Below are 110,061 nucleotides of genomic sequence, written 5' to 3' on the forward strand. Positions count from 1 at the left end.
CCAGCTACGACGACCGGGCGCTCATGCTCGAGGACACGCTCGTCGTCGCGGACCTCCACGTCGGCCGGGGCACCGGCGGGAATCTCGAACTCCCGGTCGGCTCCGGCTCGGACATGGTCCAGCGGTTCCAGTCGCTCGTAGCGCGCCACGACCCCGACGAGGTTGTCGTCGCCGGCGACCTGCTGCACTCGTTCCGGACCGTTCCCCGGTCGGTCGAGAGCACCGTTGCGGGGCTCAAAAGCGCCTGTCAGGGGGCCGGTGCCCGTCTGCTCGTGACGCCGGGCAACCACGACACGATGCTCGACAGCGTGTGGGACGGCCCGACCGAGACGGCGTACCGCGTCGGCGAGACGGTCGTCTGCCACGGCCACGAGGCTCCCGAAGCCGACGCCGACCGCTACATTGTCGGGCACGACCACCCGACCATCTCCATCGAGGGCCAGCGCCGGCCCTGCTATCTCGTCGGGAGCGGCCAGTACCGCGGCAGCGACGTGGTGATGCTCCCGTCGTTCAACAGGCTGAACGCCGGCGTCGAGGTCAACGAGATGCGCGCCGGCGACTTCCAGTCCCCGCTGGTCACCGACGCCGACCGACTGGAGCCGGTCGTCTGGGACGAGAGCGGGCGCGAGACGCTGTCGTTCCCGCCGCTGGGTGAGTTCCGTCGCATGCTATAGCGGTAAGTATTTGACCCACGACGGTGGACGCTGGAATATGGTTCAGACAGAAATCGCGCTGGGTCTCATCGCGATTACGCTGCTCTCGCTACTGCTGGTGTACTTCGCGACGATAAAGTACGTCTCGGAAGTCCTCGAAGGGGAGGGCCACGACCACGAGGGAAACACGAATAGCGGCGGTCCGGCCGCATAGACCGTCGCAGTCCGGCAACGGCGCTCGGCTTTTTTATCGAAGCAGGTCGGCAGCCACCTTGCCGCTTTCCAGTGCGCCCTGTATCGACGACCAGCGGGTGTAGTCACCGGCCAGGACGGCGTTCCCGTCCGGCGCTGTCGGGTCCGGGAGCGCGTCCCGGTACCCCGGCGGCTGGGCGAACTGCGCGAACGGGACGCGGTCGGTCCGGAGGTGTTCAAGCGCCTCGAAACTCGCGTTCGGATACCACGACTGCAGCGCGTCCCGGACCTCCCCGGCCAGGTCCGCGTCGCTCGCTTCGGGCGTCCCGAGGAACGTGGCGCTGTACAGCTCCATGCCGGCGGGCGCGTACTCGCTGGCGACGGCCGACAGCGGCGCGACGGTGTTGGGCCGGTCGTCGGCCGCGTTGAGGACGATACGCTGTCCGGTCGTCGGCGCGCGGTTCGTCGGGAGCGCGAAGTACTGGGTGACACAGCCGACGGGCTCGGTCGGAATGGCGTCGATGCCTGTTAACTCCGCCGCCGTCCGTGGGTCTGTCGCCACGACGGCGCTCTCTGCGGTCACCGTCTCCGTGCCCACCTCGGCGGTGACCTCGCCGTCGTGGACCGCCAGGTCAGTCACGGCGGCGTCGGTTTCGATGGTCGCGCCCGCCGAGCGTGCGCGGTCGGCGAGCTGTCGCGGCATCGCCTGCATCCCGTCGGCGGGGACGAATATCTCCCCCTCGCTCAGCATCTTGTAGGTGTACTCGAAGATGCTGCTGTCCGTCCCCAGCGAGCGGTCGAGCGTGATACCGCCGTAGAACGGCGCGGCGAACCGTTCGACAAATCTCTGTGAGAACCCGTAGTCGGCGAGGTACTCCTGGATGGTTCTCCCGCCCCGGGAGAGCAGTTCGACGGGCTCGACGCCGGCCAGTTCGCGCTGGAGGCGGAACAGCCTGAGCTTGTCAGCCGTTCGCACGTCGGTGTTGAGCAGCGTCTGTGGCGCGGCTGTGGGGTTCCGGAGCGGGTCCGACAGCACCGAGCGGTGGTTCGGGCTGGCGATTGTCGCCCCCGGCGTGAACGCCCGCGGGGCAAGCGCCTCAATGTCGAGTTCGCGCTTGGCCGCGGGGTAGGCGGTGAACATGACCTGGAACCCGCGGTCGAACGTGTAGCCGTCCTCGTGGGCCGTTCGGACGCGGCCCCCGACCTCGGACGCCTGCTCGAAGACTGTCACGTCACGGCCAGATTCGGCCAGGTGCCGGGCGGCGACCAGCCCGGCGAGCCCGCCCCCGGCGACGACGACGTCTGTCATGTCCCCCAGTTCGACCGCACGGGACAAGAGCGTGCTGAAGCGGGACCGGACCACACTTGGTCGTCCCGTCCCCAGAGGGAGACATGGAGACGACTGCGGCGTTTCGCGGCCTCATCTGCACGGCGTGTGGCGCGGAAACCGACAGCACGGCCGACCGCTGCCCCGACTGCGGCGGTATCCTCGTCGGCGACTACGACGTTCCCGACCTGACAGCGGCGGCGCTCCCGGACGCGACGGGACCGGGCCGGTACGAGCCCCTCCGGCCCTTCCCGCAAGACGCCACGGTGACGCTCGGCGAGGGGGCGACCCCGCTGGTTCCGGTCCCGAATCTGGCCGACGAACTCGGCGTCGACTCCGTGTACATCAAAGACGAGGGGCGCAACCCGACGGCCTCGCTGGGCGACCGCAAGCTCTCGCTGTCGGTCACCGCCGCCGCCCAACGTGGGGCCGAGCGCGTCGTGACCCCCTCGACGGGCAACGGCGCACAGGCCAGCGCCGCCTACGCGGCCCGGGCCGGCGTCAAGTCGAAGGGCTTTGTCCCCTCGCGGTGTCCGTTCCTCAACAAGGCGATGGTGAACGTCCACGGCGGCGACATGCGCGTCGTCGAGGGGCGGTACGACGACGCCGTCTCGGTGTTCGAAGCGGAACTAGCCGAGGAATCAGACGGCTGGGTCCCGGTCGCGCCCGGCCATCCGTTCCGCATCGAGGGGGCCAAGTCCGTCGCGTTCGAGACGGTTGACGGGCTCGACTGGACGGCCCCCGACGCGGTGGTCCACCCCACCGGCCACGGCGAGACACTCGTCGGCCTCGAACGCGGTTTCCGGGCCGCAGCCGACAGCGGCCTCGCGGACTCGGTGCCGCGAATCTACGCCGCACAGCCGGACTCGACGGCCGCCATCGCCGACGCGGCGAACGCGGGCGACGCCGAACCGGCCACCATCGAGTACCCCGACACCATCGTCGGCCCGCTGGAGGTCACCGACCCGGCCGCCGGCGCTGCGGCACTCGATTCGCTCGACCGCTCGGGCGGCGACGGTGTCGCCGTCTCCGACAAGGACATCCTGGCCGGTGCCGTCGACGGCTGTGAGATGGGGCCAGAAACCGGTGCGACCGGCGGAACGGCCATCGCCGGTGCGCGGGCACTGGCCGACGACGGCGTCTTCGACGGTGACGATACCGTGGTCCTCGTGAACCCCGTCGCCGGGAGCAAGGAGGCGGACCTGCTGCGCAGTCACCTCATGAGCCAGGGTATCTGAGCGGACGATACATAGCGGGCAACACACACCGGGACGGGTCAACCTGGAGCCGGCCTGTTCGCGCTTCGGTGTTGTTTATACTATTCTGGGACGACAACTGACATGATGCGTGTCGCAGCGTTCAGCGATCTCACTGGCCCCGACGGCGTCTCGGTTATCAATCACCCAGCCCCTGAACCCGGCCCCGGAGAGGCGGTGGTCTCCGTCGAGGCGTGCGCGATCAACCGCCACGACCTCTGGATCCTCGAAGGTGACTCCGCGATGGTCGACACGGACGATCTGCCGTTCGTCAGCGGCCTCGACGTCGCCGGGACCGTCGACGCCGTGGGCGAGGGCGTCACTGGCGTCGACCCCGGGGACCGTGTGGTACTCTGCCCGAACGAGACCTGCGGGACGTGTCGCTACTGTCGGGAGGGCCCGGAGAATCTCTGTGAGAACTTCTCGCTCTACCACGGCGGCCTCGCCGAGGCGGCCCGCGTCCAGGCCGACCGCCTCGTCGGCCTCCCCGACGGCGTGGAGACGGTCGAAGCGGCCGCGCTCCCGACGGCCTATATGACCGCCTGGCACATGCTCCGCCGGGTCGAAATCGGACCGGGCGACCTGGTGTTCGTCCCCGGCGTGACCGGGGGCGTCGGCGTCGCGGGCGTGCAACTCGCGTCAGTTCTCGGCGCTCACAGCGTCGGGACCTCCTCCTCACAAACGAAGCTAAATCGCGTCGAATCGCTCGGCTTAGACCACGCCATCGAGAGCACCGACCCGGACGAGATTCGAGCGGCGGTCACGGATCTCGGGACGGTCGACGGCGTACTCAATCACCTCGGCGGTGCGTACACGCAAGTCGGGCTGGACGTTCTCCGACGCGGCGGCCGGATGGCGGTGTGTGGACGGACGGCCGGCGGCACATCCGAGATCGATATTCCCGACCTGTTTCTCGGCCACAAACGTGTCATCGGGAGCACGATGGGGACCCAGGGGGACTTAGAGCGGCTCGTCGGTCTCGTCGCCGACGGCGAACTCACCCCGGAAATCGACGAGACGTACCCGCTAGAGGCGACCGGTACGGCGTTTGCGGCGATGCAGGACCGGGACAGCGTCGGGAAGCTCGTCGTGACGCCCTATAGTAACAATTGAAACGATTTACACACCGACCGCACTGCAGTCGTGCGGTCGGGTGTGCATTGATTTTCAATGGCTACTATAGTCATTCCACGACCGCTGGAGTACAAGGCGAGTCTGAGCGCCGTTGTGGGATATCTTACGACGCTCGCTGTCTCGACGCGCCGGACGCGTGCTGTTTCGCAGTCGTGTACGCCTCTCGAACGCGTTTGAACTCGTCCTCGTTGCCGCCGTGGTCCGGGTGGACCTCCTTGACGCGCTTGCGGTAGGCCGACTTCACGTCGTCCAGTGACGCGCTCTGTGCGAGTCCCAGTTCGCTGAACGCCTGCACTGTCGGGTGTGGTTCCTCCTCGGGGTCCGGGCCGAGGTTGACCTCTGGAGTCTCGAAGGGGAGGCGCGCGCCGAGATGGATGCCCGGCATCTCGTGTTCGACCAGTACCGGGACGGTCGGCGACCGCTCGATGCGGTAGTACGCCCGGGCGTCGAAGGTGATCGCCACGTCCCGTTTCGGCAGGTAGAAGGCGACGTGTTGCCCCTCGACGAAGTGGTTCTCGGCGAACTGCTCGTCGATGGCAGTGAGGTACTCGCGGAGCTCCGCCCGGCGTCGCATCTCACCGCCGTCGGTCGCCTGTCGGTTGGGCCGCTTGGCCGGGAACACGCGGTTCGCGAGGACGAACAGCCCCGCGACGACGAGAGTCCCGGCAACACCCAAGGCGAGGCCGAGAACCAGCCACTCCGGCGGTGCGCCCAGTTGTGTCTGCACGACCCTCTGTTGGGGGTCAGTGGTAAAGAAATTCCCGCTCTCTGGCGAGCGATAGCCGCTTCAGCCGATGTATCTGAGGTCCTCGTCGGCGGGCGACGGGGAGTTCTGCTGTTCCATCTCCTGGATCTTCCGGACGACCTCTTCCATCTCGTCGGCGCGGTCCTCAAGCGAGCTGTAGTCGACCTCGAACCCGATGACGTCCTGGAGGATTTCGAGGACGGCCTGCGCGCTCTTGGGGTCGACCAGGTAGCCCGACGTCTCGCCCATGAGGCAGCTGGCCGGCACGCCGCGGCGCTTGCTCAGGCCGAGCAGCAGCCCGGAGACGCCGACGATGCCGCCCGCGGGTTCGTCCTCGCGGAAGGCCACGCCGGCGTCTTCCAGCGTCTCCCTGAACTCCTCGGTCGTTGTCGCACCGAGCACGTCGTACTCCTCGATGAGTTCGCCGGTCGGGACGCCGCCGAGGGCGAACACCCGCTGGACGCCGAAGTCGTCGGCGATGTCGAGAAACGTGTCGGTCAGGCCGTAGTGGCCCTGGTTGTCCTGGGCCTGGTGGTCCCCGGAGAGCACGAGCAGGTCCTGGCCCTCGTCAGGCGTGACGGCGTGGAACTCGGCGCAGGCGAGCTGTGCCTGACCCTCGTCGATGCTGACCTGTGGCGGGAAATGCGTCGAGTAGACGCGGCGGACGAGCTCGCTCTCGAGCTCCTCCAGCAGGTGCTCTGCGGCGAGTTTGCCGACGTGGCCGACGCCGGGCAACCCCTCGACCAGTACCGGCTCGTCGAGGTCGGGGTCCGCTACGCGCTCGATGTCGAATTCGTCCATACGGCTTATTCGCGGCTGCGGCGCTTAAGAGAACGTCGATACTCGCCGTAGCTGTCCTCGGGAGAGAACGGCGCGGGTGCGCTGTTTACCGCTTCGTTCCCACAGTCCGGACAGGTGTCACCCAGCGTGTACACCGGCCGGTCGTGTTCGGACGCCCAGGCGGCACAGACGCGGATATCCGATTTCATCGGTGGTGAAACACCCGGTCAACGACCGGTTACTCGTCGTCTTCGCTTCGCTCGCGATGGAACTGCCCTGCTCCGCCGTGTTGCTCGACGACCGTTGCGGCGCGGTCCGCGCTCTCTTCGAGCGCGTCCTCGGCGGTCTTGTAATCGGGCGCTTGCACCTGGATCCGGTACTCGGGCGAACCGACGTAGGTCACTTCGAGTTCGATCTCCTCGGGGACCTCGCCGTTGCCCTCCGCGGCCTGGAGCGCTTCCTTGATGACGTCGACGCCGTCGCTTTCGGGACAGGACAGGTCGACGTAGCCGGTGACCTGCACGTACGGCACGGAGACGTTGTTCCGGGCCGTCTGGACGATGGCGTCGATCTCCTCCTCGGAGAGGTCGACGTCTTCGAGGGCGTCCATGCCGTGGATCGCCGCCGACTCGAACCCGTCGTACATCGAGCCGAACTCCGCCAGCAGTTCGTTGGCGATGGCGGCGTAGGTCTCGTCGTCCAGGTCCTCGCCGAAGGCCAGTTCCATCCAGTTGTCGGCCTTCTGCTCGTTTTTCCACTCCTGGATCTTCTCCTTTCGCTGGTGGTCGTTGACGTCCTTGATAGAGAGGTCGATCTGCTGGGCGCTCTCGTCGACGTCGAGCACCTTGGCAACGACTGTCTGCCCTTCGTTGACGTGGTCGCGGACGTTCTTGATCCACCCGCTTGCGACCTCGGAGATGTGACAGAGGCCGCGCTTGCCCTCGTACTCGTCTAGGTCGACGAACACGCCGAAGTCCTCGATCTCGTCGATCTTGCCGACGACGAGCTCGCCCGGTTCGGGCCAGCCGCTGTATTTCATCCTATCGGGCCTCGACGACGGCGGTCACTTCGCCTTCGATGTCGGCCTTCCCGCCGGTGGGGCGGGCGATCGTGTGGCCACAGACGGCACACGAGACCTCGCTCGCGGCCTTCTCGAAGAGGGTCTGTTCGTTCTCGCAGTCGGGGCATTCGACGGTGATGAAGCTTCCTGCCATCGTTACTCCTGGAACTCCAGTCGGCCGGCGCGCCATCCCTCGCGGAGGTGGGCCTTCCCACACTCGCCACAGCGGTACTTGAGGTCCGTCTTCTTGGTGGGCTTGTCGCCACCCGGGACCTTCGAGAACTTGCCGTCGTTCCCGATACCGGAGTTGCGCTCGCGCTGGCGGTCGATCCACTTCATGCCGGTCTGACGGCCGCTACGGACCTTTTCGACCTCGTGTTCCTGGTGCTCGTTACAGTGCGGACAGTACGTATTGAATCGTCGTGGCATCTGCATAGATATCGGCCTTACCGAGCGATTTGACGTGCCCGCTTAAAACCCGTTTGGTTCGGACCCACCGTGTGCCGCACAATCACGTCCCTCTCGGGCGACCTGCCCCACATCTGGCTCGGACGCTCCCCGCCGCAGCGCCGGCTACTGGAACCGGGCCGACGGCCCGCTGGACTCGATCCGGACCGCGCCGAACACACCCGAATCCGAGCCCGCCAGCAGTTCGAGATTCACCGCTTCGCCCTTCGAGAGCGACCCCAGCTTCGCCGCCAGTTCGTCGTCGATGTAGTCCACGACTTCGTAGGTCCTGTCGCCCTCGACATCCCGGAGTTCCATCCGACCGTTCTCGTCCATGGGACTGACCACGACTGAGGCCCGCTCGCACGACCGCTGCTGTTGTTTCAACATACACGACTGTCTCCATTCCGGATATATAAATCTCCGCTATCATGATGTTAATCGTCCAGACACTGTCGGCAAGAATATAAGGTCATTCTAGTTACAGGCGGTCGACTCGGTCCCGCTGTCGACCGCCGCCCGATATCGCAGTCGCCTTCGAAGTCACTAAGTACGCTGTTGGCAAAGGAGCGGGCATGAAGAAGCTCATTATCCTCGGCGACCCGGGGCTGCGAAAGGGCGGCCGCATCGAGTACGATGGCGAGGAATACGAAGTGTTCTCAGTCTCTCGGCAGGGCGACTGGCACGGCCCGGACCGGCCCCAGCTCTGGTGTACCATCGGCTCGAAGGACGAGGAGGAGACGTTCAAAACCCAGGAGTACATCCCGATGCACCTGGATACGGACAACGTCGAGGCCGAGGCCGTCACCGTCCTCCGCGAGCGCGCGCCGCCGAACGCCGAGTCCTGACTCGGCCCGCAACGCTCCCCGAGCAATCCCGTTCTCAGAACTGCGCCGGCCGCACCCGGTATATCGTGACGCCATCCGTCCGCTTTGCCACGGTCACGCCCTGTAACTGGTCGACAGTCACTTCGTCGTAGCGGGCCCGCTCGGCGGGGCCGACGTAGACGTAGCGCACGTCGTACGCTTCGAGGAGGCGGCGCTGCTCGGCCGCGTCCCCGGTGTAGATCGTCTCTACGTCGTCGACGCGGCGGTCGTACACCGTGTCGTTGCGGTACTGGGCCTCGTGGGTCCAGCCCGCGACGGTCGGCAGTCCGGTCAGGCTCGACGGCGCGCTCGCGCCCTCCCCGTCGCCGGCGTCCCACTGGTAGCCCGCGGGCGCGGCCGTGACAATGGTCGGCCGCCCCTCCGTCGTCGTATCCAGCCACCGAATCGCCTCGGCTTCATCGGGATGGTCGTCGTCGAGATACGCCAGCCCGTCCAGCGTGGGGTCGCCCGCGGCGTCGACGTGGTTCGAGAGCGCGAACGCGCCGTACAGCGACGCCGAACAGACCAGCAAGGCGACGAACGCACGGACGCCGGTGGAGACCCAGGCCCGCGAGCGGTCGTCGGCCGGCCGCCAGCGGGTGAGCAGCCACGCCAGCACGGGCCCGGCGGCGACGCCCCAGAGCACCCACACCTGCATGTACGTCTTGAAGACGGTGTTCATCCGGCCGATGTTCTCCCTGACGAAGACGAACTCGACGAGCAGGACCAGGCCCGCACCGGCGAGAACAAGCACGGCCTCGAAGCCGACGGGCCGGTCGCCGCCGTCGGCGAGCGCCGGGACCGCGTCGACGGTTCGGTCAAGCGTCGGCGAGCGCGCGAACAGCCACGCGCCGACCAGCAGGGGGGCGAGCAGGCCGACCGCCGCGATGTCCAGCGTAGCTGCAAGCGCCGCCGTTCCGACGGCCACGAGGCCGACGACGCGGGCCGTGCTCCGCCCGACGGCGCGCCCGGTCTGGGCGTACAGGTACAGCCAGAACGGGGCGACGAACAGCCCGTGGACGGCCAGCAGTTCCAGCAGCGAGGTCCGGTCGGGCAGGACCGCTATCTCGCGCCCGCTCGCCGGGCCGAGCCAGAACGGGAGCGACCAGAGCAGTCCCAGCGCGAGGACGCCACAGGCGACGGCCAGCCCCATCCCGACCCTGACGCCCTCCTGGCCCGGCCCACTCAGCCGGAGCCGCTGTCCGAGGGTCTCCGGGAGGAGCGTCGTCGGGTCGGCCGGCGCGACGGTGACTGTCAGCAGAGCCAGCCCGCCCATCGACGGGAACGACCACGTGTTCGTCACGGCCATGACGCCGGCGACGGCCGGGAGCGCGCCGAAAAGCAGCGCGAGCCGGCGCCGGCGTTCAGCGGCCGGCGTCTGGCAGTAGCTGAAACAGAGCGCGGCGGCCAGCAACAGAAAGCCCGTGCTCATCATGTGGGCGTGCATGTCGCCGTTGAGCCAGGCGAACAGCGGGAACTCGTCGATGACCAGCGCGGCGCCGGGCTCGTACGTTCCGAAATCGGCCGCGCTGTCCTCGATGACGCGGCTCGCGTCCCAGTAGCTGAACGAGTCCGGCCCCGCTGCGAGCCCCTCCAGTTCGTAGCCGGCCCGCTGGGCAACCGTCCGGCTCAGCCCGTCGGGCAGGAGCCAGATGAGGAACTTCGCCGGCGTCGACAGATTGCTCGCGATGCCGACACAGAACGCCGTGATGCTGGCGGCCAGTCGTCGCGGGAGGCCGCGCTCGCTCGCGACAGCCCCGGCCAGTCCGTACGCCGCCGTGACTAGCGTCGCGTAAAAGCCCGCCAGCGCGAGGTTGTACGCGAACTGGCCGGCCGTTCCCGTGATTCTGGTGAGAATCGCCGCAACGAGGTGCCCGCCGTAGTAGTACGCGACCGGTTCGCCGGCGAACCACATGTCCTCTAACGGGAGACTGTCAGCCCGGACCAGCGACTGCAACAGGCCGAAATCGAGGAACTTCTCGCCGCCGATGGGGACGATCGCGGGGTCAAGCGCCCGGACCCCGACGAGAAACAGGAACGCGACCGTGAACACGCCGGCCGTCTCGGCGTAAGTCCGGGCGTTCGGTCCGCCGTCGGCCCGTCGGACAGCCAGCGTACTCGCTGCGAGAACAGCGACGCCGAGCCAGACACCAAGCGCCAGCGAGAGGCGACCGACGACGTACGTGACGAGCCACAGTATCGAGACGGCGACCGGGACGCCGAAGGCGAGTCCGCGGTCGGCGAAGCGAGGGAACAACAATCCGGCGACGGTCCCGCCAGCGTACAGTAACAGGAGGTAGAGGGCGAGCCAGGTGGCGAGGAGCCCGTATTCCATCAGTGAAGGGACCGGTTCGCTGGCCTATACGCTTTTTCGTTGCTCCCGGGCTTATCAACTGATTAGAGACCGGTAGCTTCGAACTGTTTTTACTTCCGCCGGCCCCATTTCTCAGCAATGTCGCGTTCCGTCGGGGTTGTCCTCCCAGCCTATCGTCCCGACATAGACCAGCTCGGGACCTACATCGCCGCTATCGACGATGCCCTCGCTCCCCGGACCATCGTCGTCGAACTCGATTCGCCCCGGGACGGCGTTCCCGCACAGCTCCATTCGATATCGGCCGCGGTACACACTGTGCCCTACCGTCGCGGAAAAGGTGCGGCGATCACCGCCGGGTTCGAGCGGCTGGAGACCGACGTGCTGGCGTTCGTCGATGCTGACGGGTCGACACCGGTCGCCTCGCTCGAACAGATACTGGCCCCGGTCGTCGACGCCCGAACGGACCTCGCCGTGGGTTCCCGCCGTCACCCGGACGCCTCGGTCGCCACCCACCAGACGTTCGCCCGTCGGTTCCTCGGCGACGGGTTCGCGTGGCTCGCCGGCCAGTTGCTCGATGCCAGGCTGTACGACTACCAGTGCGGTGCGAAAGCCATCGACGCGGCCGCCTGGGAGCGCGTCCGCAACCACCTGTATGAACCCGGCTTCGCGTGGGACGTAGAACTGATTGCCATGGCGGCGGCGCTGGACCTGCGCATCGAAGAGGTCCCGATAGCGTGGGAAGACAAGCCCGGCTCGACGGTGTCGCCGATACGAACGTCGATAGACCTGCTCGAGGCGCTGCTGACGGCTCGCCACCGCTCGAAGCAGTTACGCGACGACGGGTTCCACACGGCCCTGGCCGAACACCTCGACGAGCCGACCGCCCTCGTCGAGAAGGACCGATGATGGACATCGAACAGCGCGTTCGGCGCGTCGTCCCCGACCGATTCGAGTCGCTGGTCTCCGGCGTCCGCTTCGGACAGTTCGCCTCCGTTGGCGTCGTCGGCGCGATCAGCGACAACACCGTCCTCGCCGTGCTCGGCCTGGCGTTCGGCGTCAGCGACATGTGGGCCAAAGCCGCCGGCGTCGAAACGGCGATTCTCGTGATGTTTCTGGTCAACGAACACTGGACGTTCGCAGGCCAAGGTGACACCGGCCGCCGTTCGTTCGCGAGGCGGCTCGGGAAATCCCATCTGGTCCGGTCCGGCGGCGTCGCGGTACAGCTCACCATCTACTGGTTGCTCACGCAGTGGCTGACGGTCGAACTCGTCGTTGCTGGAACGGACCTGTGGTTCATTGCCGCGAGCCCGCTCGCGATTGGGGTCGCGATGCTGGTCAATTACGTCGCCGAGAGCCTCTTCACGTGGCAGGTCCACACGGACGGGTGAGCACAGCGCGTTACTAACTCACGGACGGCACTCGAATCACAACCCTTAATGAGGGGACCGGACAACCAGAAAGTAGCGGGATGGGATAGCCAGGAGATTCCGGCGGGCTCATAACCCGCAGATCGGTAGTTCAAATCTACCTCCCGCTATCATTTTGCCGAACTCACTTCTCCGGCGAAGCGTTTTATGGCCGAGCGACGCTGCGTCCGGCGATTATACCTGAGGAGATCTGAACGAGACAGGTCCCGCGCAGCGAAGCGCGCACGTCTTGAGGTGGTTCAAATCGCCGTTCCGAAGTAAAAAACCGCCCTAGTCGTCGCCGTGCTCGTCGACGATGGTGACCTCGCCGTCGATGACCTGGACGTTGATCAGCGTCTTGGCGTCGTACCCTGCCTCGTCGAGCTTGTTCGTCCCGTCGGCCTTCTTGATGACACAGACGATGTCCCGGATATCTGCGCCGATGTCTTCGAGCGCGCCCGTGAGTCCGGCCAGCGTCCCGCCGGTCGAGAGCACGTCGTCGAGCACGAGCACCTGATCGCCCTCGTACACGTCGTTGACGTACATCTCGCTCTCGGAGTAGCCGGTCACCTGGGAAAGCGACACCTCCCCCTCAAGTCCGTACTGGCGCTTGCGGACGACGACCAGCGGGATGTCGGTCATCAGCGAGACGGCCGTGGAAATGTGGATGCCCATCGCCGCCGGCGTGACGATCTTGTCGACGTCGTCAAGTTCCGCCTTCCGAATGATCTTGATGACGATCTCGCGCAGAAGTTCCGGTCGAAGCATCGGGACCCCGTCGCTGATGGGGTGGACGAAATAGTGATAGCCTTCCTTCTCGATAATCGGCGCCTCGAGCAGGGACTGCTTGAGTCGGTCCATGCTGGCGGTACTACAAGCCCGTACTAAAATTCACCGTCACCGACTCAGTAGAGCGCCAGCAGCTCGCCGAGCGCTCGCATCATCGGCAGGAGGTGCGTATCGCCCAGCGCGTAGTACTCGACGCTCGTCAGGAAGAGGAACACAGTCGTCACGCCTGTCGCCGCACCGAGGAGCACAGCTCCGGCCTGCCCAGCCAGTCCGTCGGAGCGACCACCCAGCGCCCAGACTCCGAGTGGGACAGCGATTCCAAGCGCCAGCAGTGCGTGTAGCTGGAACGCCTCACCGATGCCGCTCACCGTCAGTGCAACGAAAACAACGGTCACCTGCCCGCCAAGCAACACCATGCCTGCGGCTGTCCAGAGGAACGTCTGCCAATGCTCGATGAGGCTCTCGCGTACCGCCGGGAGCCGCATGAACAGGTAAACGCCGAGCGGGTAGAGCGGGAACAGATACCGGGCGGTCACCTGCGCGTGGAGGGGTAAGCGGCTGGTGTACAGCAGGACGACGCCGACGAACGCGGTTATCGCGAACGCGTCCACGACGCGGTCGTCGCTGAGCTCTCGGGCAGCCATCGACGATGGCACACGCAGCCGTCGGACGACCGGGAGCGCACCGACCATGGCGACGAGAATCGGCGCGGATTCGAGCAGCGAGAGGTTGACGGATTCCTCGCCGGCGTTATCGAGCGCACCGGTCGCGCTTCCCGACCGGACGAACGCGTGATACACGTCGGTCGGCCGCCGCTGGAGTGTTTCGAACCCCGAAACGAGCTCGCCGCTCAGCAGCAACAGCGGCCGCATCGCGCTTCCGAGGATATCGAACAGCGGTGCAAGCGGTGTGAGCAATCCACCGGACCCACTGCCACCGCCGTTTCCCCCAGCGCTTGTGCTGCTCGCCGCATCACCGCCGAGGGAGCCGCCACGGGAAAGCAATCTCGGGGGTTTGATCGGGGAGCCGGAGATGGCGATATTAGTGATGATGAACGGCAGCAGGGAGAGCGCGAACACAGCGCCGATACGAACGAGCGTCCCGGGACTGTTGTCCGGGGCTGTCGGGATATCGACCAGCGCCAGGGCGACACAGAGCAGTAGGGCTTCCGGAGCGTGTACCCAGGCGTACAGACCCACCAGTGCGTAGGCCAGCGCGCGGAAGGTCCGCGGCTGCGTTATAACTGTCCCGTCCGCTGGCTCGCGGCTCCGGTAGAGGCAGTACGCCATGCAGACGACCACCGTTCCGGTGACGACGTGGCGCTTCGGCACCGACGCCCAGAACGCCAGCGGCGTCCCGGCTGTGAGCACGACAGCGCTCAGGAACCCCAGCCGACGCGTCTGCATCCGGCTGAGGAGTCGATAAAGAACCACCGGCGTGAACGCCGCGATGAGCAGATGTGTCAACTGCAGCGCGTACAGGTGGGTTCGACCGGCGTCGAGTGGCTGTGCCAGCGCGACGTTCAGCCCGAACAGCCCCAGGACGGCGACGGTACCGCCATAGAAGACCCGGTCACTGTCGGTGTAGCGACCGCACTGGACCACCAGCGCCAGCAGCGCGAGCGACCAGAGCGCGACCAGCGCGATGCGGAGTTCGACGACGGCGGTGAGCAGGTCGAGCGCGAACACGACCGGCAACGAGAGCACGATAACACCGTAGTTGCGCGCGAACCGCTGGCCGCCGTCTGTGTTCGCGCCCGGCGTGTCTAACCCCGGTCCGTAAGCAGCCTCTGTCAGCGCCAAATTTCCGTTCGAGAGGCTGTACAACCCGTTTGCCAGTGTATAGGAATCGGTAATGAGAAACGCCGTCCGCCACAGCAGCCCGAACAGCACGACCGTCCCGAGAAATACGGTCAGGCCGAGCCGGTCGCCGAATAGCACCGAGTACACCGTCCCGCGGGTGTTCGAAAGCACCGTGGTGCGCTGTCGGAGACGCCCGACGAACCCCGTCGCTGTCATTCGACCACCGATATTGTGACGTTGCGCGTCGCCACCACGCCGTGGCCCGCGCCGTCGCGCTTGCTCACGGTCACTGTGCCGTTGTACCGCGCACGCTCGATCTCTTCGTCGGTGAACGTGTCCGACGCCAGCGTCAGGTCGTACGTGTCACCGGTCGACTCGTCCAGGAAGTGATTCGTCGTCCGCGTGTAGCCCAGGTCCTCGATTGTGAGTTCGTAGACGAGTGTCGGCTGACCGCGAAGATTCGTGAAGTGTACCCGGGCCGGCGGCGCGTCGAGGTAGTAGCTCGCTGCACCGTAGGACCCCGCTTCGAGCGTCACCCGTTCCGGCATTTCAATCACAGATACCGTGACGTTGCCCGTCTGGAGCGCGACCGGTTCCGGTTCCGATGCCAGTGTCACGCCAGGCACGAGGGGGCCGGAAAGCAGTGTGACGCCGAGTATAATGGCTATCGCACTGGTGCTCACAGCCCGCGTTCGTTCCATCGTTACCAGTCACTGGGTAAGTGGAAATAAAAGTGTCGTGGCGGGTTCTCAGACGTGATTCTGCCACGATAGGTTCTACCCACCTAGCAGCCTCATTCGAAGCTAATCGATCAATCCACGGTGGGTGGGACTTGAAAGACCCACATTCTCAACGGCCCCCGAAGACGTAACCCGGGAAGAAACGGAGTGTGTGAAGTCCGTTAAAAGACGCTCTGTGCCCTTTATCATGACGAGTGAGTTTTGCTCTCTTGAACCAAGGGTAATGAGTCGCGTGAATTAAGAGAAAAGGCGCTTTCTAACAGTTGAATTCGGTATTTTCAAGGGGCAGCACAGTGCTGCCGCTCACAGGGCAAAAACAAAAAATAGGAACCGGATTATGCGTCCGGACCGGAGTCCTCAGCAAGCGTTGCTGAAGTGTCGCCCTCAACAGGCTCGTAGACAATCCGCATTTCATACGAGCTCTCGACAGCTACATTGATTGAACTCCCAGCGGTAATCTCGCTACCCGACCCGAACTTTTCATCCCAACTGTTGCCAGTCCCAGTCCCGATATCTCGATCTGAGCTGTAATCGCTATCAGTTTCATCTGTGAACCCACTCCCTCGGACGTAGAGTTCTTGAGCCTCTATCGAGTCACCGCCATCATGAGTTACCCTCAGGTCACCGATATCGTTACCAGATCCGTCAGTCCCGACCTCACTGTAGTCAAACGAGAAGCTAGCCTGTGGCGTTGCCTGCTGTGCCTGGTCACCGAGACCAAGCACGAAGGATGCGATTACTGCGGCCAGGATGACCGTAATCGCGACCATCAGGATGACCCCGATGACCGGCGAAACCGCGTCGTCGTCGTGGATGAGTTGTTTGATGTCCATGGTTTGTTCGGTGCACACCGCGAGTGTTGACCGAGTAATTCCACCCTATACGTCGAAGGATGTCCTTACTGGCTCGCGGAGGTGTGCTGACTCAACCACATGGGCCGTGTTCACTTATACTCACAACACGTTTTAGAGGTTCAACGTTGCCTTGAAACCAGTCAAGGCTGGCTATACTGCCGGATTTCGATGTAGCGGTATTCGTATGATTCGATGGCAAGCAGAACAGGCGAAATCAACGCAGTGGGTGAAAAGAATAGACCTTCCTCAGTCTTCGGACTCGGTTTCCTGCTTCGCGAACTCGGTGAGCGTCATCTCGCGACCGGCGTAGGTATGGTAGCCCGCGGAGAGACAAAGGACGACCGCGATCAGCGTTGTCCAGACCAGTGGCGGAATTACCGTGAACGGATAGAGACCGACCCAGAGAATCGTCACGATGGCTAGACTGACCGCGCCGAGTGAGAGGTAGTACTCCCGCCAGGGGAACTCGCTTCCAGGCACGATTTCGAGATACACGGTGAGCTCTTCGGTATGTTCGGTTCGGGAGACCGTTCCGTTTTCGTCGTCGTAGTTGATGATACCCGTCTCGTGCATCCGCGGGAGATGCGACTGCTGGAGCGTGGTGTATACGCGTTTTCGCTGCGCGCTCGTGACTTCGGTGTTCGGACAGTCGTACTCCTGGGCAGCGACGTGTGACGCGAGGTCACCGAGCTGTACCGGCCCATCGTGTTCCCGGAGATACTGGAGCACGTACCGACGCCGTTCGTTCTGCAGGACGTCGAAGATTTCGCCTTTTGAAAGGTCTTCGTTTGTATCGGAGTCCAACTGTTCTACCTGCTCACTCATGTAAAACTCTCCAATTTCCACAACCCATAGCCGGGAATACAGCGAAAGCCAGGGTATTCAACGATCATAAACTCGCAGATTTAATCTTGTAAAAACGATATATGGACGAGTTTATGCGTCGGGTCCGGATGCCGTCGCGAGTGTCGCGGAGTTGTCGCCGTTTGCCGACTGGTAGACGACATTGATTTCGAAACTATCACTCGCAACGCCAACAGTCACCCTGTCGCCTGCTACGACTTTACTATTACTTCCACTCGCTTGACCGTTTCCAAGCCAGACCGTATTACTGCTAGTGATCTCTGAACTGCTCCCGCCAATTTCTGTCCCTCGAATGTAGAGATTACTTGCTTTGATTGAGTCGCCTCCATCGTGAGTGATTTTCACCTGACCATTGGTGTCCACAGTGGCATCGTAATCCGTACTAAAGCTAGCCTGTGGTGCCGTATTACTGACCTGGTCACCGAGACCGAGAACAAATGTTGCAATAACGGCTGCAAGAATGACCGTGATTGCGACCATCAGGATGACCCCGATGACCGGCGACACAGCGTCGTCGTCGTTGAAGAATCGTTTGAGTTCCATTGTTGTGTCCGCACGCAGCAACAGGTCGCCCTGTTATGCCGTGCTTACCGGAGAGTAGTCGCGGAGACGTATAAGCCTGCACCTGTATTATCAGAGCCTGAAATAACTACATTCGCTGACACTATCTCTGAAGGTGTTTCGCTCCAGATATTGCCCAGTAGTTCTGTAATCCTCACAGAATGTGTTTTACAGCGTCACGAAAGCGCCAGCAGCGCCACCGTCACGAACACCGCGAGGATGAGGATGCTGAGCCCGATGCCGGCCCGCATCGGATGCACGAGACCGTCGTCGTCGCTGAGTCGCTCGATTACGTCGTTCGGTGCCGTCACCGTCCGCGTGACGACGGCCGTGGCGCCAACCACTGCGCGGTCCACAGCGGCGTACAGTTCGGTCACGCCGACGACGAGTCCGCGGGAGCCATAGAAGACGGCGGGGTTGTACAGCGAATCGACGTCCGGGACGCGGCCGAGTTTCGAGAGGGGCTTTTTCGTCACCGCGAAGCCGACCAGTCCGGCGACGGCGAGGACAACTCCCTCGACGATGTGGTCGACAGTGTAGGTCGTATAGACGTGGTCGACGGCGGCGTCACTCGTCACGTCGAAGGGGAGCAGCGCGAACAGCGACCCATCAGACAGTCCGTAGAAGACACACAGCGCGGCTACTGACACCATCGCGACGGTCTGGCCGCGGTTCGCGTCCGGGACGCTCCCCTCGTAGGTGCCGTGGAAGAACGCGTAGTAGCCGAACTTGATGAACGACATGAACGTGCCGACGCCACCGACGAGCAGCATCCACTCGAGCGTCGTGAACTCGCCGACAGGGAGCGGTCCCTTGCCGAAGGTGTAGTGACTCCCGGAGATGATGATACCCTTGCTCACGAACCCGTTGAAGCCGGGGAAGCCGGCGATGGAGAGGGCGGCGACGGTGAAGGCGATCGCGGTGACCGGCATCTCGCGGGCCAGGCCGCCGAGCTTTTTCAGGCTCTCCTCGCCGGTCCGGTAAACGACGGCGCCGGCGGTCATGAACAGCAGGCCCTTGTAGAGGATGTGGTTGAACACGTGTGCGAACGCGCCGGCCTGGGCGAGCGAGGTTCCGATACCGACGCCGGCGACCATGTACCCGACCTGGGACTGGATGTGATAGGAGAGGAGCCGCCGCATGTCGTTCTGAAACAGCGCGAACAGCGCGCCGAAGATGGCCATCCCGCCGCCCATGTACGCGATGGCCTCGTGGCCGTTGGGGAACGCCCGGTACATCCCGTAGACGCCGGTCTTGGTCGTGAACACGCAGAGGAAGACGCTGGCGGCGATGTGCGGTCGCGGGTAGGTGTCGGGCAGCCACGCGTGCAGGCCGATGAAGCCGACGTTGACGCCGATACCGATGGCGGCCAGCGCGGCGGCCAGCCCGGTCGTGATACCGGCCGTCTCCGGACCGCCCGGCACCGACGCGAACAGGAACGTCTCTACCTCGACGTAGTGCCGGAGGATGGCGGCCATCAACAGCGTGCCGCCAAGGCCGTGCAACAGGGCGTACCGGAAGCCGGCCCGGACCGCCTTGCCGCCGTAGTGCCACACAAGCAGCGTGCTGGTGACGGCCATCAGCTCCCAGAAGAAGATGAGTGTCAGCCAGTCGCCGGCGAACACGGCCCCGAAGCTGGTCGCGACGTACGAGAGGGCAAAGCCGGTCTGTGTCGTGTCGGCCTCGCTGGCGTAGGAGTAGAGCACGGCGGCGGCGGCGATGAGCCCGAAGATGACCCCCATCAGCCGGGAGAACGGGTCGACGTTCAGCAACACGGCGTCGAACCCGAGGAACTGGGTCCGGAGGTGTGCCCCCGCTGGGACCGCGAGTGCCCACGGAACCGCCAGTGCGGGCACGAGCGCTCCGACCGCGTGTCCGGCGCGTCGCGGGAGCCTGGAGACGACGATTGCCAGCGCGAGCAGTACGACGACCGGCGGCACCATCGTCAGCGTCGACATCAGGCCATCACCCCAGGGAGATTCCCGACGATAGCGTCGACGATCCGCAGGAAGACGGCCGTGTACGGCACCGTCCCCAACAGGAGCGACAGCGTGGCCGCGGTGAGTATCGGCCCGAGCATGAACCACGTGCTCTCGCCGCCGCGCCAGCCGCGGTCGTCCCACCCGCCCACAGGTGGGCCGCCGTGGTGTTCGTGGTCCTCGCGGTGCTTCCCGAGGTGGTCGACGTGTTCGGGTCTCGGGGTATCGCCTTCGTCGGCGGAATCGTCCGCGTCGTCACCACCGTCGGCCCGCAGTTCGCTCCGACCACCGAGTGGTCCCTCGAGGAGGGGTTTCTCGTCGTGGCCCTCAGGCGACTCGAAGTACGCCTGGTAGACGATGGGCCAGAAGTACGCGATGTTGAGCACGCCGGAGACCAGCAGCGCGGTGGCGAAGACGAGGCCGCCGTCGAGGCTCAACGCGCCGATGACGAGATACCACTTGCTGACGAACCCGGCGACCAGCGGGATTCCGGCCATCCCGGCCGCGGCGACGGCGAATGCGGCCATCGTCAGCGGCATCCGCCTCCCGATGCCGGCCATGTCGCTGATGTCGTCGGTGTGGGTCTCGACGTGGATCGCGCCGGCACAGAAGAACAGCGTGAGCTTCATGAAGGCGTGTGCGGGGATATGCAGCAAGCCGCCGGTCAGCGCTTGCCCGTGGAGCAGGCCCAGTCCGAGCACGATGTAAGAGAGCTGGCTGATCGTCGAGTACGCCAGCCGCCGCTTGAGGTTGTCCTGTCTGAGCGCGATGACGCTCGCGGTCAGGAGGGTGAAGGCCGCAATCGCGGCGAGCGGGAGGCCGACGCCGAGTTCCGCCATCGTCTCGGTACCGAACACGTCGAGGACGACTCTGGCGATACCGAACACGCCGCTTTTGACGACCGCGACGGCGTGCAACAGGCCCGACACCGGCGTCGGCGCGACCATCGCGTCAGGGAGCCAGGAGTGTACCGGCATGAGCGCGGCCTTGACGCCGAAACCGGCCGCCAGCAAGGCGAAGGCCGCCCGTGCCAGCGCCGGGTCGGCCGTCGCGAGCCCTTCGAGGCCCCCCGGTGTGAATGCCGTCGTTCCGGCGAGGACGAACACCAGCACCGTTCCGCCCAGCACGGCGACGCCGCCGCCGAAGGTGTACGCGAGGTACTTCCGGCCGGCGGCGCGGGCCTCGTCGGTCTCGTCGTGGGTGACCAGCGGGTACGTCGACACCGTCAGCAGTTCGTAGCAGACGAACAGCGTCAGCAGGTTCGACGCGAACGCGACGCCGACCGCCGACGCGAGGCTGGCGGCGAAAGACGCGAAATAGCGCGTCTGGGCGTGTTCGTCCAGCCCGCGCATGTAGCCGATGCTGTAGAAACTCGTGACGATCCACAGCAGGCTCGCCAGCAGGCCAAAGAGGAGCCCCAGTGGGTCGACGTGGAACGCCAGTTCGATGCCGGTGGCGAACTGCCCGACGACGAACTCGTACTCTGTCCCGCTCAGGACGCCGGGGACCATGCTCGCGATGATACCGAACTTCGCGAACGCGACGGTCAGGGTTACCCCCTCTCGTAGATTCGGCCGGCCTTTGAGCGAGAGAATTACGGGGATAGCCGCCGCCGAAACCAGGATTGCCAGGATGGGTCGTAACTCATTCATTGGTTTAGAAGGGGTGGAAGCGTTTCTTCGAGCACTCTTTGTAACTCCGGTACGGCTGCAGTCAGCGCCACCGCGAGGGCGGCCGCGACGACGACGACGGCGACCATCCCGACCGAGACCGCCTGTCCGCTCCCGTCCGTGACGGGGGCCTCGTCGGGTTCCGCGTGGATGGTCGGCTCGGCGAAGTAGAGCCGCTCGACGAGACGGGCGAAGTACGCCAGCGTCAGCAGGGTACTCGCGAGCAACACGGCCACGACAGGCCAGTTCTCGGCGTTGACCGCGCCGAGGACGATGTACCACTTGCCGACGAAGCCGACCGCCGGCGGAACGCCGACCATCGCCAGCGAGAGCACGGCGAAGGAAAAGGCAGAGAGCGGGACGCGGCTTCCCATCCCGGCGTAGCCGTTGACCGTCGTCGCGCCCGTCTTCCGCTCGATGATTCCCGTCGCGGCGAACAGCCCGCCTTTCATCACTGCGTGGCCGAGCAGGTGGACGGTCGCGCCGACGACGGCCAGCGGGGTCGCGATGGCAAAGCCGGCGACGACGAGGCCGAACTGTGACACCGAGGAGTACGCGAGCATCCGCTGGACGCTGTCCTGTGAGACGGCGAGTACGCTCCCCGCGAATATGCTCACGCAGGCCAGGCCGACCAGCGCCCAGCGAGCGACGGGCACCGCCGTCAGGAACTCCACGGTGAACACGGAAAACAGCAGGCGGGCGAGTGCGTACGCCGAGACCGTCGAGACGAGCGCCGAGATGAACGCGCTCACCGTGTCCGGGGCGTTCGCGTAGGCGTCGGGCTGCCAGGTGTGCAGGGGGAACAGGGCGACTTTCACCGTCAGCCCGCCGACCATCAGACCGAAGGCGGTCAGGACGAGCGTCGAATCGTAGGCCGCCATCTCACCGAGTTTTGCCGCCAGGTCGGCCATGTTGAGCGTCCCCGTCGCCGCGAGCAGGTACCCGACGCCGAGCAGGTACAGCGAGGCCCCGACGGTCCCGATGATGAGGTACTTCAGCGCCGCGACGGCGGCGCTCGCGTCCCGACCACTCGCCACGAGGCCGTACGCCGCAAGCCCCGTGATCTCGAGGAACACGTAGAGGTTGAACACGTCGCCGGTGACCGTCATCCCGGTCAGGCCGGCGACCAGCAGGAGGTAGAGACCGTAGAAGGAGTTCGAGTGCGGGCCGGCCTGCCGGGCGTATGCGAGCACGCCCAGGGACACGACGGCCACGAGCAGGGCGACGGCTCCCGAAAGCCCGTCGACGACGAGTTCGATGCCGTACGGGGCGGCGAAACCACCGACCGCGTAGGAAACGGTCCCGCTCGTGCTGACGGTCCACGCGAGCAGTCCGGCCAGGCCGGCCTGGCCGACGAGCGTCAGCGTCGCGATGGGCCACCCGGCCCGGTCGCTCACGAGGCTGGCGACCAGCGGCACCGCGCCGCCGATGATGGGCAGGACCACCAGCAACACAGGGATCTGTTCAATCATAGTAGAGCTGTTTGAGTTTGTCTTCGTCCAGCGTCCCGTACTCCGCGTAGATGCGGATGATGAGCGCCAGCGCCACGGCGGTCAGGCTCACCCCGACGACGATAGCGGTCAGGATGAGGACGTGTGGCAGCGGGCTGACGTAGGGACCGCCTCCCTCCTCGATTATCGGCGGATTGCCGCCGGCCCGGAACGCGAGCGTGATGAAAAACAGGAAGATGCCCGTCTGGAAGATGTTCATCCCGATGACCTTCTTGAGGAGGTTCCGGGACTCGATGAGCATGTAGAGGCCGATACCCAGCAGGAGCATCACCGCGAAGTAGTTGTAATGTGAGTCAAGCAGTTCGAGCATCAGCTCTCATCCTCCGGGGAGTCGACGGCGTGGCCGAACCCGGCCGCGAGCAGGAAAAAGAGGCCGATAGCGACGCTGGCGACGACGGCACCGATACCCAGTTCGACGAGTTCGATGCCGTAGGCCACCGCGTGCGAGATGAACTGCTCGTACAGGTGGTACTCGAGGAAGTTCCCGCCCAGGAGCATCGTTCCCAGGCCGATTGCCGCGAACGTGAGCACGCCGCCGGAGGCCAGTGCGGCGACGACGCGGGCGTCGAGCCACTCCCGGGCCGCATCGATGCCGTAGGCGAAGGCGAGCATCATCACGACCGACCCGGCGACGACCCCGCCCTGGAAGCCGCCACCGGGGGAGTTCGCCCCGTGGAACATCACGAACAGGGCGAAGGTGAGGACGAACGGCGAGACGATACGGACCGTCGTCATGATGATGGTGCTCTCGACGTACAGCCCGGTTCGCTCGTCGGCGCTCATGCGAACACCTCCTGTCTGAGGACAGTCAGTGCAGCGATACCGGCCGAGAAGACCACGACCGCTTCACCCAGCGTGTCGAACCCGCGGTAGGCTGCGAGCACGGCCGTCACTGCGTTCTGGACCTCCGTGTCCGCGTACGCGTTATCGAGGTAGTACTGCGTCACCTCGCCGCTGACGACTGGGTTTGCCGCGCCCTCGGCCCCGACGGCTGGCAGCGACGGCACCGTCGCGACCATGACGACGACGAACGCGCCGACCAGGGCGACGGTCCGGACACTGATCGACTCGAACAGCTCGTCTTCCTGTGGCCGAACGGTGTTTGCCAGCGCCAGGATGAACAGGATCGTCATGATGCCGGCCCCGACAGCCGCCTCGGTCAGCCCCACGTCAGGGGCCTCGAGTATCACCCAGATGATGGAGATGCCGAGGCTGTAGGCGGCAAACGCCATCAGGGACGCCAGCACGTCACGGAGCACGGCCGCGCCGATAGCACAGCCCAGCACGAACACCAGCAACACCGCCTCGATGAGCGACAGCGTCACGACTCGCCCTCCTCGTCGCCAGTAGTCCACGGCTCTATACCCTGGTCCTGTGCCGCCCGGGCGATGGCGTGGGCGGCGGTCGGGTTCGTCAGGAACATAAACACCAGCAGGAAGACGGCTTTGATCGTCGCGAGGTCGGTCTGAATCGCGAACGCGGCGGCAGCGATGGCGAGGACGGCCCCCAGCGTGTCGCTTTTCGATGCCGCGTGTGTTCGAGTGTATACGTCAGGGAGCCGCACGATGCCGATAGCGGCGACGCCGCCGAAGAACGCCCCGACCACTGCGAGCGCGACAATCGCCCACTCTGTCGGCGTCATAGCACACCCCCGTGTTCGACGTTGAACTTCGAGAACGCTATCGATAGCAGGAAGTTCAGCAGGGCGTACACGAGCGCGATATCGAGGAACAGCGGCTTATCGAGCGCGCCCGACACGAGCGCGATAGCGATGACGGTGTTCGTCCCCATCACGTTGACCGCGATGACTCTGTCGTGGTCCGTCGGCCCTGCGAACACGCGGTAGAGAGCCACGATAGCGAACAGCACGAACGCGCCGGCGATCGCCAGCAGCGCCGCCTCGAACTCAACCATCGTCGCCCACTCCCGGGTCCTCGATGTCGCTCTCGATTGGGTTGTCGTCGTTCCCCTGCCCGCGTTCGCGTGGCGAGGGAATCGCTGCCGCCTCCCGACCGTAGAAGACGAACCGGACGGCCCGTTCGAGGCCGCCGTCGAACAGGGCTTCACGCGCACTGCCGGTGAGCGAGTGGATGTCGAACGCCTGCTCGGAGACGCTAACGGTGAGTGTCCCGGGCGTCAACGTGATGCTGTTTGCCAGCGTCGTCACCGCCCCGTCGCCCCAGATGGCCGCTTCCAGTTCGACCATCTCCGGGTCGATGGGCAACGATGGGTGCAGGACGACGTAGGCGATTTCGAGGTTCGCGACGGCGATCTCCTTGAGGAGGTACGGGACGTAAATCGCCAGCCGGGCGAGCTGTCCCGGAATCCGTGTCAGCGACGGCTGGCGACTGAACGCGATGGGCGCAAGCAGTGCGGTGACGATAGTCGCCGTTATCGCGCCGGTGAGGAAGTCAAGCGGCTTGTACGAACTCAACAGCATATAGAACAGGTACGAGGCGCCGAAAATAGTGAGATACTTCGGGAGCGTCGCGGCGCGAGCGAGCGCGGTCGACCGCGCCGGCCGCTCGACGGGGGCGGTCTCGACCTCGATATCGCCCCGGACGAGTTCGACTTCGAGCGGCCGGAGCATCGGTGTCGTACCGCCCGGATTGAACTCCGGATCGAGGACGACCCGTTCGATACTGTGTTCGTCGGCGTAGGCCAGTATCGCGTCGGCGTAGTCCCCGGGACTGAACAGGTAGCGGTCGGCACCGATGACGCCCAGTTCGACGTCGAGATTCGACGGTGGGTCAGTACCCAGGTCCTCGTCGAGCCAGACCTCGATACGGTCGAGCAGGTCCTTTGCCTCCCCGAGTTCCGTCTGGGCGTCGGGGTCGACGGCGCGCGTGCTTGCGACGGCGACGAGGTGCAGCGACACACGCTTTTGTCCCTCTCTGGCCGCCGATTCGGCCTGTTCAACGGCGTAGGCGACGGTGTTACGGACCGTCACCGAATCGGCTACTGGCACGAGCAGGCGACGGGGTGGTGGTACAGTCACAGTGTCTGTTTAGAAACTCCACTAGACGGTTCGTCGGGCAGTGCTGTCGTTATGGGACCGGAGCAACGGAACACGCAAAACTATTTCGTAATCAGTTACGCGCTTACTCACGACTGGACAGATGGTCACCGAGTTCGTCGGCGACACGAGCGCCGAGTCCCTGCTTGTCCCCGGTGTACTCAGTGGCCGTGTCTCCGTCCACGAGCAGGGCGCGGGTATCCTCCGCCCCCATCACGCCCGCGTCGTTGGCGACCACGAAGGCCAGCCCGGTCCGCTCGCGTATCTCGCGGGCGCGCTCGGCCAGGATTTCGTCGTCACCCGCGGTTTCGAGTTTGAAGCCGACGATCGGCAGGTCCGGGTGGTCGGCCCGGACGGTGTCGATGAGCTTCGGCGTCGGCTGTAAGGTCAGCGTCAGTTCCGACTGCCCGCTCTTGATCTTCTCGGGCGCCTGCTCGACGGTGTAATCCGATATCGCGGCTGCCGACACCAGCGCGTCGGCCGAGTCGGCGACCCGCCGCGTGGCCGCCGTCATCTCCGCTGCGGATTCGACCTGCTCGACGGCCGCGTAGGGAACGTCCGGTCCGTCGTGGACCAGCGTCACGTCGGCCCCGCGGGCGTAACAGGCCCGCGCGACTGCCCGGCCGGTCTGACCGGAGGAACGGTTCGAGAGCGTCCGGACTGGGTCGACCGACTCCGTGGTCGCGCCCGCGGTCACCACGACGTGTTCGCCCGAAAGCGGCCGGTCGCCTGCGGCCCGTGCGGTCGCCGTGACGATGGCCTCCTCGGTCGCGATTTTGGCCTTCTCCTCTTCGATTCGCGGGTCGACGAAGTCGACGCCCCAGGACTCGACGCGGTCGATCGCGTCGAGCACGCCGGGGTGGTCGTACATCGGTTCGTGCATCGCCGGCGCGACGACGACCGGCACGTCCGCGCCGAGAGCGGTGGTCGCACACGTCGTCACGGGCGTGTCGTCGACCGCTGCGGCGACTTTCCCGACAGTGTTTGCCGTCGCCGGCGCGAGCAAAAGTACGTCCCCCCAGCCCGAGCGCCCGCAGAGCTCGACGTGTTCGACGCGGCCCGTTATCTCCGTGACGACGTCGTTGTCCGTCGCGAACGAGAGCGCCCACGGATGGATGATCCCCGTCGCGCTGTCGGTCATCACCGCCCGGACGGACGCGCCCTGTCGTCGGAGCTCGTGTGCGAGCTCCACCGTCTTGACGGCCGCGATAGAGCCCGACACCCCCAGGACGACGTTGACTCCGGTCAGCATACCCGCCGGTTCGCGGTGCGGGGGTAAAAGCCCCTGTCTCTCGGCGGGGCTAGTCGCCGTCGCCGGCGGGCTGGTCGCTGCGCCGGGGCTCCCCGTCGTGTGCGTTCAGCGCGAGGGTGAATGCGGCTATCGCCAGCAGCACCAGCCCGAGTGCGACCACCGAGCTGAGGGAGAGCCCGGCCGACGTGGCCGGGACCGCGAGCGGGATGAACACGTATCTGACGACCATGACGAGGAGGACGGCCCCGGCGAGGACAGCCGCGGTCCCGGTGACGTGGACGAACTCGCTGTCTGTCGTTTCGGCGTCCCGGCCAAGCTGGTGGCCAATACTGCTGGCGTGAGCGCCGGCGTCCCAGACCAGTAGCGCCGCCGCGCTCCCGACGAGCACGAGCACCGGTGCGAGTCCGCGCTCGGCCGCGAGCAGCGTCGTGCCGAACAGGAGTCCGGCCCCGGCCGCGAATCCCGTCACACGTCGGGACAGCACCTCCGCGCTGGCCAGCCCAGTCAACAGTGCGACGAGCCCCCGAAGGACGGCGACCGAAACCAGCACGCCGAGGAGGAGCACGGTAACCGAGCCGTAGTGGCCGGCCCTGCCGAACGTGGGCGCTACCCGCCGGGTCACGCCAGCGGCCGTGAGGACGAGCGCGCTCAGTAGCAGTACCACAGGGACCGCGATACCGCCGGCCTGTCGCGCGAGCGACCGCCCGGGGTCGTCCCCGAGCCACTGCAGCAGCCACTGCCGGAACCGTTCGGCAACGACGATACCGAGCAGTGCCAGGAGCGCGGCCGCAAGCGGGAGATGGAGCGGGCCACTGAGCGCGAGCCGCAGGGCCGGCCCGAGCACTGGGAGGCTACCGAGGAAACGGTCGAACAGCCGCTGGGTCGTCGGTAAGAACGCCACGAGCAACTGCAGACCGACGGCAGCTTTGACGTACGGGTCGATATCCCACCAGCCCCGCCCCAGCAGGCCGAGCCCGTCGAGGGTCCGGTCGGTCGTCGGCGTCGGGGCCGGAAGCCACGACTCCAGAATCCCCGTGGCCCGGTCCAGGACCAACAGGCCGAGGAGCGCCCCCGCCTGTAACGTCACGAAGCCCGCAAGCGGGTGGAGCGAGAAACCGGCTGCGACACGGGCGAGCACCCGCGGCAGCCCCACGGCAGCAGCGACGGAACTCCCGATTGCGACACCGATGCCGACGAGCAAAATCACGAAACTCTCCTCGAGCATCTGCGAGAGCTCGTCCGTTTCGTCGGGCGGTGCCACCAGTCCGCTACTCGCGTCGATGACGACGAGCGTCGCGGAAAGCGGGAAGCCGAGGGACACCGCGAGCGCCAGGTAATCGGACGCCAGCAGCGCGGCCCCGCAGAACACGCCCGCGCCGACGACGACGGCGACGCTGCCGCCGGCGATGCGGGTGTGCGTGTCGCTGCGGAGCGCCCAGGCCCCGGCCGCGATACAGAGGCCCCCGACGAAGCCGGTCAGTACCGCTCTGGGGTCGCCGACGGCGACGCCGAGGACGAGCGAGACGACCACCGCGACCGCGCCGGCCAGCGCCGCGCTGGACGCCGCCGGTCGGCTGTCGACCCCCGTCATGCCCACCGCTCCGTTGCGCGGATGAGGGCTTTGGCGAGCGGTTCAGCCGGCGTCCAGTCGACGACTCGAACCGTCCCTCGAAGGTCGTCGAGACGGGTCGTCCGGTCGATTCGCTCGACGGTGGTGCCCGGGCTGTCCCCGGTCGTCACGTCCGGGCTGACGACCGTGACCGCGTGCCCGTACGCGGAGAGCCGTTTGGCCGCGTCGGCCGCCCGGTCGTCGAGCAGCGGGGTGCAGAACACGACCTGTGATTCGCTTGGTATCGAGCGGTCGAGTGTCGCCACCGCGTCGCCGCCGTCGGCGATGCCGTACCGGTCTGCCGCCTCGGTCGACGACTGCATCCGGGGAGCGCGGGTGTCGGTGTCGAACAGGCGCGAACTCCGGGTCCCGGAGGAGCCGCTCGCAATCTCGCTCAGGAACCCGTCCAGCCGCTGTTCCTGTGCCCGATTGGCCGACGGGTGAAGCGTCTCGCAGCTGTCGTAAACGGCGGCCCCGACGCGGTTGTCCATCCCCAGGAGCGCCGAGCCGACCTGCTGTGCCGCGTACGCACAGAACTCGACCGCTGTCGGTGCGTTCGTTTCGCCAGCGACGGGGTGTCGCGAATCGACGAGCGTGACGACGGTGGCCGCTCGTGTCTGCCTGAACTCGACGGTCGCCAGCTCGTTCGTCTTCGCGAGCCGGTTCCAGTCGACCCGGCTCATCGGGTCCGAGGACTGGTGTTCGCGGATGGCGTAGAAGGCGAGCCCGTTCCCGCCGGCGTCGGTCGGCACCCGCCCTGACTGTGCGAGCGTCTGGCCGGAGAGCGGGACGGCGTCCACGTCCGCACTGCAGGACAGCACCGTCTCGACGGCGACCTGTTCGGTGAACTCGACGGTCCCGGTCAGGTTCCGGCAGACGACTGCCACGTCGGTGAAGGCGTGGTCGCCGCGCCGGGCCTCGACAGTGTAGCGCACCGACTCCGACGCCCCAGCTTCGAGGTGGGTGCCAAACCGCGGGGAGCCGTCGACGACCTCCAGCCGCTCCGGAACGCCGTCGAGGACGCGAACGTCGGGCAGGGTCGCGTCCCCGTCGTTCGTGAGCGTCACCGTGACGGTCACCTCCGACCCGGGGAGCGGCTCGGCCGGTTCGATGTGCCGCTCTATCGTGAGCGTCGGCTCGGGGTCACCGATGGCCGCCTGGTAGGCCGCATACACCAGCGCCACCGCTGCGACCATGAACACCGTCGGGTTCCCGGTGACAATACCGGCCCCGCCGGCGACCAGCGCGGCCGAGACGCCGACGTTGCGCTGGGTCGTCTCACGCGTGCTCATGTACCCTCACCCCGCTGAAGCCGGCGTATCTCGGCCGTCGCCGCCTCGACTTTCCGGTCGAACCCCTCGCCGCTGGCCCAGTCCCGGAGCTGCATCTGGATTGGCGGGTCGGTGGCGTCCGGGCCGCCGAGGAAGGCCGCCGCCCGGCGGTCGTCCGTCCACGAGCCAGCGCTGACTGCTCGGGCTGCCGCCTCCGGCGACATGTCTGTCGTCTCGGCGAGCACGCGCCGCGCAGTCTCGCGGAGCCTGTTTCTGACTTCGGACGCGTAGCTCGCTTCGAGTCCGTCGTAGGGGTCGACGCGCCCGTCGATTTCCGACAGGTGTTCGTCGATATCGTCGCCGACGAGGCCGCCCGATTCCGCCTGCGACGTCTCCGGTTCCAGCAGTTCATCGAGCAGGTCCGCGGACCCGCTGTCGGTGTCGCGGTCGTGACGTGGGGCCCGTGGCTGGCGCCCCCTCACTGACGGGAGAGCCGAATCGCGCGTTCGTACTACAGTGTACAGGCCGAACAGACCAATCACAGCGGCACTGACGCTTGCAACGAACCGGAGCTGCCTGGCCGCCCCGCTCCCGACGTCCGGCAGGACCGAGGGAAAGGTGACGGCGAACACTGCCCCGGCAAGCGCAGCGAGTCCCAGCAGGGTGTACTGGACGAACCTGCGCCCCGGTGTCGGGCGTTCGACGCCGACATCGATGGTTGCACTGGCAGTTTCTCCCCGCTGGGACTCCCGTTCGGGCATCAGTCCTCACCTCGGTCCAGAAGCTGTCTGAGGGCGTCCCGGGCCGATTCCGTCCGGTCACCGGCCGCTGACTTCCCGCCGTATTCGACCTCCCGAAAGAGATCCGTCAGCCGGCCCACGGGTTCGGCCGGGAGCCCACTGTCGATGGCGCGGCGGGCGTACTCGCCCGGCGTCGCCGTCTCTGGGTCCGGTACGGACACGCGGTCAGCCAGCAGCGCCCAGGCCTCTCGGACGGACAGCGTGGCGATGTCCGGGCTGTCGTCTCCCTCCGCCGTCGCGGCAGCGGTCGTCGTCCGTTCGGACTCAGAGTCCGACGAGCCAAACAGCGACGGGCTGTCGACACCACTCCGAACCGAGGCGAAGAACCCACCGGCCCCGCCGAGGCCGCTGAGGGCCCTGAGCGGCGCGACTGTGAGCGACCCGAGGGCGCTCGGCAGGCCGGCAAGACTTCGCAGTGACATCGTGCCGACCGACCCGATGCCCGTCGCCAGTCCGGTCAGGACGCCACTGGAGACGGCACTGACACCGGCCCCGACCCGTGAGAGCGCCGACGACCCCGAGAGCAACGCGGCGGTCGTCACCTGCGGAATCCGGCCGACGGCCCGACCTATCGCGCCGTCTGAAACCGCCGTGACAGCGCTGTCGAGCAGTTCACCGACGACCGGAAGCAGGTGGAGGCCGGCGTCTGTCAGCCCGTCGCCGTCCCCGTTCGACGCTACCCGGATGACACCGACTGCGACGACACCGAACCCGCCAATGAGCGCCAGCCCGACCAGTTTCACCGGAAGGGGCGAACCGCTGTCCCCGTCCTCGGGGGCGACCGGCGTCTCCGTTGGCGTCGGCGTCGCTGTCGGGGTCACCTCCGGGCTGGCGCTCGTCGCCGCCGGGGTTGTTTCCGTCCCGTCGCTCGTTGCCCGCTCCTCGATTCCGTCGGAGGCAATTCCGTCGGGCGTGGCCGGCTCGCTCGGCCGGCTGTCGAGGGGGCCGCTCGACTCGAACTCGACGCCCAGCGCGCCGGGGAACAGCGCCGTGCCGAACAGGACAGCGACCGCACAGAGGAGGGCGAGGGCGGCACGAACCAGCTTCGTTGACACTACCGGACGGTTTCCAGCGGCAGAGTAAATATTTTCTCACGCCTCGGACCGGTCTGACCAGAAAACCTTTGATTCGATGTGGGTATAGCAGAACTCACCCCATGCGGACACTGACCCGCCGTATGCTGTGGACCCTCCTGCTCCTCCTCGCCGTCGACGTCGCCGTGGTCGCCACCGCGGCGGCGCTCCTGACGCCCTGGCTCGCCCCGGTGCGAGACGCTGTCGCGGCCCGCCTCCCGCTCGGCGGCGCGTCGGCGCGGGTCGCCTGGTGGGTGGCTATTCTCGTCCCGGCTCTCGTGGCGTTCGTCTGGGCACAGCTCCGGTACACCAGCGCACAGACGATGGCCGAAGTCGATGCCCGCGTCGTCGGTCCCGAGGAGTACCCCGACCTCCACGAGCGGGTCCAGCGGCTCTCGCAACTGGCCGACCTCACACCGCCGCGAATCGCCGTCGCCGACGCTGCCGCGCCCAACAGCTTCGCCACCGGGACGCTCAGCGGGGCGACAGTCGTCGTCAGCGAGGGGCTCCTGTCGGCGCTTGACGGCGACGCGCTCGACGCGGTACTGGCCCACGAACTCATGCACGTCGCCAACCGCGACGCGACGGTGATGACACTGGCCAGCTTTCTCCCGTCCCTGACCAGCGGCCAGTACGACCCGCTCGAGGACCTGCTGCCGGGCGGGAGCCGCTACGCGCTCGGCCTGTTTGCGCTCGGCCTCGCGTACGTGTTCAGCGCCCGGGTGGTCGAGGCGCCGTTCGGCAGCCTCCCGTTTACGCTCGGCTTCCTGTTTCTCTTCGCGGTGACGGTCCTGTTCGGCGGCGTCGCGCTGGGTGTGTTCACCGCACCCGTCGTCGTCCTCGGCCGGTCGCTGTCGCGCGCCCGGGAGTTCGCTGCCGACCGGAGCGCGGCGCAGTTGACCGGGGACCCCGCCGCGCTCGTCGAGGCATTAGAGACACTCGACGGCGGTGGCGGTGACCGTCCAGAGACCGACAAGCGCTCCGCGTACGCGGGCCTCCGTGGCCTGTGTTTTCTCCCGTACGGGTTCGACACGGACGCGGCGACCGACTCGCTGTCAATCGAAACGCGGTCCCACCCGCCGACGGCCGAGCGAATAGAGCGGTTACAGTCCGTCGAACACTCGCTCGAGGCGGCCTCAGTCTGAGTCCCGGTCGACGCTCGGGTGCATCGTCGGCTCGCCCGGCATCGGCGCCTCGAAGTACCGCTGCATGACCTCCAGAGACTCCTGCTCGCGCTGTTTGCGCTCCGCCTCGTCGATCTCCTCACAGCCCGGCGGGACCGGGCGGTCGCGGCCGGTGAAATACCCATCCGGCGCGGTCCAGTCGTGATAGAAGTCGACGTCGGAATCCTCCAGCAGCGTGAGCCCGACCTGTGCGCCGTGGCCCGCGGCGACGATGGTCTGGTGGTGCTGTTCGGCCAGCCGACCGGCCGCGTACAGCCCCTCGATACCGGTCCGGCCCTGGTCGTCAGTCGAGATGAACTGCTTCGACCCGCGGTCGACGAGCGAGATTTCCAGCCCCTCGAGATACGACGGGTCCGACCAGGACGCGGCGACGAGGTACGTCGCGTCGTAGGACTCGCCGTCGGCACAGGACACCTCGAAGCCCCCGTCGGTTCGCTCGACCCGCTCGGCCTCGCCGTCGATGAACCAGGCGCCCGCTCGCCGGGCCTGTGCCCGCATCAGTTCGAGCAGGAGGCGCGGGTTGATTCCCGCCGGGAAACCGGGGTAGTTCTCCAGGTGGGCGTTGCGGTTCAGTATCGACTCGCCGGCCGAGATGATTCGGGTCGACAGGTCGGCGCGAGCGGTGTAGATTGCCGCAGAAAGCCCGGCGACGCCGCCGCCCACGATGATGACCTCCTTGCGTTCGGTTGGCATGGGCGAGTGTTCCTGTCGGGGGCCAACAAACGTGCCGGTTCGAGGCTCTGTGGTGGGAGCGGCCAGTAACGGCGCCCTCAGGGCCCGCGCCGGGCAATACACGTTCTGGGACTACCCGAAGCCTCATAACGGTACACCTACTAAAGGCGTCGTAATGACCGACACCGTCGACGAGGTCGACATGCCGTACGACGACGACGCGTCTCAGCAACAGAAGATCGAGGCGCTGCAGGAGCGGCTGGAGGTGCTCGAAGCCCAGAACGAAGAGATGCGGGACAAGCTGCTTGACGCCAACGCGGAGAACAACAAGTACCAGCAGAAACTCGAGCGGCTCACACACGAGAACAAGAAGCTCAAGCAGTCGCCGCTGTTCGTCGCGACCGTCCAGGAGCTCTCAAGCGACGGCGTGATTATCAAACAGCACGGCAACAACCAGGAGGCCCTGACGGAGGTCACCGACGAGATGCGCGAGGACCTCGAACCCGACGACCGCGTCGCCGTCAACAACTCGCTCTCTATCGTCAAACAGCTCGACGACGAGACCGACGTGCGCGCCCGCGTGATGCAGGTCGACCAGTCACCGGACGTCACCTTCGCCGACATCGGCGGCATCGAAGAGCAGATGGAAGAGGTCCGCGAGACCGTCGAGATGCCGCTGAAGAGCCCCGAGATGTTCGAGGACGTCGGCATCGACCCGCCAAGCGGCGTCCTGCTGCACGGCCCGCCCGGCACCGGGAAGACGATGCTGGCCAAGGCCGTCGCCAACGAGACCGATGCCACCTTCATCAAGATGGCCGGCTCCGAGCTGGTCCACAAGTTCATCGGCGAGGGCGCGAAGCTCGTTCGCGACCTGTTCGAACTGGCCCGCCAGGAGGAGCCCGCCGTCGTCTTCATCGACGAGATCGACGCCATCGCGGCCAAGCGAACGGAATCGAAGACCTCCGGCGACGCCGAGGTCCAGCGGACGATGATGCAGTTGCTCTCGGAGATGGACGGATTCGACGACCGCGGCGACATCCGGATCATCGCGGCGACGAACCGCTTTGACATGCTCGACCGCGCCATCCTCCGCCCCGGCCGCTTCGACCGCCTCATCGAAGTCCCGAACCCCGACGTCGAGGGTCGCAAGCAGATCTTCCAGATCCACACCCGCAACATGAACGTCTCCGACGACGTGGACTTCGAGGCGCTGGCCGAGGAGATCAAGGACGCCTCCGGTGCCGACGTGAAGGCCATCTGTACCGAGGCCGGGATGTTCGCCATCCGCGACGACCGGACCGAGGTCACGATGGCGGACTTCCATAACGCCTGGGAGAAGATCCAGCAGGAGGAGACCGACGACGAGGAAGTCTCCCGGACCTTCGCCTGATTCCGGCCACGCTTCTACCGCGATTCCTCTCTCTTTTCCGCTCTTTCCGAGTCAGCAGTCACCGCTCCGGCCGGCAATCGTGCTGTCGCGCTCGCCCGTTTCAGAACACAGTTACCACTCCGGTCCTGAACAGTTGCTATGGCCGTCGCAGATACACTCCAGTCGCGTGCCCGCGCCCGTCCGCGGCTCGTCACCGGCGTCGTCTCGGTCGTTGGCTACGCGCTCGTGTTCGGCGCGTTCGGCGACGTGTTGCCCCTGCCCGAGTTCTCGCGGGCTATCGTCATCCTGCTGGGGGACGCAATCGCCGTCGTCAACAGCATTGCGCTCCTCGCTATCGTCGCCGGCGTCTACTTCATCAAGACCGACCAGGTGCAGAAACACCGCGCGGCGATGCTCACCGCGTTCACGCTCATCATGGTGTTCCTGGCCCTGTACATCCTCAAGGTCGGCGGCGGCTTCGAGAAGGAGATCGTCGCCGAGGGGTTCGTCTGGACGGCGTACATCGTGATGCTCGCCGTGCACATCCTGCTGTCCGCGGTATCCGTGCCCGTCGTCGTTCACGCCGTCGTCCTCGGGCTGACCCACTCCCCGGCGGAGCTCAGGGAGACGATTCACGCCCGCGTGGGCCGCATCGCCGTCTCAGCCTGGGGACTGAGCCTGTTTCTCGGGCTCGTGACGTACGTAATGTTGAACCACATCTACGGCTGGGTGCCTCGGTAGGGAATCGCCAGTTGTGCACGTGTTCGGTGGCGAACGATTTTGCCGGCCGCCGCCGTAAGCCACGGCAATGACCACAATCAAGGACAGCGTCCACGACCACATCGAGGTCCAGGGCGTCGCGGCGGCGCTGCTCGATACGCCACCGGTCCAGCGGCTCCGGAACATCTCACAGCTCGGCACTGTGACGCTCGTCTACCCCTCGGCGAACCACACCAGATTCGAGCACTCGCTTGGCGTCTACCACCTCGCGGACAGGGCGCTGTCCCATCTCGGTATCGAGGGCCAGCAGGCCGAACGGGTCCGCGCCGCGGCGTTGCTCCACGACGTGGGGCACTCGCCGTACAGCCACAACGTCGAGGCGCTCATCCACCGCCGGACCGGCAAGTACCACGACGACGTGGACGGACTGCTCGGTGACGGCCCCGTCGCGCGCGTGCTCGCCGAACACGGGCTGAACCCGGACCGCGTGGCCGCCCTGGTCGCAGGCGGGGGCGAACTGGGCCAGCTCGTCTCCGGCGAACTGGACGTCGACCGGATGGACTACCTTGTCCGTGACGCCCACCACACGGGCGTTCCCTACGGGACTATCGACCACGAGCGACTGGTCAGGGAGCTGTGTTTCGTCGACGGCGAACTCGTTCTGGACGAGGGGAACGTCCAGACGGCCGAGTCGCTCCTGCTCGCGCGAGCGCTGATGAACCCCACCGTCTACCAGCACCACGTCGCCCGCATCGCCAAGTCGATGCTGCGCCGCGGGACGGAGGAACTGCTCGCCGCGACTGACACCACCGCCGAGACGCTTCGCCGGTGGGACGACAGCGACCTGCTCGTGGCGCTGCGACAGTGCGAGGCGACGGCGGCGTACGCCCAGCGGCTGAGCCAGCGGGACCTGTACAAGCGTGCCGTCTGGGCGGAGTGGCAGGCCGTGCCGGACGAGGTTCTGGCAGCCGACCACGAAGCGTTGGGTGCGATGGAACAGGCCATCGCCGACGAGGCGAACGTCGACAGCGACGCCGTCGTGCTCGATGTCCCGCCCGAACCGTCGGTGACCGAATCGAGCAGCCGCGTCCTCGTCAACGGCGAGGTCCGTCGGCTCGGCGAGCAGTCGACGCTGGTCAACGCCATCCGTGCCGCCCAGCGCGACCAGTGGCGGCTCGGCGTCTACGCACCGGAAGCCGAGAGCGAGCGAGTCGGTGCGGCGGCGATCCGCGAACTCGGACTCGACCTCGACGGGGCCAGAGTCCGTGACGTGCGAGCGGGTCTCCATGCGACCCTCGATGAGTTTAACTGAGAGAACGGGCGAACAGGGAGTATGATTCTCGAGGGGACGGTTCTGACGGGGCGCTCGTTCGAGGCCGTCGAGGGCCGCGTCGTCGTCGAAGACGGGGAGATAGCTGCCATCGAGGAGGCTGCAGTCGACAGCGACGACATCGTGGCGCCGGCCTTTGTCAACGCCCACACGCACATCGGCGACTCCATCGCCAAGGAGGCAGGCGAGGGGCTCTCGCTTTCGGAACTGGTCGCGCCGCCGGACGGCCTGAAACACCGGCTGCTCCGCGAGGCTGGCCGCGACGAACTGGTGGCTGCGATGGAGCGGACGCTGTCGTTCATGGAGGGGTCCGGGACAGGCGCGTTCATCGAGTTCCGCGAGGGCGGCGTAGAGGGTATCAGCGCGATACGGGACGCGCTGTCGGACTCGTCGCTCGAGAGCGTCGTTCTCGGGCGCGAGACGACCGACGCGATGGAACTTGCCGACGGGTTCGGCGCGAGCGGGGCCAACGACAGCGAGTTCGGGGCCGAGCGGCGTGCGACGCGACAGGCCGGCAAACTGTTCGGCATCCACGCGGGCGAGGTCGACAGCTCCGACATCAACTCCGCACTCGACCTGGACCCGGACTTCCTCGTCCACATGGTCCACGCCGAGCCGCTGCACTTCAAACGGGTCGCTGACAGCAAGATTCCGGTCGTGGTCTGTCCCCGGTCGAACATCGTCACCGACGTGGGCCGCCCGCCGGTCGAGGAACTGGCCGAACGGACGACGGTCGCGCTCGGGACGGACAACGTCATGCTCAACAGCCCCTCGATGTTCCGCGAGATGGAGTTCACCGCGAAACTGTACGACCTCTCGGCCCGCGAGGTCCTGCGGATGGCGACGGTCAACGGGGCCGAGATCGCGGGCCTCGGCGGCGGCCTGATAAAGACCGGGCAGCCGGCACGGCTGCTCGTTCTCGACGGCGATTCGGACAATCTCTCCGGAGCGCGAGACCCCCTTCGGGCGGTCGTTCGCCGGGCCGGGACGGCCGACGTTCGACGGGTCGTCCACCCCGGGGCGGAGTAGCTCCCGCGCGAATCGGGACCGGATGACACTGGCCGCACACTCACGGGTCGGACCGTCGGCAGTGTGTATATGTGTGCTACCTATTACCAAACTATATCACATCAGCCAGTCAATACTACAGCATGTACGACAGGATACTGGTGCCGACGGACGGGTCGCCGGGGACACGGGACGTACTGACACACGCCGAGGCGCTGGCGGCGACGCACGGCAGCGAGATACACGCGCTGTACGTCGTCGACACCGGCAGGTTCTCGACGCTCCCGAACGAGCCGACCTGGGAGAGCGTCACCGACTCGCTCCACCGCGAGGGCGAGATGGCTCTGGACACGGTTGAGCGTCTCGTCGGCGAGGGCGTGTCCGTCGCGCGGGCCACGGCCGAGGGGAGTCCGAGCCGGGAAATCGTCGACTACGCGAGCCAGCACGGCTGTGACCTCATCGTGATGGGGACCCACGGACGCGGCGGCATCGACCGCCTGTTGCTTGGCAGCGTCGCCGAACGAGTCGTCCGGTCGTCCCACGTCCCGGTCGTCACCGTTCCGGTGGAGACGACACCGCAGGACGTCTCCGAGGACGAGCGGCCCGCCGGCGTCCCGCAGTGACCCAATCCGCTGCCGGCGTGCTCACTCCGTGATTGGCCGGAGGTGTTCGCAATCCCCCGCTGAAACGACTTCTGTCCCAGATTCCGTCTTGATGACGAGCGCGCCCGGGAACTGGACGTCCACGGCTTCGCCCTCGATGGGTCCTCCCGGCGTCTCGACCCGTACCTGTCGTCCCAGCGTCGTCGCGTACTGCCGCCACGCCTCGACGACGCGACCTGTGTCCGTCCGTAGCGCGTCGAACTCCTCCAGCAGTCGCTGGGTGAACAGCCGCCGGTCGACCGGGTCGCCACGCTCCGCGAGCAGGCTCGTCGGGTTCGCGTCCTCGGGCAGGGCCCCCGGGTCGACGTTCGCGTTGACGCCGATACCCACGATAACCCACGAGACGCGGTCGGCCTCGCCCTCCATCTCGGTGAGAATGCCGACCAGTTTCCGCTCCTCGTCGCCGTGGCGGACGAGCACGTCGTTTGGCCACTTGATACTGGCATCGACGCCGGTTTCGCGGGCCGCCCGCGTCACCGCGACGGCCGCTGCGAGGGTGAACACCGGGGCGTGGGCCATCGGCACGTCGGGCCGGAACAGCACCGAGAGCCAGACCCCGCCGCTGGGCGAGTTCCACTCCCGGTCGAGCCGCCCCCGACCCCCCGTCTGTTCGTCGGCCAGCACCACGACGTCCGACGCGCCCTCGCCCGCCAGGTCCCGGGCGCGTGCGTTCGTACTCGGGATGCTGTCGTGGTACTCGACGGAAAACGGCGCATCGAGGCCGTATTCGACCGCGGCCCCGCCGAACTCCGGAACCGACTCCAGGACGTAGCCCGCGTCGTCGCTACGTATCTCGAACCCCTCCTCGCGGAGGGTTTCAACGTGCTTCCAGACCGCGGAGCGAGAGATGTCCAGTTCGTCGGCGAGGGTCGGCCCCGAGACGGGGCCGTCCGCCAGTGCGTCGAGCACCCGGTGGCGCGTCTCGTTCATAGACGGGGCTTCGACCGGCCGGAATAAAAGGCGTCTGCAGCGGTGCAGTGGTGCGGTCGCTAGGCGTATGGTGGCGAGATTCAAGCATACCGCTCGCCGCGGCGAGCGGTTTCACGCCGAGCGCGCTCGGAGAGCGCGACTCGGCGGTCGTTTTTGTACTACATTTTTGCGAGCCGAGCGGGACCGGTGGTCCCGCTGGCCGTGCGAACGGACGCAGTGTCCGTGAGCAGATGAGGGTGCCCGCAGGCCGCGTAGCGGCTGAGGACGCCCTCCGAAGTAAAAATTCAGGCGATCACGAACAGCAAGTCGCCCATGTCGACGGACTCGCCCTCGCTGACGGCCACCTCGTTGATTGTGCCGCCGCGTTCGGCGACGATGTCGTTCTCCATCTTCATCGCTTCCAGCACGCAGAGGACGTCGCCGGCCTCCACCTCGTCGCCCTCGCCGACGTTGACCTCCAGAATCGTCCCCTGCATCTCCGCGGCGACCTCCTGGCCCTCGGCAGTGGTGGCACTGGCGCTCCCGCCGTCGGAACTTCCGCCGCCCTGTGGCCGCTGTGGTTGATTGCCGCCGCCGGCGTCCACGTCGCCGACGTTGATGGGGGGTGCACCGCGCTCTTCGAGGTCGACCTGGAAGCGCTTGCCGTTGACCTCGACGGTAAATTCGCGTTCGACTACCTCCTCGTCCTCGTCGCCGTCGGACTCTGTGACAGTGCCCCACTTCTCCTGGGCCTCCTCGATGCGTGTGCGGTCGAGGTGCTCGTCGAGGTATTTCGTGGTGTGTGTGCCGCTGACGAACTTCTCGTCGGTGAGCATCAGGCGGTGGAACGGGATGACGGTCGGGATGCCCTCGATGTCGAAGTCCTTGAGCGCCCGTTTCCCGCGCTCGATACACTCTGCGCGGTCCCCGCCGTAGGTGACGAGCTTGGCTATCATCGAGTCGTAGTCGGTGACGAGGTCGTCGCCCTGCCGGAGCGCGTCGTCGAGGCGGACGCCGATACCGCCCGGCGGGTCGTAGGTCTCGAGGCTGCCGCCGGTGGCCGGTGCGAAGTCGTTGGCGGCGTTCTCGGCGTTGATTCGGAACTCCATCGCGTGGCCCTCGATCTCCACGTCGTCCTGCGAGAACGTGATCTCCTCGTCCATCGCCACCCGCAGCTGCCACTTGACGATGTCGATGTCGGTGATCTCCTCGGTGACGCAGTGCTCGACCTGAATACGGGTGTTGACCTCCAGGAAGTAGAAGTTCGCGTCCTCGCCGAGCAGTTCACCCTGCTCGCGGTCGGTGTCCTCTTCGACGAGGAACTCGACGGTGCCGGCGTTGTAGTACCCGGACTCGCGGACGCCGCGGCGGGCGGCGTTGCCGATCTGCTCGCGGAGGGCGTCGTTCAGGGCCGGCGAGGGACCCTCCTCGATGACCTTCTGGTGGCGGCGCTGGAGCGAGCAGTCACGCTCGCCCAGATGCCGGACGTTGCCGTGGTGGTCGGCGATGATCTGGACCTCGATGTGGCGTGGGTTCTCCAGGTAGCGTTCGAGATACACCGAATCGTTCGAGAAGTACGCCTCGCCCTCCCGCTTTGCGCTTTCGAGTTGCTCCTCGGCCTCCTCGGGGTCGTGGACGATCTTCATCCCGCGGCCCCCGCCGCCGCCCTCGGCCTTGATGGCGACCGGGAAGCCGTTCTCCTCGCCGAACTCGACGACCTCCTCGGGGTCCTCGACCGGGTCGGTCGTCCCCGGGACGATGGGCACGTCGGCCGACTGCATGATCTTGCGGGCCTTCGTCTTCTCGCCCAGTGCCTCCATCGATTCGCTCTCGGGGCCGACCCATTTGACGCCCTCCGCTTCCTGTACGCGCTCAGCGAAGTCGGCGTTCTCCGCGAGGAACCCGTACCCCGGGTGGATGGCGTCCGCGCCGGCCTGCTTGGCAGCGTCGATAATCGCCTCCTGGTCGAGATAGGAGTCGGCGGCACGGGCCGGGCCGACGTTGTACGCCTCGTCCGCGTACCGCACGTGCCCGGCGTGCTTGTCGGCGTCAGAGTAGACGGCCACTGTGCCGATGCCCAACTCCTCGCACGCGCGCATCACGCGCACCGCTATCTCCCCGCGATTAGCGACGAGCACCTTATCGAACATACGCCCTCATACTGAGAGTCGGCCCATAAAACTATGCGCAGATAGCGGTCAATCTTTCATACATAATCGTGTTAGTACGGCCCACACCCGCAGATCAGCTCAGGCCACCGGAATGTCAGAAGAACTGCATTCGGTCAGAACCGCTCGGCCCGGCCGGCGGCACTCCAGGCGTCGGTCGGCGCGTCCGAACGGACTCGAACGGTGCGCTTCTGTGTGGCTTCCACGCGCCCGGAGAAGGACCACTGCCTGCCGTTCCATGAGTCCCCGTCGTCCGCCGCCGCGGCCGCTGCGGCCGCTGCCGCCGCGCGCTGGCGGTCCGTGAGGTGTGCGCCGACAGCGACGGCGATGGCGGCCGCCTCGTCCGTCGAGGCGTCGTCGAGCTGTGTGGCTATCTCCGCGACCAGTTCGGCATCGACTGCGGGTTCTGTGTCAGTTGCCATCGTTACAGTGGGATGTTGCCGTGCTTGCGGTCGGGCTGGTCCTTGCGTTTCCCCCGGAGGAGGTCCAGGTCGTCGATGAGCCGGGGTCGGGTCTCCTGGGGTTCGATGACGTCGTCGACGAACCCGCGCTTGGCCGCAGTGTAGGGGTTCGCGAAGGCGTCGCGGTACTCGTCGATGAGCTGCTGCCGGCGGGCCTCCACGTCGTCGGCCTCGGCCAGCTCGTCGTCGTAGAGCACGTTGACCGCGCCCTTCGGTCCCATCACGGCGATTTCGGCGGTCGGCCAGGCGTAGTTCATGTCCGCGCCGATGTGTTTCGACGCCATCACGTCGTAGGCCCCGCCGTAGGCCTTCCGCGTGATGACGGTCACAAGCGGCACGGTGGCCTCGGAGTAGGCGTACAGGAGCTTCGCGCCGTGGTTGATGATGGCGTTGCGCTCCTGGTCCTTGCCGGGCATGAACCCGGGCACGTCGACGAACGTGAGAATCGGGATGTTGAACGCGTCACAGAACCGGACGAACCGCGCGCCCTTCCGCGAGGCGTCGATGTCGAGCGTCCCGGCGTTGACCCGCGGCTGGTTGCCGACGATGCCGACGCTGTGGCCGTCCATGCGGGCGAACCCGATGACGATGTTGCGCGCGAAGTCCTCGGCGACCTCGAAAAACGAGTCCTCGTCGACGATGCGCCCGACGACGTCCGTCATGTCGTAGGGCTTCTGTGGCTCGTCCGGGACGGCCGTTTTCAGTTCCTCGTCCCGGCGCTCGGGGTCATCCCAGGGCTCGACCCGCGGCGGGTCCTCGACGTTGTTCTGGGGGAGATACGAGAGGAGGTAGCGGATGTCGTCCATCGCCTCTTTCTCGTCGGCGGCCGTGAAGTGGGCTACCCCGGACTCGGACGCGTGGGTCTTGGCCCCGCCGAGCTCGTCGAAGCCGACCTCCTCGCCGGTCACCGTCTCGATGACGTCCGGCCCGGTGATGAACATGTGACTTGTCTCCTCGACCATGTAGACGAAGTCCGTGATCGAGGGTGAGTACACCGCGCCGCCGGCACACGGCCCCATGATGGCCGAAATCTGTGGGACGACGCCGCTGGCCTGCTGATTGCGGTGGAAGATGTCGGCGTAGCCCGCAAGCGAGTCGATTCCCTCCTGGATGCGCGCGCCGGCGGAGTCGTTCAGTCCGATGATTGGAGCGCCGGTCTCGATGGCTTTGTCCATCACCTTGCAGACTTTCTGTGCGAACTCCTCGCCCAGCGACCCGCCGAAGACGGTGAAATCGTGGGCGAAGACGTAGACCCGACGGCCCTCGACTTGCCCGTAGCCGACGACGACACCGTCGCCGGGGACCTTCTTGTCGGCCATGTCGAAGTTCGTCGAGCGGTGTTCACGGAGCGAGTCGATCTCGACGAACGTGCCGTCGTCGAGGAAGTAGTCGATGCGCTCACGGGCGGTGAGTTTTCCGCGGTCGTGTTGTGCTTCGATTCGTTCCTCGCCACCGCCCCGCTCGGCCTCGGCTTTTCGTTCTCGAAGGTCCTCGACACGGTCATCGTGGCTCACGCGATATCACTTCTCCCGGACCGGTGCATATCCGACCCCTGGCGGGCATCCGAGAAAAGCGTTATCAAAGTTAACCATTGTTTCCCGTATTCGATACCCGAAACCGGCGGAGTTTTGAGCGACGGCCTGCTGTTGTGGCGCGTGAAGAACGTCACGGCCCGCCAGCACAACCCCTTTGGCTTCGATGCACCGTGTGAGCCGTTCGTGCCGGGGTACGGCGACGCCAACGCCCACTTCCACGTCATCGGCGACCACCCCGGCGTCCACGGTGGCGCGGCGTCCGGCATCCCGTTTACCGACAACGCCGCGGGCGAACGCCTCCAGCGGGCGCTCGTCGAAGCCGGACTCCTGACCGAAGCCGGCACTCCGCCGACCGTCGAGAAGACGTACCTGTCGTACCTGTACATGTGCGGCGGCGACCCGCCGACAGAGGCGGACTACGCCGACCTGGAACCGCTGTTCGACACGGAGCTCCGGGCTATCACCGCCCACGTACTCCTGCCCGTCGGTGAGCGCGCCACGCGGCACGTGTTCGCGAACACGACCGCCGAACCGACCGAGTCGATAGACATGGACGCGCTGCACGCGAAAGAGGTGCTCGGCAGCGGCTGGCTCGTCTACCCCATCAAAGAGCCCGCGGCGTGGACCGACGACGACGAGGGCGCACTCGTCGACGCGCTGACGGCGCTTTTAGAGACGGACTACCGACGGGAGGCGGACCTCGGACGGTTCATGCCGGGCGAGGACCCGTATCTGGTCCGGTAGCTCCCTTTCAACCCCGCTCTACGGCGATAGCAGCGTCGGCCACTCGAAACGGTAGTGAGTCACAGCAACCGCTCGGTCGAGAGCGGGTCCGCGGACTCCCAGTAGGTGTCGAACCGCTCGATAGCCCACTCGCGGACGGCCGGCGCAGTCGTATCCAGTGACGCCTGCAGGACGCCGCTGTCGTCCCGCAACAGCAGGTGGACCACGTCGTCGGCAATCATCACGGCGAGTGGCACGCCGTCGCTCCGTACCCGGACCGACGCAGCCGGCTCGGCGAGCAGCGATTCCAGTTGGGTCCGGAGCCGGTCGTCCGCCGCGAGCGCGTCGATCGCACCGGGTGAGAACACGCCCGAGAACTGCTGGTCCCCGGCGCTGACCCGCTCCTGGACGACCCGAATCGTCTGGTCGTTGAACGCGTGTGAGAACGTCCGGACCACCTCGGCGTCCCGAAGCAGGTCGAGCAGCCGCTGGACAGGCGCGTTCGGGCGCGTCTGGCTCGGGACGGTTATCGTGGCGTCGGCCAGGTGCCGCAGGTCGAACTCCATCGCGTCGGTGGGGAGGTACTCGACGATGTCGCGCAGCTTCCGCTCGGTTTCGAGGCTGTCGAGCAGGTCGGTGAACCCGTCGGCGACGATGCGGCCCGTCGCCGTTGCGACGTACTCGCCGTCCGTTCGGCGAATCCACGACCGCTCCTCGAAGTCCGCGATGATACGCCCGAGCGTCGCCTGCGACGCGCCGGTTTCGGTCGCGAGGTCCCCGCGCGAGTGGGGTTCCGCCGCCAGGAGCCGTAACACCTCGACCCGGTTCGAGGAAAGCGCGAGGAACTCGATCTCTTCGAGCGCCGATTCCATGCCGCCGCGTTAGAGGGTCCATCCTAAAGCGCTTTCGTAGCGTGAAATTATTTCACACCGTGACTATCCGCCACGGGTGTTCGGCCGTTTCGCGTCATGTAAGAATTTCTAAACGGGCCTATAAGACTCGATACCGTACCGTAGAGTACGATGACTCAGGTTCCTCCACGTGTTCTCTCTGTCGGCTGTGCAGTCGTTTCAGAAATCAGATACGAGGTGGTGGCGTGATTTCGCGCCGCACGCTCGCCCTCGCTGCGGTCGCCAGCGTGTTGCTCGGCGGGACCTTCGTCGGCGCGAAGGCCGGCCTGTCGTATCTCCCGCCGCTCCTGTTCGTCGCCCTGCGGTTCGACATCGCCGCTGTCGTACTCTTTGGCTACGTTGTCGTGACGCGCTCGCGGGCCGATTTGCTCCCGCGAACCCGCGGCGACGTGCTGGCGATTCTCTCGACGGGCCTGTTCGCGCTCGGCCTGGCGAACGCGCTGATATTCGTTGGCCAGCAGTCCGCCACCAGCGCCGTCGCCGCTATCGTGTTCAGTCTCAACCCGATACTGACGCCCGTCTTCGCCGCCATCTTGCTCTCCGACGAGCGGCTCTCGGCCCGCGGCGGCCTCGGGATGGTCATCGGTCTGTTCGGCGTCGGTCTCGTCGTCAGCCCCGACCCGGCGATGCTCCTGGGCGGGGGTATCGGCAAGCTCGTCCTGTTCGCCGGCGCGACCAGCGCGGCCCTGGGCAGTGTCCTCATCCGGTGGTCCGACGGCGGCCTGTCGAGTACGGTCCGGACCGCGTGGGCGCTTCCCGTCGCCGCCGTGCTCTGTCACGCGCTGAGCGTCGGTACGGGCGAGTCGGTTGCCACGGCGGTGTGGTCCCCGACCGCGATAGCGGCACTGCTGTACGTCGGTATCTTCTCCGGGGCCATCGCCTACATCGCCTACTTCGGCCTGCTCGATGTCACCGGCGCGATCCAGGCCAACCTCATCTTCTACGTGGTCCCAGTCGTGTCGACGCTCGGCGGGTGGGCCGTACTCGGCGAGGCTATCACCCCGACGGCGGTCGCGGGCTTTCTGACCATCTTCGCCGGCTTCGCGGTGCTGGGCAGCGAGTCGGTCGACGTCCGCGGGCTGCTCTCGGACGGCACCGAGGAAGCCGACGCTGTGGCCGACAGTCTCGGCTTCGCGGACGAACCGCGCGGGTTCGAGTCCGACTGAGTGGGAACTGAACGCGGAGCGTCTACACCGGCGGGACGATTGCGGGGTCCTCGGCGAGGAACAGCGTCTCCAGTCCGAGCGCCAGCGTCAGGACGACGCCGAGGAGAACCACCGTCCGGACCATCCAGAGCCAGACCGGACCGAACGTCCGGAGCCCCCCTGTCCCCTGCCGGAGTTCCTCGACAGCCTCCGAGGAGAGCACCCAGCCGACGAACACCAGTATCAGCAGCACCGACAGCGGCAGGAACAGCTTGTACGCGAGCGTGTCGAACCAGCCGAACCACGCCAGGTTCCAGGCCGACGGGAGGCCGAGCACGAACAGGGCAACCCCGACTGCCGCCGACAGCGACACCCGCGAGTACGACGTGTTGTCGACGCCGTAGGAGACCACGACCTCGAGCAGGCTGATGGCGGAAGACACCGCGGCGATGAGGACGACGCCGAAGAACACCACGCCGAGGAGCCGCCCCGCCGGGAGCTGGGGGAACGCCGACGCCATGGCGACGAAGATGGCCGACGGACCGCTGGTGTCGGGACTGACGCCGATGGCGAACAGAATCGGGAACACGACCAGCCCCGCCAGCACCCCGATGAGGGTGTTCGTCACGACGATGATGCCGCCGTCGGTCGGGAGGCTCTCGTCGTCAGCGATGTACGAGGAGTAGGTTATCATGGCCGCCATCCCCAGCGAGAGGGTGAAAAACGCCTGCCCGACCGCGAACGGAATCAGGTCGCCGGCGTTCGCCGCCAGCGTCGAGAAATCCGGCGAGAGGAAGTAGCTGTAGCCGGCCCCTGCCCCCTCGAGCGTCGTGACCCAGGCCGCCATCGCGAGCATGAGAACGACGATACTGGGGACCATCAGTTTGGTCGCCTTCTCGATACCGTCCTCGATACCTAACGCGACGATACCGAGACAGACGAGCAGGAACAGCGCCTGTCCGGCGACGGCCTCCGGCCCGGTGGAGATGGCTCCGAAGTACTCCGCGGGGCTGCCGAAGTACGCGCCCGTGGCACTTCCGAGGATGTACCGCATGACCCACCCCCCGACGACGTTGTAGTACGAGAGAATCCAGAATCCCGTAACGACGCCGAGGGCGCCGACCACTCGCCACTGTCTATGCCCGAGTTCCGTGAACGCGTCGACGGCATTGTGGTTCGTTCGCCGGCCGATGATGAACTCCGCCAGCATGGCCGGGAAGCCGATGAGCAACACGGCGGCGAGATAGAACACGAGAAACACTGCACCGCCGTTCGTCGCGGTCTTGAACGGGAACTGCCAGATGTTGCCGAGCCCGACTGCGCTCCCGATAGCTGCGAGAATGAACCCGAGCCGGGAGGCCCACGTCTCTCTGTCACTCATTGTGCCGGCGGGTATTCTTCTGCCGGATAAAACTGCCGTGGTTCAGGTCCGCGGTACCAGCCGGTGGTACCGGGATGGTCCCCGTTCCGGAGGCCCAACAGTATCAACCGAGAGAACTGCACTGTTACCTTTTTGTCGACCCTTCTCCGACGAAGCGTACACGTGACTACGAAACGCGTTCTCGGATGCGGGACGCTCACGCTGACCGGCGGAGGTCTGGCGGCGGTCTCGGCACGGCAGTTGCTCGGCGGGACGAGCGGCGTCGTCGAGACGGTCATCGCCGTGTTTGGCCTCCTTATCGGCCTCGGGTTTCTGGCCGGGAGCGGCGTGCTCCTCCGCAGCGACCTCCGGACGAAACACGTCCTCAGGGTCGCCGGCTGGAACCTCCTCGGCGTCGTCGCAACGTCAGCCGTCCTGGTCCTGATACTGCTCTATCAGCGGTCGAGCGGGGGGACGCTCCTCGCGCCGCTTTTCAGCGGCACAATCGTCGTCGGCGTCAGCGCCACGGCCCACGTCCTCATCGGCGTCAACGACGTCCGGCGGATACGGGCGCGGAACCTCGCTCGCCAGCGCGAGAAGACGACCGTGATGAACCGCCTCATCCGCCACGACCTGAAACACAGCGCGCAGGTGTTGCTGGGACTCGGGGACGTACTCTCCGGCACCCCGGACCCGGACGTGGACGACATCGGCGACAGGGTGCGAACGGTCGGCTCCGACCTCGCCGAGATAGACAGTCAGGTCGGGACGGTGACCGACCTCATCGAAGCTGAGGAGGTCGACCGCGAGCCGGTGGCCCTCGACTCGCTCGTCGAGGAGAGCGTCGCGGAGCTCCGCCCCCGGTTCCCCGACGCGACAATCAGCGTCCACGCTGACGACAGCGCCCGCGCGCTGGCCGGCGACCCGCTCGAGATCGCGGTCAGTGAACTGCTGGAGAACGCGCTGGTCCACGGCGGCGACCCGGCCGCCGTGGAAATCAGGGTCGAAGCCAAGCCCCAGGCCGTCACGGTGTCGGTCAGCGACGACGGCCCCGGTATCCCGGACACCGAGCGCGAACTCGTCAGCGGCGAGCAGGCAGTGACGCAGCTGACCCACAGCAACGGGCTCGGGCTGTGGCTGTCAAAGTGGGTCGTCGAGGCGTACGGCGGGACGCTCGTGTTCGAAGCGACCGACGGCGCGACGGTCACGCTCCGTCTCGACAGGGCGGCGTAACCCGACTGTGGGTCAGACCTCGCCGTACACCGGAACCGCCGCGCCGCTGGTGACGGCCGCGGCGTCCGAACAGAGGAACAACATCACGTCCGCGATGTCCTTCGGGTCGACCCACGACTCGAAGTCGGAGTCGGGCATCATCTCGCGGTTCATCGGGGTGTCGATGACGCTGGGCATGACGGCGTTTGCTCGCACGGTCCCGAGGTTCTCTTCCGCGATGGTCTCGGTCAGTAGCCGGACGCCGGCCTTCGATGCCCGGTAGATGCCGTCGCCTTCACCGCCCTCCAGCGACGACCGCGCGGAGACGGAGACGATTGCGCCCTCGGCAGCCCGCAGGTGCGGAATCGCGTGTTTCGACGCCAGGAACATCGTCTTCAGGTTCACGTCGAACAGGAAATCGAACGTGTCCGCGTCCGTCTCGTGAATCGGTGTGCCGCCGCGCCAGGTGCCGGCGATGTTCAGCAGGTAGTCCAGCCGCCCGTGGTCGTCGACGACCGCGTCGATGACCTCGGCCACATCGTTCTCGTCGCTGAAATCCGCCTGGTAGAAATCCACTCGGTCGGGCTCAGACAAAAGGAAGTCCTCGGTGTTCGGTTCGATGATGTCGCTGCCACAGACGGTCGTTCCGGCCTCGAGGAAGGCGTCTGCGACCGCACTGCCCAGCGCTCCCCCGACGCCCGTGACCAGCGCCACCTCGCCGTCGAAATCAAGTTCGAATGACATACGTGTGTCAACAGGTGGCAAGAAAATAAAGGTCCGTCCCCGGGAATCCGAGGCTCGGTCCGTGGACTGCGGATTGCCGTTCGCGCCGACCGGGCTATAGTAGCCATTGAAAATCAATGCACACCCGACCGCACGACTGCAGTGCGGTCGGTGTGTAAATCGTTTCAATTGTTACTATAGGGCGTGACGACGAGTTTACCGAGGAAACTGTCGTTCAGGACGTCGTCGTGAGCCGACGGGACCTCGTCGAGGTCGTAGCGGCGGGCGACGACCGGGGTCAGTTCGTCGTCGGCCATGAGCGTCCCCAGCCGGGAAAGCACCGCGCCGAACTCGGGCGTGTTGAACATCGAGACGTGGTGGACACTGAGGGCCTTCGCCCGGCAGCGCGGGACGTTCTCGAAGGTCGCCGCGGGGTCGGTGTTCCCGATAGCGGCGATTCGGGCGCCCTGTGCGGCCACCTCGGCGTCGAACGCGAGGTAGTCGTCGAGCCGGTGGTCGAGAACCACGTCCGGCGCGCCGGCCTCGACCACGACGTCGCCGAGGTCGTCCCGGCTGTAATCGAACACGTCGTCGGCACCGAGGTCGGCCAGTTGGTCGTGGTAGGCCGGTGACGCCGTCGTCGTCACCCGCGCCCCGTTCGCCGCCGCCAGCTGGACCGCGATGTGACCGACGCCGCCGCTCCCGCCGTGAATCAGCGCCCGCTCGGCCGGCTCCAGCGAGCAGGCCGCGACGAGCGTCTGCCAGGCGGTGACGCCGACGAGCGCGACGGCCGCGCCCGCCTCGGCGGAGACCCCCTCGGGAAGCCGTGCCAGGTGTGACTCCGGAACGGTGACGTACTCCGCGCAGGTCCCCTGGAGCCAGTTGCCCAGCCCGGTCGCGAACGCGCGGTCGCCCTCGGCGACGGTGGCCACGCGCTCGCCGGTCGCGGCGACGGTCCCGGCACAGTCCGAGCCGGGTATCCAGGGCAGTTCGCCCGGTTCGTAGTCGCCGGTGCGGAAGTACGTATCGACCGGGTTGACCGCCGCTGCCTCGACCTCGAGCAGGACCTCCTCCGGCCCCGGTGTCGGTCGTTCGATGTCGTCGACGCTGAGCACGTCCGTCCCGCCGTACTCGTGGAATCTTACAGCACGCATTGGCGTATGAGTCATGTGGGGTCGGGAAAACAGTTCCCCACGGGGCCGGGCCAGTTCCCGATGCGGCTACGGGTCATCGCGGTGGGTGAACCGACATCGACGAAACCGAGCGAGCCGAACCGGTGGAGACGCAAGTGACTGCGAATCAGTCACTTTGCTGAACGGAACAGGCCCAGCGAGCCCCGCCGCAATCGGCTGCTCTCCGCGGTCGGAATATCTCTTATCAGCCATGAGAATTGCGGAACAACCCTTTATTAGCATGTTTCCGTACCATTGTGTGATGGAACCAGACAGGGACTCGCCGCTCCCGAGTTTTATTGCCGGCAGTTACGCCGTCAGGCTCGGGGTGGCCCTTTCGTTCGCGATAATTGTCATTATCGCAGCCGGGGTCCTGACAAGCGCCCAGGCGTCCGCGACCCTGGAGGAGGACGTTGCGGACGACGTCACGGCGCTGTCAGAGACACACGCTGTACAGTTAGACGATTGGCTGACGACAGCACGGCGAGACGTCCGGTCGACGTCGCGGCTCCCCGTGTTCACCGATGGAACGAACACGGAGAAACAGCAACGGCTGGAGCAGTTACAGACCAACGAGGAACTCCCTCCCGGCGTCGTCGCAGTTCACTACTTCGACACCGAGACCAACGAGATCCGCGCCAGTTCAAACCGGGACTTCATCGGTGTGAACGCCGCCGACCAGGGGGCACCGTTCGCTACGAACCCACCACAGTTCGACGGTCCCGACAGCACGCACGTGACGAAACCGTTCTCCGTGTCAGTCGTCGACCACCCGATAATCGCCGTCGTTTCGCCCGTCCCCGGTGACGAGAACAGAGCGCTTGTGTACATGATCGACCTCCGCGAGAAGGCCGACCAGATATCGGACCAGCGCGAGGGGTCGTTTACGACGGTCGTCAGCGCTGACGGCGAGTTCGTCTCTCACCCCAACAGCTCCATGATCGGATCGACGGCACCGATATCACAGATGGAGTCCGAGCCCCTGAGCGCGCTCGAACCCGGACAGAGCACGTTCCACGAGACAGACAGTATGCTGATGGGACTGAGTCGTCTCGAGTCACACGAGTGGGTCGTTATGGTCCATTCCGACCCGGAAGTCGCCTACGCGCTGAGCGGGCAAATCAACTCCGACCTCATCGGACTCATCCTGCTCGCCGTCGTCAACCTCGGACTCATCGGGGTCACAATCGGCGGGAACACGATCGCCTCGCTCCGGCGGCTTTCGGTGAAGGCCGAAGCGATGGCAGAGGGCGACCTCGATGTCGCCCTCGACACGTCGCGGGAAGACGAGTTCGGGACGCTGTACACGGCCTTCGACAACATGCGGACGAACCTCCGAACGCAGATATCCGAAGCCGAAACCGCCCGGCAGGAAGCCGAGGAGGCGAAAGAGCAGGCACAGGCGGCCCGCGAGGACGTCGAGTCCGAACGCAACGAGATGGAGGCACTGACCGGCCACCTCGAACTCAAGGCACAGCAGTACAGCGACGCGCTCGAGGCCGCCTCCAACGGCGACCTCACCGCACGGGTGGACACGGACAGTATGAACGAGGCGATGACGGCGGTCGGCGAGGACATCAACACGACGCTGGATGCGCTCGAAGACACCATCGCCGACATGAAGGCGTTCGCGGCGAACGTCATCCAGTCCAGCGACCGCGTCAACTCGAACGCCGAGCGGGTCGACCAGGCGAGCAAGCAGGTGTCGAAGTCTATCAACGAGATCTTCGAGGGGACGACCGAGCAAAACGAGGGGCTCGAATCGGCGGCCGCCGAGATGCAGAACCTCTCGGCGACTGCACAGCAGGTGGCTTCCTCCGCCCAGCAGGTCGCCGACACGTCCCAGTCAGCCGCGGACGTCGGCGAGGACGGCCGCGAAGCCGCACAGGCGGCCATCGCGGAGATGAGTGCCATCGAGGACGACACCGGCGAGACTGTCGAAGCGATCAACGCCCTCGACGACGAACTCGACGAGATCGGCGAGATCGTCGGCGTCATCACGAGCATCGTCGAGCAGACGAACATGCTGGCGCTGAACGCGTCCATCGAGGCCGCCCACGCCGACGGTGACGGCGAGGGGTTCGCCGTCGTCGCCGACGAGATCAAGGGCCTCGCGGAGGAGACCAAGGAGGCCGCCGCCGACATCGAACAGCGCATCGAGGGCATCCAGGAACAGGCCGGCGACACGGTCGAGACGATGGAGTCGACCAGCACCCGGATCTCCGAAGGTGTCTCGACGGTCGAGGAGACCGTCGACGCCTTGGAGACCATCGTCGAGTACACGGAGGAGGTCGACACCGGCATCCAGGAGATCGACCGGGCGACCGAGGAACAGGCCCGGACTGCACAGGATGTGATGGGGACCATCGACGACCTGACGACGATCAGTCAGCAGACGGCGACGGAGGCCGACACCGTGGCCGGCGCGGCACAGGACCAGTCCGCGTCAATCGACGAAGTGTCGACCTCTGCGACGGAGCTCCGGCAGCGTGCTGACGACCTCGACTCGCTACTGGACCGCTTTACTGTCGAAAGCTCGGCCGGGACGGACATCGACAGCACGGCCGCGGTGGGGGACGACTAACAATGGCAACGATAACGACCTGGTTCACGCTGGGACTACTCGGCGAACTGCTCGGGACGGCGGTGCTGGCGTACGGCTACACGCTCGTCCCCGAAGAGACGCGGAAGCGGTACCTGCTGTTGATCGCGATTCCGGGTATCGCCATCGTCGCCTACGCCCTGATGGCGCTTGGCTTCGGGTCGATACAGAGCGATGGCCACGCTGTGTACGTGATTCGCTACGTCGACTGGCTGCTGACGACGCCGCTCAACGTCTGGTTCCTGGCGCTACTCGCGGGCGCGAGTCGGGCGGACACGGTGAAACTCGTCGTACTGCAGGCGTTGACTATCGTCTTCGGCTTTGCCGGCGCAGTCACTCCATCGCCGGTCAGCTACGTGCTGTTTACGGTCGGCGCGGCGCTGTTCGGGGGCGTCATCTACCTCCTCTACGGGACTATTGCGACGGCTGCGAAGTCGACCCTCTCTGACATAGAGATCAGCCTGTACCGGACGCTCCGGAACTTCGTCGTCGTCCTCTGGCTGGTGTACCCGGTCGTGTGGCTGCTCGGTGCGCCGGGCCTGGGACTGATGGACGTGGAGACGGCGTCGCTCGTGGTCGTCTACCTCGACGTGGTCACGAAGGTCGGCTTCGGCATCATCGCCCTGCTGGCGATGATGAACCTCGGGTCTGTCGGCGAGACTGACGAGAGAGCGACGGCGGTCGCTGGGGACTAGCGAGGGGCGGGAACGAAGCGAGGGGCGCGAACGGAGTGAGCGGCCCTCGATATTGCGAGCGGGGAGGGACGACCCGCGAGCAGTGAGCGGCCCTCGAAGATGCGAACGGGGAGGGACGACCCGCGAGCAGTGAGCGGCCCTCGGGGTTGCGAGCAGCGAGGAAGCGACCGGAGCGAGAGCTCTCGTCCCGGAACTGCGACGCGGGGCGTCGTGGAGGTGTAGCGGGGGAGCGACCTGCATGAGTTCTGCCCGTCGTCCGGAGAAGATGCTCTGGAAGGTGGAATAGCTACGCATAGGCCCTGATACCCAAAGCTACACAGCGAAAGCGGCCACCAGACAGCTCAGATTCATAATCTTTTTTAATTATGATTCCTCTGTGTATGACACAGATGCGTTACTCCGAAACGTTGCAGTTGTTCGAGCAGGCCTGTGAGTTCCCCGCGGACCACGCCACTGTCGTCCAGCAGCTGGGCGACGTCGAGCTGGTCGCCCAGAACGGTGACTCCGTCGAGATGAGCGAGGTGCTGTCCCGGACCAGCGAAGCGACGTACCAGTCCTCAGAGGGGCTGTACAACTCCCTCGTCGGGAATCTCGACGACGATTTCATCGGCCGGAAGTACTACGACGACCGGGCCGGGAGCACGTCCGGGACCGACGAGATCCGAACCGAAACGGACCGCCTCTAGCCGCCGGGTGAGCGGCCCCGCGTGCTGGCCCGGTCAGTTCGCCGGTGTTGACTCGTCGAGCCAGGCCGGCCGTTCGACCGTCGTCTCGCCGACGTCCTCGTACCAGAAGCTGTACGTGACAAAGCGGTCCTCGGTGCGGTACTGAACGTCGAACCGGCGGACGAGGCCATCGGGTTCGACCAGCAGTTCGATCCGGAACTCCGCTACCCGTTCCGTGGTCGGAATCTCGCCGCCGGAGCCGCGGATCCGGTAGAATCGGCTGCCGTTTCTGGCGACGACGGTCGTGGAACTCTGGTTGACCACGGCGTAGCGATTCAGGTAGAACGCCGTCCGGTAGGCGTACTTGTCGCGGCTGAAGCGGACCTCGCCGCGCTGTCGCTCGACGGTGCCGTTGTCCCGGCGCTCGTACCAGCTGGTGCCGTCGGCGTAGGTTGCCTGCTCGTACCGCTTGACGGTCCCGTTCGGGTCGGTCGTCACTCTGACCATCTCGTCGCGGTACCGCGTCGGTGATTCGACGGCGATAGTCTCGGCGCGCCGGATAGATCTGCTGTCGTTTCGCCCGGTGCTGAACTCGCTGTAGCGTTCGTTCAGCGTGTAGGTGGTGCCGTTGAGGGCCTGCCGGTGGGCAGCCGACAGGAGGGCGACGTTCTCGAGGCCGTCCGTTGTAACGCCGGGTGGCGGGTCCGGCGTGGCCGGCTCCGCCGCAGTCGGGACCGGGGCCGGTGTGACAGTGGCCCGGTCGGTAGCGTCAGCGCCGACGAAGGCGTTACAGCCGGCTGTCAGGAGAAGGACGACCACCGCGACTGTCGACAGCCAGCGCATACCGACAGTGAGGGAGAGACGGGCAAAAGCACGGCGGCGAGGGCGGGAAGGGTGCGTTTTTTGGCCCCCGGTCCCGGACACCTCGACAATGACCGAGTACGACTACGAGGAGCTGGGGCTCGTCGCCGGCCTGGAGATCCACCAGCAACTCGATACCGCGACGAAACTGTTCTGTGACTGTCCGACGACGATCCGCGAACCCGAGGAGAGCGAGCGCTCGTTCACCCGCTACCTGCACCCGACCAAGAGCGAGCTCGGGGAGATCGACGAGGCGGCGCTGGAGGAGAGCATGGTCGACCGGGAGTTCGAGTACCTGGGCTACGACACGACCTGCCTCGTCGAGGAGGACGACGAGCCGCCCCACCGCGTCGACCGCGAGGCCATGGAGACGACACTCGAGATCGCCCAGCTACTGGACATGTCCGTCGTCGACCAGGTGAACGTCATGCGGAAGATCGTCGTCGACGGCTCGAACACCACGGGGTTCCAGCGCTCGATGCTGGTCGCCAACGACGGGGCCATCGAGACGAGTGCCGGCCCGGTCGGCATAGAGGACATGCTGCTGGAGGAGGAGTCCTGCCAGCGCGTCGAAGAGACCGACGACGGCGTCCGGTTCTCCCTGGACCGTCTCGGCATCCCGCTGGTGGAAATCGGCACGAAGCCGGACATCAGTTCACCCGAGCAGGCCCGCGAGGCCGCAGAGCGCATCGGGATGCTCCTCCGTTCGACCGGGAAGGTCAAGCGCGGCCTCGGGACCATCCGTCAGGACGTGAACGTCTCCATCGCCGAGGGCGCACGCATCGAACTGAAAGGCGTCCAGAGCCTCGACGACATCGACGACCTGGTCCGCAACGAGGTCCGCCGGCAGGTCGAACTGCTGGACATCGCCGAGGAACTCGGCGAGCGCGACGCCGCGGTCGGCGAACCACAGGACGTGACCGACGTGTTCTCGGACACGGATTCGGGCGTCATAGAGGGCGCGCTCTCCTCGGGTGGCAACGTTCGGGCAGTCCTGCTGGAAGGATTCGATGGGGTGGTCGGCCGCGAGATTCAGCCCGACCGGCGGCTCGGGACGGAGCTGTCAGACCACGCCAAGCGCCACGGCGCGGGCGGCATCTTCCACACCGACGAGCTCCCGGCCTACGGCGTCACCGAGGCGGAGGTCGAAGCGCTGCGGGACGCTGTGGGGGCCGGCCCCGAGGACGCCGTCGCCATCGTCGCCGACGACCCGGAGACCGCCGAACTCGCCATCGATGCCGTCGCCGAGCGGGCCGAGACGGCGCTCGAAGGGGTCCCGGAGGAGACCCGCGACGCGAACGAGGACGCCACCTCGCGGTACCTCCGCCCGCTCCCCGGCGCGGCACGGATGTACCCCGAGACGGACGTGCCCCCCGTCGAGCCCGACGTGACCGAAGTCGAGACCCCGGAGCTACTCACAGAGAAGGTCGACCGGTACGAGCGCGAGTTCGGCCTCGGGGCCGGCCTCGCCGAGCAGGTCGCCTACGGCCAGCGGTGGCCGCTGTTCGAGGCGCTGGTCGAGGGCGAGGGCGTCGACCCGACGCTGGCCGCCGGCACGCTGGAGTCGACGCTGACGGAACTCCGCCGCGACGACGTGCCCGTCGGGAACCTCACCGACGAACACCTCCGCGGGGCCATCCTGCTGGTCGACGAGGGAGAGGTGCCCCGAGAGGGCATCGAGGACCTGCTGACGGCGCTCGCCGAGGACCCGTCGCTCTCGGCCGAGGACGCCATCGAACAGGAGGGACTCGGCGGTGTCGACGAGTCGGAGGTCAGAGACGCCGTTGCCGAGGTCGTCGAGCGCCACGAGGACCAGGTCGCCGAGGAGGGCATGGGGGCGTTCTCGGCCCTGATGGGCGAGTGCATGGGTGCACTTCGGGGCAAAGCCGACGGCGATACAGTGAGCGACGTGTTGCGTTCCGAGATACAGAAGCGAGCTTAGCTGGTCCGCTCGCGGTGCAGGGAGTCGATATCGACAGGCTCCCGTGACAGGCCGTCACCGCCTGCGGACAGGTCGTGTTCGATGGTCGATTCAAGCAGCGGTACGAGCGACCGGGCGTTCGGCCCGATGTCGACCGTGTCGTCCGACGGGTCGTGCCGGACGACACCGGCATCGACCAGCCGCGGGAGGTGGTTGTGATAGAGGGCCGTATAGATATCGAGGCGCTCGTCGCGGTACTGGTCGACCGGTGCCCCGTGTTCGAGTCCGGTTACCGTGTCCGTGAGCACTGCGAGGGAAACCGGCGTCGTGTACTTCGAAAGCCCGTACAGGAGGTACCGCCGGTAGCGCGACGACAGGAGCGACAGCTGGTCATCCAGTGCGAGCGAGTCCGGAACTTCGGTCTCTTGCGTGTTCATTTTCTACAGCCGTGTTGCTGGGTGGGACGGGAGATAGCGTGGGGTGCCGGGCGGTTCGAACGCGGCCGCCGGCACCACATGGTGTGTCCGCTCACGTGCCATGTGGTGGGACCGCCCCGTGCGGTTCCGACGCTACTGTACCACGGTACGTTCAAGCTCTGGATCCTCCGTCGGGTGTGCGGTCTCCGCGAGGCGGCTGACGCGGTCGATGACACGGTGGACCGTCCCCTCGCGCGTACAGGGAGCGACGTGCTGGAGTTCTCCGTCGACGTATTCGGCGAGAGCGAGCGTCGGAAGCGTGATGACGCTGAATGACTCTTCGGAAACCATGTTCGTCACCGGGTGCTGCCAGTCGAAGGCGTCCAGTGAGGCATCGGACTCGCGCTCCCAGCGTTCGAACATGGAAAGCCGCTCCAACAGGCGCCGGCCCGCCGCAGTCCGCTGTGCGAGCTTCGGTTCTATCCGGTTCCCCCAGATCAGTATCGAAAGGTCCGCGATACGGCCCGTTTCCTCGAGGGACTGTAACCGGTCGATCACGTAGTCCTGCTGGTGTGTTGCGTCTTCAGGACAGAGGGACCGGACGAACAGTTCGACGCGCACTGTATTGGCAGTGGAATCCATAGTGAGCTGTGAGTATCCTGTGCATCGCTACAGTGGTAACTTTCCTAAACACTCTCTCTAGGCCCCTAGAATAAATCGGGGCGAACCGGAGGAACGGGTGATATGTCCGGGTCGTGCAGTGATTGGTTAGTTTGGCAACACGTAGTCCCTGGTCTGCCAATCCGGGAAGCAAATTCTACCCTACAGGCGTTTCAAGCCCAGATACGGCGCAGTATTTCCGTCACGGGACATTTATGGAAACGTTAAGTTCCTAACCAAACGCCGGGCGTTAAGTGGCTTGCCCGTAGATTGACTGTATGGTTCCAAGTGTCGTGGATGGCCACGGTGTCCCAGCCCTGTACGGGCCGGCCATCGATACACTACCCCTCATGTTCGCTATCGTAGATGACTCTGGGGTCATTCTCTCAACGAACGAGACGTGGGACGAGTTCGGCCGGGCAAACGGAGTGGAGGTGACACCGAACACGCTGGGCCTGAACTATCTGGACATCGCCGACATGGCAGACGACGTGACCGGTCATCAGGCGGCGGACGGCATCAGGGCCGTCCTCGCCGGGGAACGGTCGGTGTTCGAACTCGAGTACCCGTGTCACACCCCGTCGACGAAACAGTGGTTCCGGTTGTACGTCGCCCCGTTCACCATCGACGGGGCGACGTACGCGTCCATCGCACACATCGACATCACGGAGCGGAAACAACGGGAGTCGACGCTCGAAGCGGCTTACGACATCTGTACCGACGCCGACCGGACGTTCACCGGACAACTCGACGCGCTGTTAGAGCTCGGCCGTGAGACGCTCGGGACGTCGTTTGGGACGCTGTCGCAGGTCCACGGCGACGAGTACGTCTTCGAAGCGGTCACTGCACCCGGGACCGCCGACCTCGAAGCCGGCAGAACGGCCAGCATCGAGGACCTCCCGAACTGCAGACACGTCGTCGAACACCGCGAGCCGCTCGCGCTCAGAGACGTCGAGGCGGAAGCGCCGGACCTCGCCGACCCGGAGTGGGGGATCGCGAACTATATCGGCGCGCCCGTCGTCGTCGACGGAGCCGTGTACGGGACGTTCTGCTTCTACGGGCTGGAGCCGCGCGCGACGGCGTTCACACAGTGGGACCTGACGTTCGTCCGGTTGCTCTCCGACTGGGTGGGATACGAGCTCGAACGACAGCGCCACACGGAGCAGCGAAACGCGTTGAATACTGCCCTCCCGGACCCCAGTTTCATCATCGATGCGGAAGGGCGAGTTCTCGACTGTCTGAGCGACCCCGAGTCGCTGGTGACCGTGGGTGAGACGGATACGCTCGTCGGCCAGACCCTACACGAGACGTTCTCCGACGCCACGGCCGATTCGCTTCTGGCGGCTGTTCGTTCGGCACTCCGGACCGGGCTGTTCCAGTCCGTGGAGTACACACTGCAGGCCCCCGATGGCGAGCGGTGGTTCGAAGCGCGGGTCGCGCCGCTTGAAAGCCGCGCGTACGACCTCGATACCGTCATCTTCGTCGCCCGCGACATCACCGTTCACAAGGACCGCCAGGCCGAACTCGAACGCCAGCGTGACGAACTCAGGCAGGCCCAGCGGCTCAACGTTCTGGGCCGAGAGATCGCGAAGGCGCTCCAGGACACACAGACACGCGAGGAAATCGAGTCGGCAGTGTGTACGCATCTCACCGAATCGGACCTGTACCGGGCCGTCTGGACCGGGGTCCGGGGAAGTGCCACGACGGTAACACCGAGTGCAGCTGCCGGGATTGACACGGTGACCCGAGACAGGATTTCGCCCGGCGAGCACCGGCTGGCAACGGACGCCATCGACGCCGGAGAGGTACAGGTCGCCGAGGATATCGCCGACGTGTCGTCGCAAACAGAGGCCGGATCTGCCCGCCCACTGGTCGCGGACCACTCCGCCGTTGCGGCAGTTCCCCTGACGACCGGTGAGACCACGTACGGCGTGTTGATGGTGTACGCGCCGGCAGACGCCACGGTCGGCTGTCGTGAGTCGGACATCCTCGCCGACCTGGGCCGGCTCATCGGGCTGTCTGTCCAGCGCGTCCACAGTCAGCAGTCGCTGCTGGCGGCGACGACCGTCGAACTGGAGTTCCTGACGCCGGCTGCCGAGGACGTCTTCGCCGACATCTCCGCTGCGCTCGACTGTTCGTTCACGCTCGAACGGCGTGTCCCGACCAGTACCGGGGACTGCCTCCACTACGTTCGCGTCAGCGGTGGGGACACCGACCGGGTGTGTCAGGCACTCACCGAAACGCCGTCGGTCGGGTCCTGTGCCGTCGTCGAGACAGCGGCGGAGAGCCGAGCACCTCTCCTCGAAGTCGCGCTCGACGGGATATCCGCGTCGCCGCTCGACACGCTCGCGGACTACGGCGGTGTCGTGACGAGCGCCGTCGCGGCGGACGGCGACCTGCGGTTCGCAGCGGAGATGGCGCCTGACGTCAGCGTCCGCGCCGTCGTCGAGGCGGTCCGGGAGACAGCGCCCGGGACAGAACTGCGGAGCAAGCAGTACGTCGACCAGCCGGTCTCGACAGCCACGGACTTCCAGACGCGGATACGCGACCGGCTGACGCCGAAACAGGCCGCCGCACTCAAGACCGCCTACGCACGCGGGTACTACGATTGGCCGCGGAAGAGCTCGGCCGAAGAACTGGCCGAAACGCTCGATATCTCCGCGCCATCCTTGCACTACCGGTTGCGGAAGGCCCACGACGCCGTCATCGGCGCGCTGTTCGATGCCGAGACGAGCTTCGAGGAGCCCGATTGAACCTGACGTGTGGACTGGTGGGCGTCATTGCCGCACCGACCGCCTGCAGTCGAAGGTCGTGGTACACCAGTCCGTATCAGTCGTCCTCGGCACGCTCGATGCGCTGTCGGGCCTGCCGGAACAGGCCGCGAAGCGTCTTCGCCTCCCGGCCGGTCGGTTGCGCACGGCCGAGCACCCGGCGGAACAGCCGCCGGGCCTTGTGCTGTTTCTCCTCGGGGTGGCCGATAGCGCGCAGGAACCGGTCGAACTCCGCGTGCAGGCCCTCGACCGCCGGCTTCGCGGCAAGCGTGTGCAGTTCCTCGGGGTGCTGGTTCGCCTCGACTGTCAGCTCCCGGAGTTCGTAGAGAACGATAGTGGCCGCCTGGCCGAGGTTCAACACCGGGTACGACGCGCTGGCCGGGATAGAGCAGATGACGTCCAGCCGCGCGAGTTCGTCGTTCGAGAGCCCGACCCGCTCGCGGCCGAAGACGACGCAGATATCGCCCTCGACGTCCCGGAGCGAGTCGGCCAGGTCGGCCGGCGTCGTCGCCGGATACCGGACGTGGTTGGCCGGGTCCTCGTTCGTCGTCGCCGTGCAGGCGACGGTGTGGTAGTTCTCGACGATGTCGTCGAAGGTCACCGTCCGGGCGTTCGGGAGGATGTCCTCGCGTGCCTGTCCGGCGAACCCGTAAGCCTCGCCGTCGGGGTCCAGTTCCGGCGGGTCGACGAGCAACAGCTCCGACAGGCCGAAGTTCTTCATCGACCGGGCGATGGTGCCGACGTTGCCCGGCGTCTCCGCGTCGACGACGGCGACGGATATCATACGTCCAGGTCGCTGAGGTCCATGTCCAGCGCGTCGAGTTCCTCCTGGTCCATCTGCTCGACTTCCTCCTCGAGTCCCGGAATCGCTTCGTCCCTGCCGGGCGCCTCCGGCAGCGCTGTCGGGTCCTCTTCGACGTGTTCGAGACCGACGTATCCCTCCGGGGCGCGGTTCCCGTCGAGGAACCACTCGTGGAAGGCCGAGGCCAGGTCCGTCTCACCGGCGTAGGCCTCGCCGCCCGCCTCGCGGAACCAGTAGATGAAGTCCGTCTCGTGGTCCGAACAGAGGACCACCTCGCCCATTGGCTCCCCGTAGATGGCGTCAGCGACGTTGCACTGTTCGATGTTCTCGTCGCCGTGAATCAGCCAACAGGCGTCACAGGGGTCGACGACCCGTTCTGCGAGCACCAGCAGCCGCTGGCGGGTCTCCGGTTCCATCGTCTTGAGCGGCCGGACCCGGCCGTCCGGCCCGAGCACGTCCTCGTCGAAGCGCCAGCCCCGAAGCCCGATATTGACCTTGCTCATACGTCAGCGTGGGGGAGTCCCGGACTAAAAGAGCGCGATATGGCGGCCGAACGATGTCGGTCCGTCCGCGCCCCACCATCGTCGCGGAGGGTGAGACGGGTGTGCCAGTCGGTTCCACCCCTCACCCGTTCGAAACATAGGCAGTTCCAGCTAAATTTAACATGATTAATCCACCTAGCATTCGCGGCCGGGGTCGAGATGAGGCAAAACTGACGGTCTCGCCCAAACATTTATACGTGATTGGCTTTTCTCCGTAAAAGAACACATGGAACGGCCGACGCGCCAGCGGGATTCTGACCAGGAGGAACGCGAGGAGGAGTCCGAGAGCACGGGCCAGCAGACCTGCCCCGAGTGTGAGTCGGAGTCCATATCCAGCGACGGCGGTGGTGAACTCGTCTGCGAGGACTGTGGCCTCGTCATCGAGGACGAGAACATCGACCGCGGGCCGGAGTGGCGGGCGTTCAATCACTCCGAGCGCCAGTCCAAGTCACGCGTCGGAGCCCCCACGACCCAGACGATGCACGACAAGGGGCTGACCACACAGATCGACTGGAAGGACAAGGACGCCTACGGTCGGTCGCTCTCCTCGGAGAAGCGAAGCCAGATGCACCGGCTGCGAAAGTGGCAGGAACGCATCCGAACCAAAGACGCCGGCGAACGGAACCTGCAGTTCGCGCTGTCGGAGATCGACCGCATGGCCAGCGCACTTGGCGTCCCCCGGTCGGTCCGGGAAGTCGCCTCGGTCATCTACCGGCGCGCGCTCAACGAGGACCTCATCCGCGGTCGCTCCATCGAGGGCGTCGCCACGGCCTGCCTGTACGCCGCCTGCCGACAGGAAGGCATCCCCCGCAGCCTGGAGGAGGTTTCGGACGTCTCCCGGGTCGAACAGAAGGAGATCGGGCGGACGTATCGCTACGTCGCCCAGGAACTCGAACTGAAGATGGAGCCGGTCGACCCCAAGCAGTACGTCCCGCGTTTCGCCTCCGAGCTGGAACTCTCCGAAGAGGTCCAGTCCAAGGCCAACGAGATCATCGACACCACCGCCGAGCAGGGCCTGCTCTCGGGTAAATCACCGACCGGCTACGCCGCCGCGGCCATCTACGCCGCCTCGCTGCTGTGCAACGAGAAGAAGACCCAGCGCGAGGTCGCCGACGTGGCCCAGGTGACAGAGGTCACCATCCGGAACCGGTATCAGGAACAGATCGAAGCGATGGGCATCCACTGACTGGCGTCCTGTTTTGCGGTCGTAGCGCAGTCCTCTGTCCGCCGTTCACTTTGCGGGTGCTACCAGTCGCACAACGCCGACGGTCGGGACCGAATAGGGAACCACGGACGTACAGAGCTATCTGTCCGGACAGCGATACCACTAGGTATGCCAGTCTCCCCGTCGCAGAAACGGATCGCCCTTCTCGTCATCGGACTCGTGGTTCTCTTTGCACCCGCGCTGTTTGTCGTCGCCACGCTTGAGTTTCTCATCCTGTCCGGCGACCTCGCGCTCAGCGAGATTACACTCGTCGAGTTCCTCGAACTGTATCTCATCGACCTGGTGCTGTTCGTCGTGCTCGGGTACGGCGTCTACCGACTGACGTTCTGGCTTATCGAGAACCAACTTCCAGACGCTCTCGATGGCGTCGACGAGACCGAGACGGTCGACGCGACTGACGACGCAGAAACCGCCGGCACCGCCAGTGAGGACCGACCCTGACTGGCCGCCACCGGTGAGGCGATAAAACAAGCGTGCAGCGACTCACTCGGAACATCGAGGGCCGCTCACTGCTCGCGGGTCGTCCCTCCCCGCTCGCAACATCGAGGGCCGCTCACTGCTCGCGGGTCGTCCCTCCCCGCTCGCAACATCGAGGGCCGCTCACTGCTCGCGGGTCGTCCCTCCCCGCTCGCAACATCGAGGGCCGCTCACTGCTCGCGGCTCCTTCCGTCGCCGTTCGCATCTTCGAGGGCCGCTCACTCCGTTCGCGCCCCTCGCTTCGTTCGCGCCCCTCGCTCCGTTCGCGCCCCTCGCTTCGTTCGCGCCCCTCGCTCCGTTCGCGCCCCTCGCTACTCCTCGCCCAGAATCCCGCGCTTCGTCATCTTCTCGGGGTCGAGTACGTCGTCGACCTCGTCCTCACTGAGATAGCCCTCTTCGAGGACGACCTCGCGGATGGTCTTTTCCTCGTCGAGGGCCTTCTTCGCGACCTTGCTCGCCTTGTCGTAGCCGATAGCGGGGTTGAGCGCCGTCGCCAGCGCCATACTCTGCTGGACGCGCTCTGCGCAGTGCTCGGCGTCGGCCTCCAGTTTGGCGACGAACTTCTCGCCGAACACCGCGCTGCTGTTGGCGATGAGCTTGGCAGACTGCAGGAAGTTCGAGGCCAGAACGGGCTTGTAGAGGTTCAGGTCGATCTGGCCCTCGGCGGCGCCGGCCGCGACGGCGGCGTCGTTGCCGACGACCTGCTTGTGGACCTGATTGACCGCCTCGGCCACGACGGGGTTGATCTTCCCGGGCATGATCGAGGAGCCGGGCTGGTTCTCCGGCTGGTCGATCTCGCCGAGACCGTTGCGAGGCCCGGACGCGAGCAGTCGGAGGTCGTTGGCGATCTTGTTCAGCGAGCCGGCGACAGTTCGGAGCGCGCCGTGGGCCTCGGCCATCGCGTCGTGGGCGGCCTGTGCCTCGAAGTGGTTGTCCGCCTCGCGGAAGTTGAGGTCGGTCTCTTCGCTGATGTACGCCGCCGCTTTCGCCGGGAACTCCGGACGCGTGTTCAGGCCGGTCCCGACCGCGGTTCCGCCGAGCGCGAGTTCGGAGAGGCGGCCGTGAACGTCTTGCACGCGGGAGATGCCCTTCTCGACCTGCGTGCGGTAGCCGGAGAACTCCTGGCCGAGCGTCACCGGCGTCGCGTCCTGAAGGTGCGTTCGACCGGTCTTGACGACGTTCTCGAACTCCTCTTCCTTGGCTTCGAGTTCGTCGCGCAGCGTCTTCAGCCCCGGAATCACGTCCTTCTCGACGGCCTCCAGCGAGGCGACGTGCATCGCCGTCGGAATCACGTCGTTGCTGGACTGGCCGAAGTTGACGTGGTCGTTCGGGTGGATCTCGCGGGTCCCGACCTCGCCGCCGTATAGCTCCGTGGCGCGGTTGGAAATGACCTCGTTGGCGTTCATGTTCGACGACGTGCCCGACCCGGTCTGGAACACGTCGACGGGGAACTGGTCGTCGTGTTCGCCGGCGATGACCTCGTCGGCGGCCTCGACGATACAGTCCGCCTTGTCCTCCGGAATCGTTCCGAGGTCGCGGTTCGCCTGCGCGGCCGCCTTCTTCACGACGCCGAGTGCTCGGATGAACCGCCGTCCGAACGTCACGTCGCTGATCGGGAAGTTCTCGACGGCACGCTGTGTCTGTGCGCCCCAGTACGCGTCGGCTGGCACCTGCATCTCACCGAGGCTATCCTGCTCTGTCCGGTACTCGTCGGTCATACGTCCGGGGGGTGGTCCGCCCGGTCGTAAAACCCACCGGTACGAATCGGGACACCACCTGGACAGACCCGTGGTCGCCGGTACAGCCGCCCGCTGGCGACTCTGAGGTACCGGTCGAAGGACGGAGACCGACGGACTCAGAAGCCATGATCTGGATAAACATGTATTATCATTCGGAAATATTAAGTAGAATCTCTCTCCACTTAGCATGAGTTCGACGCCACAGAGACGTTCATAACTGATGTCCCCACCATGCTCGGTGACGGCGGTGTGTTGCTGCCGTCGTCGGCTGGCGGGGCCCGATGGGACACCGACGGACGTGACACATCGCGAACGCTCGTAGCCGGTGTACCCGCCGCGTTGCAACCACTCGCCCGCTCGGCACGACGACGGGATGGCACACCCGTCACCCGGCGCTCTCACGCCACTCGCCAGCCTGTGTTGGTGCGACAGGCCTGGTCCGGAACGCGTGGCCGGCGCGTGTCGGCCGGCGAGTCACTGTGACTGACGACACATCCGTCGGGACGATGGACGGCGAACTCACGTCGGCGAACGACTGAACAACCATGCGCGAGATACTCAGCAGACTCCTCGCCACCGGAGGGAGGCTCCGGTCGGCGGTATCGAGAGACGAATCGGACGGAGACCAACTGGCAACAGACGGGGGCACAACGGTGAAGACCACCCGGGGCGACTCGCTCCGGAACTCGCTTCCGATCGAGTGGGAACTCGTCGAATCCGCCCCGTTCTGGCTCCCGCCAGTCCTGTTTGCGGGCTTTTTCGTCTACGGCGCTATCGCCTGGAACTTCCTCCTGTCGCTGACCGACTACAGCGGCCTCGGCGGTGCGCAGTACGAGAGCTTCGATCTCAGTATGTACAGCCGCATGCTGAACGACGGAGCGTTCTGGCAGGCAGCACAGAACACGGTGGTGTTGCTCGTCGTGTTCACCGTCCTCTGTCTGGCGCTCGGGCTGTTCGTGGCCATCCTCATCGACCAGCAGATACGCTTCGAGAACACGTTCCGGACCATCTATCTGCTGCCGATGAGTCTCTCGTTCGTGGTCACGGCGACGATGTGGGCGTGGGTGTACAACGCCCGCAACGGCGTGCTCAATCAGCTGTTCCGGGTGTTCAACCTCGAAGGTGCACTGGTCAGTCTGCTCCGCCCGGCAGGGGTCAACGCCGAGGTGATTCAGTGGCTCTCCTGGAATACGACCGCTCTGGCGGCGGTCATCTTCGCCCTCATCTGGCAGTTCAGCGGCTACGCGATGGTCGTCTTCCTCGCTGGCCTCCGGGCGATTCCGACCGAACACTACGAGGCCGCGCGGGTCGACGGCGCGTCGACCGTTCGGATGTACGCGCGAATCATCATCCCGCAACTCCGCGCCTCCGCGGTGTCGGCGTCGGTGGTGCTGATGGTGTTTGCCCTGAAAGCGTTCGACTTCATCTACGCGCTCCGTGGCTCACAGCCGGGGGCGAACATGGACATTCTGGCGACAATGATGTACCGGGTTGCGTTCGACAGCCTCCGGTGGGCGTACGGGTCGGCCGTCGCTATCGTGCTGTTTGCCCTCGCATTGCTGGTCATCGGGCCGTACCTCTACAGCGAATACCGACGGGGTGAACTATGAGTATCAGAGACAGCGGTTTCCTCGACGAGCTTCGCAGTACAGAGAACAGCCGCATCGGTCTGTACGCCCTGCTTCTGGCGGGTATCGCCTTCTACCTCTTCCCGGTGGAGACGGCCGTGATGACGATGTTCAAGACAGAGAGCGCCTTCGCCCGGACGCTCCCGTTCGCGCCGCCGGGCGCTGACGGCTTCACGCTCGACGCGCTTGCCACCGCCTGGAACACGCTCAGGCCGGGACTGCTGAACTCGCTGCTGATGGCGATTCCGGCGACGATCATGTCGGCGCTGCTGGGGAGCCTGACCGCCTACGGGCTGACGACGATCAGCTGGCGCGGCCAGGTCGGCGTCGTCGTCCTCATCATCGCGGGCATCTTCATCCCCTACCAGGCCGTGCTGGTCCCGCTGGCACAGTTCTGGTTCCGGGTGTTCCCGGGACTGGTCGAGGGGTTCGTCAACACCCTCTTTGGCTTCATTACCGCCGGTAGCTGGGAGTATCCGAGCCGGAACGGCTACGTGCAGTTGCTTCAGCTGTCGGTCACCCACGCGGCGTACGGGATACCGATCTGTACGCTGCTGTTCCGGTCGTACTACCAGAGCATCTCCGAGGAGATGATCGAGGCCGCCCGCCTCGACGGCGCGAGCGCGTTCAGCATCTACCGCAACATCATCCTCCCGCTGTCGCTGCCGATGTTCGCGGTGACGCTCATCTATCAGTTCACGCAGGTGTACAACGACCTGCTGTTCGCGCTGGTGCTCATCAACGAGCCGGCCTCGCAGGTGGCGACCCAGCGCCTCGCAGCACTCACTGGCGGGGTCGTCCAGTCGTTCAACACCACGATGGCGGGGGCCATCGTCGCAGCACTGCCGACGCTGCTCGTCTACGTCGTGTTCGGCGAACAGTTCGCGAAAGGCGTCGCTGGAGAGTAATCACGGAGGTATTCACAATGGCACAACTCACACTGGACGAGGTAACGAAGACGTTCCAAGACGACGACGGCGAGATCATCGCGGTAGACCAGGTATCGGTCGACATCGAGGACGGCGAGTTCCTCTGTGTCGTCGGTCCATCGGGCTGTGGGAAATCGACGACGCTGCGGATGATTGCCGGGCTCGAAGACATCACGCGCGGCGAAATCCGGCTGGACGGCCAGATTATCAACGACCAGCCGCCGGCCCGCCGGAACGTGGCCATGGTGTTCCAGTCCTACGCCCTGTACCCGCACATGACCGTACGGGAGAACATGGCCTTCGGGCTGGAGGAGTCGACTGACATGCCCGACGACGAGATCAACGAGCGCGTCGAGACGGCGTGCAAGGACATGGGCATCTTCGAACTCATCGACCGCAAGCCCGGCGAACTCTCCGGCGGCCAGCAACAGCGCGTGGCGCTTGGCCGCGCCATCGTCCGGGACCCCGAGGTGTTCCTGATGGACGAGCCGCTGGCGAACCTGGACGCGAAGCTCAAAGCCGAGATGCGGACCGAACTACAGGAGCTCCAGCAGGACCTGGACGTGACGACGGTGTATGTCACCCACGATCAGACGGAGGCGATGACGATGAGCGACCGCATCGCCATCCTCAACGACGGCGTCCTCCAGCAATGTGCGACGCCCCTGGAGTGTTACCACGAGCCGAACAACCTCTTCGTCGCCGGCTTCATCGGTGAACCGTCGATGAACTTCTTCCCGATGACGCTGGAGGGGTCGACGCTTCGCGGCGACTGGTTCGAGTACGAACTCAGCGACGAGACCGCCGCCGAAGTCGAGGGGACGAGCGACATCACGCTGGGCATCAGACCCGAAGACATCGAGGTCGTCGAGGGCGGTGACGGGGCGAACGTGTTCGACGCATCGGTCCACGTCGTCGAACCACGGGGTAACGAGAACACGGCCCACCTGGCGTTTGAAGAGTCGATGGACGACCAGTTCATCGCGACGGTCGGCGGGATGAAACAGCTCACCGCAGGCCAGCGCATCAAAGTCCGGTTCCCCGAGAAGGCGATTCACCTCTTCGACACGGCCAGCGGGCAGGCCATCCGGAACCGCACGCTCGACGAGATCGAAACGGTCGAATCGGTCGTCTGAGCGGGCATTAGACCCGGTTCTCGACGGAGCATCTCCTACGCCATCGGTACGGACCGAACAGCCCGGCCCGCTACGGCGCTGTCACGCCCAGCGGTCCAGGCCGGTCTGGACGACCGATTCGTCGATGCGCTCGAACCCGCGAGCGACTTCGCCGGCGTCGACCTCCCACCGCTCGGTGACGAACGCGCGTGCGGCGTCGATGTCCGGGTCGATGCTGTCCGGAATCTCGTAGTCGTCGGTGACTGCGGGGTCGAGAAACAGGTTCCGGATGCGGTCCGCGTGGTCGATGTGTTCGTTCCGGGCCTCGAGAACGGCGTAGAGGTCGCCGTGCTCGTGGAGTTCCTTGACGGCGGTCTTGGGACCGATGCCGGAGATACCCTCGTTGAAGTCCGTCCCCATCAGGATGGCGGCGTCGACCAGTTGCTCCCAGGTGAGGTCGTGCTGTTCGAGCGTGGCCTCGAAGTCCATCAGCTCGGGGTCGCCCTTCGACGTAAGCTGGCGCAGCGTCATCGGTGCGCCGAACAAAAGCGCGTCGTAGTCCTCGGTCCCGACGTAGTCCACGTCGCCCCGACGGGCCATCACCGATGCCTGTCCCTCGCCTTCCGCCGGGGCGTCGACGATAGGCACCCCGAGCAGCTCCAGCAGTTCCCGCGTGGTGTCGACGATGGTGTCGGTCAGCCGCTGGGTCCGGGAGTCGAGCTTGGCGACGCGGGTCGTGTCCCCCGCGGCACGCGCCGACTCCAGTTCGGATTCGTACTTCTCACGTTGCTCACGTCGTTTCTCGACCTCGTCGTCCTTGAGGTCCGTGACCGCGCCGTCGAAGACGAACACCGGCGTGAGGTCGTGTTCGAAGAACTTCGGCAGTCCCTGGACGACGCCGATGAGGTTCGCCACCTCCTCGCCGTCGCTGGTGATGTACTTCGACTCGCTTGTGAACTTCACCGTCGTCGTCAGGTAGCGATAGAGCCAGTTGTGGGCGTCTACGGCGACGACGCTCCCGCCGAGGTCGTCGAACGACACGTCCGACAGCGCCGCGAGCGACCGCAAATCAGCGTTTCCCATTGGCAGGTATTTGGCCGACAGCCGTTTGAATCTCCCGGATACGGCGTGCCGTCCTGTCGATTTTGCCGAAGACCGGCTCAGTTCGACGGTGTGTGCGTAGGCTGTTCGGTCCGAGATAGTCCGTCAGGCGGTCCTCGTGGATGGCTGCTCGGCCCAGTCGTCGATGGCAGGCGGCGGGTCGGCGGTGGCCTTCGCGTCGAGGAACGACGCTTCTTCGGGCGAGAGGTCGCGTTCCCGAAACAGGTCCAGGCCGGCCTGATACCGGTCGGGACTCCGGTCGCCCGGCCAGACGAGGTCGAGTTCGGCCATCCCCGTCTCCGCGCCGCTGAAACAGAACCCCGCCCGGTAGGCGGCCTGGTAGGAGAAGGGGTTGTTGACGCCGATGGAGAGGCGTTCGAAGCCCCGCTCCGTGGCGCGGTCCCGGACGAACCGGAGGAGGCGGGCCCCGAGCCGCTCGCCCTGCCGGTCCTGTCGAACCGTGACGTACCGGACACAGAGCGTGTCGGGGTCGGTCCGGTCGGCGTCGAACGCGGCCGCGGCCACGACGCCGTCGTCCCCGACGACGGCCTTCCCGGTCGCGGTCATCACGAACTTGCCCGCGTACGCGAACTGCTCGTGGTCCAGCCGGAGCCGGTGTCCGTCCTCGGGCCAGCCGAGCAGCGTGAACTCCATAGTCCCACTCTGGGGCCGACCACTGTAATCAGTGATGGTCCCTGCTCCGTCGTCAGGCGGTCAGTCACCCGGCGGCGACCGATCCGAGCGCTCGGTGGCGTCGAATCCGGGAGAGCGAAGTGTCCGGAGCCGGAACCCTCTGTATGAGCGTCTCGACGGTGGGGAACGGTCGTATCGAACTGTCCGCTCGGACGGCGCTGGTCGCCGTCGGTGACCTGCTTGCGATTGCTCTGTTCGTCGGCATCGGCGAGCTGACCCACGGCATCAATCCGATACTCAGCCCGGGCCGGTTCGCCGGGACGCTGACGCCGTTTTACATCGGCTGGCTCCTCGTCGCTGGGCTCGGGGGACTGTACACCGCCGCTGCGACAGGGACGGTCCGAGCGGCTGTCGGCCGCACTGTTGTGGGGTGGGTTCTGGCAGTCGGGATTGCGCAGGGACTCCGGTCGACGGCGATCTTCCCCGGCAACGCGGCAGTGACGTTCGCGCTCGTATCCGTGCTTGTCGGCGGTACGCTGCTGGCGCTCTGGCGCGGTGCGATCGCAGTCGCAAAATAAGACGCCTGCAGCGTGGACGCAGCGTCGATGACGGACTACCGCAGGTCGTCGACTTCAAGCGATTCTGTGGACTGAATCCATGCCTGGTGGTTCTCCCGGTCGTAGATTACGAACTCCTCGTCGCCGATGTTCAGCTCGGCGTATCGTCGTTCTTGGTCGTCGGTTGCAGCGCCCGTCGTGTTGTCCGTTGCGTTCGTGCTCATTGTCTCGTTTGGTAGTCGGCGGTACCGTTTTTCTCCGACTCAACGTATCCCGGCGGGCCTAATAAGCACATTGACCCAGTTATCACCGGAAAAAATAGAATGCCTGACTACTCCACGTCTCCGCTAATCTAGTTCTCAAGATTTGAAAACGGAGAGTACATGGACGATGTACCGGGAAACGGATACCCGCGGGTAGTAGTCATGGTATAACGAACAGTAAACACCGTCTATCGTTTCTCATGGCGCGTTTCGTGGAACAGCCGTGCCTGCGGGTCGGCGTCAACGGACCGGTACCGTCCTTATATTGTGAACCGGTCACAGGAATCGGAGTATATTAATCTTTTCCCTCAATCCAACTCATAACTTATGAGATTGTTACTCAACGGCTACTGAGTAAATTTGCAGGGGCCATTGAGTGTATAATTTCCTGTTTTAGGGAAACATTCATATATCCCGCAACCATACCATGATTCATACTTATGACGGGCTACTACGACATCATTCTCGGACTCATTCCGCTCGCCATGGCCGGCATCACCGCAATCCTGTACGTTGGTGGCTTCGCATTGACGACGGCAATTCCGATGGCTTCCGTAGTGACTGTCGGCCTCATCGGTCACGCGATGTTCGTCCGTGCCCCCGTTGACCCGGTTCCGAACGAATCGCCGACCCAGCAGACCACGCAGTCGGACCCGCTCCAGACGGCGGACTGAGCGTCCGCACGCCCGTCTACTCTCCTGTTCTAGATAGATATCGCGACAACCGGTGACCGCGTGCCGAGCCGTCCGTCACCGCCGGACAGTATAAGGGCCGGTCGGTCGAACGTCGGGGTATGGCAACGGATGCGACAGCGCTGTTCCTGCAGAGTGACGAGGTTGCGGACCTGGCTGATCCCACCGAGTACGTCGACGTCGTCCGGGCGGGATATCGCCAACGTGGCGAGGGTGCCCCGGCGACCCCCAGAACAACGCTGTTTTCGGACGAGCCCGCAGGAATGTTGACCGGCTATCTCGCGATTCTCCCCGACACCGGTGCGATGGGTGGGTACACCTACGCAGCCGGCTTCAGCGGGCGAGACGCGCATTTCACGCTCCCGATCTTCGATTCCGACAGCGGCGACCCGCTCGCTGTCCTCGACGGCGTGAGCATGAACCCCCACAAGACCGGCGCAGCCGGGGCCGTCGGCGTCGATGCCCTGGCCCGCCGCGACGCCAGCGACCTCGCAGTCATCGGGAGCGGTGCGCAGGCCCGCGGGCAGGTCCGGGCGACGGCGACCGTCCGTCCCTTCGAGCGCATCGAAGTGTACTCACCGACGGCTGCCCACCGGGAGTCCTTCGCCGCGGAGATGAACGACGCGCTGGACCCGACGGTGGCGGCCGTCGCTTCGCCGGCCGCAGCAATCGAGGGGGCCGACGTCGTTATCACGGCGACCAACGCGAGCGAACCGGTGTTCGACGGCGACCTCCTCGAACCGGGCACCCACGTGACCGCGATGGGCCAGTACCACCCCGAGAAGAACGAACTGGACGCGACGACGATCGAACGCGCCACGTACGTCCCGGACCTGCGCGAACGGGTGACACAGGACGCCGGGTCGTTCATCAACGCGCTCGAGGAGGGCGTCATCGACGAGGACCACGTCCACGCGGAACTGGGCGACATCGTCGCCGGCAACGCGCCAGGACGGCAGTCACCCGACGAGATTACCGTGTTTGATTCGGGGGGGACAGCCATCGAAACCGTCGCCGCGGGCCACATGCTGTACGAGCGGGCGAAGGCCGAGGGCCGCGGCGAGGAGATAGAGTTCGCGCCCGCGAGCCAGGCCCTGACCGGCCGATAACGGAACCGGGTCTTAGAGATACGGCCCGAGGCCGAGGGCGTCGACCAGACTGATACCGGCGGCGAGTGCGCCGACGACGTAGCCGGCGATGGTCCCACCGTTCAGGAGCGGGAGTCCCGCGTGTGCGCGCCCTTTCAGAACCATCCACAGCAGTATCGCCAGGCCGACGTAGGACCCGACCATCGCAGTCAGGGCCGGCAACGGGACGCCGAACACCGACAGCACGTTCGACGAGGCGAAAAAGGCGGCGCTGGCCACGAGTATCGACGGGATGATGGCGTCACCGAGGCCGATGAACAGGGCGTCGCGATCCAGCGGGTCGGTGTGGACATCATCGGCCTCGTCGGCCTCGCTGGTGTCCGTCGCCTCGTCGGGACCTTCCGCCGGCTGGCTCCCGTCCGCAACTGCCGGGCTGTCCGCGTCGGCCCCGGATTCCGTGGCCGCTGTGTCCGCCGCGGTCGATTCGTCGCTTGCCTTGGCTTCCGCCGCCGGGTCCGGCGTCGTCGCGTCGAGATACGAGTACGAAAGCGTCATCGGAATCACGAGGACGACGGGGACTCTGAGGTCCATCACGCCGGAGGCCAGCGTGAGCATGTGTTCGGTCCCGTAGACGCTGATGGCGTCGTACACCGCGAGCACAATCAGCAGGACCAGCGCCGGCAGGACCCCGAAACTGATACCGAACAGGCCGGCGGCGGCAGCCCCCATCACCGCACCGGCAGCGTCGATGACGTACCACTCGGGGTAGACCAGCAGCGCCGTCCCCAGGCCCAGCGCCAAGAGGACGGCGACGACGTTGAGCCCGGCGTACGTGAGCACTGGCGGGACCAGCACCTGAAACACGTACAGCGAGAGCCAGGCCGCCGAAAAGATGATGAGCCCGCGGATGAGCTGGTCAACCTCGTAGCGGAAGGCGAGCAACATGACGGCCGTCGCGACCAGAATCGCCCCGACGTACATGAGGCTGTTCGTGGGGTCAGACGGGTCTTCGACGGCCTGGTAGCCAGCCGACTCGAAGGGCTGGACCAGCGCCAGCGCGCCGAGTTGGACGAACAGGAAGATACCAGCGATAAGGCCACAGCCGCCGAGGATTCGCCACCGTCGCTCCATGCACACACGTCCTGCAGGAACCGGTTTGAGCGTTACGAAGCGCGTGCGGACGGACGTGAGCGTTCCGGGGAGACATCACCGCGCGTACAGGATCTTCCCGACCAGCGCCGGGAGATGCACGTCGTCGTTCGGCGATACGGCAAGGTAGGGACGCTCGACCGGACCGAACACGTCGACGACGGAGCCGACTGTCCGGAGTTCCTCGTCGACCACGGTGGTCCCCACCGACGCGTACTCCCCGTCAGGGGCCCGGACGACGGCCAGTCCCTGTGCGACCCGCGTGACGGTGCCGATGCGTTTCATTCACGGAGCGCCTGCATGTAGGCCGCCACGGCCCCGAGCAGGTCGCTTTTCGTCGCGTCGTCCGCGTCCTTGACAACGACCCGCCCGCGGGCCTCGTACTCGCGTGGATACGTCTTGTCCCGTTCGATGACCGCGTCGTAACCGACCTGCTGGACGGCCTTGGCGATCTCGTCGACAGTCGGGTCTTCGACGGCCAGATCCAGTGCCACGCGACGCCCGTCGCTGCGCGACCGGTTGGCGTCGAGCGCAGCCGGCCAGATAACGTTCTCGACCATACCGGGAGTGGCCGCCCGTGGCATATATGGGTTATCGTCATCGCCGGCGATGGGCGAAGTGATAACAAGCTGAAGTATATGAAGAATCAAACTTACATGCCTCTGTAATCTATCCGTGACAAGCATGGTAAAGAAAGGGCTACTCGCTATCGCCGCCGTGGTGCTCCTCGTTGTTCTGGGGACGGGCGTTCTTATCGGAGCACAGTTCTCGGGCGGGACAGCGGACACGCCGGCACAGACGACTGATTCACAGAGCGGCGACGGCGGCGGTGGTTCAACGGCGACGGCGACAGCGGGCAACGGTACCACGCCGGTACCGACGTCGGAGCCAAGCGGTACGACGACGCCGACACCGACCGAAACAGCCCCCTCGCAACAGGAGTCCATCCCGGCGCGGGAGTTCAACGAACAGAACGTCTCGACCTACGTCCGACAGTTCCTCAACGAGGAACGCGAGGCCGCGGGCGTCCCGCCGTTCGAATCGGGACTCCAGACGGAGGCGGACCTCAACGAGATGGCGAAGGGCCACAGCGAGCAGATGGCAAGCGAGGGGAAGGCGATTCACAAGATCGACGGCGTCTCGAGCGAGGACCGGTACGAGAACAGCGGGCTCTACGACCGGTGTACGTTCAAATCGGCGGAGGGAGATTACATAGAGCAACCGGACCGAAACCGGTTCGAAGCGGTCGAGAAGACGGTCGCCGGACAGACCTACGAGGAGGACGGCGAGCAGCGGTTCCACGCCACTGACAAGGAAGTCGCCAGGAAGATCGTCGACGACTGGATGGCGTGGCCGGACTACCGCGAACGGCTCACGCTCCGTAACGCTAACATCGTCGGTATCGGCGTGGAGATAACCGACACCGGAAACGTGTACGTGACCGCTAACATCTGCGGCTAAGGGCTATACTGGCTGATCGGCACAGCGAGTGGTCTGACGCTGGGCCGTTTGTGGGCGTGGCCCCGCCGCCACTGTCCCGTATCGCTGTCCGAGTTCTACGCGTTTCGGCTCAATGCGAGCAGTGTCGTACTCCCTTGCTCTCTGTGTGAACTGTTCGTAAACCGCTGATTCCAGTACTCAATCAGTCTGTAGCATTCCGCGACGTAATACTACCACATAGTCTGGATGAACCAGTGGCTGTTCTCCTATCGCACACAAGACCCTTGCACAACCGATTTCACCAGCTACTATGAATCGCCGACAGTTCCTCTCACTCTCAGCACTTTCCGTATCCCTCCCCGGCTGTGCCGAGTGGGATTTCGATAGCGCGACCGAAAATAACGCCTCAGCGTCGAATACGACAGAAACGCCGAGCGACACCGCTACTGAAACCGGGACGCCACCTCCCGAAGCCGCAACGCCGGAATGTTGGCCGTCGATGTGTGAAGGGTCGGCGCTCGTGGAAGCCCAGGTCGCTGGCGGGTTTGCGGGCGACGTTGTTCTGAGTGCCACCTGCCAGAACAAGGAGGTTTCAATTCAACCAGGGGAATCAGTCCAGATCAATCGCGGAGTAGACGGTCAGGTTTGTCGCATCGATTTATATGTCGATGGGAAGCAAGTGTTCAGTGAGAGGGTCAGCAGTCACCAGAGCGTGAATCTGGCAGTGGATTCAAACGGCGAAGTAACTGCAAGATGGGCCGTTCAGTACAATGGCAGGCCGGCTCGGTTCGCCCGTGATATCTCGATTCGGTCGTGACTGCCAGTTAGCGTGCCGGAAAGTCACGCACTGGTGGCTGAGAGTGATATCCCGTAACTCGCCAAGTATCGGAAAAGCCGCTCAGTTACCGCGTTACTCGCCGCTGTCCTCGGAGCCGTCACCGCCGCTTTTCTGCTCTGCCAGCCAGTCCTCGTACTCGTCCTGCGGGACGACTTCCACAGTCCCGAGCATCTGGGAGTGACCCGAGCCACAGTACTCGGCGCAGTAGAGCTGGTAGGTGCCGGTGTTGCCCACGTTGGTCCGGAGGTTGTTGTACTGACCGGGGAACGCGTCGGATTTCAGCCCGAGTCCCGGGACGTGGAACGCGTGGAGCCAGTCAGTCGACGTAATACGGAAGGATACGTCCTGATTGGCCGGTATCTTCAGGTTCGTCGTGGTGGTCACTTCCGCATCACCGTCCCAGCTCGATTCGTTGTAGTAGAACGTCCAGCCGTACCGCTGTGCTTCGACGGTGATGAGTTCGGTATCCTGTTCCTGCAGGGCGGCCTGGTCACCGGCCTCGGCGGTGACGTACGGGCTCGCCATCACCTGGTAGGAGGCGACGCCGACAAACAGGAGAATAATCGCCGTCGCGATGGTCCAGGTGACTTCGAGTCGGCGGTTTTCCTGCGTGGGAAGCGCTTCTTCCTGATTACGGAACCGCCAGACGGTGTAGATCAGAATCCCTTCGACGAGGACCGTAATCGGGAGCGCGACGTACAGGAGGTTCATGTTCAGCCCCCAGATGAGGCTCTCCGTCGTCGAGTCCTGAATCTGTGCGGCGGCGGCCGGCTCGACGGCGAGCGCGAGCAACGCAGCACCGAACAGAGCGACCAGACCGGCGCGTTTCCGAGTCATGAGTCCGGCTTAGGATTTCGGAGATAAATAACTGCTGTCTTCGCTACAGGGACTCGATTTTCAACAAGAGGGAAGCAATTAACGCCGGACGAAGACAGCGGAATCGCGGGGTCTAAGTGCACGGCATCGAAGATTACAGTAATGGCAGAGAGCCGGACCTTCACCGGACTGCTCGCCGCGACCGCTGTCGGCGTGTACTTGTTAGTCCTCGCCGGCGCGACGACGACGCTCACGGACGCGGCGGCAGCCTGTACTACCTGGCCGCTGTGTGACGGGCCGGTCGCGCTGACGAACACGGCCCTGCTTGTCGCCTGGGGTCATCGACTGGTCGCAGCCGTCGTCGGACTCCTCGTGGTCGCCATGGCCGCCGTGGGGCTCCAATCCGGCTGTCGTGGTCGCGTCAAGGCGGCTATCCTTCTCGGAGCCGCGCTGTACCCGGTCCAGATAGCGCTCGGCGCGCTGGTCGCGACGAGCACCGACGCGGCACTCCCCGGCGCCCACCTCGCGATGGGGATGGGAATATTCGGCTCGTTCGTGCTGGCCCTGGCGTGGCACCTCGAAGCCGAGACGGGTAGCGACGACGAGACCCCCGTGAAGAACCCCACGCCTGCGCCGGAACCGACCGGCGATGACACCCCCGACCAGACGCCAACTCTCACTCTCCGCAAACGGCTCGTCGGGACCGCCTTCGCGTACTTCCGTCTGATGAAACCCCGACTCATGTGGCTCCTGTGTCTGGTCGCCGCGGCCGGGATGGCCCTCGCCGCCGGACAGACCCTCACCGTCCGAACGGTGCTGCTCACGCTCGGGGGCGGCGTGCTCTCCATCGGCGCGTCTGGGACGTTCAACCACGTCCTCGAACGCGATATCGACAAGCGGATGGACCGGACCTCGGACCGCCCCATCGCGACCCACCAGATTCCGGTCCGGAACGCGCTTGCCTTCGGACTCCTCCTGTCGCTTGCGTCGCTGGGGCTGTTCTGGCAGGTGAACGCGCTCGTGGCGCTGCTCGGGCTGACTGCGATTGTGTTCTACAGCGTCATCTACACGCTCGTGTTGAAGCCCAACACCGTCCAGAACACCGTTATCGGCGGGGCCGCCGGCGCGCTGCCGGCGCTCATCGGCTGGGTCGCCGCCGACGGGTCGATCGGCCTCCCGGGCATCGTCCTCGCCGTCGTCATCTTCCTCTGGACGCCGGCGCACTTCTACAACCTCGCGCTCGCGTACAAGGACGACTACGAGGCGGGCGGCTTCCCGATGATGCCGGTCGTCCGCGGCGAGACCGAGACACGAAAGCACATCGTCTACTATCTCGGAGCGACACTCATCGCCTCGGGTGTCCTGGGCGTGCTCACGTCGCTGGGTTGGCTGTACGCCGTCACGTCGGTGTTGCTGGGTGCAGTGTTCCTCTGGGCCGTCGTCCAGCTCCACCACGAGCAGACCGAAGCGGCGGCGTTCCGGGCGTTCCACGCGTCGAACGCCTACCTCGGGGCGGTCCTGATAGCCATCGTCGTCGACGCACTCGCACTATGAGCACCTCGACAGCACCTCTCAGAGATGCGATACCGGACACGCGCTCGCTGGTGACCTGGGCAGCCGTGTTGAACGCTGAACTCATCCTCGTTCTGGGCTACGTCGTCAACACGGCCCGGCCGGCGACGGACCCGTTCCTGCTTCTGTTCCCGTTCGTCTGGCTCAACATCGCCGGTCTCGTTTTCCTGCGAGTGCGCCCGGAACTGACCAGCCGCCGTCGGACGCTCGCCAGCGCGGCCGTCGGCCTGGGATACCTGCTCGTGCTGGGTTACGTCGGCGGCGTGTACGGAACAGGCGGCCAGGGGACCGGCATCCGTCTTGTCACGCAGGCCCCCCCAGGATTCTCGCCGACGGTCGTGTTCAGCGGCGCGACCCTCAGCGTGGTACTCATCCCGTGGAAGGTGGCCGGCTACCTGGCGCTCTCGTACCTGGTGTTCGTAACTGCTATCGACGCGAGCGGCGGCGCGCTGGGCGGGTTCGTCGGCCTCTTTTCGTGTGTCTCCTGTGTTCTCCCTATCATCGCGTCGATACTGGGTGGGTTCGTCGGTGTCGGCGCGACGCTGTCACAGGCGGCCCTGTCCCAGTCGTATGGCCTCTCGACGGCGGTGTTTATCGCCTCTATCGCACTGCTGTACGGCGTCCACCGGTTCGACGTGACACTCGTCGGTCGGCTCCGAACGCTGGTCGGCCGGCCATAGAGCTTTGGGACCGAGGGGCGTGGAGGCCGGTATGAGCACTGTCGAAATCGAATACTGCGTCCCGTGTGGGTTCCGCGAACGGGCAGTAGACGTTCAGGGGGCGATTTTAGCCGGACTCGAACGGGAACTCGACAGCGTCCGACTCGTCATGGGCGACCACGGTGTGTTCAGAATCAGCGTCGACGGCGAGACTGTTTACGACAAAGCCGAAGCCGATGCCGAGTTCGACGTGGACGCTATCGTCCGTGAGATCCGCACCCAGGTCGTGTAGTCGGGCGGCGTGATGTTTTCAGCGGAACCCATGGCGACGCTACCAGGGGTTTGTGATGTCATACCATACAACAAACTATTTATTGTTTTGCTGTGACAACTCTGACAAATGGCGACGAAAACTGAATTCTGTGACCACTGTGAAGATACCCAGCCAGTCGTCACGGACAAGCCGTGGCTTCCGGCTGTCTGTCTGAGATGCGGCCGCAACGTGTAAGCCCTGACCGCACGATAACGGAACTGCTTTCGGCCACCCGACCGGAGGCGGACGCATGGATGAGGTACTGGTCGCGTCGGATGTCGGGCGGCAGTACGGCGATACGGTCGCACTCGACGGCGTTTCGCTGACGGCCACCGCCGGAGAAGTGCTCGCGCTGGTCGGCCCCAACGGGGCCGGCAAGACCACGCTCGTACGGGCGTTGACCGGAACGACGGACGCGACCGGCGAGGTACGGCTGTTCGGCCAGTCGCCCAGAACGGTCGCTCGCGACCGAATCGGTCTGCTGCCACAGTCGTTTGTGCCCCACGAGCGACTGACAGCGCGGGAACTGCTCGAATACTACGCCGGCCTGTACGACGATACCCGCGACGTCGAGGCCGTCCTCGACGACGTCGGTCTGGCCGACACTGCCAGCACGACATACGAGAACCTCTCGGGCGGTCAGCAGCGACGGACCTGCGTCGCAACGGCGCTCATCAACGACCCGGACCTCCTCGTGTTGGACGAGCCGACCACCGGCATCGACCCGGCCGGGCGTCGTGACCTCTGGCGACTGCTGGAGGGGCTTGCCGACCGTGGCGTGACGATACTCGTCACGACACACTACATGGAGGAGGCACAGCGCCTCGCTGACCGCGTCGGCCTCCTTGCCGACGGGAGGCTCATCGCCCTCGATTCGCCGGACAAGCTCGTGACTGAGCACGGCGGCGACAGCCAGCTCATCGTGGACGGGACCTTCGACGAGGCCGCCGTTTCAGCCATCGACTACCCGGCGGAGACGGCACTGCGGAACGGCCGGCTGGTCGTCTACGGTATCCGCCCGGAGTCTATCGGCAGCATCACTGAGCAACTCGGTCAGGCGGGCATCGAGTACGACAGCCTCACCTGGAAACAGCCGGACCTGGAGGACGTGTACCTCGAACTCACCGGGACGGCTGTCGGCCAGCGCGGGTCACCGAACTGGACGGCGCCGCCGGCGGGTGGTGCTCGATGAGTCGGCTCGGACGCCTCACATCGGAGACCCGCGCCGCGTCACTGGCCTTCCTCCGGCGACGGACGGCCGTCTTCTTCACCTTTTTCTTCCCGGTCATCATCGTCGTCATCTTCGGCGTGCTGGTCCAGACCCAACCCGGTGGCGGCGGGCTGTTCACCGAGCCGCCGAGCTTCTATGCGCCGGGGTATCTGGCTGTCGTCGTCCTGTTTACGCCACTCTCCCGCGTCGGCAGCGAAGTGGCGCGCCATCGGGACGGCAACCGCTTCGAGAAGCTGGCGACGACACCGCTGACCCGCACCGAGTGGCTGCTCGCACAGACGCTCGTCAACGTCGTCATCATCGGTATCGCCGGCCTCCTGATTCTGGGACTGATGGTGTGGCTCACCGGCGCGAGCATCCGCCTGTCGGGGCTGTTGCTCCCCTTTGTCGGTCTCGGCGTCGCGCTGTTCTGTGCCGTGGGCGCGATGCTTGGCAGCCTCGCGGACTCACAGGACGGTGTCATCGCGGCGAGCAACGGCCTCGCGCTCCCGCTGCTCTTTCTCTCGGAGACGTTCGTCCCACAGACGCTCTTGCCCGCGTGGCTGCCGACCTGGCTCTCACCCCTGACGTACTTCTCGCGTGGCGTCCGGGCGGCGACGACGGGGGCCGGAGAAGCGCTCGGTCCACTCGCCGTTCTCACAGTCTGTGCCGTCGTCGGCTTCGCCGTCGGCGCGCGGCTCCTCCCGCGGACGGACTGAGCGGAATTCGCTTACAAACGTGCGACAGACGACAACAGGTCGGACAGCTCCGCTTCGGTCGCGTTCCCCGACCTGATTGCCTCTTCCGGGTCACGGCCACTCTCCTGTACTGTCTCGATGGCGCGGTCGGGACCGTAGTCGTAATGATACACCAGCCACGCGGCGAGCACCTGCCCGGTGCGGCCGATGCCGGCCAGGCAATGAACGACGACCCGTTCCTCAGCCTCGGAGGCGACAACCAGAAACGGCAGAATATCGTTGCGAAGTCGGTCCTCGGGGATGAGCTGGTGGTCGGGAACCGGGGCGTGTCTGACTGCTGACTCTCCGAAAGCCTCCCGGTAGCGCTGGACGTTGGCCCCGGTGTGGTCGAGCTGTTGCCCGGGAAGCAGACAGCAGACCCGCTCGATGTCGTGTGCCTGCATGTATGCGATCCAGTCATCGATAGCGTCCTGATGCGTGGCGGCCGTATGCCAGCCTGGGGCACAGGCCCCGTAGACGTACTCCTCGTCGGCGGCTGCAGGCGCGAAGCGGTGTGGATTCACGATGGGCATAGCACCCGTTGCCCTGCCTATCCTACGGACCCCCTTCACTTTACCCACCCAGTTCTCAGCTGTGATTCTCCGGACAGGACGTGAATCCGCGGGCCCCGACCAGTTTCAGTGGCCACGTTTATACTGTCAGTTCCCCCTACGTCGAGACATGGTGACGTTTCTTGCCGGCGGGACGGGAACGCCGAAGCTCCTTGCCGGTGCCGACGACGTGTTTTCGCCGGCGGCGACGGCTGTCGTCGCCAACACCGGCGACGATATCGAGCTAGGGGGACACCTGGTCTGTCCGGACCTCGATACCGTCCTGTTTCTGGACGGTGACGTTCTCGACCGGGAGACGTGGTGGGGTATCGCCGACGACACCGCCGAGACACACGCCGAGCTGACACGGCTCGCCGACGCCGCTGGGCTCGATGGCGGCCCGCGATACCTCCCCGAGGACGCACAGACAGCGGGCCGGGACATCGCTCGCTGGCGGCGTTTCTCCGGCGTCGCGGAGTTCATGCACATTGGCGACCGGGACCGCGCGGTCCACGTCACGCGGACCTCGCTGCTTGACGAGGGCGGGTCATTGACCGAGGTGACCCGCACGCTTGCCGACGCGTTCGGTCTGGACCGCACGCTGCTACCGATGAGCGACGACCCCGTCGCGTCCATCATCCACACGCCGAGCGGTCCCATGCACTTCCAGGAGTGGTGGGTCGGTCACAACGGGGAGCCGGCGGTCGAGGACGTGGCGTTTCGAGGCTCCGAGGCGGCCAGCGCGACGGACGCCGTCCTGACCGCACTCGACGACACCGTCGTCATCGGTCCGTCGAACCCGGTGACCTCGCTCGGGCCGATGCTTGCACTCGACGATATCGAACAGGCACTGCGCGAGACACCGGTCGTCGCCGTCTCGCCGTTTATCGAGGACACGGTGTTCTCGGGGCCGGCGGCGGACCTGATGGCCGGCGTGGGCCTAGAGCCCAGTACTGCCGGCGTCGCCGAGGCGTATCCCTTCGCCGACGCGTTCGTGCTGGACGACGACGATTCGACGCCGCTCGACGTGCCGGTCGTCCGAACCGACACGACCCTCGACGACGCGACCGACGCTGAACGGGTGAACCGCGCCGTCGAGACGGCCCTCTCGGAGGTGGCCTGATGTTCGAGCCGCGAGTCGCCCTCGCGAGTCTGAGCGGCGAGGCCGACGCGTCGTGGGCCCGCGCGGTCGAGTCCCACGTCGGGTGTGCGTTCCTCGGCGGTATCGCACTCGATGGCCGGACCCGCGAAGCCGCCCGGGCGATGGCGGACCGCGACCGCTCCGAGTTCCTGCCCGCCGACCCGGTCGCGTTCGTCGACGCCCAGCTCGGCGCGCTCGCGGACGCACCGCTGCGTCCCGCGTTCAACGTCCGGAGCGCGACGCTCGACCCCGTCGAGCAGGCCGCCGTCGTCTGTCAGCGCCACGGCGCAATAATCGAGATCAACGCCCACTGCCGGCAGGACGAGATGTGCGCCGCCGGCGCCGGCGAGTCGCTGCTCCGGGAGCCGGACCGGCTTGCGGAGTTCGTGGCGGCCGCAGCGGCGACAGGCGCGACGGTTTCGGTGAAGGGCCGCGCCGAGCTCGCCGACGTCTCACTCCCAGATGTCGCTCGGACCATCGAGGCGGCCGGCGGGGACGGCTTCCACGTCGACGCGATGGACTCGGAGTCGGTCGTCGCCGACGTGGCCGACGCCACCGACCTGTTCGTCGTCGCGAACAACGGCGTTCGAGGGGCGGAGACGGCACGCGAGTACCTCTCGTACGGCGCTGACGCCGTCAGCGTCGGTCGCGCGAGCGACAAGCCGGAGATACTCGAGGAGATCCGAGCGACGACCGCCGACTGGTTCGCCGAGGAGGTGTCACCGTGAGCGACCGGTCGGTCGGGCAGAACGCCCAGCTGGCACTGCTGCTGGAAGTCAGCGGCACGCCGAAGCCCGGCAACGTCGACCGCGAGCGGGAGTACGACGACCTCCGGTTCGAGCATTTCATGGCCGGTGCCGTGGGGGCACGTACGGGGCTCGACCGCGCAGCAGCCGGCGACCCTATCGGCCCCGCGTTCGAGACGGCCGTCGAAGGGATGGCCGGACAGTCCGGCGGGAACACCCAGTTCGGAGCACTGCTGGTGCTCACGCCGCTGGCGGCCGCGGCCGCGGACGGGCGACTGTCGCCGTCTGGCGTGGACGCCGTGGTCCGTGAGACGACCGTCGAGGACGCGGCGGCGTTCTATCGGGCCTTCGAACACGTCGACGTGGCCGTCGACGACCCGCCGGACGGGCTGGAACCGCTCGACGTTCGCCGCGGAAGCGACGCGGTTCCGGAACTTCGGGCGCGCGGGCTGACGCTGTTCGACGTGATGGAATCGAGCGCCGATGTCGACGGCGTGGCCGCGGAGTGGGTCTCCGGATTCGAGCGCGTGTTCGAGGCCAGCGAGACGCTCCGTGACGGGTCTGGCCCGGTCGCTGACCGCGCGTCCGATGTCTTCCTCGAACTGCTCGCGGCGGAACCGGACACCTTCGTCGTCACGCGGCAGGACCGCGAAACCGCCGCGGAGGTACAGGAGCGGGCACAGGCCGTTCTCGACGGTGAGGAGGATGCCACGGACCTGTCCGCGGAATTCGTCGAGCGAGACATCAACCCCGGAACGACCGCCGATATCGTTGCGGGCGCGCTGTTCGTCGCACTGGAACGGGGGCTCGACGTGTGACCGAGGGCCCCCCGGAGGACGGTGGCCCGGACTCCGGTAGCTCAGGGACACAGTGGCCCGTCGCTCTCGCCGGCGTCTCCGAGACTGTCGTCACCACGCTGGGACCGAACGAGCGCTGGAACGTCGCTGCCCTGGGTGTGCATGCGCCGGACGGCGACGGGCCGGCCACGGCGACGACGTGGGGCCGGACCCGAACCTGGCGGAACTTCCGGGAGCGTGGCGGCGGCTACGTCCAGTTCACGCGTGACCCGGTGGACTTCGCCGAGGCGGCGCTGTCGGTTCGTGAAGAGAGCGACCCCGTCCTCGACAGTGCGGACGCGTGGGTCGAAGTGGATGCGGTGCGGCGTGACTCCGGTACAGAGGGCGACACTCAGTGGGTCGAGTGGGCGCTGCACCCCGTCGACAGCGCCGTCGAGCGCCGCGTCGTGCCGACGACGAACCGCGGCCACGCCGCCGTCGTCGAGGCGACTGTCGCGGCCTCGCGGCTGGACGTGCCGAGCTACGACCGCGAGACGCTGCTGGACCGTCTCGCGTACTTCGAGTCCGTCGTCGACACGGCCGGCAGCGAGCGCGAGCGAGCGGCCTTCGAGCGCGTGCGCGACCTGGTCGACGCCGAGTGGTAGGGACGCCGCACGGAATGAGGGGCACACAGGCGACACATGACGGCCCGTGACAGGCTGTGTCGCACTACCGCGTACCCTGCCACGGTGACTCAGCGCACGGCTCCGAGTCGTTCCGTCCCTCCTGATAAGGGTTCGCGTGCGTGGTCCGTTCCGAACCCTTTTTGAGTGCGACCAAGCAAGTACCGCGCATGGCAATCAAACCCGCCTACGTCAAGAAGACCGGGACGCTCCTCATGGAGCGATACCCCGACGCCTTCGGTGCCGACTTCGAACACAATAAGGACGTCGTCGAGGAACTGACAAACATCGAGTCCAAGGGTGTCCGGAACCGCATCGCCGGCTACGTCACCCGGAAGATGAACAACCCGGTCGAAGCGTAACTCGATTCTTTCTCTCTCTGTCTCTCCCGGCACCTGAGCATCTGCTCTCACCGACGCCGGCCCGCTACTGCTCGGGCTGAGCGGGCTGACTGTCGCTCTGACGCTTCCGGTGGATGATGCCCTGCATGTTGGCGGTGCGGGCGGCGATGTCGCGGAACGACTCGCCGACCTCGCTGTCCTCGTCGAGAACGAGCGGCTCCCCGGTTGCGCCTCCCTCCCTGACCTCGGGGTCGAGCGGGATCTCGCCGAGGAACGGCATCTCCGTCTCGTCGGCGAACTCGCGGCCGCCGCCGCTGCCGAAGATGTCGTGCGTGCCGCCACAGTCGGGACAGACGAACGACGACATGTTCTCGACGATGCCAAGCACCGGGGTCTCGTGGCGACCGAACATCCGGAGCCCCTTCCGGGCGTCGTCGAGGGCGACCTCCTCGGGCGTCGTGACGATGACGGCTCCGGAGACGGGCACCTGCTGGAGCATCGTCAGCTGGGTGTCGCCGGTCCCCGGCGGCAGGTCGACGACCATGTAGTCGAGTTCGCCCCAGAGCACGTCGTCCCAGAGCTGCGTGAGAACGTTGTCGACCATCGGGCCGCGGAAGATGACCGGGTCGTCCTTGCCGACGAGGAAGTCCATGCTCATCAGCTTCATCCCGTGTTTCTCGACGGGAATGATCTCCTCGTCCTCTGTCGCGCGCGGCTGTTCGTCGGCGTCGAGCATCCGCGGGACGTTCGGCCCGTACACGTCGGCGTCGAACAGGCCGACACGAGCACCGAGCCGTGAGAGGCCGGCGGCGAGGTTGACCGCGACCGTGGACTTGCCGACGCCGCCCTTGCCCGAAGCGACCGCGATGACGTTCTTGACCTTCGGGAGCGGGTCCTCAGCCTCTGGGACGCCGCGGTCGACGCTCGCTGAGAGGTCTATCTCTCGGTCCACGTCAGCGAGCGCCTCGCGAACTTCGTTCGCGATGTTCGTCTCCGTCGGCGAGTACGGCGCACCGAGCGCCAGGTCGATGCTGACAGCCTCGTCGGTCACGTCGATGCTGTTTATCAGCCCGAGCGACACGATGTCGGCTCCCAGGTCCGGGTCCTCGACCGTTCGCAGGCGCTCGCGTACGTCGTCTGTATTCATGCACAGGAGTAGGTCCCGGAGGTGCGATAAGGATTGTGACACCGTCGACCACGGCAGCAACGAACTGAACAGAGCTGGAAGGGGTCCGGTTTTCCGCTACCCACGCGGGTGTACGGAATCAAAACCACTGTCCGTGGGTACGGAGGTCGAGTCGGACTCAGGGGCGTCGAAACACGTAGACACTCTCGTCGTCGAGTTCTGCCCGAAGCTCGCCGCTGTCGTGGTCGAACACGGGCCGTTCCGGCCTTCCGGCGAAGGAGTGCAGCGGCATCCCGGTGTCTATCGCGCCGTCGGGGGCCACCGCGACGTGGGTCCGGCCGCCGAGGTCGGCCCGGAGCGTCCCGTCGTCCGCCTCGGTAACGGCGTCTGACCCCGCGAACCGCTCCAGGTGGTCACGGACTGCCGTTCGGTCGGTCGGGTCGACGCTGCTGCCGCCGTCGGTGACGCGTCGGTGCATACGCCGACGTGGGCTTCCAGCGACGAATGTGTTGTGCTGGCATCCGACACGTGTGGTAGTGTTTGGTATTGCATGTCTCAGTAGGTATGACTCGGAGTCACGCGGCGGGCCCCCTTCGTTGCGTTTAAATACAACCCCGGAATAGAGTCGGATAGACTCGTGTAGGGGGACCGGCCCCCGAGTCCGCGTGCTGCGGGCGCGAGTGTCATAGAACGTGTGTCGTGGTAGCCAAGCCTGGCCCAAGGCGCAGGGTTGCTAACTCTGTGGCGTACAGCCTCCGGGGTTCGAATCCCCGCCACGACGCTCACCCACCAGTACCTACATATGAGTGCAGAAGACCCCAACGCGGGCGAGGACGCGGATGCCGACGAGGAGGAGGACATCCGCTATTTCGTCCGTATCGGACAGACAGACCTCGACGGGACGAAATCCGTCGAGCGAGCACTGACAGAACTGAACGGTATCGGCCACCGGGCCGCCCGAATCATCGCCCAGAAGGCGGACGTCGACCGGCGTGCGGTCTTCGGCAAGCTCGACGACGACGTCATCGAGCGCGTCGTCGATCACGTCGAGAACTTCGCCGACGAGGTGCCCGAGTGGATGGCCAACCACCAGAAGGACTACTTCACCGGTGAGACCACCCACCAGACCGGCAACGACCTCCAGCTCACCCGCCGGCAGGACATCAACCGCATGAAGATGATCGACTCCTACCGCGGTGTCCGCCACAAGCGCGGCCAGAAGGTCCGTGGACAGCGCACCAAGTCCACCGGCCGGACGGAGGGGACCATCGGCGTCAACGTCGAGGCGATCAAGGAAGAGCAGGCCGAGGAAGCCGCCGCCGCGGAGGATGACGAATAATGGCGCTCGGTTCGAACACGAAGTTCTACGAGACGCCGAACCACCCCTTCCAGGGCGAGCGTATCGCCGACGAGGCCAACCTCCTCGGCCGCTACGGCCTGAAGAACAAGGAAGAGCTCTGGCGCGCACAGTCCGAGCTTCGTGGCTACCGCCGCGAGGCCCGGAAGCTGCTGGGCAGCGCCGGCGAGCACGAGACCGAGTCCGCGGAGTTCCTCGCCCGGCTCAAGCGCTACGGCATCCTCAACGAGCAGGACCAGCTCGACGACGTGCTGTCGCTCGACGTGACCGACGTGCTGGAACGTCGCCTGCAGACGGTCGTCTACCGCAAGGGCTACGCGAACACGCCCGAGCAGGCCCGCCAGTTCATCGTCCACGGACACATCGTGCTGGACGACGCTCGCGTCACCCGACCCGGCATGACGGTGGAGACCACCGTCGAGGACTCGGTCGGCTTCGACGAGCACAGCTCGCTGTCGGACGAACTCCACCCTGAGCGCGCGGAGGCCCAAGAATGAGCGAAGAAACCGAAGACATCTGGGGTATCGCCCACGTGCACGCATCGTTCAACAACACGATCATCACCATCACCGACCAGACCGGCGCGGAGACGCTCGCGAAGAGCTCCGGCGGGACGGTCGTCAAGCAGAACCGCGACGAAGCGTCGCCGTACGCGGCGATGCAGATGGCCGAGGTCGTTGCGGAGAAAGCTCTCGACCGCGGCGTCGAGGGCGTCGACGTACGGGTCCGTGGCCCCGGCGGCAACCTCCAGACCTCGCCCGGTCCGGGTGCGCAGGCGACGATTCGCGCACTGGCCCGAGCGGGGCTGGAAATCGGTCGCATCGAGGACGTCACGCCGACCCCGCACGACGGCACTCGTGCACCCAAGAACTCCGGATTCTAACCAATGACACAGGACTACGAGGTTGAGTTCGTCGAACGCGGCGAGCGCGAGGCCCGCATCCTCGTGCGCGGTATCACGCCGGCCTTCGCCAACGGTATCCGGCGAGCGATGGTCGCGGACGTGCCGACGTTCAGTATCGACACCGTCCGCGTCATCGAGAACACCAGCGTGATGTTCAACGAGCAGATCGGTCTCCGACTGGGACTGGTCCCGCTGACGACCGACCTCGACGACTTCGAGATCGGCGACGAGGTGACGCTGTCGCTGTCCGTCGATGGGCCGAGCACGGCCTACTCCAGCGACCTCGTCTCCTCGGACCCGATGGTCGAGGCGGCCGACGACAACATCCCGATCATCGACCTCAAGGAGGGCCAACGCCTCGAAGTCGAGGCCGACGCCGTCCTCGATACCGGTCGGGAACACGCCAAACACCAGGGCGGCGTGGCCGTCGGCTACCGACACCTCCAGCGGGTGGAGGTCGTCGGCGACCTCGGCGAGTTCGAGGACGACGACCCGAACATCCTGCGTGGCGTCATCGAAGAGCAGGCGGCCGAACATGCCGCCGGCGACGCCACCGACGGCGAACTCGTCGCGACAGACGAGTTCGACAACGACCTCCGGAACCGGTACCCCGGCAAGGACGTCGAGGTCTCGGACGTGCCGAACGCGTTCGTGTTCCACGTCGAGACGGACGGGTCGTTCACCACCGAGGAACTGGTCCTGCGCGCGGTCGAGACGCTGCGTGACCGCGCGACCGAACTGAAAGACGCAGTCCAGCTGTAACGACACAATGCCCCGACACACCCCACCACTACCGATGACCGCCCGCTCCCCGAGCGCGAGGACCGAAAGGGGTTTTACGGGGCACGCAAAACGAACAATCGCGCGCAGGGATAGCCAAGTCTGGCCAACGGCGCAGCGTTCAGGGCGCTGTCCCGTAGGGGTCCGCAGGTTCAAATCCTGCTCCCTGCACTTTTCCCACAACGGAGGAATCATATGAGTAAGACGAACCCGAGACTCAGTAGTCTCATCGCCGACCTGAAGTCAGCCGCCCGCAGTTCGGGCGGTGCTGTCTGGGGCGACATCGCCGAGCGCTTAGAGAAGCCACGGCGCACACACGCGGAAGTCAACCTCGGCCGTATCGAACGATACGCCCAGGAAGACGAAACCGTCGTTGTGCCCGGCAAGGTGCTTGGCTCCGGTGTCCTGCAGAAGGACGTCACCGTCGCCGCCGTCGACTTCTCCGGAACCGCCGAGACGAAGATCGACCAGGTTGGAGAGGCTGTATCACTCGAACAGGCAATCGAAAACAACCCAGAAGGCTCCCACGTCCGGGTGATCCGATGAGCGTCGCAGAGTTCGACGCGGATGTCATCGTCGACGCCCGCGACTGTATCATGGGCCGCGTCGCATCACAGGTCGCCGAACAGGCACTCGACGGCGAGACGATCGCCGTCGTCAACGCCGAACGCGCCGTGATCACCGGCCGAGAGGAGCAGATCACGGAGAAGTACAAGAAACGTGTCGACATCGGTAACGACAACGGGTACTTCTACCCCAAGCGACCGGACGGCATCTTCAAACGCACCATCCGCGGCATGCTGCCCCACAAGAAGCAGCGTGGCCGCGAGGCGTTCGAGAACGTCCGTGTCTACCTCGGCAACCCGTACGACGAGGACGGCGAAGTCCTGGACGGGACGTCGCTTGACCGACTGTCGAACATCAAGTTCGTCACGCTGGGCGAGATCAGCGAAACGCTTGGAGCGAACAAGACATGGTAACGAACACGTCTGGCAAGAAGAAGACCGCCGTCGCCCGCGCAACCGTTCGCGAGGGCGAGGGCCGCGTGCGTATCGACTCGCAGCCGGTCGAACTCGTCGACCCGGAGCTGGCGCAGCTCAAGATGCTGGAACCGTTCCGCATCGCCGAGGACGACCTCCGCGGCGAGGTCGACGTGGAAGTGTCCGTCGAAGGTGGCGGCGTCATGGGGCAGGCAGACGCCGCCCGGACCGCCATCGCTCGCGGGCTCGTCGATCACACCAACGACGCCGAACTCCGCGACGCGTTCATGGAGTTCGACCGCTCGCTGCTGGTCAACGACGTTCGCCAGTCCGAACCCAAGAAGTGGGGCGGCCCCGGTGCGCGGGCCCGCTACCAGAAATCGTACCGCTAAGGTGATTCAAGCATGATGGTACCGGTTCGGTGTTTCACGTGCGGTAACGTCGTCGGCGAGCACTGGGAGGAGTTCAAGGCACGCACCCGCGAGGCCGAGGAGCCCGAGAACCCGGAGAAGGTTCTCGACGAACTCGGCGTCGAGCGGCACTGCTGTCGCCGGATGCTCGTCTCGCACAAAGACCTCGTCGACATCGTCTCACCCTACCAATGAACGCACAGGAAAGCCGCTACGAGAAGGCCCGCAAACTCGGCGCACGAGCGCTGCAGTTGGCCCACGGCGCTCCCGTGCTCATCGAGACGGAACACACCCAGCCGATACTCATCGCCGCCGAGGAGTACGACGCTGGCGTCCTACCGTTTACGGTCAACAGGAGTGATTAACGATGACGCTCATCACTGACATCCGACTCCGCCGCGTCCTCGACTCCCGCGGGAACGCGACCGTCGAGGCCGACGTTCTCACCGAGAGTGGGGGCTTCGGTCGTGGCAAGGCACCGAGCGGCGCAAGCACGGGTGAGTACGAGGCCATCGAACTCCCCGCCAACGAAGCTATCGCCAACGCTCGTGAGGACGCACTCCCGCGACTCATCGGCGAGGTCCACGCCGGGAACCAGCGTGACGTCGACGCGGCGCTGCACGCCGCCGACGGCACAGACGACTTCTCGGGCATCGGGGCCAACAGCGCGGTCGCCATCTCGATGGCGGCCGCAAAGGCCGGTGCTGACGTGCTGGGCGCACCGCTGTACCAGCACCTCGGCGGCACGTTCCGGGGCAACGAGTACCCGACGCCGCTGGGCAACATCATCGGCGGCGGCGAACACGCCGCGGACGCGACCAACATCCAGGAGTTCCTCGCGGCACCCGTCGGCGCACCGAGCGTCGAAGAGGCCGTCTTCGCCAACGCCGCGGTCCACCAGGAGGTCCACGACATCCTGGCCGACCGCGACCTGCCAGCGGGCAAGGGCGACGAAGGGGCCTGGGCACCCTCGGTTTCGGACGACGAAGCGTTCGAAATCATGGACGAGGCCGTCGAGACAGTGGCCGACGACTTCGGCTTCGCTATCTCCTTTGGCCTCGACGTCGCCGGCGCGGAACTGTACGACGCCGAAGAGGACGGCTACGTCTACGACGACGGCGTCAAGTCCACCGAAGAGCAGATAGAGTACATCGCCGGGAAGGTCGAAGAGTACGACCTCGTCTACGTCGAGGACCCGCTCGACGAGAACGACTACGAGGCCTTCGCCGACCTGACCGAACAGGTCGGTGACCAGACGCTCGTCTGTGGCGACGACCTGTTCGTCACGAACGTCGAGCGCCTGCAGGCCGGTATCAACGCCGACGCCGGGAACTCCATCCTGATCAAGCCGAACCAGATCGGGACGCTCACCGACGCTGTCGACGCCATCGAACTGGCGACGGCAAGCGGCTACGAGTCCGTCGTCTCCCACCGCAGCGGCGAGACGGAAGACACGACAATCGCACACCTCGCTGTCGCCACTGACGCACCGTTCATCAAGACCGGCGCGGTCGGCGGCGAGCGCACAGCAAAGCTGAATGAACTAATCCGTATCGAGGACAACGCAGTATGAGCGGCAACGAAAAAGAAGGTCTCGACGCGTCCGACTCCGACTTCGACCCGTCCGACGAGGACGACGAAGCGGTCGACGCGGAGACCGAAACGGAAGCCGAACAGCCCGCCGACGACGCCGCGGAGGCGACGGAGGCCGAACCAACCGACGACGACACGGAGGCCGACGCCGACGAGGCTGCCGGCCCGCAGCTGGACGAGGACGTCATGCCCGACGAGCAGTCGGAGGCCGACCTCCTCATCCCCGTCGAGGACTACCTCGGCGCCGGTGTCCACATCGGGACCCAGCAGAAGACCCAGGACATGGAGCGGTTCATCCACCGCGTCCGGACCGACGGGCTGTACGTGCTGGACGTCTCGATGACCGACGAGCGCATCCGCACCGCCGCGGACTTCCTGGCCAACTACGAGCCGGAGCAGATCCTGGCCGCATCGTCGCGCCAGTACGGCCGGTTCCCGGCCGAGAAGTTCGCCGAAGCGATCGGCGCACGCGTCCGCACCGGCCGGTTCATCCCCGGCACGCTGACCAACCCCGACTACGACGGCTACATCGAGCCTGACATCGTGGTCGTCACCGACCCGATCGGTGACGCCCAGGCTGTCAAGGAGGCCATCACGGTCGGTATCCCGGTCATCGCGATGTGTGACTCCAACAACACCACGTCGAACGTCGACCTGGTCGTCCCGACGAACAACAAGGGGCGCAAGGCGCTGTCGGTCGTCTACTGGCTGCTGGCCAACGAGACGCTCGACCGCCGCGGTGCCGAACCGACGTACGGACTCGACGACTTCGAGTCCGACATCTGACGCCGCTGTTGCTTCGTTTCGTTTTCCGGCCCGGTGACAGTGAGTGGCAACACCAACCCACACAGACCAGCACAAGACCTACTACGGGGCCCGGAGTAGGGCCGGCAAATGGGAGAGGGAGACACGCTCGTCAACGCTATCATCGGTGCCGTCGCGACTGCGCTGCTGAGCGGGTTCGTCCCGCTCGCGCCGTTACTCGGCGGCGGTATAGCCGGCTATCTCGAAGGGGGCAAGCGAGACGACGGGGTCCGCGTCGGACTGCTGTCCGGTGTCATCGGGCTGGCTATCTCGCTTGTCTTCTTCGTGGTCGTGTTCGTCTTCCTGGCCGCGTTCCTGGCGTTCGTTCCCGAGGCACTCGGCGTGTTCGGCGCGATGGGGCTACTCGTCCTCGTCCTGGGAACGGTCATGACGGCCGCGTACTTCCTCGGTCTGAGCGCGCTCGGCGGCTGGCTGGGCAACTACGTCAAATACGACACGACTATCGGCGACTGACCGGCCGGCCGCGCTGTCGGTAACTACATCACGGAGCTCCACTACCGGGAACGCATATGCGTGAGTCGGTGACCAGCGCCGGTATCGGGGCCCTCGTCACGGTTGCGCTGTCGTTTATCCCCTTCTCGTCGGTGGCCGGCGGCGCCGCCGCCGTGGCGAACCACGGGGGCGGCTACCGGACCGGGCTCTGGCTGGGAACGCTCGCCGGCGTCTTCGCGATGGTCCCCTTGCTCGTCCTTTTCGTCCCGGCGCTGTACATCGCCGGTCGCCTGGGGTTCGGAATCCCGCCGGGAGCGCCCGGATACGAGCTGTTTCTGGCGCTCGTGTTCGGCTTCTTTCTGCTGTACACCGTCGGCCTGAGCGCTCTGGGTGGCCTCGGCGGCGTTTGGGTATCGGGACACACTGACTGGAAACTAGACGCCGACCGCTGGCTCTGAACCCGCCTGAACCGGCCGCTTCAAGACATTTGGCATACCATTCAAGCGTGTTCGACACTAACGTAAATCGATGTCAAAGACGCCGCCCGGACCGAAGGGCGAACCGCTGTTCGGCAGTAGTCGCACGTACGCTCGGGACCCGTTCCGGTTCATTTCGGCGCTGGAGCGGGCATACGGAAACGTCGCCCGTTTCGACATGGGGCCGATGGACACGGTCATGCTGTGTGACCCGACGGCGATCGAGCGCGTGCTGGTCTCGGAGGCCAACCGGTTCCGCAAGCCCGACTTTCAGGGGGACGCGCTGGGGGACCTGCTGGGCGACGGACTGTTGCTGAGCGAGGGCGAGACGTGGGAGCAGCAGCGAAAGCTCGCAAACCCCGCCTTCTCGATGGCGCGGCTCTCGGGGATGGCCGACCGCATCACCGGCCACGCGGAGGACCGCATCGCCGACTGGTCTAACGGCGACGTCATCGACGCCGAGCGGTCGATGACCCGGGTCACACTGGACGTGATTTTGGACCTGATGATGGGCGTCGAGCTCTCAGAACAGCGGGTACAGACCATCGAGGAGCAACTGCTGCCGCTGGGCCAGCGGTTCGAGCCGGACCCCATCCGCTTTGCCATGCCGCAGTGGATGCCGATGCCCGACGACGCCGAGTTCGACCGCGCCGTGCGGACGCTGGACGAGGTGCTTGACGACATCATCGCGGTCCGCGAGAACTCGCTTGGGACGGACGAAGACGGACCGATGGACTTCCTGTCGGTGCTCCTGCGTGCTCGCGACGACGGGAAGCAGTCGCCCGACCAGCTCCGCGACGAGATGATGACGATGCTGCTCGCGGGCCACGACACGACGGCGCTGACGCTGACCTACACCTGGTTCCTGCTGTCTGAACACCCCGAGGCCGAACAGCGGGTCCACGAGGAACTGGACGCCGTCATCGGCGACGACCGGCCGGGGATGGAACACGTCCGCGAACTTGACTACCTCGAATGGGTTATCCAGGAGGCGATGCGGCTCTACCCGCCAGTGTACACCATCTTCCGGGAGCCGACCGAGGACGTGACTCTGTCGGGCTACGAGGTCGAGGCGGGGACGACGCTGATGGTCCCACAGTGGGGCGTCCACCGCTCCGAGCGGTTCTACGACGACCCCGAGACGTTCGACCCGGAGCGCTGGAGGCCCGAGCGAGCCAGCGAGCGCCCCCGGTTCGCCTACTTCCCGTTCGGTGGCGGGCCGCGCCACTGTATCGGGAAACATCTCGCCATGCTGGAAGCTCAGCTCATTGTCGCAACCACCGCCAGCCAGTACCGACTGGAGTTCCAAGGGGAGACGCCCTTGGAACTGCTGCCGTCGCTGACTGCCCATCCCCGCCAGGACATGTTGATGCGCGTGCAGGAACGGTAACGCGGACCTCGGCACAACCACTGCGGCGACGCCTGCCACAGCCCGGGCCCGACGTGACAGGGATTCGGTCATCAGCTATTTACTTCACAACCCCGTGCATGCTTGCAACAACGGCGGACCCACGCGTCTCTCCGGTGACCGGTTTCAGCTGGCGGTCACTGCAGCGAGACCACGCTTACAGCCGCCCATCTCACTATCATGACTCCGCCAAAGAACGTCACAGGCTACAACCGTCCCGCCTTGTCTGTGGCGGCCCTGCGACCAGGTCCGTCCCGGGACGGTCCCCTGAATTCGAACGGGTCACCGCATGACGTCTGACACCGGGGTCGAAGGGACGGACGGAATCCGAGTCCTCTACGTCGGCACCGACTCGGGCGACGCCGGGACGCTGTCAACGGCTCTCGAACGCGAGAGCGACCGTCTCACGGTCGAAACGGTGAGCACCGGCGCCGACGTTGCGGCGAGACTGGCTGACCGTGCCGTCGACTGCCTCGTCTCCGACTACGACCCGCCCGAACAGAACGGTATCGAGCTACTGGAAACGGTCCGCGACGAGTACCCGGCCCTCCCGTTTATAATCTACACCGCCCGGGGGAGCGAGGCGGTCGCCAGCGAGGCGATTTCGGCCGGTGTCACGGACTATCTCCGGAAAGAACCAGGCGTCGAACAGCACGCCGAACTGGCGACCCGAATCACGGACGCCGTCGAGCACCACCGCTCGAAGCAGGCGACCACCGAGCAGAACCGCGCGCTCCAGAGCTACGAGCGGATGGTCAACTCCATGCAGGAGACGGCCTGCATCTACGATGCCGAAGGGCGGTTCGAAACCGTCAACGAGGCGCTGGCGGAGTGGTACGACACGACACGTGCCGACCTGGAAGGCCGGACCAGCGAACTCGTTCCGCGTGTTCGGGCCGAGGGCGAGACAGACCGTTACCAGGAACTGCTCGACGGCACGCGGGACGAACTCAGCGGCGAGATCGAGGCGGAGTTCCCCGGCCACGGACACGCGGTGGTCGCGTATCAACTCACGCCGCTACTTGTCGCCGGCGCCATCGACGGCGTCGTCTGCGTGGCGCGCGACGTTACCGACCGGAAAGAGCGCGAACGGAAGCTCCTCCGGAACAAACGCGCGATGGACGAGGCCCCGGTCGGCGTCACTATCACTGACCCCGGCCAGCCGGACAACCCGCTGATATACGCCAACGACCACTATCGCGACCTCACTGGCTACTCGCTCCCGGAATTGCTCGGGGAGAACTGCCGGATGCTTCAGGGCGAGAACACAGACCCGGAGCCCGTCGCCACGATGCGGGACGCAATCGACGCAGAGGAGCGCGTGACGGTCGAACTCCGGAACTACCGGAAAGACGGGTCCGAGTTCTGGAACAAGATCCGGATCGCGCCGGTGCGCGACGACGACGGGGCAGTCGTCAACTACGTCGGGTTCCAACAGGAGGTCACGGAGCGGAAACGCCGCGAGAGACGGTTAGAGGAGACGTCGTCACGGCTCGAGGCCCTCTTCGAGAACTCACCGGACATGATCGACGTGCTCGACGCGGACGGAACGATCCGCGACGTGAACCAGCGGTTCTGCGCGGAGTTGGGGTACGACGAAAGCGAGGTGCTCGGGCGGTCAATCTGGGAGTTCGACCTCAAGTTCGACGCCGAGGACGTGCAGACACAGCTTTCGGGGTTCAGCGTCCACGAGCGCCGCAAGTTCGAAGGGCTGTACGAACGCCGCGACGGGTCGACGATGCCCGTCGAGGTCCATCTGCTCCGCCTGAGCCTCGACGGCGAGGACCGGTTCCTGGCGATCAGTCGCGATATCACGGACCGCAAGGAGCGCGAGCAGGAACTCGAACGGCAGAACGAACAGCTCGAACAGTTCGCCAGCGTCGTCAGCCACGACCTGCGGAACCCGCTGACCGTCGCGCGCGGCCGGCTCGAACTCCTGCGTGAGGAGTCCGACAGCGAGCACGTCGACGCCATCGACAGCGCACACCAGCGGATGGATACGCTCATCGACGACCTGCTCACGCTCGCACGCGACGGCGCGTCGCCCGCGTCGCTCGTCTTGCTCGACCTCGAACCGTTCGTCCAGACGTGCTGGCAAAACGTCGATACGAAAGCCGCGACGCTCCGAACTGACATAGACCGGTCCATCCGCGCCGACGAGAGCCGCCTCAGACAACTGTTCGAGAATCTCATCCGAAACGCGGTCGAACACGGCGGCGACGACGTGACCGTGACCGTGGGCGAACTGGCCGACGGGTTCTACGTCGAGGACGACGGCCCTGGCATCCCCGAACCCGACCGCGGAGACGTGTTCGACGCCGGCTACTCGACGGCGGTCGAAGGGACCGGGTTCGGGCTGAGTATCGTGAAACAGGTCGCCGAGGCCCACGGCTGGCCGGTCCGCGTCGGCAGCGGCACCGACGGCGGCGCGCGCTTCGAGTTCACTGACGTCGACACCATTTCCGGATAGTGTCCCGACCGTCGACTCCGAAAACGCCTAACGCCCTGGGTGCACACGAGCGGGTATGGTCACGTCGAGCGCTCCCGGGAAGGTCTACCTGTTCGGGGAGCACGCGGTCGTCTACGGCGAGCCGGCGGTGCCCTGCGCAATCGAGCGGCGAGTGCACGTGACGGCAACCGAGATCGACGAGGGATTGCGCATCCACGCGAACGACCTGCAACTGGACGGCTTCACGGTCGAGTACTCCGGCGACGGGGAGAGCCGTCCGGACGTGGACGTCGCCGAATCGCTCGTCGAGGCGGGCATGGGATACGTCAACGAGGCGGTGGCACAGGCCCGTGACGCGGCCGACGCGCCCGAGGCGGGCTTCGAGATATCCGTCGAGGGCGACATCCCGCTCGGGGCGGGGCTGGGGTCGTCGGCCGCGCTCGTCGTCGCCGCGATAGACGCGGCGACCCGGGAACTCGGTGTCGAACTGCCGACAAGTGAAATCGCCGACCGCGCCTACCGGGTCGAACACGAGGTGCAGGACGGGCAGGCCTCGCGGGCGGACACGTTCTGCTCGGCCATGGGCGGGGCGGTCCGCGTTGAGGGCGACGACTGCCGACGGCTGGACGGCATCGACACTCTCCCCTTCGTCATCGGCTACGACGGCGGGGCCGGCGACACCGGGGCCCTGGTTGCCGGCGTCCGAGACCTCCGCGAGGAGTACGACTTCGCCGCCGACACCGTCGGGACAATCGGCGATATCGTCCGCGAGGGCGAGGCGGTGCTGGGAACGGGCGACCACGAGCGGCTCGGGGAGCTGATGGATTTCAACCACGGACTGCTCTCGGCGCTTGGCGTCTCCTCGCGGTCGCTGGACTCGATGGTGTGGGCGGCCCGCGACGCCGACGCGCACGGCGCGAAACTCACCGGGGCCGGCGGCGGCGGCTGTATCGTCGCGCTGGACGAGACGGACGACGCGCTCACGGCGCTGAAGTACACACCGGGGTGTGAGAGCGTCTTCCGGGCCGAACTGGACACCGACGGGGTCCGGCAGGAATGACGGTCGTCCTCAAACTCGGCGGGAGCGTCATCACCGACAAGGACGAGCCCGAGACGGTCGACCGGGCCGCCCTGTCGGACGCGGTGTCTGCCGTCGCCGAGTCGACGGTCGGCGACGACATCGTCGTCGTTCACGGCGGCGGGAGCTTCGGTCACCATCACGCCGCCGAATACGGGGTCAGCACGACCGAGGGGACCCACGACGTGGACGGTGTCCGGGCTATCCACGGCGCGATGTGTCGGCTCAACGCCGCTGTCGTGGACGCACTCACCGACGCGGGTGTGCCGGCGGTTCCGGTCCACCCGTTCTCGGCGGCCGCACGCGACGCCGACGGCGACCTCTCTTTGCCGACGGCACAGGTCACGACGCTTCTCGGCGAGGGGTTCGTCCCGGTTCTCCACGGTGACCTCGTCGCACACGCCGGTGCGGGCGCGACGGTCCTGAGCGGCGACGAACTGGTCGTCGAACTCGCGCCCGCCGTCGACGCGGACCGCGTCGGCGTCTGTTCGACCGTTCCCGGCGTCCTGAGCGAGGACGGGACCGTCATCGACCGCATCGCGTCGTTCGAGGCCGTAGAATCGGCACTGGGCGGGAGCGACGCGACGGACGTGTCGGGCGGGATGGCGGGCAAGGTCCGTGCGCTGCTTGCACTCTCGGTCCCCGCCGCCGTGTTCGGCCCCGACGCGCTCCCCGCGTTTCTCGCCGGTGATACTCCGGGGACGACTATCACTGGTGATGCTGCCAACTGATAGGACCGTTTTCGCCGTCGCTGATGGGAATTCAGCGTAGAACGCGATTCGAACAGTAGCGGGTCACAAGTGACTGATTCAGCGGTATCCGTGCCCGCCGCTGACAGACTGGTAAACTAAATATCACTTCCTCGACCGTCGTAACATATTTGTCCTCTGTTATCAATTATGCGACTATGTCTGCAGTAGGCCTGACCGACGTCTATCGATACGGAACGAAGTTTCTCGGTACATTACTTGTCGTCGCCGGCGTCGGTGGCGGCCTCATCGTTGCAGGGGCCGTGCTGATACAGAACGGGTCGCTCGGTTCGCTCGCGGGGAACGCGGGCTATCGTGCAGTCCTCGGCATCGTCGTCGGCGCGCTCGGCGGACTCCTGTTGCTCTCGGGCTTGCTCGGCCTGGCCCACAAGCTCATCGCCGACGCGACGATGGCGGGCACACTCGCCGCCCAGACAGCACAGCGGGATGGGATCGGTACGGGAGCCGGCAGTTCCCCGGCGAGTGACCGAGACGCAACTGAGACAACCGATGGTAGTGTTGCGCCCGCCGCCCAACCGGCCGCGGACTCCGACGAACCGACGCCGGAGCCGACCGAGCCCGAACCACAGGTTTCCCAGGAGACAGAGCCGGCCGAGGAGCCGGCGGCTGTCGAGCCAGCGACGGCCGAATCCGGGGTGTCGGAGCCGGTCGCTGACTCCGACCCGGACGCCGACGCCGCCGGTGAACCGGGAATACGCGCGTCCACACAGCAACACACTGAACCGTCCGGCGGAGCAGCGGCGTCTGATGTCGCCGAGGCTGCAGCGGCCGAGGCTGAGGACGCTCCGGCGACGGCGGCGGATGACGATGCCGTGGCGGCAACGGATGACACTCCGGTGACGACGGCTGACGACGCTCCGGACACAGCGACAGACGACGCTCTGATGACGGCGGCCGAGGATGACCCGCTGGCAGATGCCCCACCTGTGGATGCTGACTCGCTCGCAGCCGACGACACACCGGATACCGCGTCGACCGACGACACACCGGAGACAGCGTCAGCCGAGGACACGATGGCCCAGGCGACAGACGAAGACGCGACGGAGCCAGCCCCAGCGGAGCAGGACGAACAGCCGTCGAACCAACAGCCGGCGGAAACCGTTGCCGGGCCGGACCCTGAGACGGCGGACGACACTTCCGCCGCGGAGCCGTCCTCGGCGGATTTCTCCGCCGACTCGGAAACGGCGTCCCAGTCCGAACCCGGCGAGCAGTCCGACCGAGACCTGCTCGCGGAGGACTCCGGCGAGGAGTCGGAGACGAGCACGGAGCCACAGGAATGGACCCCGCCGGACCCTGCGGAGTTCGACACAGGGAGCGAGGAACCCCCGGCCGAGGACTGGAGTACCGACGAGCAAGCGCCAGCCGACGAGTCAGCACCGGACGACGGCTGGGCGAGCGGAGTTGAAGGCCACAGCGAGCCAACCGGCTCCGACACCCCGGACGCTGACGAGGGGGACCAGGACGTCGTGCCAGCGGACACTCGACTGTTCGACGAGTCCAGCGAGCCGGACACGTCCGGCGGGCCGCGGACGACGGACGACCTGTTCGGCGGCGGCGATACCGAGCAACCCGACTCCGGGGCCGAGGAACGCGTCCAGGGCGAGACGGAGGCTCAGGACGCCACGACTGACGCCGAGGACTCGACGCTCGCGGACGAGGGTATCACTGGCTTCGACGTCTCAAGCGACGACGACCCGCTCTCGGACGCCTTAGACGACGAGTAGCGACGAACCCACACCGTTTTAAGAAGCGCCGTTGTACACCGGAGTAACCGAGCGCACGGCCGCTCGCGGACTGCGGTTCGGCGGCCGGCAGACGGCGGATGTAAGTTGCGGGACGGGAGTCCCTCCCACTGCGGTTGCACAGGCTACGGGCGTACCCGACTGGCCTGGAGCGCCGACGCGGACAATGTCGCCTACATTGCAGATACCGTCGTTGCCGTGCCCCACCGGATGCCCGCGGCCGGCTTTCCACTCGGAGCTACAACCATGGAAGTCGAAATTGCGACAATTGGCGGTTACGAGGCTGTAGGCCGACAGATGACGGCCGTCCGTGCAGGGGACGACGTCGTCATCTTCGACATGGGCCTGAACCTCTCGAAGGTACTGATTCACGACAACGTCGAGACGGAACGGATGCACTCGCTGGACCTCATCGACATGGGTGCCATCCCGGACGACCGGGTCATGTCCGACCTGGAGGGCGACGTGAAGGCTATCGTGCCGACACACGGTCACCTCGACCACATCGGCGCGATATCCAAACTCGCCCACCGCTACGACGCCCCCATCGTCGCGTCGCCGTTCACCATCGAACTCGTCAAACAGCAGATCAAAAGCGAGGAGAAGTTCGGCGTCCAGAACGACCTCGTCAAGATGAGCGCCGGCGAGACGATGTCCATCGGCGAGCGCAACGAACTGGAGTTCGTCAACGTCACCCACTCCATCATCGACGCCATCAACCCTGTCCTGCACACGCCGGAAGGCGCAGTCGTCTACGGGCTGGACAAGCGGATGGACCACACGCCGGTCATCGGCGACCCAATCGACATGAAGCGGTTCCGCGAGATCGGTCGCGAGGGCGAGGGTGTCCTCTGTTACATCGAGGACTGTACGAACGCCGGCCGGAAGGGACGCACGCCCTCCGAGAACGTCGCTCGAACCCACCTCAAAGACGTCATGACGAGCATCGAGGACTACGACGGCGGTATCGTCGCCACCACGTTCTCCTCGCACATCGCTCGTGTGAAGAGCCTCGTCGAGTTCGCCGACGACATCGGCCGCCAGCCGGTGCTGCTTGGCCGCTCGATGGAAAAGTACTCCGGTACCGCCGAACGGCTCGACTTCGTCGACTTCCCGGAAGACCTGGGGATGTACGGCCACCGGAAGTCCGTCGACCGGACCTTCAAGCGGATCATGAACGAGGGCAAGGAGAACTTCTTCCCCATCGTCACCGGCCACCAGGGCGAGCCACGCGCGATGCTCACCCGGATGGGCCGCGGCGAGACGCCCTACGAGCTAGACGACGGCGACAAGGTGCTGTTCTCGGCCCGGGTCATCCCAGAGCCGACAAACGAGGGCCAGCGCTACCAGTCCGAGAAGCTCCTGGGCATGCAGGGCGCACGCATCTACGACGACATCCACGTATCGGGCCACCTCCGCAGTGAGGGCCACTACGAGATGCTCGACGCGCTCCAGCCCAAGAACGTCATCCCGGCCCACCAGAGCCTCGAAGGGTTCGCGCCGTACGTCGACCTCGCGGAAGACATGGGCTACAAAGCCGGACGGGACCTCCACATCACCCGCAACGGCAACATGATCCAGCTCACCGAGTAAATCGATGTCCGAACGCCATCAGCAGGTCGAAGACGCGATTGTCGCCCGACGGGACCGGGTCAACGACGCCCTTCCCGAGGACCTCCCGGTCAAGAAGCCGGCCCACCTCTACGAGGCGTCGCGCTACCTGCTGGACGCGGGCGGGAAACGGCTCCGTCCGACGGTCCTGCTGCTGGTCGCGGAGTCGCTGCTCGATGTCGACCCGCTGACGGCAGACTACCGTGACTTCCCGACGCTCGAGGGCGGGCAGGCCGATATGATGTCGGCCGCCCTCGCCATCGAGGTCATCCAGACGTTCACGCTCATCCACGACGACATCATGGACGACGACGCGCTCCGGCGGGGCGTACCAGCCGTCCACAAGGAGTACGACCTCTCGACGGCGATTCTCGCCGGCGACACGCTGTACTCCAAAGCCTTCGAGTTCCTGCTCGATACGGGCGCGGCCCCCGAGCGGACCGTCGAGGCGAACAAGCGACTCGCGACGACGTGCACCCGTATCTGTGAGGGGCAGTCCCTCGACATCGAGTTCGAGCAACGCGACGTCGTCACGCCCGAGGAGTACCTGGAGATGGTCGAACTCAAGACGGCCGTGCTGTACGGCGCAGCCGCCTCGATTCCGGCCACGCTGCTGGGGGCCGACGAGGAGACCGTCGACGCCCTGTACAACTACGGGCTCGACGTGGGCCGCGCGTTCCAGATTCAGGACGACCTGCTGGACCTGACGACCCCCTCCGAGAAACTGGGCAAGCAGCGAGGCTCTGACCTCGTCGAGAACAAGCAGACGCTGGTGACGCTGCACGCTCGCCAGCAGGGCGTCGACGTCGGCGGCCTGATCGACACGGACTCCGTCGAAGCCGTCTCGGAGGCCGAAATCGACGCCGCCGTCGAGCGCCTGCGAGAGGTCGGCTCTATCGAATACGCCCGCCAGACCGGGCAGGACCTCATCGCAAGCGGCAAGCAGAACCTCGAAGTCCTGCCGGACAACGAGACCCGCTCCCTGCTCGAGGGCATCGCGAACTACCTCGTCGAGCGCGACTACTGAAAATGGCCCGGACCCGGCGAGCCTTCCTCGCCGGCGTCACCGGACTTTTCGCCGGCTGTGGAACGTCCAGCCGGCGGACCGCGACGCCACGCCCGACAGCGACGGTGACCGGCACCACTGAGACGGTTCGCTACACGCATCTGCGGCCGTCCGGCAACCGCCGTGTCCGTGGGGCGGGCCGGTTCGATACTGTCGACCCGATAGACCTCCCCATCGAGGGCCAGCCGGAGTGGCTCGCCGGACTGCCGGTCGAGAGCGGGAGCCTCTGGGTCGCCGTTCCGGAGGCAGGAACTCCTGAGGCGGTCCGGGTGAGTCAGGACGGGGCCGAATCGGTTGCCATCGAGCCGGACCTGCCGGCAGGCCAGCCGCCGGCCGTGGCTGTCCAGGGCAACGACGTTCAGTTCATCACGGCCGACGAGACAGGACCAGACACCCACGCCGTGCAGTTCCCCGACGGGACCGTGGCGACAGTCACGGAGTCCGGGGTCGTTCTGGTCGATGGCGACCTGCTCATCGGGGACGCGCTTCCCGACGCCAGAATCGTCTACCGGGACGGCACCGCCGCTGTTCTCGCCGGCGCGACACAGCGATACGAGCACGGGGCGCTCGGTGACGAGGTGGAGGCCAGCGCTATCGTCCTGTTTGCCGCGGACGGCAGCGGCTCCGTCCGCCAGCGGGTGCCGCTCCTCGAACCGGTCGTCGTCGAAGGGACGGCACCGATTCTCGCCGACATCGACGACGACGGCGACCCGGAGATAGTCGTCACCGTCACCGGCCCCGACGAGGGTGCTCGGGTGGTCGCCTACGGGCTGGACGGCGAGCGCGTCGCGACTGGGCCGGCAATCGGGACGGGCTTTCGCTGGCGCCACCAGCTCTGTGTCGCGCCGTTTACCCCCGACGGACCGCCGGAAATCGCCGTCGTTCGCACCCCACATATCGGCGGGACGGTGGAGTTCTACCGCCTCGACGGCGGTCGGCTCTCAGTCGCGGCCCGCCACGACGGCGTCTCCTCGCACGCGTTCGGGTCGCGTATCCTCGACGGTGGGCTCGCCGGCAATCTGCTGGGCGACGGCCGACAGACGCTCGTCGTTCCGACCCAGGAGCGCCGCCGACTCGTCGCGCTCCAGCGAACGGACGGCGTTCGGCAGGTGGCCCAGCGCGACATCGGTGCGTCGCTCACCTCGAACGTCGCGGCGACGCCGACCGGCGACGGCGGCCTGAGCGTCGCCGTCGGCCGGAGTGACGGTGTCGTTCGGGTCTGGCAATAGGCTGTTTCAGGGAGTTTCCGGCCCTGGTCAGCTACTAAGACCTGCCAGTCCGTAGAGGCGCCCGTGACCCGGTTTGTCCTCTACGGCGGTAAGGGCGGGGTCGGCAAGACGACTGTCGCGGCGGCGACCGGCTACCGGCTGGCAACAGCGGGCCACGAGACGTTGGTGGTCTCTACAGACCCGGCCCACTCCCTGGCCGACGCCGTCGAGACCGAGGTCGGCGGCGACCCGACGGAGATACAGCCGGGGCTGTGGGGCGTCGAGGTCGACCCACAGACCGGCATCGACCGCTACCGGTCGCTGTTCGAGGCGCTGGCGGCCGAGTTCGACGACGCCGGTATCCGGCTGGACGAGGACGAAATCGCCGACCTGTTCACCACCGGTGTGATGCCCGGCAGCGACGAGCTGGCGGCTATCGAGGGCATGGCGACGTACGTCGAGAGCGACCGCTGGGACCGGGTGGTGTTCGATACCGCCCCGACCGGCCACACCCTCCGCCTGCTCGACCTGCCGTCGGTGATGAGCCGCGGCGTCGCGACGGCGATGGACCTCCGGAATCAGGTCCGCCGGAAGGTCAACACCGCCCGGACGATGATGTTCGGCCCGATGGCGCGCCGGCGCGACGACGGCCCGGACGATTTCACGGCGATGCGCGAGCGGATGGAGCGGGTCGGGACGGTCCTCCGGGACCCCGAACAGACGGCGTTCCGGGTTGTCACCATCCCCGAGACGATGGCCGTCCGCGAGACGGAGCGACTGGTCGAGAAGCTCCGTGAGTTCGAGGTGCCGGTGACGACGCTGGTCGTGAACAAGGTCATCGAGGACGCCGGCGACTGCCAGCGCTGTCTGGGGAAGCAGGCAGTTCAGGAGGAGGCTATCGCACAACTCCGGGCGTCGCTGCCCGGACTGGATATCTGGACGGTTCCCGACCAGTCCGGCGAGGTGACCGGTCTCGACGCGCTGGACCGAGTCGGGGACTCGCTGGGTGCTGTGGAGTGACTGCTCCTCGGTTGCGGGCGAATTAGCCCGCGTAGAATACACAGTCGATGTGCCGACTGCTCAGTTGCGGAGGTTCGTGACTTCCATCACAGTCTGTAGGATTTCAGTCTCGAAGTCGCTATCCGCGACGACAAGTTCGTCGCCTGTCGAGCGGGCTGTGGCCGCGATTAGCATATCGGTAGTTGCCAGTCGGTCCCCGTCGGTCAGTAGTTCGTCCTGAAGACGTGCGGCCTCAACTGCGATGGGTTCGTTCAGGTCGAGGGGCTGCACGTCCGAAAACTCTTGTCTGACGCCCAGTACGTCGGTCTCACCGCTCCCGAGGCGGCCGTTGATATACTCGAAGGCACAGATCGTGGACGTGTACCATGGCCGTCCATCGTCGAGATACTCGACAACGTGTTCGTCTCCTTGCTGGTAGGCGATAATTGCTGAAGTATCGAGAAACATTACCGCTCGCGGCCTTCCCGTACAATCTCCATCGCTTTCTCGGCTTCGTCGTCAGACAGTGTCCCCGGAGACATCCCGTCACCAGTCGACGCAACGATTCGGAGCAAGAACTCATCCCACGTTTCGTCTTCCCGTTTCGCCTCGTCGAGCCTGTCTTTCGTCTCGGTGTCGATGGGAATGGACGTTCGGCTCATGTGAATTCCTAATGAATTTCCCGGACATCAGTGTTTGCACTGTACTGAGTGAACCGTCGGGGACCACGGGGTCTGTGAACTGTTTCACCGCGACCTGCCTCAGTAGCTAGCCGAACCCGACGGCGTTTTGACCCTCCCAGCCGCAGGTCCCGGTAATGGACGACGAGCTGCGAGACCGGATCAGGGAGGCGGCGGAGACGAACGCCCTCCTCAACGCGGTCAAACACGACAGCGAGGCACAGGTCGGGGCGATAATGGGGCCGCTCATGGGCGCAAACCCCGAGTTCCGCGAGCACGGCGACGAGATTCCCGGCGTTATCGCGCCGGTCGTCGAGCGGGTCAACGGGATGAGCAGTTCGGAACGCCGCGAGCGGCTTGCCGAACTCGCTCCGGAAAAGCTCGAAGACCTGGAGAGCGAGGACGAGGGCGAGGACCACCCGCTGCCGGACCTGCCAGACGCCGAGGAGTACGACACTATTCGGATGCGGGTCGCGCCCAACCCCAACGGCCCGTGGCATATCGGCCACGCGCGGATGGCCGCCGTCGTCGGCACGTACAAGGAGCGCTACGACGGGGAGTTCGTCTGCCGCTTCGAC

General features: G+C 65.9%; 120 protein-coding genes and 3 tRNA genes (2 of these 123 running past the window's edge). 66 read left to right on the forward strand and 57 right to left on the reverse strand.

The window, feature by feature from the left end; genetic code table 11:
* Together KZ498_RS06485 and KZ498_RS06490 are read left to right on the forward strand one after the other, a co-directional pair.
* Positions 1–674: the 3' portion of a metallophosphoesterase gene (locus KZ498_RS06485; RefSeq protein ID WP_312618508.1), read on the forward strand. Its footprint begins 7 nt before the window's first position; 674 of the gene's 681 nt are visible here — the last part of the coding sequence; its start codon lies beyond the left edge, outside the window; the stop codon is at positions 672–674.
* 37 nt (positions 675–711) lie between these two features.
* Complete coding sequence (locus tag KZ498_RS06490; protein WP_312617793.1) at positions 712–867, forward strand: hypothetical protein; 156 nt, start codon at positions 712–714, stop codon at positions 865–867.
* A 33-nt stretch (positions 868–900) separates the two neighbouring features.
* On the opposite strand, the gene KZ498_RS06495 is transcribed toward KZ498_RS06490, so the two are convergent.
* Positions 901–2,154: an NAD(P)/FAD-dependent oxidoreductase gene (locus KZ498_RS06495; protein ID WP_312617794.1), complete on the reverse strand. Its 1,254-nt coding sequence runs from the start codon at positions 2,152–2,154 to the stop codon at positions 901–903.
* A gap of 83 nt (positions 2,155–2,237) precedes the next feature.
* Here KZ498_RS06495 and KZ498_RS06500 point away from each other — a divergent pair, with 83 nt between their 5' ends.
* Together KZ498_RS06500 and KZ498_RS06505 are read left to right on the forward strand one after the other, a co-directional pair.
* Positions 2,238–3,410, forward strand: a complete 1,173-nt coding sequence (locus KZ498_RS06500; RefSeq protein ID WP_312617795.1) for a pyridoxal-phosphate dependent enzyme — start codon at positions 2,238–2,240, stop codon at positions 3,408–3,410.
* A 105-nt stretch (positions 3,411–3,515) separates the two neighbouring features.
* On the forward strand, positions 3,516–4,541 hold the full coding sequence (locus tag KZ498_RS06505; protein WP_312618509.1) for an alcohol dehydrogenase catalytic domain-containing protein: 1,026 nt from the start codon (positions 3,516–3,518) through the stop codon (positions 4,539–4,541).
* Positions 4,542–4,665: 124 nt separating this feature from the next.
* On the opposite strand, the gene KZ498_RS06510 is transcribed toward KZ498_RS06505, so the two are convergent.
* The 7 genes from KZ498_RS06510 to KZ498_RS06540 all read right to left on the reverse strand — a co-directional run bounded on the left by KZ498_RS06510 (position 4,666) and on the right by KZ498_RS06540 (position 7,984).
* The gene (locus KZ498_RS06510; RefSeq protein WP_312617796.1) at positions 4,666–5,289 is read right to left on the reverse strand and encodes a DnaJ domain-containing protein; all 624 of its coding nucleotides are present in this window, start codon (positions 5,287–5,289) and stop codon (positions 4,666–4,668) included.
* Between the two features lie 60 nt (positions 5,290–5,349).
* Positions 5,350–6,108, reverse strand: a complete 759-nt coding sequence (locus KZ498_RS06515; RefSeq protein ID WP_312617798.1) for a proteasome assembly chaperone family protein — start codon at positions 6,106–6,108, stop codon at positions 5,350–5,352.
* Positions 6,109–6,113: 5 nt separating this feature from the next.
* Positions 6,114–6,296, reverse strand: a complete 183-nt coding sequence (locus KZ498_RS06520) for an RNA-protein complex protein Nop10 (RefSeq protein ID WP_312617800.1) — start codon at positions 6,294–6,296, stop codon at positions 6,114–6,116.
* A gap of 29 nt (positions 6,297–6,325) precedes the next feature.
* Positions 6,326–7,126, reverse strand: coding sequence for a translation initiation factor IF-2 subunit alpha (locus KZ498_RS06525; RefSeq protein WP_312617801.1), 801 nt, complete (start codon positions 7,124–7,126; stop codon positions 6,326–6,328).
* 1 nt (position 7,127) lies between these two features.
* Positions 7,128–7,301 (reverse strand): 30S ribosomal protein S27e, encoded by a 174-nt coding sequence (locus KZ498_RS06530; RefSeq protein WP_004518703.1) that lies wholly within the window; start codon positions 7,299–7,301, stop codon positions 7,128–7,130.
* Positions 7,302–7,303: 2 nt separating this feature from the next.
* On the reverse strand, positions 7,304–7,582 hold the full coding sequence (locus tag KZ498_RS06535) for a 50S ribosomal protein L44e (protein WP_004593654.1): 279 nt from the start codon (positions 7,580–7,582) through the stop codon (positions 7,304–7,306).
* Positions 7,583–7,720: 138 nt separating this feature from the next.
* A complete protein-coding gene (locus KZ498_RS06540) occupies positions 7,721–7,984 on the reverse strand; it encodes a hypothetical protein (RefSeq protein ID WP_312617829.1) in 264 nt (87 codons plus the stop codon).
* Between the two features lie 185 nt (positions 7,985–8,169).
* Between KZ498_RS06540 and KZ498_RS06545 the strand changes: the two genes are divergently transcribed.
* Positions 8,170–8,442 (forward strand): HAH_0734 family protein, encoded by a 273-nt coding sequence (locus KZ498_RS06545; protein WP_312617830.1) that lies wholly within the window; start codon positions 8,170–8,172, stop codon positions 8,440–8,442.
* 34 nt (positions 8,443–8,476) lie between these two features.
* Here the strand turns inward: KZ498_RS06545 and KZ498_RS06550 are convergent, their stop codons facing one another.
* The gene (locus tag KZ498_RS06550; protein ID WP_312617831.1) at positions 8,477–10,795 is read right to left on the reverse strand and encodes a DUF2298 domain-containing protein; all 2,319 of its coding nucleotides are present in this window, start codon (positions 10,793–10,795) and stop codon (positions 8,477–8,479) included.
* A gap of 117 nt (positions 10,796–10,912) precedes the next feature.
* Between KZ498_RS06550 and KZ498_RS06555 the strand changes: the two genes are divergently transcribed.
* The 3 genes from KZ498_RS06555 (at position 10,913) to KZ498_RS06565 (ending at position 12,311) form a co-directional block, all read left to right on the forward strand.
* Positions 10,913–11,680: a glycosyltransferase gene (locus KZ498_RS06555; protein WP_312617832.1), complete on the forward strand. Its 768-nt coding sequence runs from the start codon at positions 10,913–10,915 to the stop codon at positions 11,678–11,680.
* Positions 11,680–12,162: a GtrA family protein gene (locus tag KZ498_RS06560; protein ID WP_312618510.1), complete on the forward strand. Its 483-nt coding sequence runs from the start codon at positions 11,680–11,682 to the stop codon at positions 12,160–12,162. The genes KZ498_RS06555 and KZ498_RS06560 overlap by 1 nt, the downstream gene beginning before the upstream one ends.
* Before the next feature lie 74 nt (positions 12,163–12,236).
* Positions 12,237–12,311: transfer RNA gene (locus KZ498_RS06565), tRNA-Met, on the forward strand.
* Between the two features lie 160 nt (positions 12,312–12,471).
* On the opposite strand, the gene hpt is transcribed toward KZ498_RS06565, so the two are convergent.
* The 20 genes from hpt to KZ498_RS06665 form a co-directional block, all read right to left on the reverse strand.
* Complete coding sequence (gene hpt / locus KZ498_RS06570; protein ID WP_312617833.1) at positions 12,472–13,041, reverse strand: hypoxanthine/guanine phosphoribosyltransferase; 570 nt, start codon at positions 13,039–13,041, stop codon at positions 12,472–12,474.
* A 44-nt stretch (positions 13,042–13,085) separates the two neighbouring features.
* On the reverse strand, positions 13,086–14,987 hold the full coding sequence (locus KZ498_RS06575; RefSeq protein ID WP_312617834.1) for a hypothetical protein: 1,902 nt from the start codon (positions 14,985–14,987) through the stop codon (positions 13,086–13,088).
* Positions 14,984–15,472, reverse strand: coding sequence for a hypothetical protein (locus tag KZ498_RS06580; RefSeq protein WP_312617835.1), 489 nt, complete (start codon positions 15,470–15,472; stop codon positions 14,984–14,986). The genes KZ498_RS06575 and KZ498_RS06580 overlap by 4 nt, the downstream gene beginning before the upstream one ends.
* Positions 15,473–15,846: 374 nt before the next feature.
* Positions 15,847–16,344, reverse strand: coding sequence for a type IV pilin N-terminal domain-containing protein (locus tag KZ498_RS06585; protein WP_312617836.1), 498 nt, complete (start codon positions 16,342–16,344; stop codon positions 15,847–15,849).
* A 267-nt stretch (positions 16,345–16,611) separates the two neighbouring features.
* Positions 16,612–17,190 carry a hypothetical protein gene (locus tag KZ498_RS06590; protein ID WP_312617837.1) on the reverse strand — a complete coding sequence of 193 codons (579 nt, stop codon included), beginning with the start codon at positions 17,188–17,190 and terminating at the stop codon, positions 16,612–16,614.
* Between the two features lie 111 nt (positions 17,191–17,301).
* Positions 17,302–17,772, reverse strand: a complete 471-nt coding sequence (locus tag KZ498_RS06595) for a type IV pilin N-terminal domain-containing protein (RefSeq protein ID WP_312617838.1) — start codon at positions 17,770–17,772, stop codon at positions 17,302–17,304.
* A gap of 194 nt (positions 17,773–17,966) precedes the next feature.
* Positions 17,967–19,748 carry a Na(+)/H(+) antiporter subunit D gene (locus KZ498_RS06600; RefSeq protein WP_312617839.1) on the reverse strand — a complete coding sequence of 594 codons (1,782 nt, stop codon included), beginning with the start codon at positions 19,746–19,748 and terminating at the stop codon, positions 17,967–17,969.
* Positions 19,748–21,421: a proton-conducting transporter membrane subunit gene (locus KZ498_RS06605; protein ID WP_312617840.1), complete on the reverse strand. Its 1,674-nt coding sequence runs from the start codon at positions 21,419–21,421 to the stop codon at positions 19,748–19,750. Before KZ498_RS06605 ends, KZ498_RS06600 begins: the two co-directional genes overlap by 1 nt.
* A complete protein-coding gene (locus tag KZ498_RS06610) occupies positions 21,418–22,911 on the reverse strand; it encodes a monovalent cation/H+ antiporter subunit D family protein (RefSeq protein ID WP_312617841.1) in 1,494 nt (497 codons plus the stop codon). Before KZ498_RS06610 ends, KZ498_RS06605 begins: the two co-directional genes overlap by 4 nt.
* Positions 22,904–23,260: a cation:proton antiporter subunit C gene (locus tag KZ498_RS06615; protein WP_312617842.1), complete on the reverse strand. Its 357-nt coding sequence runs from the start codon at positions 23,258–23,260 to the stop codon at positions 22,904–22,906. Before KZ498_RS06615 ends, KZ498_RS06610 begins: the two co-directional genes overlap by 8 nt.
* Complete coding sequence (locus KZ498_RS06620) at positions 23,260–23,733, reverse strand: Na(+)/H(+) antiporter subunit B (protein WP_312617843.1); 474 nt, start codon at positions 23,731–23,733, stop codon at positions 23,260–23,262. Before KZ498_RS06620 ends, KZ498_RS06615 begins: the two co-directional genes overlap by 1 nt.
* Positions 23,730–24,275, reverse strand: coding sequence for a DUF4040 domain-containing protein (locus tag KZ498_RS06625; protein WP_312617844.1), 546 nt, complete (start codon positions 24,273–24,275; stop codon positions 23,730–23,732). The genes KZ498_RS06620 and KZ498_RS06625 overlap by 4 nt, the downstream gene beginning before the upstream one ends.
* Positions 24,272–24,592, reverse strand: coding sequence for a monovalent cation/H(+) antiporter subunit G (gene mnhG, locus KZ498_RS06630; RefSeq protein ID WP_312617845.1), 321 nt, complete (start codon positions 24,590–24,592; stop codon positions 24,272–24,274). Before mnhG ends, KZ498_RS06625 begins: the two co-directional genes overlap by 4 nt.
* Complete coding sequence (locus tag KZ498_RS06635) at positions 24,589–24,864, reverse strand: cation:proton antiporter (RefSeq protein WP_007188194.1); 276 nt, start codon at positions 24,862–24,864, stop codon at positions 24,589–24,591. The genes mnhG and KZ498_RS06635 overlap by 4 nt, the downstream gene beginning before the upstream one ends.
* On the reverse strand, positions 24,857–25,948 hold the full coding sequence (locus KZ498_RS06640; RefSeq protein ID WP_312617847.1) for a monovalent cation/H+ antiporter subunit E: 1,092 nt from the start codon (positions 25,946–25,948) through the stop codon (positions 24,857–24,859). The genes KZ498_RS06635 and KZ498_RS06640 overlap by 8 nt, the downstream gene beginning before the upstream one ends.
* Before the next feature lie 103 nt (positions 25,949–26,051).
* Complete coding sequence (coaBC, locus tag KZ498_RS06645; RefSeq protein WP_312617848.1) at positions 26,052–27,218, reverse strand: bifunctional phosphopantothenoylcysteine decarboxylase/phosphopantothenate--cysteine ligase CoaBC; 1,167 nt, start codon at positions 27,216–27,218, stop codon at positions 26,052–26,054.
* 49 nt (positions 27,219–27,267) lie between these two features.
* On the reverse strand, positions 27,268–28,809 hold the full coding sequence (locus tag KZ498_RS06650; RefSeq protein ID WP_312617849.1) for a hypothetical protein: 1,542 nt from the start codon (positions 28,807–28,809) through the stop codon (positions 27,268–27,270).
* Positions 28,806–30,119 (reverse strand): DUF58 domain-containing protein, encoded by a 1,314-nt coding sequence (locus KZ498_RS06655; protein ID WP_312617850.1) that lies wholly within the window; start codon positions 30,117–30,119, stop codon positions 28,806–28,808. Before KZ498_RS06655 ends, KZ498_RS06650 begins: the two co-directional genes overlap by 4 nt.
* Entirely contained in the window at positions 30,116–30,859 is a 744-nt protein-coding gene (locus tag KZ498_RS06660; protein WP_312617852.1) for a hypothetical protein, read from the reverse strand. Before KZ498_RS06660 ends, KZ498_RS06655 begins: the two co-directional genes overlap by 4 nt.
* Complete coding sequence (locus tag KZ498_RS06665) at positions 30,859–31,953, reverse strand: DUF4129 domain-containing protein (RefSeq protein WP_312617854.1); 1,095 nt, start codon at positions 31,951–31,953, stop codon at positions 30,859–30,861. Before KZ498_RS06665 ends, KZ498_RS06660 begins: the two co-directional genes overlap by 1 nt.
* A gap of 101 nt (positions 31,954–32,054) precedes the next feature.
* Between KZ498_RS06665 and KZ498_RS06670 the strand changes: the two genes are divergently transcribed.
* Complete coding sequence (locus KZ498_RS06670; RefSeq protein WP_312617856.1) at positions 32,055–33,116, forward strand: M48 family metalloprotease; 1,062 nt, start codon at positions 32,055–32,057, stop codon at positions 33,114–33,116.
* Here the strand turns inward: KZ498_RS06670 and KZ498_RS06675 are convergent.
* Positions 33,108–33,848: an NAD(P)/FAD-dependent oxidoreductase gene (locus KZ498_RS06675; RefSeq protein WP_312617857.1), complete on the reverse strand. Its 741-nt coding sequence runs from the start codon at positions 33,846–33,848 to the stop codon at positions 33,108–33,110. The two genes, KZ498_RS06670 and KZ498_RS06675, sit on opposite strands and share 9 nt — an antisense overlap.
* A gap of 154 nt (positions 33,849–34,002) precedes the next feature.
* On the opposite strand from KZ498_RS06675, the gene KZ498_RS06680 reads away from it, so the two are divergent.
* From KZ498_RS06680 to KZ498_RS06700, 5 genes are all read left to right on the forward strand, one after another.
* Positions 34,003–35,217, forward strand: coding sequence for a proteasome-activating nucleotidase Pan1 (locus tag KZ498_RS06680; RefSeq protein WP_312617858.1), 1,215 nt, complete (start codon positions 34,003–34,005; stop codon positions 35,215–35,217).
* A gap of 138 nt (positions 35,218–35,355) precedes the next feature.
* Positions 35,356–35,937, forward strand: a complete 582-nt coding sequence (locus tag KZ498_RS06685) for a DUF420 domain-containing protein (RefSeq protein ID WP_312617859.1) — start codon at positions 35,356–35,358, stop codon at positions 35,935–35,937.
* A gap of 67 nt (positions 35,938–36,004) precedes the next feature.
* Positions 36,005–37,228 carry an HD domain-containing protein gene (locus KZ498_RS06690; protein WP_312617860.1) on the forward strand — a complete coding sequence of 408 codons (1,224 nt, stop codon included), beginning with the start codon at positions 36,005–36,007 and terminating at the stop codon, positions 37,226–37,228.
* A gap of 21 nt (positions 37,229–37,249) precedes the next feature.
* Positions 37,250–38,275: an amidohydrolase family protein gene (locus KZ498_RS06695; protein WP_312617862.1), complete on the forward strand. Its 1,026-nt coding sequence runs from the start codon at positions 37,250–37,252 to the stop codon at positions 38,273–38,275.
* 122 nt (positions 38,276–38,397) lie between these two features.
* The gene (locus KZ498_RS06700; RefSeq protein WP_312617864.1) at positions 38,398–38,877 is read left to right on the forward strand and encodes a universal stress protein; all 480 of its coding nucleotides are present in this window, start codon (positions 38,398–38,400) and stop codon (positions 38,875–38,877) included.
* A 21-nt stretch (positions 38,878–38,898) separates the two neighbouring features.
* Here the strand turns inward: KZ498_RS06700 and KZ498_RS06705 are convergent, their stop codons facing one another.
* The 4 genes from KZ498_RS06705 to KZ498_RS06720 form a co-directional block, all read right to left on the reverse strand.
* Complete coding sequence (locus KZ498_RS06705; protein WP_312617865.1) at positions 38,899–39,846, reverse strand: biotin--[acetyl-CoA-carboxylase] ligase; 948 nt, start codon at positions 39,844–39,846, stop codon at positions 38,899–38,901.
* A gap of 284 nt (positions 39,847–40,130) precedes the next feature.
* Positions 40,131–41,975 (reverse strand): acetyl-CoA carboxylase biotin carboxylase subunit, encoded by a 1,845-nt coding sequence (locus tag KZ498_RS06710; protein ID WP_312617867.1) that lies wholly within the window; start codon positions 41,973–41,975, stop codon positions 40,131–40,133.
* 134 nt (positions 41,976–42,109) lie between these two features.
* Complete coding sequence (locus KZ498_RS06715; protein WP_312617869.1) at positions 42,110–42,415, reverse strand: acc operon protein; 306 nt, start codon at positions 42,413–42,415, stop codon at positions 42,110–42,112.
* Positions 42,416–42,417: 2 nt separating this feature from the next.
* The gene (locus KZ498_RS06720) at positions 42,418–43,968 is read right to left on the reverse strand and encodes an acyl-CoA carboxylase subunit beta (protein ID WP_312617871.1); all 1,551 of its coding nucleotides are present in this window, start codon (positions 43,966–43,968) and stop codon (positions 42,418–42,420) included.
* A gap of 141 nt (positions 43,969–44,109) precedes the next feature.
* Between KZ498_RS06720 and KZ498_RS06725 the strand changes: the two genes are divergently transcribed.
* Entirely contained in the window at positions 44,110–44,733 is a 624-nt protein-coding gene (locus KZ498_RS06725; protein ID WP_312618511.1) for a uracil-DNA glycosylase family protein, read from the forward strand.
* Positions 44,734–44,792: 59 nt separating this feature from the next.
* Here the strand turns inward: KZ498_RS06725 and KZ498_RS06730 are convergent, their stop codons facing one another.
* The gene (locus KZ498_RS06730; RefSeq protein WP_312617873.1) at positions 44,793–45,584 is read right to left on the reverse strand and encodes an ArsR family transcriptional regulator; all 792 of its coding nucleotides are present in this window, start codon (positions 45,582–45,584) and stop codon (positions 44,793–44,795) included.
* Between the two features lie 224 nt (positions 45,585–45,808).
* Here KZ498_RS06730 and KZ498_RS06735 point away from each other — a divergent pair, with 224 nt between their 5' ends.
* Positions 45,809–46,789: a DMT family transporter gene (locus tag KZ498_RS06735; RefSeq protein WP_312617875.1), complete on the forward strand. Its 981-nt coding sequence runs from the start codon at positions 45,809–45,811 to the stop codon at positions 46,787–46,789.
* 22 nt (positions 46,790–46,811) lie between these two features.
* Here the strand turns inward: KZ498_RS06735 and KZ498_RS06740 are convergent, their stop codons facing one another.
* Positions 46,812–48,149 (reverse strand): sodium-dependent transporter, encoded by a 1,338-nt coding sequence (locus KZ498_RS06740; RefSeq protein WP_312617877.1) that lies wholly within the window; start codon positions 48,147–48,149, stop codon positions 46,812–46,814.
* Between the two features lie 162 nt (positions 48,150–48,311).
* On the opposite strand from KZ498_RS06740, the gene KZ498_RS06745 reads away from it, so the two are divergent.
* A complete protein-coding gene (locus KZ498_RS06745) occupies positions 48,312–49,361 on the forward strand; it encodes a HAMP domain-containing sensor histidine kinase (RefSeq protein WP_312617878.1) in 1,050 nt (349 codons plus the stop codon).
* A gap of 12 nt (positions 49,362–49,373) precedes the next feature.
* Here KZ498_RS06745 and KZ498_RS06750 read toward each other — a convergent pair whose 3' ends face one another.
* Positions 49,374–50,084, reverse strand: coding sequence for an SDR family oxidoreductase (locus tag KZ498_RS06750; RefSeq protein WP_312617880.1), 711 nt, complete (start codon positions 50,082–50,084; stop codon positions 49,374–49,376).
* A gap of 164 nt (positions 50,085–50,248) precedes the next feature.
* Positions 50,249–51,217, reverse strand: coding sequence for an NADPH:quinone reductase (locus KZ498_RS06755; RefSeq protein WP_312617882.1), 969 nt, complete (start codon positions 51,215–51,217; stop codon positions 50,249–50,251).
* Positions 51,218–51,563: 346 nt separating this feature from the next.
* Between KZ498_RS06755 and KZ498_RS06760 the strand changes: the two genes are divergently transcribed.
* The 3 genes from KZ498_RS06760 to KZ498_RS06770 all read left to right on the forward strand — a co-directional run bounded on the left by KZ498_RS06760 (position 51,564) and on the right by KZ498_RS06770 (position 55,218).
* Positions 51,564–53,819 (forward strand): methyl-accepting chemotaxis protein, encoded by a 2,256-nt coding sequence (locus tag KZ498_RS06760; RefSeq protein WP_312618512.1) that lies wholly within the window; start codon positions 51,564–51,566, stop codon positions 53,817–53,819.
* Between the two features lie 2 nt (positions 53,820–53,821).
* Positions 53,822–54,532 (forward strand): sensory rhodopsin II, encoded by a 711-nt coding sequence (gene sop2 / locus KZ498_RS06765; RefSeq protein WP_312617883.1) that lies wholly within the window; start codon positions 53,822–53,824, stop codon positions 54,530–54,532.
* Between the two features lie 389 nt (positions 54,533–54,921).
* Positions 54,922–55,218, forward strand: coding sequence for a hypothetical protein (locus KZ498_RS06770; RefSeq protein ID WP_312617884.1), 297 nt, complete (start codon positions 54,922–54,924; stop codon positions 55,216–55,218).
* A gap of 33 nt (positions 55,219–55,251) precedes the next feature.
* On the opposite strand, the gene KZ498_RS06775 is transcribed toward KZ498_RS06770, so the two are convergent.
* Positions 55,252–56,040 carry a hypothetical protein gene (locus tag KZ498_RS06775; protein ID WP_312617885.1) on the reverse strand — a complete coding sequence of 263 codons (789 nt, stop codon included), beginning with the start codon at positions 56,038–56,040 and terminating at the stop codon, positions 55,252–55,254.
* 88 nt (positions 56,041–56,128) lie between these two features.
* On the opposite strand from KZ498_RS06775, the gene gatE reads away from it, so the two are divergent.
* Positions 56,129–58,000, forward strand: coding sequence for a Glu-tRNA(Gln) amidotransferase subunit GatE (gene gatE / locus KZ498_RS06780; RefSeq protein ID WP_312617886.1), 1,872 nt, complete (start codon positions 56,129–56,131; stop codon positions 57,998–58,000).
* Here the strand turns inward: gatE and KZ498_RS06785 are convergent.
* Positions 57,997–58,416 carry a hypothetical protein gene (locus KZ498_RS06785; RefSeq protein ID WP_312617887.1) on the reverse strand — a complete coding sequence of 140 codons (420 nt, stop codon included), beginning with the start codon at positions 58,414–58,416 and terminating at the stop codon, positions 57,997–57,999. The two genes, gatE and KZ498_RS06785, sit on opposite strands and share 4 nt — an antisense overlap.
* A 132-nt stretch (positions 58,417–58,548) precedes the next feature.
* The gene (locus KZ498_RS06790) at positions 58,549–59,037 is read right to left on the reverse strand and encodes an HTH domain-containing protein (RefSeq protein WP_312617889.1); all 489 of its coding nucleotides are present in this window, start codon (positions 59,035–59,037) and stop codon (positions 58,549–58,551) included.
* Between the two features lie 296 nt (positions 59,038–59,333).
* On the opposite strand from KZ498_RS06790, the gene KZ498_RS06795 reads away from it, so the two are divergent.
* Complete coding sequence (locus KZ498_RS06795) at positions 59,334–61,808, forward strand: bacterio-opsin activator domain-containing protein (protein ID WP_312617891.1); 2,475 nt, start codon at positions 59,334–59,336, stop codon at positions 61,806–61,808.
* 76 nt (positions 61,809–61,884) lie between these two features.
* Here the strand turns inward: KZ498_RS06795 and KZ498_RS06800 are convergent, their stop codons facing one another.
* Both KZ498_RS06800 and KZ498_RS06805 read right to left on the reverse strand, forming a co-directional pair.
* Positions 61,885–62,610: an RNA methyltransferase gene (locus KZ498_RS06800; RefSeq protein ID WP_312617893.1), complete on the reverse strand. Its 726-nt coding sequence runs from the start codon at positions 62,608–62,610 to the stop codon at positions 61,885–61,887.
* On the reverse strand, positions 62,607–63,131 hold the full coding sequence (locus KZ498_RS06805) for a hypothetical protein (RefSeq protein ID WP_312617895.1): 525 nt from the start codon (positions 63,129–63,131) through the stop codon (positions 62,607–62,609). Before KZ498_RS06805 ends, KZ498_RS06800 begins: the two co-directional genes overlap by 4 nt.
* A gap of 265 nt (positions 63,132–63,396) precedes the next feature.
* On the opposite strand from KZ498_RS06805, the gene KZ498_RS06810 reads away from it, so the two are divergent.
* The gene (locus tag KZ498_RS06810; protein ID WP_008310442.1) at positions 63,397–64,356 is read left to right on the forward strand and encodes a transcription initiation factor IIB family protein; all 960 of its coding nucleotides are present in this window, start codon (positions 63,397–63,399) and stop codon (positions 64,354–64,356) included.
* Positions 64,357–64,503: 147 nt separating this feature from the next.
* Entirely contained in the window at positions 64,504–64,836 is a 333-nt protein-coding gene (locus KZ498_RS06815) for a hypothetical protein (RefSeq protein WP_312617900.1), read from the forward strand.
* Between the two features lie 347 nt (positions 64,837–65,183).
* On the opposite strand, the gene KZ498_RS06820 is transcribed toward KZ498_RS06815, so the two are convergent.
* Positions 65,184–66,590 carry a class II fumarate hydratase gene (locus tag KZ498_RS06820; protein WP_312617901.1) on the reverse strand — a complete coding sequence of 469 codons (1,407 nt, stop codon included), beginning with the start codon at positions 66,588–66,590 and terminating at the stop codon, positions 65,184–65,186.
* A 406-nt stretch (positions 66,591–66,996) separates the two neighbouring features.
* The gene (locus KZ498_RS06825) at positions 66,997–67,158 is read right to left on the reverse strand and encodes a hypothetical protein (protein ID WP_312617902.1); all 162 of its coding nucleotides are present in this window, start codon (positions 67,156–67,158) and stop codon (positions 66,997–66,999) included.
* Here KZ498_RS06825 and KZ498_RS06830 point away from each other — a divergent pair.
* From KZ498_RS06830 to KZ498_RS06840, 3 genes are read left to right on the forward strand one after another with little or no spacing between them, the layout of a single operon-like run.
* Positions 67,157–68,221 carry a sugar ABC transporter permease gene (locus KZ498_RS06830; protein ID WP_312617903.1) on the forward strand — a complete coding sequence of 355 codons (1,065 nt, stop codon included), beginning with the start codon at positions 67,157–67,159 and terminating at the stop codon, positions 68,219–68,221. The genes KZ498_RS06825 and KZ498_RS06830 overlap by 2 nt on opposite strands.
* Positions 68,218–69,147 carry a carbohydrate ABC transporter permease gene (locus tag KZ498_RS06835; protein WP_312617904.1) on the forward strand — a complete coding sequence of 310 codons (930 nt, stop codon included), beginning with the start codon at positions 68,218–68,220 and terminating at the stop codon, positions 69,145–69,147. Before KZ498_RS06830 ends, KZ498_RS06835 begins: the two co-directional genes overlap by 4 nt.
* A gap of 17 nt (positions 69,148–69,164) precedes the next feature.
* Positions 69,165–70,304, forward strand: a complete 1,140-nt coding sequence (locus tag KZ498_RS06840; protein WP_312617905.1) for an ABC transporter ATP-binding protein — start codon at positions 69,165–69,167, stop codon at positions 70,302–70,304.
* An 81-nt stretch (positions 70,305–70,385) separates the two neighbouring features.
* On the opposite strand, the gene fen is transcribed toward KZ498_RS06840, so the two are convergent.
* A complete protein-coding gene (gene fen / locus KZ498_RS06845; protein ID WP_312617906.1) occupies positions 70,386–71,366 on the reverse strand; it encodes a flap endonuclease-1 in 981 nt (326 codons plus the stop codon).
* 123 nt (positions 71,367–71,489) lie between these two features.
* Positions 71,490–72,038: a GNAT family N-acetyltransferase gene (locus KZ498_RS06850; RefSeq protein ID WP_312617907.1), complete on the reverse strand. Its 549-nt coding sequence runs from the start codon at positions 72,036–72,038 to the stop codon at positions 71,490–71,492.
* A gap of 143 nt (positions 72,039–72,181) precedes the next feature.
* On the opposite strand from KZ498_RS06850, the gene KZ498_RS06855 reads away from it, so the two are divergent.
* Positions 72,182–72,595 (forward strand): DUF3054 domain-containing protein, encoded by a 414-nt coding sequence (locus KZ498_RS06855; protein WP_312617909.1) that lies wholly within the window; start codon positions 72,182–72,184, stop codon positions 72,593–72,595.
* Positions 72,596–72,630: 35 nt separating this feature from the next.
* On the opposite strand, the gene KZ498_RS06860 is transcribed toward KZ498_RS06855, so the two are convergent.
* Positions 72,631–72,798 carry a hypothetical protein gene (locus KZ498_RS06860; RefSeq protein WP_312617911.1) on the reverse strand — a complete coding sequence of 56 codons (168 nt, stop codon included), beginning with the start codon at positions 72,796–72,798 and terminating at the stop codon, positions 72,631–72,633.
* A gap of 479 nt (positions 72,799–73,277) precedes the next feature.
* On the opposite strand from KZ498_RS06860, the gene KZ498_RS06865 reads away from it, so the two are divergent.
* Positions 73,278–73,511, forward strand: a complete 234-nt coding sequence (locus KZ498_RS06865; RefSeq protein ID WP_312617913.1) for a hypothetical protein — start codon at positions 73,278–73,280, stop codon at positions 73,509–73,511.
* A 119-nt stretch (positions 73,512–73,630) separates the two neighbouring features.
* Positions 73,631–74,638, forward strand: a complete 1,008-nt coding sequence (locus KZ498_RS06870) for an ornithine cyclodeaminase family protein (protein ID WP_312617914.1) — start codon at positions 73,631–73,633, stop codon at positions 74,636–74,638.
* 12 nt (positions 74,639–74,650) lie between these two features.
* Here KZ498_RS06870 and KZ498_RS06875 read toward each other — a convergent pair whose 3' ends face one another.
* From KZ498_RS06875 to srp19, 3 genes are all read right to left on the reverse strand, one after another.
* On the reverse strand, positions 74,651–75,748 hold the full coding sequence (locus tag KZ498_RS06875) for a presenilin family intramembrane aspartyl protease PSH (RefSeq protein ID WP_312617915.1): 1,098 nt from the start codon (positions 75,746–75,748) through the stop codon (positions 74,651–74,653).
* Positions 75,749–75,823: 75 nt separating this feature from the next.
* Positions 75,824–76,051, reverse strand: coding sequence for a Gar1/Naf1 family protein (locus tag KZ498_RS06880; protein WP_312617916.1), 228 nt, complete (start codon positions 76,049–76,051; stop codon positions 75,824–75,826).
* On the reverse strand, positions 76,048–76,326 hold the full coding sequence (gene srp19, locus KZ498_RS06885) for a signal recognition particle subunit SRP19 (protein ID WP_312617918.1): 279 nt from the start codon (positions 76,324–76,326) through the stop codon (positions 76,048–76,050). Before srp19 ends, KZ498_RS06880 begins: the two co-directional genes overlap by 4 nt.
* A 124-nt stretch (positions 76,327–76,450) precedes the next feature.
* Between srp19 and KZ498_RS06890 the strand changes: the two genes are divergently transcribed.
* On the forward strand, positions 76,451–77,227 hold the full coding sequence (locus tag KZ498_RS06890; RefSeq protein ID WP_312617920.1) for a CAP domain-containing protein: 777 nt from the start codon (positions 76,451–76,453) through the stop codon (positions 77,225–77,227).
* A gap of 889 nt (positions 77,228–78,116) precedes the next feature.
* On the opposite strand, the gene coxB is transcribed toward KZ498_RS06890, so the two are convergent.
* Positions 78,117–78,881, reverse strand: coding sequence for a cytochrome c oxidase subunit II (coxB, locus tag KZ498_RS06895; RefSeq protein ID WP_312617922.1), 765 nt, complete (start codon positions 78,879–78,881; stop codon positions 78,117–78,119).
* Between the two features lie 141 nt (positions 78,882–79,022).
* On the opposite strand from coxB, the gene KZ498_RS06900 reads away from it, so the two are divergent.
* From KZ498_RS06900 to KZ498_RS06920, 5 genes are all read left to right on the forward strand, one after another.
* On the forward strand, positions 79,023–80,414 hold the full coding sequence (locus KZ498_RS06900) for a heme o synthase (protein ID WP_312617923.1): 1,392 nt from the start codon (positions 79,023–79,025) through the stop codon (positions 80,412–80,414).
* Positions 80,411–81,112, forward strand: coding sequence for an ABC transporter ATP-binding protein (locus KZ498_RS06905; RefSeq protein WP_312617925.1), 702 nt, complete (start codon positions 80,411–80,413; stop codon positions 81,110–81,112). The genes KZ498_RS06900 and KZ498_RS06905 overlap by 4 nt, the downstream gene beginning before the upstream one ends.
* Before the next feature lie 31 nt (positions 81,113–81,143).
* Positions 81,144–81,383, forward strand: coding sequence for an Rdx family protein (locus KZ498_RS06910; RefSeq protein ID WP_312617927.1), 240 nt, complete (start codon positions 81,144–81,146; stop codon positions 81,381–81,383).
* 271 nt (positions 81,384–81,654) lie between these two features.
* Positions 81,655–82,596 carry an ABC transporter ATP-binding protein gene (locus KZ498_RS06915; protein WP_312617929.1) on the forward strand — a complete coding sequence of 314 codons (942 nt, stop codon included), beginning with the start codon at positions 81,655–81,657 and terminating at the stop codon, positions 82,594–82,596.
* A complete protein-coding gene (locus KZ498_RS06920) occupies positions 82,593–83,333 on the forward strand; it encodes an ABC transporter permease (RefSeq protein ID WP_312617931.1) in 741 nt (246 codons plus the stop codon). The genes KZ498_RS06915 and KZ498_RS06920 overlap by 4 nt, the downstream gene beginning before the upstream one ends.
* Positions 83,334–83,344: 11 nt before the next feature.
* Here the strand turns inward: KZ498_RS06920 and KZ498_RS06925 are convergent, their stop codons facing one another.
* Complete coding sequence (locus KZ498_RS06925; protein WP_312617932.1) at positions 83,345–83,884, reverse strand: dual specificity protein phosphatase family protein; 540 nt, start codon at positions 83,882–83,884, stop codon at positions 83,345–83,347.
* A gap of 148 nt (positions 83,885–84,032) precedes the next feature.
* On the opposite strand from KZ498_RS06925, the gene cofD reads away from it, so the two are divergent.
* The 5 genes from cofD to KZ498_RS06950 all read left to right on the forward strand — a co-directional run bounded on the left by cofD (position 84,033) and on the right by KZ498_RS06950 (position 87,610).
* Entirely contained in the window at positions 84,033–85,025 is a 993-nt protein-coding gene (cofD, locus tag KZ498_RS06930) for a 2-phospho-L-lactate transferase (RefSeq protein ID WP_312617933.1), read from the forward strand.
* The gene (locus KZ498_RS06935) at positions 85,025–85,771 is read left to right on the forward strand and encodes a tRNA-dihydrouridine synthase (RefSeq protein WP_312617934.1); all 747 of its coding nucleotides are present in this window, start codon (positions 85,025–85,027) and stop codon (positions 85,769–85,771) included. Before cofD ends, KZ498_RS06935 begins: the two co-directional genes overlap by 1 nt.
* A complete protein-coding gene (locus KZ498_RS06940) occupies positions 85,744–86,607 on the forward strand; it encodes a triphosphoribosyl-dephospho-CoA synthase (protein ID WP_312618513.1) in 864 nt (287 codons plus the stop codon). The genes KZ498_RS06935 and KZ498_RS06940 overlap by 28 nt, the downstream gene beginning before the upstream one ends.
* Positions 86,604–87,230: a DUF447 domain-containing protein gene (locus KZ498_RS06945; RefSeq protein ID WP_312617936.1), complete on the forward strand. Its 627-nt coding sequence runs from the start codon at positions 86,604–86,606 to the stop codon at positions 87,228–87,230. The genes KZ498_RS06940 and KZ498_RS06945 overlap by 4 nt, the downstream gene beginning before the upstream one ends.
* Before the next feature lie 188 nt (positions 87,231–87,418).
* Positions 87,419–87,610: a 30S ribosomal protein S17e gene (locus KZ498_RS06950; RefSeq protein ID WP_004516807.1), complete on the forward strand. Its 192-nt coding sequence runs from the start codon at positions 87,419–87,421 to the stop codon at positions 87,608–87,610.
* 64 nt (positions 87,611–87,674) lie between these two features.
* Here KZ498_RS06950 and KZ498_RS06955 read toward each other — a convergent pair whose 3' ends face one another.
* A complete protein-coding gene (locus KZ498_RS06955) occupies positions 87,675–88,736 on the reverse strand; it encodes an Mrp/NBP35 family ATP-binding protein (protein ID WP_312617948.1) in 1,062 nt (353 codons plus the stop codon).
* Between the two features lie 157 nt (positions 88,737–88,893).
* The gene (locus KZ498_RS06960) at positions 88,894–89,193 is read right to left on the reverse strand and encodes a hypothetical protein (RefSeq protein WP_312617950.1); all 300 of its coding nucleotides are present in this window, start codon (positions 89,191–89,193) and stop codon (positions 88,894–88,896) included.
* A 218-nt stretch (positions 89,194–89,411) separates the two neighbouring features.
* On the opposite strand from KZ498_RS06960, the gene KZ498_RS06965 reads away from it, so the two are divergent.
* From KZ498_RS06965 to KZ498_RS07080, 24 genes are all read left to right on the forward strand, one after another.
* A tRNA-Ser gene (locus KZ498_RS06965) sits at positions 89,412–89,496 on the forward strand.
* 21 nt (positions 89,497–89,517) lie between these two features.
* Positions 89,518–90,054 (forward strand): 30S ribosomal protein S13, encoded by a 537-nt coding sequence (locus KZ498_RS06970; RefSeq protein ID WP_312617951.1) that lies wholly within the window; start codon positions 89,518–89,520, stop codon positions 90,052–90,054.
* The gene (locus KZ498_RS06975; RefSeq protein ID WP_312617953.1) at positions 90,054–90,569 is read left to right on the forward strand and encodes a 30S ribosomal protein S4; all 516 of its coding nucleotides are present in this window, start codon (positions 90,054–90,056) and stop codon (positions 90,567–90,569) included. The genes KZ498_RS06970 and KZ498_RS06975 overlap by 1 nt, the downstream gene beginning before the upstream one ends.
* Positions 90,566–90,955: a 30S ribosomal protein S11 gene (locus KZ498_RS06980; protein WP_004516802.1), complete on the forward strand. Its 390-nt coding sequence runs from the start codon at positions 90,566–90,568 to the stop codon at positions 90,953–90,955. Before KZ498_RS06975 ends, KZ498_RS06980 begins: the two co-directional genes overlap by 4 nt.
* A gap of 3 nt (positions 90,956–90,958) precedes the next feature.
* On the forward strand, positions 90,959–91,738 hold the full coding sequence (locus KZ498_RS06985; protein ID WP_312617955.1) for a DNA-directed RNA polymerase subunit D: 780 nt from the start codon (positions 90,959–90,961) through the stop codon (positions 91,736–91,738).
* 104 nt (positions 91,739–91,842) lie between these two features.
* Positions 91,843–91,927: transfer RNA gene (locus KZ498_RS06990), tRNA-Leu, on the forward strand.
* Positions 91,928–91,951: 24 nt separating this feature from the next.
* On the forward strand, positions 91,952–92,302 hold the full coding sequence (locus KZ498_RS06995; protein ID WP_312617956.1) for a 50S ribosomal protein L18e: 351 nt from the start codon (positions 91,952–91,954) through the stop codon (positions 92,300–92,302).
* A complete protein-coding gene (locus KZ498_RS07000) occupies positions 92,299–92,736 on the forward strand; it encodes a 50S ribosomal protein L13 (protein ID WP_312617957.1) in 438 nt (145 codons plus the stop codon). Before KZ498_RS06995 ends, KZ498_RS07000 begins: the two co-directional genes overlap by 4 nt.
* Positions 92,730–93,128, forward strand: coding sequence for a 30S ribosomal protein S9 (locus KZ498_RS07005; protein ID WP_004516798.1), 399 nt, complete (start codon positions 92,730–92,732; stop codon positions 93,126–93,128). The genes KZ498_RS07000 and KZ498_RS07005 overlap by 7 nt, the downstream gene beginning before the upstream one ends.
* A gap of 12 nt (positions 93,129–93,140) precedes the next feature.
* Positions 93,141–93,341, forward strand: a complete 201-nt coding sequence (locus tag KZ498_RS07010; RefSeq protein WP_023843157.1) for a DNA-directed RNA polymerase subunit N — start codon at positions 93,141–93,143, stop codon at positions 93,339–93,341.
* Positions 93,338–93,511: a DNA-directed RNA polymerase subunit K gene (locus tag KZ498_RS07015; protein ID WP_004516796.1), complete on the forward strand. Its 174-nt coding sequence runs from the start codon at positions 93,338–93,340 to the stop codon at positions 93,509–93,511. Before KZ498_RS07010 ends, KZ498_RS07015 begins: the two co-directional genes overlap by 4 nt.
* 2 nt (positions 93,512–93,513) lie before the next feature.
* The gene (gene eno, locus KZ498_RS07020) at positions 93,514–94,719 is read left to right on the forward strand and encodes a phosphopyruvate hydratase (RefSeq protein WP_312617961.1); all 1,206 of its coding nucleotides are present in this window, start codon (positions 93,514–93,516) and stop codon (positions 94,717–94,719) included.
* The gene (gene rpsB, locus KZ498_RS07025; RefSeq protein ID WP_312617963.1) at positions 94,716–95,525 is read left to right on the forward strand and encodes a 30S ribosomal protein S2; all 810 of its coding nucleotides are present in this window, start codon (positions 94,716–94,718) and stop codon (positions 95,523–95,525) included. Before eno ends, rpsB begins: the two co-directional genes overlap by 4 nt.
* A gap of 108 nt (positions 95,526–95,633) precedes the next feature.
* Positions 95,634–96,017, forward strand: a complete 384-nt coding sequence (locus KZ498_RS07030) for a DUF5518 domain-containing protein (RefSeq protein ID WP_312617964.1) — start codon at positions 95,634–95,636, stop codon at positions 96,015–96,017.
* Between the two features lie 56 nt (positions 96,018–96,073).
* Positions 96,074–96,454 (forward strand): DUF5518 domain-containing protein, encoded by a 381-nt coding sequence (locus tag KZ498_RS07035; RefSeq protein WP_312617965.1) that lies wholly within the window; start codon positions 96,074–96,076, stop codon positions 96,452–96,454.
* A gap of 70 nt (positions 96,455–96,524) precedes the next feature.
* Complete coding sequence (locus tag KZ498_RS07040) at positions 96,525–97,862, forward strand: cytochrome P450 (protein ID WP_312617967.1); 1,338 nt, start codon at positions 96,525–96,527, stop codon at positions 97,860–97,862.
* Positions 97,863–98,169: 307 nt separating this feature from the next.
* Positions 98,170–100,350, forward strand: a complete 2,181-nt coding sequence (locus tag KZ498_RS07045; RefSeq protein WP_312617969.1) for a PAS domain S-box protein — start codon at positions 98,170–98,172, stop codon at positions 100,348–100,350.
* 55 nt (positions 100,351–100,405) lie between these two features.
* Positions 100,406–101,389, forward strand: coding sequence for a mevalonate kinase (gene mvk, locus KZ498_RS07050; RefSeq protein ID WP_312617970.1), 984 nt, complete (start codon positions 100,406–100,408; stop codon positions 101,387–101,389).
* Entirely contained in the window at positions 101,386–102,138 is a 753-nt protein-coding gene (locus KZ498_RS07055; protein WP_312617971.1) for an isopentenyl phosphate kinase, read from the forward strand. Before mvk ends, KZ498_RS07055 begins: the two co-directional genes overlap by 4 nt.
* A 176-nt stretch (positions 102,139–102,314) precedes the next feature.
* Positions 102,315–103,901, forward strand: coding sequence for a hypothetical protein (locus tag KZ498_RS07060; RefSeq protein ID WP_312617972.1), 1,587 nt, complete (start codon positions 102,315–102,317; stop codon positions 103,899–103,901).
* Positions 103,902–104,165: 264 nt separating this feature from the next.
* Positions 104,166–105,512, forward strand: a complete 1,347-nt coding sequence (locus KZ498_RS07065) for a ribonuclease J (protein WP_312617973.1) — start codon at positions 104,166–104,168, stop codon at positions 105,510–105,512.
* Between the two features lie 4 nt (positions 105,513–105,516).
* Positions 105,517–106,557, forward strand: coding sequence for a geranylfarnesyl diphosphate synthase (idsA3, locus tag KZ498_RS07070; RefSeq protein WP_312617974.1), 1,041 nt, complete (start codon positions 105,517–105,519; stop codon positions 106,555–106,557).
* 2 nt (positions 106,558–106,559) lie between these two features.
* Positions 106,560–107,825: a hypothetical protein gene (locus KZ498_RS07075; RefSeq protein WP_312617975.1), complete on the forward strand. Its 1,266-nt coding sequence runs from the start codon at positions 106,560–106,562 to the stop codon at positions 107,823–107,825.
* A 63-nt stretch (positions 107,826–107,888) separates the two neighbouring features.
* Complete coding sequence (locus KZ498_RS07080; RefSeq protein ID WP_312617976.1) at positions 107,889–108,824, forward strand: ArsA family ATPase; 936 nt, start codon at positions 107,889–107,891, stop codon at positions 108,822–108,824.
* A 60-nt stretch (positions 108,825–108,884) separates the two neighbouring features.
* Here the strand turns inward: KZ498_RS07080 and KZ498_RS07085 are convergent, their stop codons facing one another.
* Together KZ498_RS07085 and KZ498_RS07090 are read right to left on the reverse strand one after the other, a co-directional pair.
* Entirely contained in the window at positions 108,885–109,271 is a 387-nt protein-coding gene (locus tag KZ498_RS07085; RefSeq protein ID WP_312617978.1) for a PIN domain-containing protein, read from the reverse strand.
* Positions 109,271–109,465 (reverse strand): antitoxin VapB family protein, encoded by a 195-nt coding sequence (locus KZ498_RS07090; RefSeq protein ID WP_312617979.1) that lies wholly within the window; start codon positions 109,463–109,465, stop codon positions 109,271–109,273. Before KZ498_RS07090 ends, KZ498_RS07085 begins: the two co-directional genes overlap by 1 nt.
* A 155-nt stretch (positions 109,466–109,620) precedes the next feature.
* Between KZ498_RS07090 and KZ498_RS07095 the strand changes: the two genes are divergently transcribed.
* Positions 109,621–110,061: the 5' portion of a glutamate--tRNA ligase gene (locus tag KZ498_RS07095; RefSeq protein WP_312617981.1), read on the forward strand. The gene runs 1,299 nt beyond the window's last position; only the first 441 of its 1,740 coding nucleotides appear in the window; the start codon lies at positions 109,621–109,623; its stop codon lies off the right edge, out of view.

Origin of the sequence: Haloarcula sp. 1CSR25-25 (assembly GCF_032027985.1) — an archaeon.
Taxonomy (GTDB): Archaea; Halobacteriota; Halobacteria; order Halobacteriales; family Haloarculaceae; genus Haloarcula.

Excerpts from the sequence above, each read along its gene's own strand:
- KZ498_RS06490 (WP_312617793.1), top strand. The coding sequence starts at position 712 with ATGGTTCAGACAGAAATCGCGCTGGGTCTCATCGCGATTACGCTGCTC.
- KZ498_RS06495 (WP_312617794.1), bottom strand. The coding sequence starts at position 2,154 with ATGACAGACGTCGTCGTCGCCGGGGGCGGGCTCGCCGGGCTGGTCGCC.
- KZ498_RS06500 (WP_312617795.1), top strand. The coding sequence starts at position 2,238 with ATGGAGACGACTGCGGCGTTTCGCGGCCTCATCTGCACGGCGTGTGGC.
- KZ498_RS06505 (WP_312618509.1), top strand. The coding sequence starts at position 3,516 with ATGCGTGTCGCAGCGTTCAGCGATCTCACTGGCCCCGACGGCGTCTCG.
- KZ498_RS06515 (WP_312617798.1), bottom strand. The coding sequence starts at position 6,108 with ATGGACGAATTCGACATCGAGCGCGTAGCGGACCCCGACCTCGACGAG.
- KZ498_RS06520 (WP_312617800.1), bottom strand. The coding sequence starts at position 6,296 with ATGAAATCGGATATCCGCGTCTGTGCCGCCTGGGCGTCCGAACACGAC.
- KZ498_RS06525 (WP_312617801.1), bottom strand. The coding sequence starts at position 7,126 with ATGAAATACAGCGGCTGGCCCGAACCGGGCGAGCTCGTCGTCGGCAAG.
- KZ498_RS06530 (WP_004518703.1), bottom strand. The coding sequence starts at position 7,301 with ATGGCAGGAAGCTTCATCACCGTCGAATGCCCCGACTGCGAGAACGAA.
- KZ498_RS06535 (WP_004593654.1), bottom strand. The coding sequence starts at position 7,582 with ATGCAGATGCCACGACGATTCAATACGTACTGTCCGCACTGTAACGAG.
- KZ498_RS06540 (WP_312617829.1), bottom strand. The coding sequence starts at position 7,984 with ATGTTGAAACAACAGCAGCGGTCGTGCGAGCGGGCCTCAGTCGTGGTC.
- KZ498_RS06545 (WP_312617830.1), top strand. The coding sequence starts at position 8,170 with ATGAAGAAGCTCATTATCCTCGGCGACCCGGGGCTGCGAAAGGGCGGC.
- KZ498_RS06550 (WP_312617831.1), bottom strand. The coding sequence starts at position 10,795 with ATGGAATACGGGCTCCTCGCCACCTGGCTCGCCCTCTACCTCCTGTTA.
- KZ498_RS06555 (WP_312617832.1), top strand. The coding sequence starts at position 10,913 with ATGTCGCGTTCCGTCGGGGTTGTCCTCCCAGCCTATCGTCCCGACATA.
- KZ498_RS06560 (WP_312618510.1), top strand. The coding sequence starts at position 11,680 with ATGGACATCGAACAGCGCGTTCGGCGCGTCGTCCCCGACCGATTCGAG.
- hpt (WP_312617833.1), bottom strand. The coding sequence starts at position 13,041 with ATGGACCGACTCAAGCAGTCCCTGCTCGAGGCGCCGATTATCGAGAAG.
- KZ498_RS06575 (WP_312617834.1), bottom strand. The coding sequence starts at position 14,987 with ATGACAGCGACGGGGTTCGTCGGGCGTCTCCGACAGCGCACCACGGTG.
- KZ498_RS06580 (WP_312617835.1), bottom strand. The coding sequence starts at position 15,472 with ATGGAACGAACGCGGGCTGTGAGCACCAGTGCGATAGCCATTATACTC.
- KZ498_RS06585 (WP_312617836.1), bottom strand. The coding sequence starts at position 16,344 with ATGGACATCAAACAACTCATCCACGACGACGACGCGGTTTCGCCGGTC.
- KZ498_RS06590 (WP_312617837.1), bottom strand. The coding sequence starts at position 17,190 with ATGAGTGAGCAGGTAGAACAGTTGGACTCCGATACAAACGAAGACCTT.
- KZ498_RS06595 (WP_312617838.1), bottom strand. The coding sequence starts at position 17,772 with ATGGAACTCAAACGATTCTTCAACGACGACGACGCTGTGTCGCCGGTC.
- KZ498_RS06600 (WP_312617839.1), bottom strand. The coding sequence starts at position 19,748 with ATGTCGACGCTGACGATGGTGCCGCCGGTCGTCGTACTGCTCGCGCTG.
- KZ498_RS06605 (WP_312617840.1), bottom strand. The coding sequence starts at position 21,421 with ATGAATGAGTTACGACCCATCCTGGCAATCCTGGTTTCGGCGGCGGCT.
- KZ498_RS06610 (WP_312617841.1), bottom strand. The coding sequence starts at position 22,911 with ATGATTGAACAGATCCCTGTGTTGCTGGTGGTCCTGCCCATCATCGGC.
- KZ498_RS06615 (WP_312617842.1), bottom strand. The coding sequence starts at position 23,260 with ATGCTCGAACTGCTTGACTCACATTACAACTACTTCGCGGTGATGCTC.
- KZ498_RS06620 (WP_312617843.1), bottom strand. The coding sequence starts at position 23,733 with ATGAGCGCCGACGAGCGAACCGGGCTGTACGTCGAGAGCACCATCATC.
- mnhG (WP_312617845.1), bottom strand. The coding sequence starts at position 24,592 with ATGACGCCGACAGAGTGGGCGATTGTCGCGCTCGCAGTGGTCGGGGCG.
- KZ498_RS06635 (WP_007188194.1), bottom strand. The coding sequence starts at position 24,864 with ATGGTTGAGTTCGAGGCGGCGCTGCTGGCGATCGCCGGCGCGTTCGTG.
- coaBC (WP_312617848.1), bottom strand. The coding sequence starts at position 27,218 with ATGCTGACCGGAGTCAACGTCGTCCTGGGGGTGTCGGGCTCTATCGCG.
- KZ498_RS06650 (WP_312617849.1), bottom strand. The coding sequence starts at position 28,809 with ATGACGGGGGTCGACAGCCGACCGGCGGCGTCCAGCGCGGCGCTGGCC.
- KZ498_RS06655 (WP_312617850.1), bottom strand. The coding sequence starts at position 30,119 with ATGAGCACGCGTGAGACGACCCAGCGCAACGTCGGCGTCTCGGCCGCG.
- KZ498_RS06660 (WP_312617852.1), bottom strand. The coding sequence starts at position 30,859 with ATGCCCGAACGGGAGTCCCAGCGGGGAGAAACTGCCAGTGCAACCATC.
- KZ498_RS06670 (WP_312617856.1), top strand. The coding sequence starts at position 32,055 with ATGCGGACACTGACCCGCCGTATGCTGTGGACCCTCCTGCTCCTCCTC.
- KZ498_RS06675 (WP_312617857.1), bottom strand. The coding sequence starts at position 33,848 with ATGCCAACCGAACGCAAGGAGGTCATCATCGTGGGCGGCGGCGTCGCC.
- KZ498_RS06680 (WP_312617858.1), top strand. The coding sequence starts at position 34,003 with ATGACCGACACCGTCGACGAGGTCGACATGCCGTACGACGACGACGCG.
- KZ498_RS06685 (WP_312617859.1), top strand. The coding sequence starts at position 35,356 with ATGGCCGTCGCAGATACACTCCAGTCGCGTGCCCGCGCCCGTCCGCGG.
- KZ498_RS06690 (WP_312617860.1), top strand. The coding sequence starts at position 36,005 with ATGACCACAATCAAGGACAGCGTCCACGACCACATCGAGGTCCAGGGC.
- KZ498_RS06695 (WP_312617862.1), top strand. The coding sequence starts at position 37,250 with ATGATTCTCGAGGGGACGGTTCTGACGGGGCGCTCGTTCGAGGCCGTC.
- KZ498_RS06700 (WP_312617864.1), top strand. The coding sequence starts at position 38,398 with ATGTACGACAGGATACTGGTGCCGACGGACGGGTCGCCGGGGACACGG.
- KZ498_RS06705 (WP_312617865.1), bottom strand. The coding sequence starts at position 39,846 with ATGAACGAGACGCGCCACCGGGTGCTCGACGCACTGGCGGACGGCCCC.
- KZ498_RS06710 (WP_312617867.1), bottom strand. The coding sequence starts at position 41,975 with ATGTTCGATAAGGTGCTCGTCGCTAATCGCGGGGAGATAGCGGTGCGC.
- KZ498_RS06715 (WP_312617869.1), bottom strand. The coding sequence starts at position 42,415 with ATGGCAACTGACACAGAACCCGCAGTCGATGCCGAACTGGTCGCGGAG.
- KZ498_RS06730 (WP_312617873.1), bottom strand. The coding sequence starts at position 45,584 with ATGGAATCGGCGCTCGAAGAGATCGAGTTCCTCGCGCTTTCCTCGAAC.
- KZ498_RS06740 (WP_312617877.1), bottom strand. The coding sequence starts at position 48,149 with ATGAGTGACAGAGAGACGTGGGCCTCCCGGCTCGGGTTCATTCTCGCA.
- KZ498_RS06750 (WP_312617880.1), bottom strand. The coding sequence starts at position 50,084 with ATGTCATTCGAACTTGATTTCGACGGCGAGGTGGCGCTGGTCACGGGC.
- KZ498_RS06755 (WP_312617882.1), bottom strand. The coding sequence starts at position 51,217 with ATGCGTGCTGTAAGATTCCACGAGTACGGCGGGACGGACGTGCTCAGC.
- sop2 (WP_312617883.1), top strand. The coding sequence starts at position 53,822 with ATGGCAACGATAACGACCTGGTTCACGCTGGGACTACTCGGCGAACTG.
- KZ498_RS06770 (WP_312617884.1), top strand. The coding sequence starts at position 54,922 with ATGCGTTACTCCGAAACGTTGCAGTTGTTCGAGCAGGCCTGTGAGTTC.
- KZ498_RS06775 (WP_312617885.1), bottom strand. The coding sequence starts at position 56,040 with ATGCGCTGGCTGTCGACAGTCGCGGTGGTCGTCCTTCTCCTGACAGCC.
- gatE (WP_312617886.1), top strand. The coding sequence starts at position 56,129 with ATGACCGAGTACGACTACGAGGAGCTGGGGCTCGTCGCCGGCCTGGAG.
- KZ498_RS06785 (WP_312617887.1), bottom strand. The coding sequence starts at position 58,416 with ATGAACACGCAAGAGACCGAAGTTCCGGACTCGCTCGCACTGGATGAC.
- KZ498_RS06790 (WP_312617889.1), bottom strand. The coding sequence starts at position 59,037 with ATGGATTCCACTGCCAATACAGTGCGCGTCGAACTGTTCGTCCGGTCC.
- KZ498_RS06795 (WP_312617891.1), top strand. The coding sequence starts at position 59,334 with ATGGTTCCAAGTGTCGTGGATGGCCACGGTGTCCCAGCCCTGTACGGG.
- KZ498_RS06800 (WP_312617893.1), bottom strand. The coding sequence starts at position 62,610 with ATGATATCCGTCGCCGTCGTCGACGCGGAGACGCCGGGCAACGTCGGC.
- KZ498_RS06805 (WP_312617895.1), bottom strand. The coding sequence starts at position 63,131 with ATGAGCAAGGTCAATATCGGGCTTCGGGGCTGGCGCTTCGACGAGGAC.
- KZ498_RS06810 (WP_008310442.1), top strand. The coding sequence starts at position 63,397 with ATGGAACGGCCGACGCGCCAGCGGGATTCTGACCAGGAGGAACGCGAG.
- KZ498_RS06815 (WP_312617900.1), top strand. The coding sequence starts at position 64,504 with ATGCCAGTCTCCCCGTCGCAGAAACGGATCGCCCTTCTCGTCATCGGA.
- KZ498_RS06820 (WP_312617901.1), bottom strand. The coding sequence starts at position 66,590 with ATGACCGACGAGTACCGGACAGAGCAGGATAGCCTCGGTGAGATGCAG.
- KZ498_RS06830 (WP_312617903.1), top strand. The coding sequence starts at position 67,157 with ATGCGCGAGATACTCAGCAGACTCCTCGCCACCGGAGGGAGGCTCCGG.
- KZ498_RS06825 (WP_312617902.1), bottom strand. The coding sequence starts at position 67,158 with ATGGTTGTTCAGTCGTTCGCCGACGTGAGTTCGCCGTCCATCGTCCCG.
- KZ498_RS06835 (WP_312617904.1), top strand. The coding sequence starts at position 68,218 with ATGAGTATCAGAGACAGCGGTTTCCTCGACGAGCTTCGCAGTACAGAG.
- KZ498_RS06840 (WP_312617905.1), top strand. The coding sequence starts at position 69,165 with ATGGCACAACTCACACTGGACGAGGTAACGAAGACGTTCCAAGACGAC.
- fen (WP_312617906.1), bottom strand. The coding sequence starts at position 71,366 with ATGGGAAACGCTGATTTGCGGTCGCTCGCGGCGCTGTCGGACGTGTCG.
- KZ498_RS06850 (WP_312617907.1), bottom strand. The coding sequence starts at position 72,038 with ATGGAGTTCACGCTGCTCGGCTGGCCCGAGGACGGACACCGGCTCCGG.
- KZ498_RS06855 (WP_312617909.1), top strand. The coding sequence starts at position 72,182 with ATGAGCGTCTCGACGGTGGGGAACGGTCGTATCGAACTGTCCGCTCGG.
- KZ498_RS06860 (WP_312617911.1), bottom strand. The coding sequence starts at position 72,798 with ATGAGCACGAACGCAACGGACAACACGACGGGCGCTGCAACCGACGAC.
- KZ498_RS06865 (WP_312617913.1), top strand. The coding sequence starts at position 73,278 with ATGACGGGCTACTACGACATCATTCTCGGACTCATTCCGCTCGCCATG.
- KZ498_RS06870 (WP_312617914.1), top strand. The coding sequence starts at position 73,631 with ATGGCAACGGATGCGACAGCGCTGTTCCTGCAGAGTGACGAGGTTGCG.
- KZ498_RS06875 (WP_312617915.1), bottom strand. The coding sequence starts at position 75,748 with ATGGAGCGACGGTGGCGAATCCTCGGCGGCTGTGGCCTTATCGCTGGT.
- KZ498_RS06880 (WP_312617916.1), bottom strand. The coding sequence starts at position 76,051 with ATGAAACGCATCGGCACCGTCACGCGGGTCGCACAGGGACTGGCCGTC.
- srp19 (WP_312617918.1), bottom strand. The coding sequence starts at position 76,326 with ATGGTCGAGAACGTTATCTGGCCGGCTGCGCTCGACGCCAACCGGTCG.
- KZ498_RS06890 (WP_312617920.1), top strand. The coding sequence starts at position 76,451 with ATGGTAAAGAAAGGGCTACTCGCTATCGCCGCCGTGGTGCTCCTCGTT.
- coxB (WP_312617922.1), bottom strand. The coding sequence starts at position 78,881 with ATGACTCGGAAACGCGCCGGTCTGGTCGCTCTGTTCGGTGCTGCGTTG.
- KZ498_RS06900 (WP_312617923.1), top strand. The coding sequence starts at position 79,023 with ATGGCAGAGAGCCGGACCTTCACCGGACTGCTCGCCGCGACCGCTGTC.
- KZ498_RS06905 (WP_312617925.1), top strand. The coding sequence starts at position 80,411 with ATGAGCACCTCGACAGCACCTCTCAGAGATGCGATACCGGACACGCGC.
- KZ498_RS06910 (WP_312617927.1), top strand. The coding sequence starts at position 81,144 with ATGAGCACTGTCGAAATCGAATACTGCGTCCCGTGTGGGTTCCGCGAA.
- KZ498_RS06915 (WP_312617929.1), top strand. The coding sequence starts at position 81,655 with ATGGATGAGGTACTGGTCGCGTCGGATGTCGGGCGGCAGTACGGCGAT.
- KZ498_RS06920 (WP_312617931.1), top strand. The coding sequence starts at position 82,593 with ATGAGTCGGCTCGGACGCCTCACATCGGAGACCCGCGCCGCGTCACTG.
- KZ498_RS06925 (WP_312617932.1), bottom strand. The coding sequence starts at position 83,884 with ATGCCCATCGTGAATCCACACCGCTTCGCGCCTGCAGCCGCCGACGAG.
- cofD (WP_312617933.1), top strand. The coding sequence starts at position 84,033 with ATGGTGACGTTTCTTGCCGGCGGGACGGGAACGCCGAAGCTCCTTGCC.
- KZ498_RS06935 (WP_312617934.1), top strand. The coding sequence starts at position 85,025 with ATGTTCGAGCCGCGAGTCGCCCTCGCGAGTCTGAGCGGCGAGGCCGAC.
- KZ498_RS06950 (WP_004516807.1), top strand. The coding sequence starts at position 87,419 with ATGGCAATCAAACCCGCCTACGTCAAGAAGACCGGGACGCTCCTCATG.
- KZ498_RS06955 (WP_312617948.1), bottom strand. The coding sequence starts at position 88,736 with ATGAATACAGACGACGTACGCGAGCGCCTGCGAACGGTCGAGGACCCG.
- KZ498_RS06960 (WP_312617950.1), bottom strand. The coding sequence starts at position 89,193 with ATGCACCGACGCGTCACCGACGGCGGCAGCAGCGTCGACCCGACCGAC.
- KZ498_RS06970 (WP_312617951.1), top strand. The coding sequence starts at position 89,518 with ATGAGTGCAGAAGACCCCAACGCGGGCGAGGACGCGGATGCCGACGAG.
- KZ498_RS06975 (WP_312617953.1), top strand. The coding sequence starts at position 90,054 with ATGGCGCTCGGTTCGAACACGAAGTTCTACGAGACGCCGAACCACCCC.
- KZ498_RS06980 (WP_004516802.1), top strand. The coding sequence starts at position 90,566 with ATGAGCGAAGAAACCGAAGACATCTGGGGTATCGCCCACGTGCACGCA.
- KZ498_RS06985 (WP_312617955.1), top strand. The coding sequence starts at position 90,959 with ATGACACAGGACTACGAGGTTGAGTTCGTCGAACGCGGCGAGCGCGAG.
- KZ498_RS06995 (WP_312617956.1), top strand. The coding sequence starts at position 91,952 with ATGAGTAAGACGAACCCGAGACTCAGTAGTCTCATCGCCGACCTGAAG.
- KZ498_RS07000 (WP_312617957.1), top strand. The coding sequence starts at position 92,299 with ATGAGCGTCGCAGAGTTCGACGCGGATGTCATCGTCGACGCCCGCGAC.
- KZ498_RS07005 (WP_004516798.1), top strand. The coding sequence starts at position 92,730 with ATGGTAACGAACACGTCTGGCAAGAAGAAGACCGCCGTCGCCCGCGCA.
- KZ498_RS07010 (WP_023843157.1), top strand. The coding sequence starts at position 93,141 with ATGATGGTACCGGTTCGGTGTTTCACGTGCGGTAACGTCGTCGGCGAG.
- KZ498_RS07015 (WP_004516796.1), top strand. The coding sequence starts at position 93,338 with ATGAACGCACAGGAAAGCCGCTACGAGAAGGCCCGCAAACTCGGCGCA.
- eno (WP_312617961.1), top strand. The coding sequence starts at position 93,514 with ATGACGCTCATCACTGACATCCGACTCCGCCGCGTCCTCGACTCCCGC.
- rpsB (WP_312617963.1), top strand. The coding sequence starts at position 94,716 with ATGAGCGGCAACGAAAAAGAAGGTCTCGACGCGTCCGACTCCGACTTC.
- KZ498_RS07030 (WP_312617964.1), top strand. The coding sequence starts at position 95,634 with ATGGGAGAGGGAGACACGCTCGTCAACGCTATCATCGGTGCCGTCGCG.
- KZ498_RS07035 (WP_312617965.1), top strand. The coding sequence starts at position 96,074 with ATGCGTGAGTCGGTGACCAGCGCCGGTATCGGGGCCCTCGTCACGGTT.
- KZ498_RS07040 (WP_312617967.1), top strand. The coding sequence starts at position 96,525 with ATGTCAAAGACGCCGCCCGGACCGAAGGGCGAACCGCTGTTCGGCAGT.
- KZ498_RS07045 (WP_312617969.1), top strand. The coding sequence starts at position 98,170 with ATGACGTCTGACACCGGGGTCGAAGGGACGGACGGAATCCGAGTCCTC.
- mvk (WP_312617970.1), top strand. The coding sequence starts at position 100,406 with ATGGTCACGTCGAGCGCTCCCGGGAAGGTCTACCTGTTCGGGGAGCAC.
- KZ498_RS07055 (WP_312617971.1), top strand. The coding sequence starts at position 101,386 with ATGACGGTCGTCCTCAAACTCGGCGGGAGCGTCATCACCGACAAGGAC.
- KZ498_RS07060 (WP_312617972.1), top strand. The coding sequence starts at position 102,315 with ATGTCTGCAGTAGGCCTGACCGACGTCTATCGATACGGAACGAAGTTT.
- KZ498_RS07065 (WP_312617973.1), top strand. The coding sequence starts at position 104,166 with ATGGAAGTCGAAATTGCGACAATTGGCGGTTACGAGGCTGTAGGCCGA.
- idsA3 (WP_312617974.1), top strand. The coding sequence starts at position 105,517 with ATGTCCGAACGCCATCAGCAGGTCGAAGACGCGATTGTCGCCCGACGG.
- KZ498_RS07075 (WP_312617975.1), top strand. The coding sequence starts at position 106,560 with ATGGCCCGGACCCGGCGAGCCTTCCTCGCCGGCGTCACCGGACTTTTC.
- KZ498_RS07085 (WP_312617978.1), bottom strand. The coding sequence starts at position 109,271 with ATGTTTCTCGATACTTCAGCAATTATCGCCTACCAGCAAGGAGACGAA.
- KZ498_RS07090 (WP_312617979.1), bottom strand. The coding sequence starts at position 109,465 with ATGAGCCGAACGTCCATTCCCATCGACACCGAGACGAAAGACAGGCTC.